Origin of the sequence: Streptomyces aquilus, assembly GCF_003955715.1 — a bacterium.
Lineage (GTDB): Bacteria > Actinomycetota > Actinomycetes > Streptomycetales > Streptomycetaceae > Streptomyces > Streptomyces aquilus.
Genome location: NZ_CP034463.1, coordinates 2734189 through 2846885, shown reverse-complemented (window position 1 = coordinate 2846885; position 112697 = coordinate 2734189). Strand labels below are relative to the sequence as shown.

107 protein-coding genes and 1 pseudogene (1 of these 108 running past the window's edge) are annotated in these 112697 nt (G+C 70.9%); 59 read left to right on the top strand and 49 right to left on the bottom strand.

The window, feature by feature from the left end; translation table 11 throughout:
• Together EJC51_RS13200 and EJC51_RS13195 are read right to left on the bottom strand one after the other, a co-directional pair.
• On the bottom strand, positions 1–284 hold the 5' portion of the coding sequence (locus tag EJC51_RS13200) for a hypothetical protein (protein WP_165951128.1). 157 nt of this gene lie to the left of the window's left edge; the window shows 284 of its 441 coding nt (coding positions 1–284); the start codon lies at positions 282–284; the stop codon falls past the left edge of the window.
• A gap of 509 nt (positions 285–793) precedes the next feature.
• Positions 794–1402, bottom strand: a pseudogene (locus EJC51_RS13195) (ATP-binding protein); the annotation flags it as partial.
• 252 nt (positions 1403–1654) lie between these two features.
• Here EJC51_RS13195 and EJC51_RS13190 point away from each other — a divergent pair.
• The gene (locus tag EJC51_RS13190) at positions 1655–2515 is read left to right on the top strand and encodes a helix-turn-helix domain-containing protein (protein WP_126271253.1); all 861 of its coding nucleotides are present in this window, start codon (positions 1655–1657) and stop codon (positions 2513–2515) included.
• Positions 2516–2770 carry a DUF397 domain-containing protein gene (locus tag EJC51_RS13185; protein WP_059197394.1) on the top strand — a complete coding sequence of 85 codons (255 nt, stop codon included), beginning with the start codon at positions 2516–2518 and terminating at the stop codon, positions 2768–2770. It abuts the gene before it with no gap.
• A 40-nt stretch (positions 2771–2810) separates the two neighbouring features.
• Here the strand turns inward: EJC51_RS13185 and EJC51_RS13180 are convergent, their stop codons facing one another.
• The 4 genes from EJC51_RS13180 to pdxR all read right to left on the bottom strand — a co-directional run bounded on the left by EJC51_RS13180 (position 2811) and on the right by pdxR (position 8515).
• Positions 2811–3515: a protein-tyrosine phosphatase family protein gene (locus EJC51_RS13180; RefSeq protein ID WP_126271252.1), complete on the bottom strand. Its 705-nt coding sequence runs from the start codon at positions 3513–3515 to the stop codon at positions 2811–2813.
• Between the two features lie 121 nt (positions 3516–3636).
• On the bottom strand, positions 3637–4563 hold the full coding sequence (locus tag EJC51_RS13175) for a hypothetical protein (RefSeq protein ID WP_126271251.1): 927 nt from the start codon (positions 4561–4563) through the stop codon (positions 3637–3639).
• Positions 4560–6734, bottom strand: a complete 2175-nt coding sequence (locus EJC51_RS13170; protein ID WP_126271250.1) for a PEP/pyruvate-binding domain-containing protein — start codon at positions 6732–6734, stop codon at positions 4560–4562. Before EJC51_RS13170 ends, EJC51_RS13175 begins: the two co-directional genes overlap by 4 nt.
• A gap of 338 nt (positions 6735–7072) precedes the next feature.
• Entirely contained in the window at positions 7073–8515 is a 1443-nt protein-coding gene (gene pdxR, locus EJC51_RS13165) for a MocR-like pyridoxine biosynthesis transcription factor PdxR (protein WP_126271249.1), read from the bottom strand.
• Between the two features lie 46 nt (positions 8516–8561).
• Here pdxR and EJC51_RS13160 point away from each other — a divergent pair, with 46 nt between their 5' ends.
• Entirely contained in the window at positions 8562–9041 is a 480-nt protein-coding gene (locus tag EJC51_RS13160; protein WP_126271248.1) for a carboxymuconolactone decarboxylase family protein, read from the top strand.
• A gap of 99 nt (positions 9042–9140) precedes the next feature.
• Here EJC51_RS13160 and EJC51_RS13155 read toward each other — a convergent pair whose 3' ends face one another.
• The 4 genes from EJC51_RS13155 to EJC51_RS13140 form a co-directional block, all read right to left on the bottom strand.
• Positions 9141–10628, bottom strand: a complete 1488-nt coding sequence (locus tag EJC51_RS13155; RefSeq protein WP_126271247.1) for a glutamate synthase subunit beta — start codon at positions 10626–10628, stop codon at positions 9141–9143.
• 148 nt (positions 10629–10776) lie between these two features.
• Positions 10777–11256: an anthrone oxygenase family protein gene (locus EJC51_RS13150; protein WP_126271246.1), complete on the bottom strand. Its 480-nt coding sequence runs from the start codon at positions 11254–11256 to the stop codon at positions 10777–10779.
• Between the two features lie 145 nt (positions 11257–11401).
• Positions 11402–12076, bottom strand: coding sequence for a DUF2293 domain-containing protein (locus tag EJC51_RS13145; RefSeq protein ID WP_126271245.1), 675 nt, complete (start codon positions 12074–12076; stop codon positions 11402–11404).
• Between the two features lie 91 nt (positions 12077–12167).
• Positions 12168–12866 (bottom strand): NAD(P)-dependent oxidoreductase, encoded by a 699-nt coding sequence (locus EJC51_RS13140; protein ID WP_126271244.1) that lies wholly within the window; start codon positions 12864–12866, stop codon positions 12168–12170.
• Between the two features lie 99 nt (positions 12867–12965).
• On the opposite strand from EJC51_RS13140, the gene EJC51_RS13135 reads away from it, so the two are divergent.
• The 4 genes from EJC51_RS13135 to EJC51_RS13120 all read left to right on the top strand — a co-directional run bounded on the left by EJC51_RS13135 (position 12966) and on the right by EJC51_RS13120 (position 15129).
• A complete protein-coding gene (locus EJC51_RS13135; RefSeq protein WP_126271243.1) occupies positions 12966–13337 on the top strand; it encodes a winged helix-turn-helix transcriptional regulator in 372 nt (123 codons plus the stop codon).
• A 105-nt stretch (positions 13338–13442) separates the two neighbouring features.
• A complete protein-coding gene (locus EJC51_RS13130; RefSeq protein WP_126271242.1) occupies positions 13443–14084 on the top strand; it encodes a nucleoside/nucleotide kinase family protein in 642 nt (213 codons plus the stop codon).
• 79 nt (positions 14085–14163) lie between these two features.
• Positions 14164–14577: a PPOX class F420-dependent oxidoreductase gene (locus tag EJC51_RS13125; protein WP_126271241.1), complete on the top strand. Its 414-nt coding sequence runs from the start codon at positions 14164–14166 to the stop codon at positions 14575–14577.
• Positions 14578–14700: 123 nt separating this feature from the next.
• On the top strand, positions 14701–15129 hold the full coding sequence (locus EJC51_RS13120) for a CBS domain-containing protein (protein WP_126271240.1): 429 nt from the start codon (positions 14701–14703) through the stop codon (positions 15127–15129).
• A gap of 19 nt (positions 15130–15148) precedes the next feature.
• Here EJC51_RS13120 and corA read toward each other — a convergent pair whose 3' ends face one another.
• Positions 15149–16276, bottom strand: coding sequence for a magnesium/cobalt transporter CorA (gene corA / locus EJC51_RS13115; protein ID WP_126271239.1), 1128 nt, complete (start codon positions 16274–16276; stop codon positions 15149–15151).
• A 266-nt stretch (positions 16277–16542) separates the two neighbouring features.
• Between corA and EJC51_RS13110 the strand changes: the two genes are divergently transcribed.
• Positions 16543–17337: a methyltransferase gene (locus tag EJC51_RS13110; RefSeq protein ID WP_126271238.1), complete on the top strand. Its 795-nt coding sequence runs from the start codon at positions 16543–16545 to the stop codon at positions 17335–17337.
• A gap of 170 nt (positions 17338–17507) precedes the next feature.
• Here the strand turns inward: EJC51_RS13110 and EJC51_RS13105 are convergent, their stop codons facing one another.
• From EJC51_RS13105 to EJC51_RS13080, 5 genes are all read right to left on the bottom strand, one after another.
• Entirely contained in the window at positions 17508–18443 is a 936-nt protein-coding gene (locus EJC51_RS13105; protein WP_126276928.1) for a carbohydrate kinase family protein, read from the bottom strand.
• Positions 18444–18472: 29 nt separating this feature from the next.
• Positions 18473–19393, bottom strand: a complete 921-nt coding sequence (locus tag EJC51_RS13100; RefSeq protein WP_208870701.1) for a pseudouridine-5'-phosphate glycosidase — start codon at positions 19391–19393, stop codon at positions 18473–18475.
• Between the two features lie 231 nt (positions 19394–19624).
• A complete protein-coding gene (fdhA, locus tag EJC51_RS13090; RefSeq protein WP_126271237.1) occupies positions 19625–20857 on the bottom strand; it encodes a formaldehyde dehydrogenase, glutathione-independent in 1233 nt (410 codons plus the stop codon).
• 256 nt (positions 20858–21113) lie between these two features.
• Positions 21114–21668: a methylated-DNA--[protein]-cysteine S-methyltransferase gene (locus tag EJC51_RS13085; RefSeq protein ID WP_079308814.1), complete on the bottom strand. Its 555-nt coding sequence runs from the start codon at positions 21666–21668 to the stop codon at positions 21114–21116.
• Positions 21669–21773: 105 nt separating this feature from the next.
• A complete protein-coding gene (locus EJC51_RS13080; protein WP_126271236.1) occupies positions 21774–22649 on the bottom strand; it encodes a glycerophosphodiester phosphodiesterase in 876 nt (291 codons plus the stop codon).
• 290 nt (positions 22650–22939) lie between these two features.
• Here EJC51_RS13080 and EJC51_RS13075 point away from each other — a divergent pair, with 290 nt between their 5' ends.
• The 7 genes from EJC51_RS13075 (at position 22940) to EJC51_RS13045 (ending at position 31752) form a co-directional block, all read left to right on the top strand.
• Positions 22940–23809, top strand: coding sequence for an MHYT domain-containing protein (locus EJC51_RS13075; protein WP_126271235.1), 870 nt, complete (start codon positions 22940–22942; stop codon positions 23807–23809).
• Positions 23810–23848: 39 nt separating this feature from the next.
• Positions 23849–25984, top strand: coding sequence for an excinuclease ABC subunit UvrB (uvrB, locus tag EJC51_RS13070; protein WP_126271234.1), 2136 nt, complete (start codon positions 23849–23851; stop codon positions 25982–25984).
• A gap of 152 nt (positions 25985–26136) precedes the next feature.
• Complete coding sequence (locus tag EJC51_RS13065) at positions 26137–26715, top strand: TerD family protein (RefSeq protein WP_126271233.1); 579 nt, start codon at positions 26137–26139, stop codon at positions 26713–26715.
• A gap of 91 nt (positions 26716–26806) precedes the next feature.
• On the top strand, positions 26807–28915 hold the full coding sequence (locus EJC51_RS13060) for a TerD family protein (RefSeq protein ID WP_126271232.1): 2109 nt from the start codon (positions 26807–26809) through the stop codon (positions 28913–28915).
• A gap of 234 nt (positions 28916–29149) precedes the next feature.
• Entirely contained in the window at positions 29150–30151 is a 1002-nt protein-coding gene (locus EJC51_RS13055; protein WP_126271231.1) for a TerC/Alx family metal homeostasis membrane protein, read from the top strand.
• Between the two features lie 128 nt (positions 30152–30279).
• On the top strand, positions 30280–30582 hold the full coding sequence (locus tag EJC51_RS13050) for a hypothetical protein (protein WP_126271230.1): 303 nt from the start codon (positions 30280–30282) through the stop codon (positions 30580–30582).
• A 69-nt stretch (positions 30583–30651) separates the two neighbouring features.
• A complete protein-coding gene (locus EJC51_RS13045; protein WP_126271229.1) occupies positions 30652–31752 on the top strand; it encodes a calcium:cation antiporter in 1101 nt (366 codons plus the stop codon).
• Between the two features lie 16 nt (positions 31753–31768).
• Here EJC51_RS13045 and EJC51_RS13040 read toward each other — a convergent pair whose 3' ends face one another.
• Together EJC51_RS13040 and EJC51_RS13035 are read right to left on the bottom strand one after the other, a co-directional pair.
• Positions 31769–33082, bottom strand: a complete 1314-nt coding sequence (locus EJC51_RS13040) for an MFS transporter (protein WP_244362601.1) — start codon at positions 33080–33082, stop codon at positions 31769–31771.
• A gap of 51 nt (positions 33083–33133) precedes the next feature.
• Positions 33134–34180: a S66 family peptidase gene (locus EJC51_RS13035; protein ID WP_126271228.1), complete on the bottom strand. Its 1047-nt coding sequence runs from the start codon at positions 34178–34180 to the stop codon at positions 33134–33136.
• Between the two features lie 103 nt (positions 34181–34283).
• On the opposite strand from EJC51_RS13035, the gene aroQ reads away from it, so the two are divergent.
• On the top strand, positions 34284–34757 hold the full coding sequence (gene aroQ, locus EJC51_RS13030; protein ID WP_126271227.1) for a type II 3-dehydroquinate dehydratase: 474 nt from the start codon (positions 34284–34286) through the stop codon (positions 34755–34757).
• 62 nt (positions 34758–34819) lie between these two features.
• Here aroQ and EJC51_RS13025 read toward each other — a convergent pair whose 3' ends face one another.
• From EJC51_RS13025 to EJC51_RS13005, 5 genes are all read right to left on the bottom strand, one after another.
• The gene (locus tag EJC51_RS13025; protein WP_208870700.1) at positions 34820–35578 is read right to left on the bottom strand and encodes an amino acid ABC transporter ATP-binding protein; all 759 of its coding nucleotides are present in this window, start codon (positions 35576–35578) and stop codon (positions 34820–34822) included.
• A complete protein-coding gene (locus tag EJC51_RS13020; protein ID WP_126271226.1) occupies positions 35575–36471 on the bottom strand; it encodes an amino acid ABC transporter permease in 897 nt (298 codons plus the stop codon). Before EJC51_RS13020 ends, EJC51_RS13025 begins: the two co-directional genes overlap by 4 nt.
• Positions 36468–37355 carry an ABC transporter substrate-binding protein gene (locus EJC51_RS13015; protein ID WP_126271225.1) on the bottom strand — a complete coding sequence of 296 codons (888 nt, stop codon included), beginning with the start codon at positions 37353–37355 and terminating at the stop codon, positions 36468–36470. Before EJC51_RS13015 ends, EJC51_RS13020 begins: the two co-directional genes overlap by 4 nt.
• Positions 37356–37722: 367 nt before the next feature.
• A complete protein-coding gene (locus tag EJC51_RS13010; protein ID WP_126271224.1) occupies positions 37723–38379 on the bottom strand; it encodes an MBL fold metallo-hydrolase in 657 nt (218 codons plus the stop codon).
• A 21-nt stretch (positions 38380–38400) separates the two neighbouring features.
• Entirely contained in the window at positions 38401–39087 is a 687-nt protein-coding gene (locus EJC51_RS13005) for a maleylpyruvate isomerase family mycothiol-dependent enzyme (protein ID WP_126271223.1), read from the bottom strand.
• Positions 39088–39311: 224 nt separating this feature from the next.
• On the opposite strand from EJC51_RS13005, the gene uvrA reads away from it, so the two are divergent.
• Positions 39312–42362, top strand: coding sequence for an excinuclease ABC subunit UvrA (gene uvrA / locus EJC51_RS13000; protein WP_126271222.1), 3051 nt, complete (start codon positions 39312–39314; stop codon positions 42360–42362).
• 98 nt (positions 42363–42460) lie between these two features.
• Here uvrA and EJC51_RS12995 read toward each other — a convergent pair whose 3' ends face one another.
• The 3 genes from EJC51_RS12995 to EJC51_RS12985 form a co-directional block, all read right to left on the bottom strand.
• A complete protein-coding gene (locus EJC51_RS12995) occupies positions 42461–43372 on the bottom strand; it encodes a carbohydrate kinase family protein (RefSeq protein WP_126271221.1) in 912 nt (303 codons plus the stop codon).
• Positions 43369–44478: a LacI family DNA-binding transcriptional regulator gene (locus EJC51_RS12990; protein ID WP_126271220.1), complete on the bottom strand. Its 1110-nt coding sequence runs from the start codon at positions 44476–44478 to the stop codon at positions 43369–43371. The genes EJC51_RS12995 and EJC51_RS12990 overlap by 4 nt, the downstream gene beginning before the upstream one ends.
• Positions 44479–44623: 145 nt before the next feature.
• Positions 44624–45583: a hypothetical protein gene (locus tag EJC51_RS12985; protein ID WP_126271219.1), complete on the bottom strand. Its 960-nt coding sequence runs from the start codon at positions 45581–45583 to the stop codon at positions 44624–44626.
• Positions 45584–46095: 512 nt separating this feature from the next.
• Between EJC51_RS12985 and EJC51_RS48660 the strand changes: the two genes are divergently transcribed.
• From EJC51_RS48660 to EJC51_RS12910, 14 genes are all read left to right on the top strand, one after another.
• Positions 46096–46314 carry a hypothetical protein gene (locus tag EJC51_RS48660; RefSeq protein WP_244362599.1) on the top strand — a complete coding sequence of 73 codons (219 nt, stop codon included), beginning with the start codon at positions 46096–46098 and terminating at the stop codon, positions 46312–46314.
• Positions 46315–46324: 10 nt separating this feature from the next.
• Positions 46325–48406 (top strand): excinuclease ABC subunit UvrC, encoded by a 2082-nt coding sequence (uvrC, locus tag EJC51_RS12970; RefSeq protein ID WP_126271218.1) that lies wholly within the window; start codon positions 46325–46327, stop codon positions 48404–48406.
• Entirely contained in the window at positions 48403–49389 is a 987-nt protein-coding gene (gene rapZ / locus EJC51_RS12965; protein WP_126271217.1) for an RNase adapter RapZ, read from the top strand. Before uvrC ends, rapZ begins: the two co-directional genes overlap by 4 nt.
• On the top strand, positions 49386–50462 hold the full coding sequence (locus EJC51_RS12960; RefSeq protein WP_126271216.1) for a gluconeogenesis factor YvcK family protein: 1077 nt from the start codon (positions 49386–49388) through the stop codon (positions 50460–50462). The genes rapZ and EJC51_RS12960 overlap by 4 nt, the downstream gene beginning before the upstream one ends.
• Entirely contained in the window at positions 50453–51442 is a 990-nt protein-coding gene (whiA, locus tag EJC51_RS12955) for a DNA-binding protein WhiA (RefSeq protein WP_059197355.1), read from the top strand. Before EJC51_RS12960 ends, whiA begins: the two co-directional genes overlap by 10 nt.
• A 146-nt stretch (positions 51443–51588) precedes the next feature.
• A complete protein-coding gene (locus EJC51_RS12950; protein ID WP_126271215.1) occupies positions 51589–54540 on the top strand; it encodes a M14 family metallopeptidase in 2952 nt (983 codons plus the stop codon).
• Positions 54541–54795: 255 nt separating this feature from the next.
• Positions 54796–55806, top strand: a complete 1011-nt coding sequence (gene gap, locus EJC51_RS12945) for a type I glyceraldehyde-3-phosphate dehydrogenase (RefSeq protein ID WP_126271214.1) — start codon at positions 54796–54798, stop codon at positions 55804–55806.
• 125 nt (positions 55807–55931) lie between these two features.
• Entirely contained in the window at positions 55932–57143 is a 1212-nt protein-coding gene (locus tag EJC51_RS12940) for a phosphoglycerate kinase (protein ID WP_126271213.1), read from the top strand.
• Positions 57144–57149: 6 nt separating this feature from the next.
• Entirely contained in the window at positions 57150–57926 is a 777-nt protein-coding gene (tpiA, locus tag EJC51_RS12935; RefSeq protein WP_097262532.1) for a triose-phosphate isomerase, read from the top strand.
• A 102-nt stretch (positions 57927–58028) separates the two neighbouring features.
• Positions 58029–58259, top strand: a complete 231-nt coding sequence (gene secG, locus EJC51_RS12930; protein WP_059197350.1) for a preprotein translocase subunit SecG — start codon at positions 58029–58031, stop codon at positions 58257–58259.
• Between the two features lie 199 nt (positions 58260–58458).
• Positions 58459–58794: an RNA polymerase-binding protein RbpA gene (locus EJC51_RS12925; protein ID WP_003976875.1), complete on the top strand. Its 336-nt coding sequence runs from the start codon at positions 58459–58461 to the stop codon at positions 58792–58794.
• A 150-nt stretch (positions 58795–58944) separates the two neighbouring features.
• The gene (locus tag EJC51_RS12920; protein ID WP_126271212.1) at positions 58945–60213 is read left to right on the top strand and encodes an MFS transporter; all 1269 of its coding nucleotides are present in this window, start codon (positions 58945–58947) and stop codon (positions 60211–60213) included.
• A 53-nt stretch (positions 60214–60266) separates the two neighbouring features.
• On the top strand, positions 60267–61919 hold the full coding sequence (gene pgi, locus EJC51_RS12915; RefSeq protein ID WP_126271211.1) for a glucose-6-phosphate isomerase: 1653 nt from the start codon (positions 60267–60269) through the stop codon (positions 61917–61919).
• Between the two features lie 113 nt (positions 61920–62032).
• Entirely contained in the window at positions 62033–63001 is a 969-nt protein-coding gene (locus EJC51_RS12910; RefSeq protein WP_126271210.1) for a hypothetical protein, read from the top strand.
• Between the two features lie 30 nt (positions 63002–63031).
• On the opposite strand, the gene pgl is transcribed toward EJC51_RS12910, so the two are convergent.
• The 5 genes from pgl to tkt are packed head-to-tail and all read right to left on the bottom strand — an operon-like array spanning position 63032 to position 69650.
• On the bottom strand, positions 63032–63814 hold the full coding sequence (gene pgl, locus EJC51_RS12905) for a 6-phosphogluconolactonase (protein WP_126271209.1): 783 nt from the start codon (positions 63812–63814) through the stop codon (positions 63032–63034).
• Complete coding sequence (gene opcA / locus EJC51_RS12900; protein WP_126271208.1) at positions 63811–64872, bottom strand: glucose-6-phosphate dehydrogenase assembly protein OpcA; 1062 nt, start codon at positions 64870–64872, stop codon at positions 63811–63813. The genes pgl and opcA overlap by 4 nt, the downstream gene beginning before the upstream one ends.
• The gene (zwf, locus tag EJC51_RS12895) at positions 64869–66407 is read right to left on the bottom strand and encodes a glucose-6-phosphate dehydrogenase (protein WP_126271207.1); all 1539 of its coding nucleotides are present in this window, start codon (positions 66405–66407) and stop codon (positions 64869–64871) included. Before zwf ends, opcA begins: the two co-directional genes overlap by 4 nt.
• Before the next feature lie 3 nt (positions 66408–66410).
• Positions 66411–67529: a transaldolase gene (tal, locus tag EJC51_RS12890; RefSeq protein WP_126271206.1), complete on the bottom strand. Its 1119-nt coding sequence runs from the start codon at positions 67527–67529 to the stop codon at positions 66411–66413.
• Between the two features lie 33 nt (positions 67530–67562).
• Positions 67563–69650 (bottom strand): transketolase, encoded by a 2088-nt coding sequence (gene tkt, locus EJC51_RS12885; RefSeq protein WP_126271205.1) that lies wholly within the window; start codon positions 69648–69650, stop codon positions 67563–67565.
• A 381-nt stretch (positions 69651–70031) separates the two neighbouring features.
• Here tkt and EJC51_RS12875 point away from each other — a divergent pair, with 381 nt between their 5' ends.
• From EJC51_RS12875 to EJC51_RS12860, 4 genes are all read left to right on the top strand, one after another.
• Entirely contained in the window at positions 70032–70985 is a 954-nt protein-coding gene (locus tag EJC51_RS12875; RefSeq protein ID WP_079308846.1) for a heme o synthase, read from the top strand.
• Between the two features lie 60 nt (positions 70986–71045).
• On the top strand, positions 71046–71378 hold the full coding sequence (locus EJC51_RS12870; protein WP_126271204.1) for a hypothetical protein: 333 nt from the start codon (positions 71046–71048) through the stop codon (positions 71376–71378).
• Positions 71379–71478: 100 nt separating this feature from the next.
• Positions 71479–72585: an amidohydrolase family protein gene (locus EJC51_RS12865; RefSeq protein WP_126271203.1), complete on the top strand. Its 1107-nt coding sequence runs from the start codon at positions 71479–71481 to the stop codon at positions 72583–72585.
• A gap of 83 nt (positions 72586–72668) precedes the next feature.
• The gene (locus EJC51_RS12860) at positions 72669–73400 is read left to right on the top strand and encodes a nucleotidyltransferase domain-containing protein (protein ID WP_126271202.1); all 732 of its coding nucleotides are present in this window, start codon (positions 72669–72671) and stop codon (positions 73398–73400) included.
• On the opposite strand, the gene EJC51_RS12855 is transcribed toward EJC51_RS12860, so the two are convergent.
• The 4 genes from EJC51_RS12855 to EJC51_RS12840 all read right to left on the bottom strand — a co-directional run bounded on the left by EJC51_RS12855 (position 73355) and on the right by EJC51_RS12840 (position 77014).
• Positions 73355–74374, bottom strand: coding sequence for a COX15/CtaA family protein (locus EJC51_RS12855; protein WP_126271201.1), 1020 nt, complete (start codon positions 74372–74374; stop codon positions 73355–73357). The genes EJC51_RS12860 and EJC51_RS12855 overlap by 46 nt on opposite strands.
• 106 nt (positions 74375–74480) lie before the next feature.
• Positions 74481–75251 (bottom strand): ABC transporter permease, encoded by a 771-nt coding sequence (locus EJC51_RS12850; RefSeq protein WP_126271200.1) that lies wholly within the window; start codon positions 75249–75251, stop codon positions 74481–74483.
• The gene (locus EJC51_RS12845; protein ID WP_126271199.1) at positions 75248–76171 is read right to left on the bottom strand and encodes an ABC transporter ATP-binding protein; all 924 of its coding nucleotides are present in this window, start codon (positions 76169–76171) and stop codon (positions 75248–75250) included. The genes EJC51_RS12850 and EJC51_RS12845 overlap by 4 nt, the downstream gene beginning before the upstream one ends.
• A gap of 45 nt (positions 76172–76216) precedes the next feature.
• Positions 76217–77014, bottom strand: a complete 798-nt coding sequence (locus tag EJC51_RS12840; protein WP_126271198.1) for an AAC(3) family N-acetyltransferase — start codon at positions 77012–77014, stop codon at positions 76217–76219.
• A 161-nt stretch (positions 77015–77175) separates the two neighbouring features.
• On the opposite strand from EJC51_RS12840, the gene EJC51_RS12835 reads away from it, so the two are divergent.
• The 8 genes from EJC51_RS12835 to EJC51_RS12800 are packed head-to-tail and all read left to right on the top strand — an operon-like array spanning position 77176 to position 83730.
• Positions 77176–77919 carry a helix-turn-helix transcriptional regulator gene (locus tag EJC51_RS12835; RefSeq protein ID WP_126271197.1) on the top strand — a complete coding sequence of 248 codons (744 nt, stop codon included), beginning with the start codon at positions 77176–77178 and terminating at the stop codon, positions 77917–77919.
• A complete protein-coding gene (gene sufB / locus EJC51_RS12830) occupies positions 77916–79340 on the top strand; it encodes a Fe-S cluster assembly protein SufB (RefSeq protein WP_126271196.1) in 1425 nt (474 codons plus the stop codon). The genes EJC51_RS12835 and sufB overlap by 4 nt, the downstream gene beginning before the upstream one ends.
• Positions 79341–79394: 54 nt before the next feature.
• Positions 79395–80576, top strand: coding sequence for a Fe-S cluster assembly protein SufD (gene sufD, locus EJC51_RS12825; RefSeq protein ID WP_126271195.1), 1182 nt, complete (start codon positions 79395–79397; stop codon positions 80574–80576).
• Positions 80576–80893: a non-heme iron oxygenase ferredoxin subunit gene (locus tag EJC51_RS12820; protein ID WP_126271194.1), complete on the top strand. Its 318-nt coding sequence runs from the start codon at positions 80576–80578 to the stop codon at positions 80891–80893. The genes sufD and EJC51_RS12820 overlap by 1 nt, the downstream gene beginning before the upstream one ends.
• Before the next feature lie 7 nt (positions 80894–80900).
• On the top strand, positions 80901–81665 hold the full coding sequence (sufC, locus tag EJC51_RS12815) for a Fe-S cluster assembly ATPase SufC (RefSeq protein ID WP_126271193.1): 765 nt from the start codon (positions 80901–80903) through the stop codon (positions 81663–81665).
• Positions 81662–82918 carry a cysteine desulfurase gene (locus EJC51_RS12810; RefSeq protein WP_126271192.1) on the top strand — a complete coding sequence of 419 codons (1257 nt, stop codon included), beginning with the start codon at positions 81662–81664 and terminating at the stop codon, positions 82916–82918. Before sufC ends, EJC51_RS12810 begins: the two co-directional genes overlap by 4 nt.
• A 15-nt stretch (positions 82919–82933) precedes the next feature.
• Positions 82934–83401, top strand: coding sequence for a Fe-S cluster assembly sulfur transfer protein SufU (gene sufU, locus EJC51_RS12805; protein ID WP_126271191.1), 468 nt, complete (start codon positions 82934–82936; stop codon positions 83399–83401).
• Positions 83398–83730 (top strand): metal-sulfur cluster assembly factor, encoded by a 333-nt coding sequence (locus EJC51_RS12800; protein ID WP_079308860.1) that lies wholly within the window; start codon positions 83398–83400, stop codon positions 83728–83730. The genes sufU and EJC51_RS12800 overlap by 4 nt, the downstream gene beginning before the upstream one ends.
• Before the next feature lie 52 nt (positions 83731–83782).
• On the opposite strand, the gene EJC51_RS12795 is transcribed toward EJC51_RS12800, so the two are convergent.
• Positions 83783–84601, bottom strand: a complete 819-nt coding sequence (locus EJC51_RS12795; protein ID WP_126271190.1) for an AbfB domain-containing protein — start codon at positions 84599–84601, stop codon at positions 83783–83785.
• Positions 84602–84844: 243 nt separating this feature from the next.
• On the opposite strand from EJC51_RS12795, the gene EJC51_RS12790 reads away from it, so the two are divergent.
• Both EJC51_RS12790 and EJC51_RS12785 read left to right on the top strand, forming a co-directional pair.
• Positions 84845–85165 (top strand): DMT family transporter, encoded by a 321-nt coding sequence (locus EJC51_RS12790; RefSeq protein ID WP_126271189.1) that lies wholly within the window; start codon positions 84845–84847, stop codon positions 85163–85165.
• Positions 85165–85716 (top strand): TetR/AcrR family transcriptional regulator, encoded by a 552-nt coding sequence (locus tag EJC51_RS12785; protein ID WP_126271188.1) that lies wholly within the window; start codon positions 85165–85167, stop codon positions 85714–85716. The genes EJC51_RS12790 and EJC51_RS12785 overlap by 1 nt, the downstream gene beginning before the upstream one ends.
• Here the strand turns inward: EJC51_RS12785 and EJC51_RS12780 are convergent.
• Complete coding sequence (locus EJC51_RS12780) at positions 85691–86578, bottom strand: winged helix-turn-helix transcriptional regulator (protein ID WP_126271187.1); 888 nt, start codon at positions 86576–86578, stop codon at positions 85691–85693. The genes EJC51_RS12785 and EJC51_RS12780 overlap by 26 nt on opposite strands.
• Positions 86579–87245: 667 nt before the next feature.
• Here EJC51_RS12780 and dapD point away from each other — a divergent pair.
• On the top strand, positions 87246–88235 hold the full coding sequence (gene dapD / locus EJC51_RS12770; protein WP_126271186.1) for a 2,3,4,5-tetrahydropyridine-2,6-dicarboxylate N-succinyltransferase: 990 nt from the start codon (positions 87246–87248) through the stop codon (positions 88233–88235).
• Positions 88236–88358: 123 nt separating this feature from the next.
• Here the strand turns inward: dapD and EJC51_RS12765 are convergent, their stop codons facing one another.
• Positions 88359–89285 (bottom strand): DUF4231 domain-containing protein, encoded by a 927-nt coding sequence (locus EJC51_RS12765; protein WP_126271185.1) that lies wholly within the window; start codon positions 89283–89285, stop codon positions 88359–88361.
• A 32-nt stretch (positions 89286–89317) separates the two neighbouring features.
• The gene (locus EJC51_RS12760) at positions 89318–89812 is read right to left on the bottom strand and encodes an HAD domain-containing protein (protein WP_126271184.1); all 495 of its coding nucleotides are present in this window, start codon (positions 89810–89812) and stop codon (positions 89318–89320) included.
• A 165-nt stretch (positions 89813–89977) separates the two neighbouring features.
• On the opposite strand from EJC51_RS12760, the gene EJC51_RS12755 reads away from it, so the two are divergent.
• Both EJC51_RS12755 and EJC51_RS12750 read left to right on the top strand, forming a co-directional pair.
• Positions 89978–90526, top strand: a complete 549-nt coding sequence (locus tag EJC51_RS12755) for a SigE family RNA polymerase sigma factor (protein ID WP_126276923.1) — start codon at positions 89978–89980, stop codon at positions 90524–90526.
• On the top strand, positions 90523–91740 hold the full coding sequence (locus EJC51_RS12750) for a WD40 repeat domain-containing protein (protein WP_126271183.1): 1218 nt from the start codon (positions 90523–90525) through the stop codon (positions 91738–91740). The genes EJC51_RS12755 and EJC51_RS12750 overlap by 4 nt, the downstream gene beginning before the upstream one ends.
• A gap of 1 nt (position 91741) precedes the next feature.
• Here the strand turns inward: EJC51_RS12750 and dapA are convergent, their stop codons facing one another.
• Positions 91742–92638 carry a 4-hydroxy-tetrahydrodipicolinate synthase gene (dapA, locus tag EJC51_RS12745; RefSeq protein WP_165951126.1) on the bottom strand — a complete coding sequence of 299 codons (897 nt, stop codon included), beginning with the start codon at positions 92636–92638 and terminating at the stop codon, positions 91742–91744.
• Between the two features lie 166 nt (positions 92639–92804).
• On the opposite strand from dapA, the gene EJC51_RS49155 reads away from it, so the two are divergent.
• The 5 genes from EJC51_RS49155 to EJC51_RS12725 all read left to right on the top strand — a co-directional run bounded on the left by EJC51_RS49155 (position 92805) and on the right by EJC51_RS12725 (position 95369).
• A complete protein-coding gene (locus EJC51_RS49155) occupies positions 92805–92933 on the top strand; it encodes a hypothetical protein (protein ID WP_279631344.1) in 129 nt (42 codons plus the stop codon).
• Positions 92930–93601 (top strand): hypothetical protein, encoded by a 672-nt coding sequence (locus EJC51_RS12740; RefSeq protein WP_126271181.1) that lies wholly within the window; start codon positions 92930–92932, stop codon positions 93599–93601. The genes EJC51_RS49155 and EJC51_RS12740 overlap by 4 nt, the downstream gene beginning before the upstream one ends.
• Positions 93602–93654: 53 nt before the next feature.
• Positions 93655–94065, top strand: coding sequence for a phage holin family protein (locus EJC51_RS12735; RefSeq protein ID WP_126271180.1), 411 nt, complete (start codon positions 93655–93657; stop codon positions 94063–94065).
• Positions 94062–94595 carry a DUF3618 domain-containing protein gene (locus EJC51_RS12730; protein ID WP_126271179.1) on the top strand — a complete coding sequence of 178 codons (534 nt, stop codon included), beginning with the start codon at positions 94062–94064 and terminating at the stop codon, positions 94593–94595. The genes EJC51_RS12735 and EJC51_RS12730 overlap by 4 nt, the downstream gene beginning before the upstream one ends.
• A 72-nt stretch (positions 94596–94667) precedes the next feature.
• Complete coding sequence (locus tag EJC51_RS12725; protein ID WP_126271178.1) at positions 94668–95369, top strand: antibiotic biosynthesis monooxygenase; 702 nt, start codon at positions 94668–94670, stop codon at positions 95367–95369.
• A gap of 57 nt (positions 95370–95426) precedes the next feature.
• Here the strand turns inward: EJC51_RS12725 and EJC51_RS12720 are convergent, their stop codons facing one another.
• The gene (locus EJC51_RS12720) at positions 95427–97256 is read right to left on the bottom strand and encodes an endonuclease/exonuclease/phosphatase family protein (RefSeq protein ID WP_126271177.1); all 1830 of its coding nucleotides are present in this window, start codon (positions 97254–97256) and stop codon (positions 95427–95429) included.
• A gap of 297 nt (positions 97257–97553) precedes the next feature.
• On the opposite strand from EJC51_RS12720, the gene EJC51_RS12715 reads away from it, so the two are divergent.
• The 5 genes from EJC51_RS12715 (at position 97554) to EJC51_RS12695 (ending at position 104492) form a co-directional block, all read left to right on the top strand.
• Positions 97554–98981 (top strand): hypothetical protein, encoded by a 1428-nt coding sequence (locus tag EJC51_RS12715; protein ID WP_126271176.1) that lies wholly within the window; start codon positions 97554–97556, stop codon positions 98979–98981.
• A gap of 198 nt (positions 98982–99179) precedes the next feature.
• Positions 99180–100622, top strand: coding sequence for an alkaline phosphatase PhoX (locus EJC51_RS12710; protein ID WP_126271175.1), 1443 nt, complete (start codon positions 99180–99182; stop codon positions 100620–100622).
• A 450-nt stretch (positions 100623–101072) separates the two neighbouring features.
• Positions 101073–102653: a TROVE domain-containing protein gene (locus EJC51_RS12705; RefSeq protein WP_126271174.1), complete on the top strand. Its 1581-nt coding sequence runs from the start codon at positions 101073–101075 to the stop codon at positions 102651–102653.
• 177 nt (positions 102654–102830) lie between these two features.
• Positions 102831–103460 carry a GntR family transcriptional regulator gene (locus tag EJC51_RS12700; protein WP_207924751.1) on the top strand — a complete coding sequence of 210 codons (630 nt, stop codon included), beginning with the start codon at positions 102831–102833 and terminating at the stop codon, positions 103458–103460.
• A 15-nt stretch (positions 103461–103475) separates the two neighbouring features.
• Positions 103476–104492, top strand: coding sequence for a 1-aminocyclopropane-1-carboxylate deaminase (locus EJC51_RS12695; protein ID WP_126271173.1), 1017 nt, complete (start codon positions 103476–103478; stop codon positions 104490–104492).
• A 14-nt stretch (positions 104493–104506) separates the two neighbouring features.
• On the opposite strand, the gene EJC51_RS12690 is transcribed toward EJC51_RS12695, so the two are convergent.
• A complete protein-coding gene (locus EJC51_RS12690) occupies positions 104507–104935 on the bottom strand; it encodes a YybH family protein (protein WP_126271172.1) in 429 nt (142 codons plus the stop codon).
• A 72-nt stretch (positions 104936–105007) separates the two neighbouring features.
• Between EJC51_RS12690 and EJC51_RS12685 the strand changes: the two genes are divergently transcribed.
• Positions 105008–105904, top strand: a complete 897-nt coding sequence (locus EJC51_RS12685; RefSeq protein ID WP_208870699.1) for a LysR family transcriptional regulator — start codon at positions 105008–105010, stop codon at positions 105902–105904.
• Positions 105905–106052: 148 nt separating this feature from the next.
• On the opposite strand, the gene EJC51_RS12680 is transcribed toward EJC51_RS12685, so the two are convergent.
• From EJC51_RS12680 to EJC51_RS12650, 7 genes are all read right to left on the bottom strand, one after another.
• Positions 106053–107261 (bottom strand): TerD family protein, encoded by a 1209-nt coding sequence (locus tag EJC51_RS12680; RefSeq protein ID WP_126276920.1) that lies wholly within the window; start codon positions 107259–107261, stop codon positions 106053–106055.
• Between the two features lie 107 nt (positions 107262–107368).
• Positions 107369–107593 carry a hypothetical protein gene (locus tag EJC51_RS12675; RefSeq protein WP_126271171.1) on the bottom strand — a complete coding sequence of 75 codons (225 nt, stop codon included), beginning with the start codon at positions 107591–107593 and terminating at the stop codon, positions 107369–107371.
• A gap of 82 nt (positions 107594–107675) precedes the next feature.
• Positions 107676–108665, bottom strand: a complete 990-nt coding sequence (locus tag EJC51_RS12670; RefSeq protein ID WP_126271170.1) for a zinc-dependent alcohol dehydrogenase family protein — start codon at positions 108663–108665, stop codon at positions 107676–107678.
• Entirely contained in the window at positions 108662–109498 is an 837-nt protein-coding gene (locus EJC51_RS12665) for a carbohydrate ABC transporter permease (protein ID WP_126271169.1), read from the bottom strand. The genes EJC51_RS12670 and EJC51_RS12665 overlap by 4 nt, the downstream gene beginning before the upstream one ends.
• Positions 109495–110433 (bottom strand): carbohydrate ABC transporter permease, encoded by a 939-nt coding sequence (locus EJC51_RS12660; RefSeq protein WP_126271168.1) that lies wholly within the window; start codon positions 110431–110433, stop codon positions 109495–109497. Before EJC51_RS12660 ends, EJC51_RS12665 begins: the two co-directional genes overlap by 4 nt.
• Positions 110430–111800: an ABC transporter substrate-binding protein gene (locus EJC51_RS12655; RefSeq protein WP_126271167.1), complete on the bottom strand. Its 1371-nt coding sequence runs from the start codon at positions 111798–111800 to the stop codon at positions 110430–110432. Before EJC51_RS12655 ends, EJC51_RS12660 begins: the two co-directional genes overlap by 4 nt.
• 76 nt (positions 111801–111876) lie before the next feature.
• Complete coding sequence (locus tag EJC51_RS12650; RefSeq protein ID WP_126271166.1) at positions 111877–112644, bottom strand: DeoR/GlpR family DNA-binding transcription regulator; 768 nt, start codon at positions 112642–112644, stop codon at positions 111877–111879.
• Positions 112645–112697: the final 53 nt, after the last annotated feature.

The window sequence follows — 112697 nt, the reverse complement described above, 5'->3', positions numbered from 1 at the left end:
TAGCGCGCGGGCGCGGGCCACTCCAGGGCGTAGTCGGAGTCCGACGGAACGATCCACCACCAGTGCGCCTCATCGGCGTAGACGCATCCGACGCGCGGCAGCCGGGGCATCACCAGCGGGCCGAAGCGGGCGGGTACCGCCACCGCGTCGCAGCCCAGCGGGGCCGTCATGCCGTCGGGTACGGGGAGCCGTCGGGGGGTGACCGGCGTGTGCAGTCCCCGCCGGAGGCGGACCAGCGTGTCCAGGGTCATGACCTGGCCACCGGTCGCAGCCCTCAGAGCCATGGGCCCCCCGTCCCGTGCTGCGGCGCCGACCCGTGGTGCCGGGAGGTGCCGTGGTGGCGGGCTTCCGCCCCGTCGTACCGGACTTCCGTGCCGTCGTGCCAGGGCGCCCCGTAGTGCAGGGTCTCGCTGCCGTCGCGCCGGGGCCTTCCGAGATGCCAGGTCTCGGCGCCGCCGGGGGGCCAGGGCTCGCCGCCGGTGTGCCGGGGGGTGCCGTCGTGCCGAGGGGCCGCGTCGTGCCGGGCGGCTCTCGCCGCGTCGGGGCGGGGTATGCCGGCGCCGTGGTTGGGTTTCGCGTCACTGTGTCCGGGGGTTCCGGCGCGGTGGTCGGGGATCGGGTCGCTGTGCCGTGATGCCCCGGTGCCGTGACCCGGTATCGCGTCGCCGCGGCCGGGTATCGCGTGCTGCTGTGCGTCGGTGCGCTGCTGTGCGTCGGTGTTGTGCCGCGCGTCGGCGTCGTAGCGGTGGCGGGCGTCGGCGTCGTGGCGGGCGTCGGTGGCGTACCGTGCGTCCGCCTTGTGCAGGGCGTCCGCCCCGTCGTCCTCGCCGCCCGGGCCGTCGGCCGGGCCGGGCTTGGGGCGGGCTCCCCAGCCGAGGTCGTTGTGGGGGCCGGTGTCGGTCCCCGCGGTGTCGCTCTCGCGGGGCAGGTCCGCCCAGACCAGGAGGCCCGGGCCGTGCTCGTGGGTGCCCCAGGAGTGACACAGGGCGTCGACGAGAAGCAATCCCCTCCCGTGCTCCTCCTCGCCCCGCGGCGCGCACGGGTGCGGTTCGCCCGGGGCGCAGCCCTCGTCACGCACGGCTATGCGCACCAGGTCGTCGCCGTCGTGCAGCTCGCAGACTATGTGTCTGCTCGCGGTGTGCACGATGGCGTTGGTGACGAGCTCGGAGACCACCAGGGCCGCCGTGTCGCAGGTGTCCTCGCAGACCGCCCAGCCGTTCAGCCGGGCGCGCGTCAGCCGTCTGGCCTGCGCGGCGGAACCCGGATGTGCGGCCAGCTCGAACCGGAACCGGCGCTCGGCAGCGGGCCCGGCAGAGCGGCCTGCTCCCGATGCGGCACCGAGGCTGTGGGGGCCTGCGGCGGCGTCTGTTCCTAAGGGCGCGGACGGAATCACGCTTGCCACTATCGCCCCGCCGTGAACACTTGGCAAGTGTCACTCTGAAAATTGCAGAGTGCTGTGTGACGGTCTGGAAGGCCGTGGCACACTGCTCGCAACAAGCATGTCGAGCGGCGCCAGTTGAGATCACCGGAGATCCGACCAGGTCTTCGAATAGGTCTTCGAATGGCGCCGTCGGGCTGCCAGGATTCTTTTGCGCAGGTTTCTGTACAGGTTTCTACGGGTCCCCGGAACCCCGGGACGTCCAGGAGGTGGAGGGTGAGCGAGCCGCGGTCCGCGCCGACGGTCGGCCAGGTCGTCCTCGGCCGGCGCCTGCTGGACCTGCGTGAGCGCGCCGGTCTCAAGCGCGAGGAGGCCGCCAAGGTCCTCCGCGTCGCCCCGGCCACCGTCCGCCGCATGGAGATGGCCGAGGTCGGCCTCAAGATCCCGTACCTCCAGCTGCTCCTGAAGTCCTACGGCGTCTCCGACGAGGAGGCCGACGCCTTCGTGCAGCTGGCCGAGGAGGCCAACAAACCCGGCTGGTGGCAGCGGTACCACGACATCCTGCCCGGCTGGTTCTCGATGTACGTCAGCCTCGAAGGCGCCGCCAGTCTCATCCGGTCCTACGACCCCCACTTCGTGCCCGGGCTGCTCCAGACCGAGGAGTACGCCCGCGGTGTGCTGAAGTCCGGAGCCATCGGCCAGACCCGGCCGGAGGACATCGAGCGGCACGTCGCTCTGCGAGTACAACGCCAGGAACTGCTCACCCGTCCGGATGCCCCCCGTTTCTGGGCGGTCATCGACGAGACCGCGCTGCGCCGCCCGGTGGGCGGCCCGGAGGTGATGCGTGCCCAGATCGACAAGCTGCTCGAGGCCACGAAGCTGCCCAACGTGACGCTGCAGGTCGCCCCGTTCGCCAACGGGCCGCACCCCGGCACGTACGGGCCCTTCGTGCTGTTCCGATTCGCCGTGCCGGAGCTTCCGGACATGGTTTACAGCGAGTACCTGACCGGCGCCGTCTACCTGGACGCGCGCGCGGAGGTGGCGACCCACCTCGAGGTCATGGACCGCACGGCGGCGCAGGCCGCTACGGCACATCGCACGAAGGAGATCCTCCGGGATCTCCGCAAGGAGCTGTGAATGGATCGCATCAAGCCGCGCATACCGGTCTACAACGGCATGCCCGCGCGGGAGTTGGGCAGCGAGGGCTGGCACAAGCCGTGGAGCGGCGGCAACGGCGGCAACTGCCTGGAGGCGATGAAGCTGGCCGACGGCCGGATCGCCGTCCGCCAGTCGACCGATCCGGACGGCCCGGCGCTGATCTACACCACGGACGAGATGACGGCGTTCATCGAGGGCGCGAAGGCGGGGGAGGCGGACTTCCTGCTGTCATGACGTCAGTTGGCATTTGTTAAGCAATGGTTGGCATCGGGACTCAGAACCAGGAGGCGATCCGCCGGGGCGCGTCAACCAGTCGGCTCACCACCACCACGGGCAGCGGCGGCTGCTCGGCCTGTGCGGGGCTCAGGCTGAGCCCGTAGTAGATCTGCTCGATCGAGGGCGGTCCGACCGCGAGATTGCGCCGGACCGCCTGGGCGGACGACTCCTCGCCGGTCTGCACCAGATACGCCGCCGCCATGGTGCCCGTACGGCCCACGCCCGCACCGCAGTGCACGAACACCGGCCCCGCCGCGCGGGCGACGGTGTCGAGGAACGCCCGCACCTGCTCCGGCCTCGGCGTCTGCCCGTCCCGGATGGGCAGGCGTACGAGCTTCAGCCCGGCCTTCGCGGGCTCGGCGAGCTGGGCCGCGCTCAGGTCCTCGGCACGCAGGTCGACGACCGTGGTGATGCCCAGGGCGGCCAGGGCCCGGTATCCAGCGGGCGAGGGGGCCGCGCCGCGCCACAGCCGCCCCCGCGTGTCGACCGGCTGGAAGTGGTGGACTCCCTGCACGGTACGGGTCCCGGCCGGTGCCGGGCTCTCCTCGCGCATCCAGTACGACAGCGCCAGGACGCCTCCGGCGCCGGCCGCCCACAGGACGGCGTAACCGAGCACGACGGCGAGGAGCAACCGCAGCGTGCGCCGCTGGAGCGGACGCTTGTGGAAGGCGGGGCGGGGCAGGGTGGCGGTGAGGACGGCCATGGGCGACCCGGGGGAGTGGGGGACGTGGGTGCTTTCGCATGGTAGCCCGTCACCCGATCGGCCGTCTTGTGCGTGTGTGCGATGTTATGCGGCCCTTATGCCCCTGCTGTGGCCGTGCCGCTCAGTCGTCGTCGGCGTCCGCGTCCCCGATGCCGACCACCGTGAGGTGCGCGCGCTCCAGCGTCGCGTCCTCCAGGCAGCCGCGCAGCCGCAGCCGGTCGTGATCCGTGAGCGCCGGCCGTACGACCCCGGCGTACAGCCCGTCGCCCAGGTCACCGAGGGTCGCGTGGCGCAGCGGCACGGAGGTGGAGTCCCGGCAGCGCTCCCAAACCTGCTCCGCGGCCAGGGCCCGGCGCTGCGCCGTCATGTCCGGGCCGCGCATGTCGACCCGGACCACGACCGAGGTCGCCGCGCTGTCGTTGGCGTTCTCCTCCCGGGTCTGGGTGAAGTGCGCGAGGCCCACGACGAGCCCGCCGAGCAGGGCCACGCCGAGCGTGCCGACGGCGGCCGTGCGCACGGTACGGCGCCGGTCGCGCCGGACGCCGTAAGGCGGCAGGTCCGCGACGTCCTCCAGGTCGCCGGGTGCGGCGGGGTCGGGTGCGGTGAGGACGGCCAGCCGCCCGGCAAGGCGCCGTTCCGCGGGCCCGGCCGTCGCCGACGCGATCCGCTGCACGACCCAGGCGAGCCCGGACAGCAGCACGCCGGTGACCATGAGAACGGGCACGAACACGTACGTGCGCTCCGCCGGGTCCTCCAGCCACCGGAACCGCCCGGGACCGTCCGCCGGTTCGGGGGCGCCGCGCAGCCGGGCCAGCGCGTCCTCCTGGCGGGCGGCGAGCTCACGCTGACGCCGGTCGCCGTCGCGCAGCCGGTCCTCGATGCGGGTCAGCCGCCCCAGCAGCACGATCCCGAGCAGCATGACCTCGACCACCAGCAGCAGCACCCCGCACAGCATCGCCCGCTGCCACTGCCACCGGTACAGATAGACGAGGTAGGTCCCCGCCCCGGCCGCGGCGAGGCCTCCGAAGAGGTAGGCGATCCTCCTCATGACGCGCCCCCCACCGCATCCCGCAGCGCGACGTCCGTCGCGTCGTCCGGGTGTACCTCACCGGTCGTGCCGTCCACGGTGAGCCGGGAGCCGGGCGGGAAACGCCGTACGGCGTCGGCGGCGCCGACCACCACCGGCAGGCCGAACTCCCGGGCCAGCGCGGCGAGATGGGACAACGGGCTGCCGGTCTGGGCGACGAGTCCGGTGAGGCCGGGCAGCAGCGGCGCGAGCGCGGGGTCCAGGGTCCGTACGACGAGCACCGCGTCCGCGGGCCGTGCCCCGGTCCCGTCCCACGCCGTCCCGACGGCCCGCCCACCGGAGACCCCGCGCCCGCCGTCCCCGTCCCGGCCGCCCTCGTGCTCGGCGACGACCTTGCCGTCCGCCAGCCGGAACGCGTCCGGCAACGGGGCCGACCCGGCGGACGGCATCCGCTCACCGAGGTCCCTGGGCAGCGCCCCACCGTCGAGCGCGTGGGCGAGCTCCCGCCACCGCAGCAGCGCCACCCGCTCGACGCCGACCCCCCATCGCCGACCGGCCGCACGCACGAGCCTGACCTGCAACTCCTGCACCCATCGGATACGGAGGCGGAGGGCTTCCCGGGGCGGGAGCGCGGGGGCGGGGGTGGAAGCGGGGGGTGCCTTGTGGGGCCGTACGGCAGCCTCCGCGTCGACCACGGGGGTTGCCTCGTGGGTTCGTACGGCAGCCCCCGCGTCGACCGGCCCCCTCGCCTCCGGCAGCCGCCCCCGGCCCCGCAGGCTCGGTGCCGTGAGGGCCAGGACCACGGGGTGGGTGGTGATGATCCGGTCGTCCGGGAGGTGCTGGGCGCGGGCCTCGGACAGGGCGGTCAGGGCCGCGCCCGCCGCGGTGCGGTTCGTCGGCGGGTCGGGCAGCAGGGCGCCCGCGAGGGCCTCCTGGGCGTGCAGCGACACCAGCACCGCGCGCGTCCAGCGGAGTTCGGCGGCCAGCGCCGGTGAGGGGAGCCCGGCGGGTGACGGGATGCGGGCCAGCCGGGCGTCGACGTCCGCGACGAGGTCCGTCGCGAGGCCGGGCAGCGCCGCGCTGAGGCGGCCCACCCGCCACGCGGCACCTAGCCGGCGCGCGCCCGGCGCCGGATTGAGCAGCGCGAGCCACCGGTGCCGTGGCGGGGCCGTGCCCAGCAGGCGCAGGTCGGCCGCGGCCCGTCCGCCGACCGTGGTGACCACCGGCACCGCCCGCAGCAGCCGCCGCGGTGCGCTGCCCGCGATGTCCAGGGCGGCGGCGAGTCCCCGGGCCATGGGCGCCACCCACAGGTCCTCCTCCAGGGGCTCCAGCTGCCCGGGCAACGTCTCGGCGACCGGCCCGGGTCCGAGCAGCCGGGCCCCGCGCGGCGGTCGTGCCGCCATCGCGGTGATCGGCCGGCTCTGGAACAGCCACAGCCGCCCGTCCTCGTCGAAGCCGAACTCGATGTCCTGCGGCCCGCCGAACACCCGCCGGGCCCGCCGCGCGAGCCGCGCCAGCCGGAACAGCTGGGGGCGGGTGAGGAGGGGATCGGTCCGCGGTCCCGCGTCCGGCGGCTCCGTCCGCAGCAGCCGCCCGCTCCGGCTCAGCCAGTAGCCGGTCCCGGCCTGCTCCCCGCCGACCAGGCTGTCCGGCCCGCCGCGCACCGCGCTGACCAGCATCCGGTCGGTCCGCCCGGCGACGGGGTCGGCCCCGAACATCACTCCGCCGACGCGCGCGGTCAGCATCGGCTGCACCAGGACCGCCATGGGGGCCGTGGACCCGTCGGGCCGGTGCGCCGAGTCGAGCACGGTCCGGACCGCCGCACGGAAGTCCCGCCAGCCGCGCACGTCCAGCACGGAGGCGAACTGGCCCGCGAGCGACGACTGTTCGGTGTCCTCCTGCGGCGACGAGGACCGTACGACGAGGGGAAGGGTGCCGTCCTCGGACAGTTCGGCCCAGGCGCGCCGCAGGGCGGTCCCGTCGGTGGCCGCGCCGGCGGGTATCACGAAGCCGGGCAGCACCGGCAGTCCGGCACGGGCCGCGCGGGCGAGGTTCGCGGCCTTGGACCCGGCGGACCGGGGGACCGCGGCGACGGGTTGCTCAAGGACGACGGTCGCGTTCGGGGCGGCCTCGCCCCGCGGAGCGTCCCCGCCGCGCGCGCCCTCTCCATGACGTTCGTCGAGCGTCGTCATCTCGAACACCCTCCAGGACCGACCGCCAACAGGGGGGACGCGCGGGGGTGGCCCTGCGCCTGACGGCGGAACGAAGGATGGGGCGAACCCTCTGCCGGACCCGGCCGGACCGGGTGCGGCGGCAGCACGCCTCCTTGTCCCGATGATCCCACCGCCGTTCCGATCCATGTAGCCCGTAAGCCACTTTTCGGACAGCTGTCAGGGGAAATCCGAACACGGTAGGAGAGGGCCTCCGGCGGCCGGTCCAGCCGCAGCAATCCCCGCCTCGTCCCCGCGCAGGAGCCGCGGAACACCGGGCTCATCCGAAGGCAGGAGAGGCGCCGCTTTCGCCACGCGCCTCAGCCCGGGGGCAGCGACGCGCACAGTGCCTCCAGCGCCGCCCCGTACGCGGCCTCGGACGGGGTCGCGTACCCGACCACCAGGCCGTCCTGGGCGGGCATGTCCGCCGCCGAGGCCTCCGGGTGCCGGAACTCCGCCAGCCCGTCGAGCGCGACGCCCTGCCAGACGGCCGCCTTGACGGCCGACCGCTCGGTGCCGGGCGGCAGCCTCAGCACCGCGTGCAGGCCGGCCGCGACACCGCTGACCTCGACGTGGGGCGCGTGCGCGGCGAGCGCCGCGACGAGCCGGTCGCGGCGGCTCCGGTACCGCTGCCGCATGCGCCGCACATGACGGTCGTACGCCCCGGAAACCAGGAAGTCGGCGAGGGCCAGCTGATCGAGGACGCTCGCCCAGGCCTCCCGCTCGCCCTTGGCCGCGAGCACGCCGTCGACGTACCGTTCCGGCAGCACCATCCATCCCAGCCGCACCGCGGGCGACAGGCTCTTGCTCACCGAGCCGAGGTAGATCACCCGCTCCGGATCGAGCCCCTGGACCGCCCCGACGGGCTTGCGGTCGTAGCGGAACTCGCCGTCGTAGTCGTCCTCCAGCACCACACCGTCACGCGCGCGTGCCCAGTCGACGGCCGCGGCCCGCCGCTCGGCGTGCAGCGGGCCACCGGTCGGGAACTGGTGCGCCGGAGTGAGCAGCACGGCCCGCTCGCGCGTCAACCGCCCGACGTCGGCGCCCTGTTCGTCCAGCGGCAGCGGTACGGTCCGCACGCCGGCGCCCGCGAGCAGCTCACGGTGGAACGGCAGGCCGTACGCCTCCACGGCCAGGGGGCCCCTGAGGACTTGGGCGTTCTGGAAGAGCAGCCGCAGGGCGTGCGCGAAGCCGGAGCAGATCACGATCCGCCCGGGCTCGGTACGCACTCCACGCGCGCGTGCCAGATACTCCGCGAGCGCCTCGCGCAACTCCACGCGCCCGGCGGGGTCACCGGGCCCGAACACCTCGTCGGGTGCCTGCTGAAGGGCCCGCCGGTAGGAGGTCAGCCAGGCCGCCCGCGGGAACGTCGACCGGTCCGGCGTGCCCTGCCGCAGGTCGTGCCGCGGTCCACGCGCGCGTGACGGCGACTTCCTGGGTACGCGCGCGTGCCCGGCAGCCCGCAACGGTTCGGTCCGCTCCGCCACCCGCGTCCCCGAGCCCTGACGCGCGGTGAGCCACCCCTCCGCGACGAGTTCGGCGTAGGCGTCGGCCACCGTGTTGCGGGCCACGCCGAGGTCGGCGGCGAGCGACCGGTACGGCGGCAGCCGGGTGCCGGGGGCGAGCCGGCCGCTCCGTACGGCCTCCCGCAGGGCATCGCCGAGCGCGGCCCGCCTGCCGCCCGGACCGGTTCGCTCCGCCGTCGTCTCCAGGTGGAGGTCGAAGCCGAGTCCCTCGGCGGAATTGACCCATGATTTCTCCACGAAAATGAACCCTACAGCCGGTCTCTCCCGACCGTAGGTTGGAGACATGACGACGAACACGATCGCTTCCGCGCCGACGACCCGCCTGAACTTCGCCAAGTCCGCCCCCAAGGCGTTCCGCGCCCTCATCGGCTTCGACGCCGCCGCCCGCGAGGGCCTCGACCCGGCCCTGGTCGAGCTGATCCAGATCCGCGCCTCGCACCTCAACCACTGCGCCTACTGCCTCCACATGCACACCAACGACGCCCGTAAGGCCGGCGAGAGCGAGGACCGGCTGCACATGGTCGCCGTCTGGCGCGAGGCCCGGCACTTCTTCACGGAGAAGGAGCAGGCGGCGCTGGCCCTGACCGAGGCCGTGACGCTGGTCGCCGACGGCGGGGTCCCGGACGAGGTGTACGCGCAGGCCGCGGAGCGGTTCGAGGAGCAGGAGCTGGCCCAGGTGCTGGCGCTGATCTTCGCGATCAACACCTGGAACAGGGTGGCTTTGGCGACGAAGAAGGTGGCGGGGACGGACGAACGGCGCTGACGCTGCTCGGTGCCTGTGGCGGGCGGTGCGTCAGACGGCCACCGGCCACCGGCCGCCGGGCCCGCGGCGCGTGGTGCGTGGTGCGTGGTGCGTGGTGCGTCACACGGTCATCGGACGGTCGTACGGCCCGATCGGCGCCGGCAGTCGTGAACTCCCCGTCAGATGACGGTCGACGGCCGCCGCCACCGCCCGCCCCTCGGCGATCGCCCACACGATCAGCGACTGCCCCCGCGCGGCGTCCCCCGCGGCGAACACGCCGGGGGCGCTCGTCGCGAACCCTGCGTCCCGCGCGATCGTGCCGCGCGGCTCCATGGCCAGCCCGAGCTGGTCCACGAGGCCGTCCGCGCGGTCGGGTCCGAAGAAGCCGAGGGCGAGCAGGACGAGGTCGGCGGGGAGCGTCCGCCCGGTGCCCGACACCGGCCGCCGCTCCGCGTCGACCTCGACCAGGTGCAGCGAGCGCACCTGCCCGTCGGCGTCACCGGTGAAGCGGAGCGTGGACGCCGCGAACAGCCGCGCGTCCGCGTCCGCCGCCGGGGCGGTCCTCAGCGCACCGGCCTCCTCGTGCGCGGCCGACAGCCGGTAGATCTTCGGGTACGTCGGCCAGGGCTCGGTGTCCTCGTCGCGCTCGGCGCCGGGCTGGGCGTAGATGTCCAACTGCGTGACGGACGCGGCGCCTTCACGCACCGCGGTGCCCAGACAGTCGGCGCCCGTGTCACCGCCGCCGACGATGACGACGTGCTTCCCGGCGGCGGACATCGGGGAGACGTCCAGATCCCCCTCGCGCACCCGGTTGGCCAGCGGCAGATACTCCATGGCCTGGTGGATGCCGGCCAACTCCCGCCCCGGCACGTCCAGTTCACGCCAGGCGGTCGCACCGGTGGCGATCACGACCGCGTCGTAGCGCGACCGCAGCTCGGCCGCCCCGATGTCCCGCCCGACCGCCGTGGACGTACGGAACTTCGTCCCCTCAGCCCGCATCTGCGCGATGCGGCGCTCCAGATGGTGCTTCTCCATCTTGAACTCGGGGATGCCGTACCGCATCAGCCCGCCGAGCCGGTCGTCCTTCTCGAACACGGCGACCGTGTGGCCCGCCCGCGTCAGCTGCTGTGCCGCGGCCAGCCCCGTCGGTCCCGAGCCGATGACCGCGACGGTCCGCCCGGACAGCCGGTCCGGCGGCCGCGGTGGCGCGAAACCGAGCTCCCAGGCCCGGTCGGCGATGGCCACCTCGACGTTCTTGATGGTGACCGCGGGCTGGTTGATGGCGAGCACACACCCCGCCTCGCACGGCGCCGGGCACAACCGGCCGGTGAACTCCGGGAAGTTGTTGGTGGCGTGCAGCCGGTCGGCGGCGGCCCGCCAGTCGTCCCGGGAGACGAGGTCGTTCCACTCGGGGATGAGGTTCCCGAGCGGACAGGCGTCGTGGCAGAACGGTATGCCGCAGTCCATGCAGCGGTCCGCCTGCTGGTTGATGATGGGCAGCAACGCCCCGGGGACGTACACCTCGTCCCAGTCCCGGACCCGCTCCTCGACCGGCCGACGCGGCCAGTCCTGACGAGGGGTGGTCATGAATCCCTTGGGATCGGCCATGGCCGTCTTCCTTGCGTTGGCATCGACGGGCCGTGCGTCATCGGGCGGCACTCTTTCGGCCACGATACGTCGCCCGGGCCGCGCCCGCAGAGTGGGGGACAGCGCTTTCTCGGCGGGCTCTCGCCGACCTCGGGGGACCGTCCCGCGGTTAGGTCAGGGCCAGTACGTACGCCACCGCCGCCGCACCCGAGGCGACCATGCGGACGTGGTTCCACATCGTCCACTCGCGTACGTACGTCGGCCAGTACGCGGCCGCTTCGGGAGTGCCGGCGTCCAGCTTGAGCAGGGCCTCGTTGCGCGGCACGTTCGCCACCATCGTCACCCCGAACGAGCCGACCAGATACAGCGCACTGCCCACCAGCAGCTCCACCGTGCCGTCGTCCGGCAGCAGCACGAACGTCACCACCGCGAGCACCGCGCACAGCACCGCCGAGCCGACGAACACGAGCATGAACGCCGGCCGCAGCGCCGCCACGTTGATCGCGTTCATCGCGGCGACGCCCTGCGCGGGCGGCAGCGCGGCGAGCCCCCTCATCACGAAGGTCGAGAACGCGCAGAACACCCCCGCCACCAGCCCGGTCCCCAGCACGCCCAGCACCGTCAGTACGAAGTACGGTCCAGCGATCATCTCAACGTCAACTCCCGCAATCGGGCCGAGATCCTGCCCGGCACCCCACCGTCACCACAAGTGAATTCCCGTACGGGACGCGTCACCATGGCCGATCGACCCGGACACATAAGCAGGCGTCCAGAGCACGTCTCCTTCCGGAGAGTCACCGCCAGCCCTCCAGCACGCCGGCCACCGTCACCGCGATCCTCCGCCGGGCCTCATGCCGGGGCACCCCGCTCATCAGCAACTGGTCGTAGGGCGTGTCCAGATGCCGTACGGACGCCACCACCGCCGAGACGACGGCCCCCTCCGACAACGCCCGCCCCGCCGCACTCCGCCCCACCCGCCCACTGCCCCGCAGCGACGCGTGCGCGGCGATCCCGCGGGCCCGGTCGGCCGGGCAGCCGGGAAACAGCCGGCGGATCTCCGCCGCGAACGCCTCCGTGAACCGCACGTCCTCGACCGCCCGCCGCCGGGCGTCCCGCACCCGGCGCCGCCGCCGTGCCTCGGCGTCCGCCAGACACCGCGCCTCCGCCCGGGCCAGCGCACCTTCCTCGACGAGGACACCCTGCCGTTCGTGCCGCCCCTTGCGCCGGTTGAACCGTACGACCACCGCCGACAGCCCACTCTCCTCCCGCGACCTGCGCGTCAGCGCGGTGTCGCCGCGCGGCAGGAACACCAGGTGGCCGAGGTCGGCACAGTCCAGACACCGGGGCGCCCCGTCCTCCAGGACCAGCATCGCCAACGGCCCGCCCCGGCACTCGGCGCACTGCTTCCGCTTGACGGGCTGGAAGACGAGAAGTTCCGTGCGGTGCGGGGGAGTTGCCAGGTGTGCCATAGGGGGTTCATTCCCGTGCACGGGCCACGAACCACCCCGCCGGCCCTACTCCCCACCCCCCTGTCGGCCCTACTCCGCCCCCTTGTCGGCCCTACTCCGCGCCTGGCCCCGTGCCTGTCACCGACACCCGCGTCCGATGCCGCGTCGGACGCTCGATCTCGTCGACCACCGCCACCGCGAGGTCCGCGTACGACAGCGCCGGCCCCGCTCCCTCGGGCACCCGCTCACCGCCGATCGCATACCGCCCGGTGCGCGGCGCACCCTGCTCCAGTCCTCCTCCCGGGGTGAGCATCACCCAGTCGACCGCGTCCTCTCCGGCCGCGTGTGCGCGCAGCCGGTCCAGCCCCGCCGTGTGCGCCCGAGCGAACGGCCGGATCTCGGGCGGGAACACCGCGGGGTCGTCCATCACCGGCCGCCCGTCCGCCCCGAGCAGATTCGCGAACAGCCCCACGGCCACCAGCCGCCGCACACCCGTCGCGGCCAGCCCGCCCAGCAGCGCGTCCGCCGCCGTCACGAAGAAGTCCGGATCGAGCGAGTCGAAACCCTGCTCCGGCCCACTGAACGGCGACACAGCGTGCACGGCGGCCACATGCCCGCCCGCCACGGCACGGACGGAGCCCGGGTCGGTCACATCACCCCGGACGACCGTCACCCCCTCCGCGCCCAGCTCCGGATACCGGGCCGGCTCCCGCACCACGGCCGTCACCTCGTACCCGCGCCGCCGCGCCTCCGCCGTGACCGCCCGCCCCGCACGCCCACCGCCCCCGAAGACGACGATCCCGTCACCCATGGCCAACCTCCTTGTCGGACACCGGCGTTCGGTGCCTGACCTGGACGTTAGAGACGCAAGTCCCGGTTACTTCAACGGTATCGGCGCTAGCCTCGACCGATGACCGCTCCGCTCGCCCCTGACATGTTCGACCCCCTCTGCCCCTCCTCCGCGATGCCCTTCCGGGTGGGGGACAAGTGGACCGGTATGGTCATCCGCTGCTTGGAGGGCGGCCCGCGCCGGTTCACCGAACTCCGTGTCCCGCTCCGGGCCGTCACCCCCAAGGTCCTCAGCGAGACCCTGCGCGCCATGGAGCGTGACGGCCTGCTCACCCGCACCGCGTACGACGAGAACCCGCCCCGTGTCGAATACGCCCTCACTCCTCTCGGCCGCACCCTGATTCCCCTCCTCGACGCCGCCCGCGCCTGGAGCGAGACCCACCTTCCGCACCTGCTCGCCGCCCGCCGGTCCCATGAGCGGGACGCATCCTGACCGTCGATCCTGCGAGGGGGCGCGTCCCGGCCGTCGGCCACGAGGGGACGCGTCCCGGCCGTCGTTCCCACGAGGGGACGCGTCCCTGTCGTCGGTTGACGCATCATGGGCCTTGTGCGACTCGAAGCGATCACCTGGGACCGGCTCGGCGACCTCCTCGCCGACCGCCTTCTCGACCTGAAGCCGGCCGACGGCGGCTCCTGGCCGCGCATCGCCTTCGACGGCGCCCCCGCGGCCCGCCCCCAGGACCTCGCCGAACGCGTCGCGGAAGCGCTCCGCGTACGAGGCCGCCCCTCTCTCGTCGTCGGCACCCAGGGCTTCCTGCGCCCCGCCTCGCTCCGCTTCGAGTACGGCCACCAGGACGTGGAGGCCTATTACGACGGCTGGTTCGACACCGGCGCCCTGTGGCGCGAGGTCTTCGGCCCCCTCGAACCCGGCGGCGACGGCCGTGTCCTGCCCGACCTGTGGGACCCCGACACCGACCGCGCCACCCGCAGCCCCTACGTCCAACTCCCGCCCGGCGGTTTCCTGTTGCTGCACGGCCCCCTCCTGCTGCGCCACTGGTTCCCCTTCGAACTGACCGTCCACGTCCTCCTCTCCCCGGGCGCCCTGCGCCGCCGCACCCCCGAGCCCGAGCAGTGGACCCTGGAAGCCTTCGAGCGCTACGAGCGCGAGACCGACCCCGCCGGCACCGCCGACGTCCTGGTGCGCGCCGACGACCCCCGGCACCCGGCATGGCGGGGCTGACCTGGCTCCCGGAGGTTCGTTCCCGGAAGATCCAGCAAACCACTTTTATATGCGCGTGCATGTAACTACGCTGGGCCCCATGACGACTTCCACGAGCGGTCAGCTCTCTTTCGACGACTCCGTCCGCGCCCTCCTCGACGGCAAGAACTTCGCCAGCGTCGCCACCCTCGGCCCCGACGGCGCCCCGCAGAACTCCGTGGTCTGGATCAAACGCGAGGGCGACGCCGTCCTCTTCTCCTCCGTCGACAACCGCCAGAAGATCCGCAACCTCCGCCGCGACCCCCGGATCAGCGTCTCGGTCTACGACCTGGCCAACCCCTACACCTCGGTCGAGATCCGCGGCACCGCCGAGATCCTCCCTGACCCCGACAAGCGCCTCCCGCGCGACCTCTCGCACAAGTACCTCGGCATCGACCCGCCCGCCGAGAAGGAGGACGAGACCCGAGTGATCATCCGTGTCGTCCCGCGGAAGATCGTGGGCTTCTCCGTCTGATCCGCCCCGCTCCAGGCCCCGCCTCCGGGTGCGGCGGCGGCCGGGCGCGGCGAGAATGAACGGCGCCGGGACCAGCGGAGCACTCCCGCTCCGCGCCGGCCGTCCGGCACCGGGAGGTACTTCATGACCACCGCCGGAGACATCATGCACCGCGGCGCCCAGTGGATCCCCGCGCACGAGACCCTGGACCGCGCCGCCCAGCTGATGCGTGAGCTCAACGTCGGAGCCCTGCCCATCAGCGACGCGAACGAACGGCTCTGCGGCATCCTCACCGACCGCGACATCGTCGTCGGCTGTGTGGCCGTGGGGCACGACCCGGCCAAGGTCACCGCCGGTGAGATGGCCCAGGGGACACCCCGCTGGATCGACGCGGACGCCGATGTCAGCGACGTGCTCCGGGAGATGCAGGACCACCAGATCCGCCGGCTCCCCGTCATCGAGAACAAGCGCCTGGTCGGCATGATCAGCGAGGCCGACCTCGCCCACCATCTGACGGAGGACCAGATCGCGGTCTGGGCGGAGAGCGTCTACGCGAAGAGCGCGACGCGCTGACCGTCGTCCACGGGCGTGCTCAGAGCCAGCCGTTGCGCCGGAAGCCGCGGTACAGCACCAGGCACGCCACGGATATGACGCCGAGGACCATGGGGTAGCCGAACGTCCAGCGCAGCTCCGGCATGTGATCGAAGTTCATGCCGTACACCCCGCAGACCATCGTCGGCACGGCGACGATCGCCGCCCACGCCGTGATCTTCCGCATGTCCTCGTTCTGCGCGACCGTCACCTGGGCGAGATGTGCCTGGAGGATCGAGTTGAGGAGTTCGTCGAAGGCGGCGATCTGCTCCTTGGCGCGCAGCAGATGGTCGGAGACGTCGCGGAAGTACGCCTGTATCTCCGAGCTCACCACCCGTATCGGACGCGTGGACAGCTCCTCGATCGGGCGGGTCAGCGGCACCACGGCCCGCTTCAGTTCGAGGAGTTCACGCTTGAGCTGGTAGATGCGGCCCGGGTCGGTCCGCGCGCCGTCCGGCGAGAAGACGTCCGTCTCGACCTGGTCGATGTCCGCCTGGACCGCGTCCGTGACGTTCAGATAGTCGTCCACCACATGGTCCGCGATCGCGTGCAGCACCGCGGCCGGTCCCTTGGCCAGTTGCTGGGGGTCCGCCTCCAGTTCCTCGCGCAACGGGCCCAGCGAGCCGTGCATGCCGTGGCGCACGGTGATGACGAAGTCCTCGCCGACGAACACCATGATCTCGCCGGTGTTCACCACCTCGCTCGTCGCCGTGAGCTCCTCGTGCTCCACGTAGCAGACGGTCTTGAACACCGCGAACAGCGTTTCGTCGTACCGCTCCAGCTTGGGACGCTGATGCGCCTCGATCGCGTCCTCCACCGCCAGCGGGTGCAGTTCGAACAGCTCCGCGATGCCCGCGAACTCCTGGTCCGTCGGCTCATGGAGGCCGAGCCACACGAAACCGTCCCCGTGCTTGCGCACCCGCTCCACTGTGTCGACCAGGTCGCCGCCGCCCGGGACCCTGGACCCGTCCCGGTACGACACGCAGTTCACGACCGAGGAGCCCAGCGGTGACCGGGCGGGATGGCTCAGGTCCACACGCGGGCGGCGCCGCGCCAGCCTCGCCACCCTGCGGAGGCCGCCGACCCTGCCGAGGCTCGTGACCTTCCGCAGATTCCCTGCCATGGACATCTGGATCTCCTTGCGTGGATCCCCGCTCGCCGCATTGCTGCGCCCTGGCGTGCCAGTGTGCCAGCCCTGCGTGAAACGCGGGTAAGCCTGTGGGAGCAGGGCATTCCGCTTTGTTCCCGCCTGTGGACGACGGGTTTCCGGCCCGGCGCGGGACACTCGGGTACCCCGCGTAGAGTTGCGTCGCCGTGCTGTCGCATGCGGCGCCGTGCTGTCGTATCGGAGCGTCGACCACCATGCACAAGCCGGACAACTGGGATGATCGCGACATGATGCGAACCGACGGCTATCTCCTCGACAACCGGCAGACCGAGGCGGGAGAGCGCTTCGACGCCTTCGCCTCCCTCTTCGACCCCACGACGTTCCGGCACCTCGAAGGATTCGGCATCGGACCCGGCTGGCGCTGCTGGGAGGTGGGGGCCGGAGGTACGTCCGTGGTGTCCTGGCTGGCCAAGAAAGTGGGGCCGACCGGCAGGGTCGTCGCGACCGACATCGACACCTCCCGGGTCGCCCCGGCCGCCCGGCCGCCGGTGGAGGTGCGGGTCCACGACGTCGGTGCGGAGGAGCCGCCGGGGGAGGGCTTCGACCTCGTGCACGCCAGGCTCGTACTCGTCCATGTGCCGGACCGGGAGCGGGCGTTGCGGTCGATGGTGGAGTCCCTGCGGCCCGGCGGACGGCTGCTGATCGAGGACGCCGACCCCGCGTTGCAGCCCCTGACGTGCCCCGACGAACACGGTCCCGCCGAGCAGTTGGCGAACCGGCTGCGCACCGGTTTCCGCCGACTCCTCGCCGACCGCGGCGCCGACCTCTCCTACGGCCGCCGACTCCCACGCCTGCTGCGGGAGGCCGGTCTGCGCCGCGTGGAGGCCGACGCGTACTTCCCGCTGACCTCACCGGCCTGCGCGGCCCTGGAGTCCGCCACGATCCGCCAGATCCGCACCGACCTCGTCACGGCGGACCTGGCCACGGACGAGGAGATCGACCGGCATCTTGCGAACGTCGAGTCCGGGGCGATGGATCTCGCTACGGCGCCGATGATTTCTGCGTGGGGGCGGAAGGCGTAGGGGGTGGGTGGAGGTTGGTCGAGGTGGCCGGGCGGAGGCGAGCCAGGGTTGCCCGGACGTTCGGGTAGCGGGTCGTCCTCGCTCCGCCGGTGCTACGCGGCTGGGCGTCCCGCCGGTGCTACGCGGGTGGGCGTCCCGCCGGTGCTACGCGGGTGGGCGTGTCGTCGGTGTTACCCGGGCGGGCGGGTCGCCGGTGGTCGGGCTCCTACCGCCTCGACCGCCCTCGCCCCCGCCCGGCATCCTTCCCGCGTCGCGTCCTCGGGCTCGGCGCCGGTGAGGAGGGTGGCGAGGAAGGCGCCGGTGAAGGCGTCGCCGGCCCCGGTCGTGTCCGTGGGAGTGGCCGGGACCGCGGGGATGCGGGCGGACACGGTGCCCGAGCGGGCCACCAGCGCACCGTCCGCGCCCAGCTTGGTGACCACCAGCGGAACATGACGGCTGAGCTTGGCCGCCGCGTCCTCCGCGTCGGGCAGCCCCGTCAGCAGGCAGGCCTCGTCGCGGCTGGGCAGGAGCACGTCGATCCCCTCCACCAGCGTGAGGAACCGGTCGACACCCAGCTCCACGAGGAAGCCCGCCGACGCCGGATCCAGACTCACCGGTACCCCACGCGCGCGTGCCGCCTCCAGAGCCACCTCCACGAACGCCCGGCTCCCCGCGGAGAACAGCAGATACCCCGACAGATGCAGCCGGGTCACCCCGTCGAGCAGTGCGTCGGACCAGTCGTCCGGAGTGAGCCGCAGGGACGCCCCGCTGTCCGTGACCAACGTCCGCTCGCCGGCGGCGCTCGTGTCGACGAGACAGATCACCGTGCCGGTCGGCGCCTCCGGGTCGACGACGAGACGGGGTCGTACGCCGCACAGGCTCAGCTCCCGCTCGTGCCAGGCTGCCGCATCCGCGCCCACCCGCCCGAGCAACCGGACCTCGCCCCCACCCCAATGGGCCGCCCAACAGGCCACGTTGGCACCGGCCCCACCAGGCAGCGTCCGAATCGCCGCGACGGTGTCCGTACGTGCCGCGAGCGGCCCCCGATGCCGCGCGACGATGTCGGTGATGACGTCCCCGACAACCAGCAGCGCCCCGGCTCCCTCGCCCCGCCCCCCGGACACCATCTCGTCCCCGGTCCTCCCCGCGCTCACCCCTACGCCTCGGCCCAAGCCCAGGCCGCCGCGATCCGCCCCGCCAACCGCACATTGCCCCGTACCGCCGCCAGATTGGCCTCCAGCGAGGCGCCGTCGGTGTGTCGTACCAGGTAGTCGAGGAGGAACGGGGTGACCCCCTGGCCCGTGATGCCCCGTTCCTCGCAGGCGTGCAGGGCGTCGGCCAGTACGCGCGCGTGCAGGTCGGGGTCCAACTGCTCCGCTTCGGGGACGGGGTTGGCGATGATCAGCGCCGACTCCGGTCCGGCCACGGCGTCCTGAGCCCGCATCACCGCCGCCACCTGCTCGGGAGACTCTAGCGTCCAGTCCACCGGGTGTCCCGAGTCCGACAGGTAGAAGCCGGGGAACCGATCCGTGCCGTAGCCGGCCACGGCGACGCCCAGCGTCTCCAGCCGTTGCAGGGTCGCCGGCACGTCCAGGATCGACTTCACGCCCGCGCACACCACCGTGATCCGCGTCCGCGCCAGCAGCCCCAGGTCGGCCGACTCGTCCTGCGTCACCGTCCACTCCCGGTGCACCCCGCCGAGCCCGCCCGTCGCGAACACCCGGACGCCCGCCAGCGACGCCAGCTGTGCGGTGGCCGACACCGTGGTCGCCCCGCTCACCCCGGCGGCCACCGCCAGCGGCAGATCGCGATGGCCCAGCTTGCGGATGCCGTCCTCGTTCGCGACCCGCTCCAACTGCTGCTTGTCCAGGCCGACATGGGGCCGCCCGTCCAGCACCGCGATCGTCGCGGGAACGGCGCCCTCGCGCCGTACGACGTCCTCCAGTTCCAGCGCCACCTGGAGATTGCGCGGCCGCGGCAGCCCGTGCGCGATGATCGTGGACTCCAGGGCCACCACGGGTCGACGCGCGTCGATCGCCTCGCGCACTTCTTCGGAAACCACCAGCACCACGCGCATGCCTCCTGTCGATCGTCCTTCCCTCATCTCTGGCGGGCGGCACACCCGGCCAAACCCTTGCGAGCCGTGGGAGACGACACCGGCCTGGGGTGCATGGCGGGCAATTCGCCATGTTTCTTTCATGTCGTCCTCTGGGGGCGGGACCCGGTGGCGTCGGCTGACTGCTACGAGAGCGCTGATCGGCGCGCGAGGGGGCCCATGCGCGTGGGCCCCCTCCTCGGGCGACAGCTGTCAGACCGGCTGTACGCCCTTGAGCGCCCCGTGCGGGTCGAGCACGTACTTGCGGCTCGCGCCCTGGTCGAACTCGGCGTAGCCGCGCGGCGCGTCCTCGATGCCGATGACCGTCGCGTTGACCGCCTTGGCGATGTGCACGCGCTCGTGCAGGATCGCCATCATCAGGCCCCGGTGGTACCGCATCACCGGGCACTGTCCGGTGGTGAACCGATGGCTCTTGGCCCAGCCGAGCCCGAGCCGCACCTTCAGCGTCCCGGACTTCGCGTCCTCGTCGACCCCGCCGGGGTCGTCGGTGACGTACAGGCCGGGGATGCCGAGGGCGCCGCCCGCGCGGGTGAGCCCCATCAACGAGTTGAGGACGGTGGCGGGCGCCTCCGGGGCCTCGGGGCCATGGGCCCGGGCCTCGAAGCCGACCGCGTCGACCGCGGCGTCCACCTCGGGCTCGCCGAGGATCTGCTCGATCTGCTCGCCCACGCTGCCGCGCGAGACGTCGACGGTCTCGCAGCCGAAGCTGCGCGCCTGCGCGAGCCGCTCGGCGTTGAGGTCGCCGACGATGACGACGGCGGCGCCCAGCAGCTGCGCGGCCGCGGCCGCCGCCAGTCCGACCGGCCCCGCCCCGGCGATGTACACCGTCGAACCGACACCGGCGCCCGAACTCACCACGCCGTGGAAGCCGGTCGGGAAGATGTCCGACAGCATGGTCAGGTCGAGCAGCTTCGCGCGAGCCTGGTCCCGGTCCGGGAACTTCAGCAGGTTGAAGTCCGCGTACGGCACCATCGCGTACTCGGCCTGGCCGCCGACCCAGCCGCCCATGTCGACATAGCCGTAGGCCGCCCCGGGCCGTGCCGGGTTGACGTTCAGACAGATGCCGGTGGCGCGCTCCTTGCAGTTGCGGCACCGGCCGCAGGCGATGTTGAACGGTACGGAGACGATGTCGCCGACGTCGATCGTCTCGACGTCCGGCCCCCGTTCGACGACCTCTCCGGTGATCTCGTGTCCGAGGACCAGTCCCTCGGGCGCGGTCGTCCGCCCGCGCACCATGTGCTGGTCGCTGCCGCAGATGTTGCTGGCGAGGACCTTGAGGATCACTCCGTGCCGGCACTTGCGGCCGACGTTCTCGGGTGCGACCCCCGGTCCGTCCTGGACTTCCAGCGTCGGGTGGTCGATGGTCCTGACCTCCACCGCTCCCGGCTTGAGATACGCGACTGCCCTGTTCCCGCTTCCACTCATGCGTGATCGCCGTCCCTTCGGCTCCGAAGTCTTCGGATGCCAGTGGCTGTGCGCATGGCGGAGTCTGCTACCGCGTCGGCCTTCCGGCCAGCCGTCGCGCGCGGACCGGAGACGGTCGTTGCCTGGAACAGCGGTCCGGAGACGGTCGTCGCCTGGAACAGCGGACCCGAGACGGTCGTCGCCTGGAACAGCGGACCCGAGACGGTCGTCTCCTGGAACAGCGGACCCGAGACGGTCGTCTCCTGGACCAGTGGTCCTAGAACAGCGGTTCGGGGAGCACGCCCTCCAGGGCGAGCAGCTTCCGCTTGGTCTCCAGGCCGCCCCCGAACCCGCCGATCCCGCCGTCGCTCTCCACGACCCGGTGGCAGGGCACGACCACCGGCAACGGGTTGGAGCCCATCGCCACCCCGACCGCCTGCGCCGCGCCCGGCTGACCGACCCGGCCGGCCAGATCGCCGTACCCCACGACACTGCCGTACGGCACCCCGGCCGCCAGCTCGCGCAGCACCTGGCGGTTGAAGCCGGAGATCAGCGACCAGTCCAGGGACAGCTCGAAATCGCGCCGCCGGCCCGCGAAGTACGCCTCGACCTGGCGTATCGGCTCGGCCAGCAGCGGGGAGCCGGGCGCCTCGACGGGCTCGCTGCCCAGACGGGAGGCGAGCCGGTCCAGTGCCTTGTCGCGCACCGGGTCGGTGGCGTGGAACACGACGTTGACGAGGCCCGCGCGGGTCGCGGCCAGCAGCAGGGGGCCGATGTCGGTGCCGACGACGGCCCATACGACCTGCTGCTCGTTCTGCCCATGGCTGTCCATGCGCCCACCGTACGACCCACCACTGACAACGCCCCGCGGAGCGGACCCGCGGGCCTCGGCCCGCCCGGAGCCGGGTGGCGCGGGGCCCGCCCGGCCCGGCGCGTCTCAGGACCCGCCGGTCGCGTCCCGCACCACGTCCGGCTTGTTGCTGATGATGCCGTCCACGTCGTACCCGGCGACCCGGCGGGCCGTCTCCGCGTCGTTGACGGTCCAGGCGAAGACCTTCAGCGGTTTGTCGTGCGCCCCGTCGAACGCGTGGACGGCGGCGACGTACCCGGGGGAGATGGTGCTGTACGACGGGTTGATCTGGTCGGTGAACGTCGCGTACGTCGACAGGTTCGCGACGGACGGCGTACCCAGGATGGCGGTCTTGACGCCGGGCTTCAGCGCGTGGACGGTGCGCACGCTGTCCGCGCTGAAGCTCTGCACGATCAGCCGGCTCGCGCGGTGCGCCTGGTCGAGCCAGCCCTCGTCGGAGAGGACCTTCAGGGTCTGCTGCTCGATGCCCGGGTAGAGGGCGGGGTTCTTGATCTCCAGGAGCAGGTTCTGGTTGTTGCGCTCCACCCGGCGCATGTACTGCTCCAGGGTCGGTACGCGCGCGCCCGCGTAGGAGGCGCCGAACCAGCTGCCCGCGTCGAGGCGCGCGATCTCGGCGGCGGTGAAGTCCTTCACCTTCCAGGGTGCCCGGCCCGGGAACACCTCCTCGACGTCGGTGGTGCGCTGGAGGCTGTCGTCGTGGATGACGACCAGCTCGCCGTCCTTGGTGCGCTGGACGTCGTTCTCTACCCAGTGGATGCCCAGCCTGGCCGCCGCGTCGACGGCGGCCAGGGTGTTCTCCGGCGCGTAGGCGGAGGCGCCCCGGTGGGCGATGACCGTGGGCGGTTCACCGTCCTCGGCGGCCCGGACGCCGGAGGAAGGCAGCAGGAGGGCGGCGGTCCCCAGAAGCGCGGTGGTCGTGGCGGCAACGGCGCGCGCGTGCATGCGTACTCCTTGCGTCGAGCGTGCACGGACAGCTCCACTGTGACAGCAGAGGGTCAACAGCAGCGGAGTACAGAATGGCCACAGATTGAATGGAGTTGCCCAACTCCGCTCACGGGTGCCGCACAACTGCGGCAACGGCGTGGCAAGGGCGTGTTTCTTTGCCGGAAAATCGTTCGACCATTCCGGTGGGGGTCATACTCTTCGCCTCGACCCTGACCGCTCCAGCGGTCCTGGGAAGGGGCGCTTTTCAGCACATTCCGGGACGCAAGAAGGCGGAAGGGTAGCCGCGCATGCAAGGCACGGTCGACGGATTCAGCTACGGACTCGTCACACCGCTGGTGGCCTACCTCATGGCTTGCCTGGGAGGCGCCCTCGGCCTGCGCTGCACCACCAGATCCATGCTGGTCTCGAACTCGTGGCGGCCGGGCTGGCTCGCCCTCGGCGCCGCCGCGATCGGCTCCGGCATATGGACCATGCATTTCGTCGCCATGATGGGGTTCACCGTCAAGGGCGCCCCGATCCACTACGACAAGCCGACGACGTTCGCGAGCCTCGGCGTCGCGATCGTCATGGTGGGCGTCGGGATCTTCATCGTCGGCTACAAGGGCGCCAGGGGAACGGCCCTGTTCACCGGGGGCACCATCACCGGGCTCGGCGTCGCCTCCATGCACTACCTGGGCATGGCCGGCATGCGGCTCAACGGGAACCTGGAGTACAACACGCTCACGGTCACCGCCTCCGTCGTCATAGCCATGGTCGCCGCCACCGCCGCACTGTGGGCGGCCGGCCAGGTCAGGGGGCTGATGTGGAGCGTGGGCGCGAGCCTCGTCATGGGGCTCGCCGTCAGCGGCATGCACTACACGGGCATGGCCGCCCTCAGCGTCCATCTGCACGGCGGCTCCGCCGCCCCGTCCTCGGGCGACTCGCCCGCGGAACTGCTCGCGCCCATGATGGTCGGCCCCCTCGCCTTCCTGCTGATCGCCGGTGTCGTCGTGATGTTCGACCCGCTGATGGTCATGGGCAAACCCGACTGGGCCCCCGTCGAGAACAAGCCAGGTATCCCGGCCCACGCCGAGGCCGCGCACACCGCCCGCCGCCCGACGATCCGCACCCGCCGCGGTGTCGGCCACCGAAGCTCCCGCACCCCGCAGAACCGCTGATCGGACCGCGTTGTCAGTGGGGGGTCGTACGGTGGTTCCATGCGGCCCGTTTCCCACATCGAACGCACGGTGGCGCCCTTCGAGGTCGTCAGCCCCTACCAGCCCAGCGGTGACCAGCCGGCGGCCATCGCCGAGCTGGCCAAGCGCATCGAGGCCGGTGAGAAGGACGTCGTCCTCCTTGGTGCGACCGGCACCGGCAAGTCCGCCACCACCGCGTGGATGATCGAGAAGCTCCAGCGGCCCACCCTGGTGATGGCCCCGAACAAGACCCTCGCCGCCCAGCTGGCGAACGAGTTCCGGGAGCTCCTGCCCAACAACGCCGTCGAGTACTTCGTCTCGTACTACGACTACTACCAGCCCGAGGCCTACGTCCCGCAGTCGGACACCTACATCGAGAAGGACTCCTCGATCAACGAGGAGGTCGAGCGCCTGCGCCACTCCGCGACCAACTCGCTGCTCACCCGCCGTGACGTCGTCGTGGTCGCCTCGGTCTCCTGCATCTACGGCCTCGGCACCCCGCAGGAGTACGTGGACCGGATGGTCCCCCTCAGGGTCGGCGACGAACTCGACCGCGACGAGCTGCTGCGCCGCTTCGTGGACATCCAGTACACGCGCAACGACCTGGCCTTCACCCGCGGCACCTTCCGGGTCCGCGGCGACACCATCGAGATCTTCCCGGTCTACGAGGAGCTCGCCGTCCGCATCGAGATGTTCGGCGACGAGATCGAGGCGCTGTCGACCCTCCACCCGCTCACCGGCGAGATCATCAGCGACGACCAGCAGCTGTACGTCTTCCCGGCCTCCCACTACGTCGCCGGTCCCGAGCGCATGGAGCGGGCCGTCAACGACATCGAGAAGGAGCTGGGCGAGCGCCTCGCCGAACTGGAGAAGCAGGGCAAGCTCCTCGAGGCCCAGCGGCTGCGCATGCGCACCACGTACGACCTGGAGATGCTCCGCCAGATCGGCTCCTGCTCCGGTGTCGAGAACTACTCGATGCACTTCGACGGCCGCCGGCCCGGCTCCCCGCCCAACACCCTGCTCGACTACTTCCCGGACGACTTCCTGCTCGTCATCGACGAGTCGCACAACACCGTCCCCCAGATCGGTGCCATGTACGAGGGCGACGCCTCCCGCAAGCGCACGCTGGTCGACCACGGCTTCCGGCTCCCGTCCGCGCTGGACAACCGGCCCCTGAAGTGGGAGGAGTTCCAGGAGCGCATCGGGCAGACCGTCTACCTGTCGGCCACCCCGGGCAAGTACGAGCTCTCCCGGGCTGACGGCGTCGTCGAGCAGATCATCCGCCCCACCGGCCTGATCGACCCCGAGGTCGTCGTCAAGCCCACCGAGGGCCAGATCGACGACCTGGTGCACGAGATCCGCACCCGCACCGAGAAGGACGAGCGCGTCCTGGTCACCACGCTCACCAAGAAGATGGCCGAGGACCTCACGGACTACTTCCTGGAGCTCGGCATCCAGGTCCGCTATCTCCACAGCGACGTCGACACCCTGCGCCGCGTCGAACTGCTGCGTGAACTGCGCTCCGGTGAGTTCGACGTCCTGGTCGGCATCAACCTCCTCCGTGAGGGTCTCGACCTGCCCGAGGTGTCCCTGGTGGCGATCCTCGACGCCGACAAGGAGGGCTTCCTGCGCTCCGGCACCTCACTGATCCAGACCATCGGCCGCGCGGCGCGCAACGTCTCCGGCCAGGTCCACATGTACGCCGACAAGATCACCCCGGCGATGGCGAAGGCCATCGACGAGACCAACCGCCGCCGGGAGAAGCAGGTCGCGTACAACACCGAGCGCGGCATCGACCCCCAGCCGCTCCGCAAGAAGATCAACGACATCGTGGCCCAGATCGCCCGCGAGGACGTCGACACCGAGCAGCTGCTCGGTTCCGGCTATCGCAAGCAGAAGGACGGCAAGGGTGCCAAGGCCCCCGTGCCCGCCCTCGGCGGCAAGGCGGCGGGCGGCAAGGCGGCCAAGGGCAAGGCCAAGGCGACCGTGCCGACCGACCGGCCCGCGGCCGAGCTCGCCGAGCAGATCGAGGAGATGACCGCGCGGATGCGCGCCGCCGCCGCCGACCTCCAGTTCGAGATCGCGGCCCGGCTGCGCGACGAGGTCTCCGAGATGAAGAAGGAACTGCGCCAGATGCGGGAGGCGGGTATCGCCTGACGGACATGCGACGCCCCTGTTGTACGCGCAGTGTTGCAAGACCGACACAAAGTGCGGCCCCGGGTAGCGGCACTGTCAGTGCTCCTGCGTAGGGTTCTGGTCAACCGCGGACTCCGCGGCAACAGGGGACAGTTCGAGAGGGGAATCAGCGCGTGACCGTCAACATGACCAAGGGTCAGGCCATCAGTCTGCAGAAGAACGACGGCGGCAGCCTGACCGCGGTGCGCATGGGTCTCGGCTGGCAGGCGGCCCCCCGTCGCGGCCTGTTCGGTTCGCGCACCCGCGAGATCGACCTGGACGCCTCCGCCGTGCTGTTCGCGGACAAGCAGCCCGTCGACGTCGTCTTCTTCCGCCACCTGGTGAGCGACGACGGCTCGGTGCGTCACACCGGTGACAACCTCGTCGGCGGTGTCGGCCAGGGCGGCGACGACGAGGCGATCCTCGTCGACCTCTCGCGCGTCCCGGTCCACATCGACCAGATCGTCTTCACCGTGAACTCCTTCACGGGCCAGACCTTCCAGGAAGTGCAGAACGCGTTCTGCCGCCTGGTCGACGAGACCAACGGCCAGGAGCTGGCCCGCTACACGCTCGCGGGCGGCGGCGCCTACACGGCCCAGATCATGGCGAAGGTGCACCGCACCGGCGCCGGCTGGACGATGACGGCGCTCGGCACCCCGGCCAACGGCCGCACCTTCCAGGACCTGATGCCGGCGATCCTGCCGCACCTGTAGGCCGCCCGGCCAGGGCCCGTGACGCCGGCCTGACCCGGCGGACGGGCCCTGGCGGCACCCGACACCGAATGCGATACAGGGGGACGAAGGCATGACGGCCGAGCTGGTGCGGGGGCAGAACCACCCGCTCTCCCAGGCCCGCCTCGAGATCCGGGTCTCGGCCGGCAAGCCGGTCGTCGCCGGCGCGACGCTCAGCGACGAGCACGGCAAGGTCCACGGCGTGGAGTGGGTGGCCCACCCGGGCGCCCCCACCCTGCCGGGCCTGGAGGTCTCCCGGCAGGCCGCCGCCGACCACCGTCTCGCGGTGGACCTCGGTGCCATGCCGGAGGCCGTGCACCGGATCAGCGTGCTGCTCGCCCTGCCCACCGGAGTGGGCGGACCCGTCCGGTTCGGTGGCCTCGCCGCCCCCTTCCTCGCGGTCACCGGCCTCGACGGCTCCGAGGTCGCCAACTACACCATCACCGGCCTGGAGGCCGAGTCCGCCGTCGTCGCCCTGGAGCTCTACCGCCGCCAGGGCGCCTGGAAGGTCCGCGCCGTCGGTCAGGGATACGCGGGCGGTCTCGCCGACCTCTTCGCCGACCAGGGCCTGCCCGAGGCCCACCAGCTGGCCGCCGGCATCAACGACGCCGTGGCCCAGGGCCTCGCCCGCTCGGTGCAGGCCCCCCGCACGACCGACGGCGACCGCACGCGACACGCGGCGACCCCGAACCTCGGCGCCGACCAGGGCGGCGCCGCGACTCAAGGCGCCGTACCGCCGCCTCCGCCCGTGTCGCCGTACGGCACCCAGGCATCGGGCACTCCCGGACAGCCGCCGGTCTCGCCGTACGGCCCCTCGGCTTCGGGCACTTCCGGCCAGTCGTCGGTCTCGCCGTACGGCCCCTCGGCTTCGGGCACTCCCGGACAGCCGCCCGCCTCGCCCTACGACCCCCCGGCCGCCCCGGACCCGTCCGCCGCCCCGCAGCCCGGCTCCACCACCGGCGGCCCCGTCGACTACAGCCACCCGCGCCGCCAGACCACCGCCCCGCCGCCACCCCCGCCGACCGCGCCCCCGGCCCAGCTCGGACAGCCCGCGCAGCCCGTCGCGGGGGACGCGACCGGCTGGTCCATGGACGAGCGGCTCTACAACCAGGTGTGGGGCATGTTCGAGGACCTGGCCCGCACCATGGCCGCGTACCGCAGCGCCGTCGACTTCGCCGACTCGCGTATGGAGAAGGAGCTCGACCAGGCCCTGTCCGACCCGCGCAGCAGGATCGGCGGTCAGAGCGACGCGGCGCGCGAGACGGCCCACGCCAAGCACACCCAGCTCGTGGACCAGGCCCGTGCGGTCCTGGACCGGGACCTCGCGCAGCTCGCCGCCGAGGCCGACGTCGTCGAGCCCGCGCTGCCCGCGGCCTACGCCCGCTGGGACAACCCCGTCTGGCACGGCTACCGGGTGCCGATGGAGATCCCCATGGCCCTGCGCCTGGGCGACCTGCATCTTCCCGAGGCGCCGCAGCTGCGCATCCCGATGCTGGTCAGGCTGCCGCTGGAGCGCGGGCTGTGGATCGACAGCGGACGGGCCGACTCGCTCGACGGCTCCTTCACCGACTCCCATGAACTCAAGCGGCTGGCGATGGAGTCGGCGGTGGCGCACGCGGCCCGGCTGCTCGCCGTCTATCCGGCGGGCGAGTTCACCGTCCACGTCATCGACCCGGCGGGCTCCGGAGGGCAGGCGCTCGTCCCGCTGGTGCAGAGCGGTGTGCTCGCCGGCCCGCCGGCCCTCGGCGCGGCCGGTGTCGTGGACGTCCTGTCCCGGCTCACCCAGCGCGTCGACCTGGTGCAGATGGCGGTGCGCGGAGGGGCGCCCGACGCGCTCCCGCCGGGCTTCGACACCTCCGAGCAGCTGCTGATCGTCAACGACTTCCCGCACGGCTTCGACGACCGCGCCGTGACCCAGCTGCGCTACCTCGCGGACGAGGGTCCGGCGGTCGGCGTCCATCTGATGATGGTCGCGGACCGCGAGGAGGCCGCCGCGTACGGCCCGTTGCTCGACCCGCTGTGGCGTTCGCTGCTGCGACTGAGCCCGGTCCCCGACGACCATCTCGCCGACCCGTGGGTGGGGCACGCCTGGACGTACGAGCCCTCGCTCGTACCCCAGGGCAGCCAGGTGCTCCAGCAGGTGCTCAACCAAGTGGCGGCCGCCCGTGCCAAGTACGCGTAAAGGCTCCTGACCAGCTACTTTGACCTTTCTTTTGCCAATCGCTTTACCTTTCCTTGGTGATTGGGGTACCGTTTTCCTCGCGGAGGGGAGTACTCCCTGTCGACTGCGGCGTACCCGTCAATACGGAACAGATCCCATGGATCTGCTCCCGGGGCGTCGGCCCATCCTGGGTGGAAGAGACCTCCGGCAGCGCGACGACGCTGTTATTTGCCGTTACGTAATGCCGGAGGATCAGTGGATGTTTCCGTGACCCTGTGGGTCCTGACCATCGTGGGCCTCGCCGCCCTCATCGCGGTCGACTTCTTCATCGGCCGCAAGCCGCACGACGTCTCCATCAAGGAAGCCGGAATCTGGACCGTCGTCTGGATCGCCCTGGCCGGCCTCTTCGGCCTCGGCCTGCTGATCTTCGGCGGCGGCCAGGCCGGTGGAGAGTTCTTCGCCGGCTTCATCACCGAGAAGTCGCTGAGCGTCGACAACCTCTTCGTCTTCGTCCTGATCATGGCGAAGTTCGCGGTGCCCTCGCAGTACCAGCAGCGGGTGCTCCTCGTCGGTGTCCTCATAGCCCTGGTCCTGCGGGCGATCTTCATCGCCGCGGGCGCAGCCATCCTCGCCAGCTTCGCGTGGGTCTTCTACCTCTTCGGCGCCTTCCTGATCTGGACCGCCTGGAAGCTCATCCAGGAGGCCCGGGCCGACGAGGAGGACGAGGAGTTCGAGGAGAACAAGCTCCTCAAGGCCGCCGAGCGCCGCTTCGGCGTCGCCGACCGCTACCACGGCACCAAGCTGTGGATCGTGCAGAACGGCAAGCGGGTCATGACCCCGATGCTGGTCGTGATGCTCGCGATCGGCACCACCGACGTGCTCTTCGCCCTCGACTCCATCCCCGCGATCTTCGGCCTGACCCAGGACCCGTACATCGTCTTCACGGCCAACGCGTTCGCCCTGATGGGTCTGCGTCAGCTGTACTTCCTCATCGGCGGCCTGCTCAAGAAGCTGGTCCACCTCAGCTACGGCCTGTCGATCATCCTCGGCTTCATCGGCGTCAAGCTGGTCCTGCACGCACTTCACGAGTCCGGGGTCCACGTCCCCGAGATCAGCATCCCGGTCTCGCTCGGCGTGATCTGCGGTGTCCTCGTCGTCACCACGATCACCAGCCTCCGTGCCTCCAAGAGGCAGGCGGCGGCCGAGGCGGCGCAGACGCGGAGCGATGGCGCTCCGAAGGACAGCATCGACGCCTGACCACGTCGGACGTAGGAACAACCAGCACCGGGAGCGGCGTATGGCCGATTGCCGCTCACCGCTCCCGGTGCTTGCTTTGTTCTGAGCGCGTTCCCCGCTCGGGGACGCCCCGGCCGACGGAGGCAACCATGAAGTTCGTGCAGATCATCGACTTCGAAACGGAGCGGCTCGACGAGATGGAGCAGCTGCTCGAAGGCGCCCGGCAGCGCATGGAGGGCCAGGAAGGCGGCCCCACCCACCGCATCCTGCTGAAGGACCGCGACACGCCCGGACGCTACCTCGCCGTGATCGAGTTCGAGTCCTTCGAGGAGGCGATGCGCAACAACGAACGCCCCGAGACGAGCCAGATGGCCGAGCAGTTGGGCGCGTTGTGCACCCGGGCGCCGCGCTTCGTCAACTGCGACCTGGTGGACTCGCGCGAGCTGAAGTAGCTCGAACCGCCGTATGAGGCCCCGCGGCACCGAAATGCGGGGCCTCCGTACCTTTGGGAGGATCCCTGCATGATCGTTCGGCTCAGGTCGCTCACCACCCAGTGGACGATCCTCGTGCCGGTGCTCGCGGTCGTCCTCCTGGCGTTCACCTGGGGACGCGACCTGCCGGGCGCGGTCGTCGCCCTGGTGACGCTGGTCCTCGCGGGGGCGGTCCTGGCTGCCGTGCATCATGCGGAGGTCGTCGCCCACCGGGTCGGTGAACCCTTCGGCTCGCTCGTCCTCGCCGTCGCCGTCACCATCATCGAGGTCGCGCTGATCGTCACCCTCATGGCCGACGGCGGCGACAAGAGCTCGACCCTCGCCCGGGACACGGTCTTCGCGGCCGTCATGATCACCTGCAACGGCATCGTCGGCCTCTGCCTCCTGGTCGCCTCCCTGCGGCACGGCCTCGCGGTCTTCAACCCCGAAGGCACCGGCGCCGCCCTCGCGACCGTCGCCACCCTGGCCACCCTCAGCCTGGTGCTGCCGACCTTCACCACGAGCAAGCCGGGCCCGGAGTTCTCCGGCGTCCAGCTGACCTTCGCCGCACTGTCCTCGCTGGTCCTGTACGGCCTGTTCGTCGCGACCCAGACCGTACGGCACCGCGACTACTTCCTCCCCATCACCCGCCAGGGCGAGGTCATCACCGCCGACGACCACGCCGACGCGCCCTCCGCCCGCACCGCCCTCATCAGCCTGAGCCTGCTGGGCCTCGCCCTGATCGGCGTCGTAGGACTGGCCAAGGGCGTGTCGCCCACCATCGAGTCCGGCGTGGAGGCCGCAGGACTGCCGCATGCCGTCGTCGGCGTGATCATCGCCCTGCTGGTGCTGCTGCCCGAGACCATCGCCGCGCTGCGCTCGGCCCGCCGCGACCGTGTTCAGACCAGCCTCAACCTCGCGCTCGGTTCGGCGATGGCCAGCATCGGCCTGACCATTCCCGCGGTCGCGCTGGCCTCCGTCTGGCTCTCCGGCCCCCTCGTCCTCGGCCTCGGCGCCACCCACATGGTGCTGCTCGCCCTCACCGTGGTCGTGAGCTCCCTGACCGTGGTGCCCGGTCGGGCCACCCCGCTCCAGGGCGGCGTGCACCTGGTGCTGTTCGCGGCGTATCTGGAGCTGGCGATCAATCCCTAGGCCACCCGTCGCCAACTCAGTCCAGAGCCGGCTCCGCCGCGCCCGCCACCACCAGGGCCACCGGCCGTGTCTCGGGCAGCAGCGCGAAACACCCCAGACTGAGCAGCGCGATCCCCGTCAGATACGCCCCCACCCCCCACGGCACCCGACCGCCCTGCTCGGCCAGCGCCGTCGCCACGATCGGCGTGAGCGCGCCCCCGAGGACCCCGCCGAGGTTGTAGCCGACCGCGGCACCCGTGCAGCGCACCCGCGGCTCGTACAGCTCCGGCAGATATGCGGCGATCACCGCGAACATGGTGATGAACGCGAGCATCGCGCCGAGGAACCCCAGGAACATCAGCGGGGGTTCACCGGTCGACAGCAGCGCGACCAGGGGGAACATCCACAGAGCCGCCGCCGCACACCCGGTCAGGCACAGCGGCCGCCGCCCGTACCGGTCGCCGAGCAGCGCCACCACCGGCGTGAGCGAGCCCTTCACCAGGACCGCCGCCATGATGCAGGCCAGCATGACGGTACGGCTGACGCCCAGCCGTTCCGTGCCGTAGGCGAGGGACCAGGTCGTCACGGCGTAGAAGATCGCGTACCCGATCGCGAGCCCGCCGGCCGTCAGCAGGACCAGCCGCCAGTGGTCGCGCGCGACCTCGACGAGCGGCACGCGCGCGTGGTCGTCGAGGGCGAGGAAGGACGGGCTCTCGGCCAGCGACGACCGTAGCCGCAGCCCCGCCAGGGCCAGCACCCCCGCCGCCCAGAACGGCACCCGCCACCCCCACGACGCGAACTGCGCCTCGGTCAGGGTCGCCGACAGCACCAGCATCACGCCGTTGGCGAGCAGGAAGCCCAGCGCGGGCCCGACCTGCGGGAAGCTCGACCACAGGCCGCGCCGCCCGGCCGGAGCGTGCTCCGCCGTCAGCAGCACCGCGCCGCCCCACTCCCCGCCGAGCCCCAGCCCCTGGAGGAACCGGAGCACGAGCAGCAGCAGGGGAGCGGCCACCCCGATCGAGCCGTACGTCGGCACACAGCCGACCGCGACCGTGGCGCCGCCGGTCAGCAGCAGCGACAGCACGAGGACCGGCCGCCGCCCGTGCCGGTCCCCGATGTGCCCGAACAGCACCGACCCCAGCGGCCGGGCGACGAACCCCACCCCGAACGTGCCGAACGCCGCCAGCGTCCCGGCCAGCGGCGAGAACGTCGGGAAGAACAGCGGCCCCAGGACCAGCGCCGCGGCGGTCCCGTAGACGAAGAAGTCGTAGAACTCGATGGCCGTCCCGGCGAGCGAGGCGGCCGCGAGCCGCAGCATGGAGGGCGCCCTTACGGTGCGTACGTCGTGCATGCCGCGTCAACTACCCACGGTGACGGTGGGTTACGGGGGCGTACGGGAGCTTCAGTAGGTGACCGTGATGCGCCGGGCGGGACCGTCGACGCGGACGAGCCCGCCGTAGGGGATGACCAGTTGGGGGTCGGTGTGGCCGAAGTCGACGTCGAAGACGATCGTGGTGTCGGGGGCGTACGTCCGCATCGCGCGCAGGACGGCCTCGCGCTGCTCGGCGGCGTAACGGGCGCCTTCCTCGGGGCTGTTGGGCCGCTCGAAGGACCAGGTCTTGGGGCGGCCCATCAGGAGCGCGGAGAAGCGCCGGAGCAGACCGCGCTCGCCCATGTTGCGCAGGGTGCGGAAGACCTCCGCACTGCTCGGCATGTCCTCGGAGGTCTCCAGGAGCAGCACACCGCCGTCGTACTCGCTCAGGTCGCGGGCGATCTCGCGGTCGGCCATCAGCAGCCAGCCCAGGATCTCCAGGCAGCCGCCCCAACTGCGGCCCTCGATCACCCGGTCGGGGTTCACCCAGGTCCAGCCGTCGCCGGGTTTGGTCTCCGGCTCCGCGTCGAAGGTCGCCGGGTCGGCCCAGTCCCGGTTGACGTCGTTCCAGCGCTCGGCGGGCCGGAGTTCGTACGCGCCGGAGGTGAACAGCGCCGCCCGCAGCGACTCGGCGGTCAGCGGGTCCATGGCGACGGGCCGTCCGAGCTGCACCATCACGGTCGCGCCGTGGTAGCCGACGATCCCGGTGTTGCTCAAAAAGGCCAGCAGATTGGTGTTGTCGCTCATCCCGAAGAACGGCTTCGGGTTCGCCCGGATCAACTCACGGTCCAGATACGGCAGTACGGTGATCTGGTCGTCGCCCCCGATCGAGGCCATGATCACCTTGATGTCCGGGTCAGCGAAGGCGGCGTTGACGTCGGCGGCCCGTTCCTGTGGGCTCGCACCCATCTTGCGGGTCGTCGGGTACTCGACCGGTTCGAGACCGAACTCCTCGCGCAGCCGCTCCAGGCCCAGTTCGAAGGGGCGCGGGAAGAGCCCGGGCAGTCCGGCGCCGGGCGAGATGACGGCTATGCGGTCACCGGGGGAGGGCTTGGGCGGGTACGAGATCGTCGTCATTCGGGGAGGGTACGGGCCGCACCGCGTCCGGCGCACCGTGATAAACCGGGTCTGAGCAGCGGTCTTCAACGGACCGCCCACCCGTCACCGGACCGGAGGAACCGTGCCCCGCACCCTGGCCAACGCCCCGATCATGATCCTCAACGGCCCCAACCTGAACCTGCTCGGGCAGCGTCAGCCGGAGATCTACGGCAAGGACACCCTGGCCGACGTCGAGGCCCTGTGCGCCAAGGCGGCGGCCGCGCACGGCGGCACGGTGGACTTCCGCCAGTCCAACCACGAGGGCGAACTGGTCGACTGGATCCACGAGGCGCGGCTCAACCACTGCGGCATCGTCATCAACCCCGGCGCCTACTCGCACACCTCGGTCGCCATCCTGGACGCGCTCAACACCTGCGACGGGCTGCCGGTGTTGGAGGTCCACATCTCCAACATCCACCAGCGCGAGACCTTCCGGCACCACTCGTACGTCTCCCTGCGTGCCGACGGTGTCATCGCGGGCTGCGGGGTGCAGGGGTACGTGTTCGGGGTGGAGCGGGTCGCGGCGCTGGTGGGGGCGGCGCAGGCCGAGGCGTAAGGACCGTCGGCCTGGAGGGCGGTCGTTACAGCCGGTCTTCACAGGCAGCTTCAGCGCCCCCTTTACAGTCGCCCCGCCTCCACGATCCGTCGCAGGAAGCGCCGCGTGCGCTCCTGCTGCGGGTCGCCGAAGATCTGCTCGGCGCTCCCGCGCTCCAGCACGACCCCTCCGTCCAGAAAACAAACCTGGTCGGCGACGTCCCGCGCGAAGCCCATCTCGTGCGTGGCCAGCACCATGGTCATGCCGTCACTCTTGAGGTCACGGACGACATTCAGCACCTCGCCCACCAGCTCCGGGTCGAGGGCGGCGGTGATCTCGTCGAGCAGCAGCAGCCGGGGCCGTACGGCGAGCGCGCGCACGATCGCCACGCGCTGCTGCTGGCCGCCGCTCAGCCGGTCCGGGTACTCGCCCGCCTTGCCACCGAGTCCGAGCCGCTCCAGCAGCTCCCTGCCGCGCTCCTCGGCCTCCGCGCGGGACACCCCGTGCACCCGGCGCGGGGCGAGGGTGATGTTCTCCAGCACGGTCATGTGCGGGAAGAGGTTGTACGCCTGGAAGACCACGCCGATACGGCGGCGTATCGCGTCCTGGTCCACGCGCGGATCGGTGATCTCCTCGCCGTCCAGCCAGATAGCGCCGTCGTCGATCTCCTCCAGGAGGTTCGCGCAGCGCAGCAGCGTCGACTTGCCCGAGCCGGAGGCGCCGATCAGCGCGGTCACCGTGTGCGGGGCGACCTCCAGATCGACGTCCCGCAGCACGACCGAGCCGCCGAAGGTCTTGCGGACGGACTCCATCCGCAGCACCGGGGCGTCCGTGGCGCTCATGCGATCCCTCCCTGGGCGCGCCGCCGGTCCATCCGCGCCGTCACCCAGTCCGTGAAGCGGGTCATCGGGATGGTCAGCGCCACGAACACCAGGCCCGCGACGATGTACGGCGTGTAGTTGAGACTGCGGCCCACGATGATGTCGGCGGCCCGTACGGCGTCCACGGCGCCGCCGATCGACACGAGCCCGGTGTCCTTCTGTAGCGACACCAGGTCGTTGAGCAGCGGCGGCACCTGGCGCCGTACCGCCTGCGGCAGCACCACGTAGCGCAGCGCCTGCCGGTTGGAGAGGCCGAGCGAGCGGGCCGCGGCGCGCTGCGAGGGGTGGATGGACTCGATGCCGGCGCGGAACACCTCGGCGACGTACGCCGAGTAGGTCAGCGTCAGCGCCGTGCCGCCCAGCCACACCGGGTCGACCGTCACGCCCTGGAGCCGCAGCGCGGGGACGCCCAGCACGACGATCATGAGGTTGATGATGAGCGGGAGCCCGCGGAAGAAGTCCGTGTAGGCGGCGGCGAGGAAGCGCAGCGGGAAGAACACCGGCCCGCGCAGTGTGCGGGCGACGGCGATGAGCATGCCGAGGACCAGCACGGCCACGCCGCAGATCAGCAGCAGCCGGACGTTGAGCCAGAGCCCTTCGAGGACCTTGGGCAGCGCCTCGCGTGCGTACTGCCCGTTGAAGAAGGTCTCCTTGGTGCGCGGCCAGCCGGGCGCGTTGACGACGACCAGATAGAGCACGATCGCCGTGGCGAGCGTCGAGACGGCGGCGATCGCCGTGGCGCGGCGGGAGCGGGCACGTTTGTGGCGCTCGCGCTCCAGCCGCCGCGCGGACGGCGTGTACGTGTCGACCGGGTCCGGCGTCTCCGCGCCGGACTCGTCCTTCGTGAGCGTCACTTGAGGACCGGGGCGTCGACGGCGTCGGACAGCCACTGCTTCTCGATCTTCGCCAGGGTGCCGTCCTTGCGCAGGGCGTCCACGGCGCCGGTCACGCAGGAGGTGAGCGCGCTGCCCTTGTCGAGGACGAGGCCGAACTGCTCCGGGGTGCCGCCCTGGTTCTCGAACTGGCCGACGATCTTGGCGTCCGTGACCTCGGCCGCGGTGATGTAGAAGGCGGTCGGCAGATCGACGACGATCGCGTCCACCTGGCCGTTCTTCAGGGCGGACTTGGCCTGGTCGTTCTTGGCGTAGGCGGCGGCCTGCCGCGTCGGCTTCACCACGTCCTCGATGTAGTTGAGGCTGGTCGTGCCGACCTGGGCGCCCAGTTTGAGGCCCTTGAGGTCCGCGATGCTCGTCGCCTTGGCGGCCTTGGAGTCCTTGAGCGCGATGACGGCCTGGCGCACGTCGTAGTAGCCGGACGAGAAGTCGACGGCCTTCTTGCGCTCGGCGCTGATCGACACCTGGTTGATGTCGAAGTCGAACGTCTTCTCCCCGGGCGCGAACGCCTTGTTGAAGGGGACGCTCTGCCAGACCACGGCGCTCTTGTCGTAGCCGAGGCGCTCGGCCACGGCGTAGGCGACCGCGGACTCGAAGCCCTTGCCGTTGGCCGGCTTGTCGTCCTTGAACCAGGGCTCGTACGCCGGCTCGTCGGTGGCGATCGTCAGCTTGCCGGACGTCTTGGTGGCGAGCTTGCCCTTGGCGCACGCGGCGCCCGTCGTCGACCCCGAGGGTTTGGCGGCGGCGTCGTCCTCGGGCTGCGGAGCACAGCCGACGGCGGTGGCGAGCAGGGCTGTCGTTGCGGCGGCTACGACGCGGCGCAGGGTGCGAGGGGCGAGGTGCATGGCGGGAGATTGACAGCACGCCACCCCGTTTGTCGAGGTCACGTCGGCTTTTGTCCGCATACTGGGAACGCGTGTTGCGTTCTCGTGAACGTTCCCTGTGACGGTGGTTCGCCGGGGCCGCCGGTCGAGGGCGGGGATCGGAAGACCGGCGGCCCGTACCGCGCAGGAGCCGTCATCCTGTGCGGGGCTGCCACCAGTTGACCCCGCAACAACGTGGGCCGGGAGCGTGCGGATGACTCCGGCGTGTGCGAAGGGTTCACACGGGGCGCGCGAGAATCGCCGCGCGCCCGTTGTTCACCACCCGCGCCCGTTTCGGCAGGCCCTGCGTTCACCACCCGCGCCCGCCCCACTTCGGCAGGCCCTGCGTTCACCACCCGCGCGCGTGCCACTCCGGCAGATGCGGTCGCTCCGCGCCCAGCGTCGTGTCGTTGCCGTGGCCCGGGTAGACCCAGGTCTCGTCGGGGAGGGCGTCGAAGATCTTCGTCTCGACGTCGTGGATGAGGCTGGCGAACGCCTCGGGGTCCTTGCGGGTGTTGCCCACGCCACCGGGGAACAGGCAGTCGCCGGTGAAGACATGCGGGTGGCCGTGTGGGTCGTCGTAGACCAGGGCGATCGAGCCTGGGGTGTGGCCGACCAGGTGGCGGGCGGTGAGCTCGACGTGGCCGACGTGGAGGGTGTCGCCGTCCTCGACGAGGACATCGGTCGGCACGGGGATGCCGGCGGCGTCGTCCCGGCCCGCGTACGTGCGCGCGCCCGTCGCCTCGACGACCCGGGCGAGCGCCTGCCAGTGGTCGCCGTGCTGGTGGGTGGTGACGACGGAGGCGATGCCGTCGTCACCGATCATCCCGAGCAGGGTGTCCGCGTCGTTGGCCGCGTCGATCAGCAGTTGCTCGTCCGTGGCCCGGCAGCGCAGTAGATAGGCGTTGTTGTCCATCGGGCCGACCGCGATCTTGGTGATCATCAGGTCCTTGAGCTCATGCACGTCCGCCGGGCCACCGACGGTCACCTGTCCGCTGTACGTCATGACGGTCAGTCTAGGACGCGCTCACAGCGGAGGAAGCTCCGGCAACTCTCCGTCCGTCACCCGCAGCGTCGATCCGTCCCGGCGTCCGGCGAGCCACCCGAGCAGGTCCGCGGGAGAGCCCGCCACGGTGGCCGCGACCGCCTCGCCCACCCGACCCGTCGTCCACACGCGCGTGCCGTCCGTCAGCCGTGTCGGGGGTACGTCGGGGTGCCCGGTGAAGCGGTCGGCGAGGAACGCGATCTCCCGGTCCGTGAACTCCTCCGGCAGATCCTCCAGCTCGTACCCGATCCCCAGGTCGACGTGGTGCAGCTCCACCTCCACCCATCGCCGGAACGGAACCCGGGACGCCGAGTCGGTCACGCCGTTGCGCAGCTCCACGGTGCGGGACCAGTCGGCCGGCACGGCCCCCGCCTCCTGGAAGCGGGCGGCGCTGTCGCGGACGTCCGCGAGCTGGACGTCGAGGGGGCGCGGGGCGTCGCGCTCGATGTCGGCGTCCCGGGCGTCGCCGGAGGCGTACATGGGCAGGCCCCGCAGCACGTTCACGAGCGCGTCCGCGTTGCGGGCGAGGTGGGCGAGGACGTGACCTCGGCTCCACCCGGGAAGCCGTGACGGCTCGGCCACCGACGCGTTGTCCCGTTTGGCGACTGCGGTGAGCAGCCGATCCGTAGCGTCACGTACAGACGCCAGGTCATGCGCGTGATCAATCATGCCGCCGACCCTAGTCCCGCCACACCTTTGGGTGAAGGTGGTGAAGCAGTGCCGTAAATCGAATGCGCGTGCTATATGGTCGGTCGTGGCGTCGGGCATGCTGGATGGTCCGGGATTGTTCTCCCATTCGGGAATCCGACCGGCGTTGTCAGTGGCTCCCCCTAGTGTGAGAAGACACGGGGGCCTCGCCCCTGTCACTTCTCTCAAGAAAGGTGCGGACCGGCGTGGCCGACCGTCTCATCGTCCGTGGCGCGCGCGAGCACAACCTGAAGAACGTCTCGCTCGACCTGCCACGCGACTCGCTCATCGTTTTCACGGGCCTGTCCGGGTCGGGCAAGTCCTCCCTGGCCTTCGACACCATCTTCGCCGAGGGCCAGCGTCGCTACGTGGAATCGCTCTCCTCGTACGCCCGCCAGTTCCTCGGCCAGATGGACAAGCCCGACGTCGACTTCATCGAGGGCCTCTCCCCGGCGGTCTCGATCGACCAGAAGTCGACCTCCCGCAACCCGCGCTCGACGGTCGGCACCATCACCGAGGTCTACGACTACCTCCGGCTGCTCTTCGCCCGCATCGGCAAGCCGCACTGCCCCGAGTGCGGCCGGCCCATCGCGCGCCAGTCGCCGCAGGCCATCGTCGACAAGGTCCTGGAGCTGCCGGAGGGGAGCCGCTTCCAGGTGCTGTCGCCGCTGGTGCGCGAGCGCAAGGGCGAGTTCGTCGACCTCTTCGCCGACCTCCAGACCAAGGGCTACTCCCGCGCGCGGGTCGACGGTGAGACCATCCAGCTCTCCGAGCCGCCCACGCTGAAGAAGCAGGAGAAGCACACCATCGAGGTGGTCGTCGACCGGCTCACGGTGAAGGACTCCGCCAAGCGCCGCCTCACCGACTCCGTGGAGACCGCCCTCGGCCTGTCCGGCGGCATGGTCGTCCTCGACTTCGTCGACCTGCCCGCCGACGACCCCGAGCGCGAGCGCATGTACTCGGAGCACCTGTACTGCGCCTACGACGACCTGTCCTTCGAGGAGCTGGAGCCCCGCTCCTTCTCCTTCAACTCGCCCTTCGGCGCCTGCCCCGAGTGCACGGGCATCGGCACGCGCATGGAGGTCGACCCGGAGCTGATCGTCCCGGACGAGGACAAGTCCCTCGACGAGGGCGCCATCCACCCCTGGTCGCACGGCCACACCAAGGACTACTTCGGCCGACTGATCGGCGCCCTGGCGGACGCGCTCGGCTTCCGCACGGACATCCCGTTCGCCGGGCTGCCGCAGCGCGCCAAGAAGGCCCTGCTCTACGGCCACAAGACGCAGATCGAGGTGCGGTACCGCAACCGGTACGGCCGCGAGCGCGTGTACACGACGCCCTTCGAAGGCGCCGTCCCCTTCGTCAAGCGCCGGCACAGCGAGTCCGAGAGCGACGCCAGCCGCGAGCGCTTCGAGGGCTACATGCGCGAGGTGCCCTGCCCCACCTGCCAGGGCACGCGCCTGAAGCCGATCGTCCTCGCGGTCACCATCATGGGGAAGTCGATCGCCGAGGTCTCCGGCATGTCCATCAGCGACTGCGCGGACTTCCTGGGCGAGCTCAAGCTCAACGCCCGCGACAAGAAGATCGCCGAGCGGGTGCTGAAGGAGGTCAACGAGCGGCTGAAGTTCCTCGTCGACGTCGGCCTGGACTACCTCTCGCTCAACCGCGCGGCCGGCACCCTCTCCGGCGGCGAGGCCCAGCGCATCCGCCTGGCCACCCAGATCGGCTCCGGACTCGTCGGCGTGCTGTACGTCCTCGACGAGCCGTCCATCGGTCTGCACCAGCGCGACAACCACCGGCTGATCGAGACCCTCGTCCGGCTGCGCGACATGGGCAACACGCTCATCGTCGTCGAGCACGACGAGGACACCATCAAGGTCGCCGACTGGGTCGTCGACATCGGCCCCGGCGCCGGTGAGCACGGCGGCAAGGTCGTGCACAGCGGCTCCATGAAGGAGCTGCTCGCCAACGCGGAGTCGATGACGGGCCAGTACCTGTCCGGCAAGAAGGCCATCCCGATCCCGGACATCCGCCGCCCGCACGACCCGTCCCGGCGACTCACCGTGCACGGCGCCCGGGAGAACAACCTCCAGGACATCGACGTCTCGTTCCCGCTCGGCGTCTTCACCGCGGTCACCGGCGTCTCCGGCTCCGGCAAGTCCACCCTGGTCAACGACATCCTGTACACGCACCTGGCCCGTGAGCTGAACGGCGCCAGGAGCGTTCCGGGACGGCACACGCGCGTGGACGGCGACGACCTCGTCGACAAGGTCGTGCACGTCGACCAGTCGCCCATCGGCCGCACCCCGCGGTCCAACCCGGCGACGTACACCGGCGTCTTCGACCACGTCCGCAAGCTGTTCGCCGAGACCACCGAGGCGAAGGTCCGCGGCTACCTGCCGGGCCGCTTCTCCTTCAACGTCAAGGGCGGCCGCTGCGAGAACTGCGCGGGCGACGGCACCATCAAGATCGAGATGAACTTCCTCCCGGACGTCTACGTCCCGTGCGAGGTCTGCCACGGCGCCCGGTACAACCGGGAGACCCTGGAGGTCCACTACAAGGGCAAGTCCATCGCCGAGGTCCTGAACATGCCCATCGAGGAGGCGATGAACTTCTTCGAGGCCGTCCCGGCGATCAACCGCCACCTGAAGACGCTCAACGACGTCGGTCTGGGTTATGTCCGCCTCGGCCAGTCCGCGACGACCCTCTCCGGTGGTGAGGCCCAGCGCGTGAAGCTCGCCAGCGAGCTCCAGAAGCGCTCCACCGGACGCACGGTCTACGTCCTCGACGAGCCGACCACCGGTCTGCACTTCGAGGACATCAGCAAGCTGCTGAAGGTCCTCGCCGGCCTCGTCGACAAGGGCAACACGGTCATCGTCATCGAGCACAACCTCGACGTGATCAAGACCGCCGACTGGATCGTCGACATGGGTCCCGAGGGTGGCGCGGGCGGCGGTCTCGTCGTCGCCGAGGGCACGCCCGAGGAGGTCGCCGGGGTCCCCGCGAGCCACACCGGCAAGTTCCTCCGCGAGATCCTCGGCGCCGACCGCATCAGCGACGGATCCTCGGTGAAGGCCCCGCGCCGGGCGGCGACGAAGACGGCGGCCAAGAAGACGGCGGCCGCGAAGACGGTCGCGGCCAGGTCGACGGCGAAGAAGACGGCGACGGCCAAGACGGGCACCGCGGCCGCGAAGAAGGCAGCCTCCGCGAAGAAGGCGGCCCCTGCGAAGAAGGCGACCCGGGCCCGCAAGGCCTGACAGGGCAGAACGGCGGACAACTGGGAGGCGGCCGGCCGACGGCCGCCTCCCGGCGCCGTTTCAGGCCCCCTGGGATCCCGCCCGTAGACCCCAGCCCGCTAGATCCCCGCCACCTCGTCGGCGTACGGCGGCTCCGCCCCGGCCCGTGAGCAGGTGACCGCCGCCGCGCGCGCCGCGAACCGCAGCAGCCGCGTCCAGTCGTCCCGGCGCAGCGCCTCGACCCCCTCCGCGGACAGGGCGTCGAGGGCGGAGAGCCCGTGCAGCAGGGCCGCGTTCACGGTGTCGCCCGCGCCGATCGTGTCGACGACGTCGACCTCCTCGCCCGGCACCGCGTGCACGCCCCCGTCCCGGGTGAACGCGGTCAGCCCCTCACCGCCCTGCGTGATGACCACGGCCGACGGGCCCGACGCCAGCCACTCGCGCGGGGTGCCGCCCAGCCACAGCGCGTCCTCCTCGGAGAGCTTCAGCAGCGACACCGACGGCAGCCAGCTCTTGAACCGGGCCCGGTAGGCGTCCGGGTCCGGGATCAGCCCGGCGCGGATGTTGGGGTCGAGCGCGGTGAACACGCCCCGCGCGGCCGCCGCCCGCATCAGCTCCTCGTAGGCGCTCGCCCCCGGCTCCAGCACCAGCGAACAGGTGCCGAAGGACACCGCGCGCGTACCGGCGGGGAGCCGGTCGGGGGCCGTGAACAGGCGGTCGGCGGTGCCGTCGACGTAGAAGGAGTAGGCGGCCGAGCCGTGCGCGTCGATCGTGGCCACGGCCAGCGTGGTCGGTTCCGGGCCGCGCTGTACGGCCGACACGTCCACCGACGCCCGCCGAAGCCCGTCCAGCAGCGCCTCGCCGAACGCGTCGGACGACGTACGGGAGCAGAAGGCGGTGGGGGAGCCGAGGCGGCCGAGGGCCACGGCGGTGTTGTACGGGCCGCCGCCGAGCGCCGGCGTGAGCCCCGCCAGGGCGCCCGTGCCCTGCGGTACCAGATCGATGAGGGCCTCACCGGCGACGACGATCACGAGTCGGGTCCTTTCTCGGACTTCGAGAACTTCTCGAACTTCTCGAACTTCTCGAACTTCTCGCACTTCTCAGCTGTCTCGAACGGGGTCGGCCGGTCCGGGGAGTCGGCGCAGCCGCACGAGCTGCGGTGGACGAACGTGCACGGCAGGCGCACGGTCCCGGCCGGCCGGTCCGGGGCGGCCAGCCGCGCCAGGAGCACCCGGACCGCCTCGGCGCCCAGCTCCTTGCTCGGCTGGGCGATCGCGGTGAGCCGGGGCGAGAAGAGGTCGGCCCAGGCGAAGTCGTCGAAGCAGCACAGCGCGAGGTCGCCGGGCACGGACAGGCCACGGTCGCGCAGGGTGCGCAGGGCGCCGATGGTCATCGCGTTGTTGGCCGTGACGAGGGCCGTGGGCGGATCGGCGAGGGACAGCAGCGCGGCGGTCGCCCGCTCGGCACCGGCCGACGCGGAGTCGCCGTACGCGACGAGCTGTTCGTCGTACGGCAGGCCGGCGGCCGTGAGGCCGGAGCGGTACCCGGCGAGCCGCTCGCCGCTGGTGCTCAGCCCCGGCAGGCCCGCGACCAGGCCGATCCGCCGGTGGCCGAGTCCGGCGAGGTGGGTGACGAGCCGGCTCGTCGGCCCGGCGTTCTCGGCGCAGACCTGGTCGAAGTGCGGCGGGCCCTCGACCACCCGGTCCAGGAGTACGGTCGGCACCCGGTGGCGGTCGAGGTAGGCGAGCAGGTCGCCGGGCTCCGCGGAGGGCGCGACGATCATGCCGTCCACCCGCCGCTCGTGCAGCAGCTGGACGACCTTGCGCTCATGGGCGGGGTCGTCGTGCGGGTCGGCGATGAGGAGGCTGTAGCCGTGGCGCAGGGTCTCGGCCTCGACGCCCTGGAGGATCTCCGTGAAGTACGGGTTGCTGATCGCCGACACCGCGAGGCCGATGGAGCGGGTGCGGGACGTCACCAGGGAACGGGCGAGGGTGTTGGGCGTGTAGCCGAGCTCGTCCATGGCGTCCAGGACGGCCTGGCGGGTGTGGGGGAGGACCGGGCGGGTGCCGTTGAGCACGTGCGAGACGGTCGCCACGGAGACGCCCGCGCTGCGCGCCACGTCGGCCATGGTCGGCATGACATCCCCCGTTCCGGGCCGGTGACGACCACCGGCAACACCTTCAGGCCGGGAACGTATCCCATCCGGAGCTGCGCGTAAACGCTTGCGCAAGCGTTTACGCGCAGTATCGTGCCCAGGTTGCCCGGCCCTCAGGGGGCGCGCCCTACTCCCAGTCCCACCCGATCCCCACGATCCCGCTGCGCACCCGTGGCTCGACGATGTGGACCGAGCGGTGCAGGCCGGTGAGGGCGAGTTCCTGGCGGCCGCTGCGCGGGGCCGCCGGCGAGTGCTGGGTGAAGCGGTGGCAGCGGGTCGGCAGCGCGTTCTCGTCGAACCGCACCTGGAGCGCGTACTGGCCGCCGGCCGGCCCGAACCCGCGGACGTACTCGCGGGACACGCCGGCCGTGCCGTCCTCGACGGCGTAGCGGAACAGGAACGTCTCGCCGGCCCGGAGCCGGGTGTCGAAGAGCAGTTCGGCTACGAGCACCCCGGTGTCGTGGTGCAGCCGGACGCGTCCCGTGCGGCAGTTCTCCAGGGCGTGCACCTGCATCCGCTCCGGCACGCATCCCGGGTCGCCGTGGTGGACGGCGACGAAGCGGTCGACGCCGTCCTTGTGGGCGCGCACGATGTGGTGCGACTCGCGCCCGAGGAGTTCGCGGCGCCCGCCTATCCGCACCCGCTCGTGGTGGCCGAGGGTGTGCAGGCCGCCGTCCACGGGCGAGTCCAGCTCGGCGAGCAGCCGGTGCAGCACGCCCGAGGCCTCGACCAGGGAGCGGTAGGAGCGGGCGGCGGGGTGCTGGCCGGTCGCGGTGTCGTCGCTCTCGGCGAGCAGCCTGATCAGCGACTCCTCGGGCAGCTGGAGGATCTCCTCCAGGGCGCGGACGGCGCGCAGCGACTCGGGGCGCTGCGGCCGCCGTGCGCCCTGCTGCCAGTAGCTCAGGCTGGTGACGCCGACTTTGACCCCGTGACGTGACAGATGGTGCTGCACCCGCTGGAGCGGCAGACCGCGGGCGGCGATCGCGGCACGCAGGGCCACGTGGAAGGGGCCGCCTCGCAGGGCCGAGTCCAGTTCCGCGGTGGCGACGACGGCGGCGACGTCCGCGTGCTGTGTGGCGTGCGGCATGCAGGGGCCTTTCTGTGGGTGTTCGCAACGGCTGGTCAGACCGTGCGTGGGGGGTGTCCTCGGGGTCACCCGCCGGCGCAGCGGCGTCTTTGAGTACGTACGCCGCGGCTTCCGTGCGCCGTCGTTCACGGCCCCGAGTTCCCCCGCATTGAAGCGTGTTGATCTAGTCCCGACAACACCTCCGGACCAACAGCGGCCCGTGCGCGGCTGATACGTGACTGGTCAGGTCAAGTCGGCGCGCCGGAACCGCTGTTGTCGAGTACTGCTCCGATCGCCCGGGTGGAGAGCGCCGACTTGCGCAGGAAGCCGCGAGCGGGGCCGGCGGCGACGAGTTCCTCGAAGTCGTCCAGCGAGTGCGTGGAGATCGGGATGATGACGGACGTGACGCGGCCGGTCAGGGCGACGGCGACACCGTCGCGCTCCGGCAGGGCGCGCGCGGCCTCCAGGAACCGGGAGGGAAGGCCTGGCGAGCCTGTGCGAGCGGTTCGGGTACGAGGTCGTGGGCCAGGCCGGTGACGCGGCGGGGCTCCTGGACCTCGCCCCCGCACACCGCCCGCTACCTCCTCAAGGGCCGGGTCACCGTGGTCGAGGAGTCCATCGAGGCCCTGGACCGCATCGGCCGGGGCGGCTCGGTGACCGACGACCACCGGCGGGTACCGGCCGTTCTCACGTTCCTGGAGTCGCGCTGGCGTCGTCCACAGCCCCGCCGGACTGTCACCGCCCGCCAGTAGGGTGTGAAGCATGGCCGACCCCTCCAGCTACCGCCCCGTGCCGGGACAGATCCCGGACTCTCCCGGGGTCTACAGGTTCCGCGACGAGCACCGCCGGGTGATCTACGTCGGAAAGGCGAAAAGCCTGCGCCAGCGCCTGGCGAACTACTTCCAGGACCTGGCGAACCTGCACCCCCGCACCCGCACGATGGTGACCACCGCCGCGTCCGTGGAGTGGACGGTGGTGTCCACGGAGGTCGAGGCCCTGCAACTGGAGTATTCCTGGATCAAGGAGTACGACCCCCGGTTCAACGTCAAGTACCGCGACGACAAGAGCTACCCGTACCTCGCGGTGACGATGAACGAGGAGTTCCCGCGCGTGCAGGTGATGCGCGGTCACAAGAAGAAGGGCGTCAGGTACTTCGGCCCGTACGGGCACGCGTGGGCGATCCGCGACACCGTCGACCTCCTGCTGCGCGTCTTCCCCGTCCGGACCTGCTCCGCCGGTGTCTTCAAGAACGCCGCCCGCACCGGCCGGCCCTGTCTGCTCGGCTACATCGGCAAGTGCTCGGCGCCCTGTGTCGGCCGGGTCTCGGCCGACGAACACCGCGAACTCGCCGAGGAGTTCAGCGACTTCATGGCCGGCCGCACCGGCACCTACCTCCGCCGTCTGGAGAAGCGGATGACGGAGGCCGCCGAGGAGATGGAGTACGAGCGGGCGGCCCGCCTGCGCGACGACATCGAGGCCCTGAAGAAGGCCATGGAGAAGAACGCGGTCGTGCTCGCCGACGCGACCGACGCCGACCTGATCGCGGTCGCCGAGGACGAGCTCGAAGCGGCCGTCCAGATCTTCCACGTGCGCGGCGGGCGCGTGCGCGGCCAGCGCGGCTGGGTCACCGACAAGGTCGAGGAGATCACCACCGGTGCCCTCGTCGAGCACGCCCTGCAACAGCTCTACGGCGAGGAGACCGGCGACTCCGTCCCCAGGGAGGTCCTCGTCCCGGCCCTGCCCGACCCCCTCGAGCCGGTCCAGGAGTGGCTCACCGGCCGCCGCGGGTCCAACGTCTCGCTGCGCATCCCGCAGCGCGGCGACAAGAAGGCCCTCATGGAGACCGTGGCGCGCAACGCCCAGCAGGCCCTCGTGCTGCACAAGACCAAGCGCGCCTCCGACCTGACGACCCGCTCGCGCGCCCTGGAGGAGATCGCCGAGGCCCTCGACCTCGACAGCGCCCCGCTCAGGATCGAGTGCTACGACATCTCCCACCTCCAGGGCGACGACGTCGTGGCCTCCATGGTCGTCTTCGAGGACGGCCTCCAGCGCAAGAGCGAGTACCGCCGCTTCCAGATCAAGGGCTTCGAGGGCCAGGACGACGTCCGCTCCATGCACGAGGTCATCACCCGCCGCTTCAAGCGGTACATCGCCGAGAAGGAGAAGACGGGGGAGTGGGTCGAGGACGGCTCCGGCAGCGGCTCCCCAGACCCCCAGGACGACTTCCGGGACGCCTCCGGGAACACCCTCACCGAGGACAACGGCCGTCCCAAGAAGTTCGCCTACCCGCCCCAGCTCGTCGTCGTCGACGGCGGCCGGCCGCAGGTGGCCGCCGCCAAGAAGGCCCTCGACGAGCTCGGCATCGACGACGTCGCCGTCTGCGGTCTGGCCAAGCGCCTGGAGGAGGTCTGGCTGCCCGACGAGGAGGACCCGGTCGTCCTGCCCCGCACCAGTGAGGGCCTCTACCTCCTCCAGCGCGTCCGTGACGAGGCCCACCGCTTCGCGATCACCTACCAGCGCACCAAGCGGGCCAAGCGGTTCCGGTCGAGCCCCCTGGACGACGTACCCGGGCTGGGGGACACCCGTAAGCAGGCGCTTCTGAAACATTTCGGCTCGTTGAAGAAACTTCGGTCTGCCACCATCGATCAGATCTGCGAGGTTCCCGGCATAGGCCGCAAAACGGCCGAGACCATTGCCGTGGCGCTCGCCCAGGCGGCACCGGCCGCCCCTGCTGTGAACACGGCCACTGGAGAGATCATGGAAGAGGAACCCGGCACCATGGGTTCCACAGGGGAGCCCGCGACGGCGGGCGCCCCGGACGAACGACGGGGGCAGGAGACATGAATGTGAACGAGCACGAAGGCCAAGAGACCCCAGGCCCAGAGAGCCAGGGCGGAGACGGAGCACAGGTGAGTACGGGCACGAGTACGGGCGCGAACGGCGACGCCGCCGGGATCCCGGAGGCGGCCATCCCCGAGCTGGTGATCATCTCCGGGATGTCCGGAGCCGGCCGGTCGACCGCCGCGAAGTGCCTGGAGGACCTCGGCTGGTTCGTCGTCGACAACCTCCCGCCCGCGCTGATCCCCACCATGGTGGAGCTCGGCGCCCGCTCCCAGGGCAATGTCGCCCGGATCGCGGTGGTCGTCGACGTCCGCGGCCGGCGCTTCTTCGACAACCTCCGCGAGTCCCTCGCCGACCTGGAGGCCAAGCACGTCACCCGGCGGATCGTCTTCCTGGAGTCCTCCGACGACGCCCTGGTGCGCCGCTTCGAGTCCGTGCGCCGCCCGCACCCCCTCCAGGGCGACGGCCGCATCGTCGACGGCATCGCCGCCGAGCGCGAACTGCTGCGCGAGCTGCGCGGCGACGCCGACCTGGTCATCGACACCTCCAGCCTCAACGTGCACGAACTGCGCGCCAAGATGGACGCCCAGTTCGCCGGCGAGGAGGAGCCCGAGCTGCGGGCCACCGTCATGTCCTTCGGCTTCAAGTACGGCCTCCCCGTCGACGCCGACCTGGTCGTGGACATGCGCTTCCTGCCCAACCCGCACTGGGTCCCGGAGCTGCGCCCCTACACCGGCCTCAACGAGGAGGTGTCGGCGTACGTCTTCAACCAGCCCGGCGCCAAGGAGTTCATCGACCGCTACAGCGAACTGCTCCAGCTCATCGCGGCCGGCTACCGCCGCGAGGGCAAGCGGTACGTGACCATCGCGGTCGGCTGCACGGGCGGCAAGCACCGCTCCGTCGCCACCTCCGAGAAGCTCGCCGCCCGCCTCGTCTCCCAGGGCGTGGAGACGGTGGTCGTACACCGGGACATGGGACGCGAATGACCGCACGTTCTCCGCGGCTGGCCCGGCTCGGCAGGCTGGGCCGGACGGTGCCCGAGTCCCGCGCGGGCCGGCCCGTCGAGGTCCGGGGCGCCAGGCCCCGCCGCCGCGGCGCCCAGCCCAAGGTCGTCGCCCTCGGCGGCGGCATGGGCCTGTCCGCCTCGCTCGCCGCGCTGCGCCGCATCACCGGTGACCTCACCGCCGTCGTCACCGTCGCCGACGACGGCGGCTCCAGCGGCCGGCTCCGCGACGAGCTGGGCGTCCTGCCGCCGGGCGACCTGCGCAAGGCGCTGGCCGCGCTGTGCGGCGACGACGACTGGGGCCAGACCTGGGCCCGCGTGATCCAGCACCGCTTCCACTCCCAGGGCGACCTGCACGACCACGCGGTCGGCAATGTGCTGATCGTCGCCCTGTGGGAGCAGCTCGGCGACCATGTCCAGGCCCTGGACCTGGTCGGCAAGCTCCTCGGCGCGCACGGGCGCGTGCTGCCCATGTCCGCCGTCCCCCTGGAGCTCCAGGCCCTGGTCAAGGGTCACGACCCGGAGCGCCCGGAGGAGGTGGACACCGTCCGCGGCCAGGCCACCGTCGCCCTCACCCCCGGTGAGGTGCAGTCGGTGCACGTGGTGCCGCACGACCCGCCCGCCGTCCCCGAGGCGGTGGCCGCGGTCATGGACGCGGACTGGGTGGTCCTCGGCCCCGGCTCCTGGTTCTCCTCGGTCATCCCGCACCTGCTGGTGCCGGAACTGCTGGACGCCCTCACCGAGACGAAGGCGCGCCGGGTACTCTCGCTGAACCTCGCCCCGCAGCCCGGAGAAACCGAAGGCTTCTCCCCGCAGCGTCATTTGGAGGTTTTGGGACGACACGCCCCTAAACTCGCCCTGGACGTGGTGCTGGCCGACGAGGCCGCCGTGCCCGACCGTGACTCGCTCACCGATGCCGCCAAGCGGTTCGGCGCCGCGGTCGAGCTGGCCCCGGTGGCCCGGCCCGACGGAACCCCGAGGCACGACCCGGAGCTGTTGGCCGCCGCGTACGACCGTATTTTTCGGATGCATGGAAGGATCGGCCCATGGCGATGACGGCAGCGGTGAAGGACGAGATCTCCCGGCTCCCCGTCACCCGTACCTGCTGCAGAAAGGCGGAGGTCTCCGCCATCCTGCGGTTCGCCGGCGGCCTTCACCTGGTGAGCGGGCGCATCGTGATCGAGGCGGAGCTGGACACCGCGATGGCGGCCCGCAGACTCAAGCGGGACATCCTGGAGATCTTCGGCCACAGCTCGGAGCTGATCGTGATGGCGCCGGGCGGACTGCGCCGCGGCTCGCGTTACGTCGTCCGGGTCGTCGCCGGCGGTGACCAGCTGGCCCGGCAGACCGGCCTGGTCGACGGCCGGGGCCGCCCGATCCGCGGCCTGCCCCCGCAGGTCGTCTCCGGGGCCACCTGTGACGCGGAGGCCGCCTGGCGCGGGGCGTTCCTGGCGCACGGCTCGCTCACCGAGCCCGGCCGCTCGTCCTCCCTGGAAGTGACCTGCCCGGGCCCCGAGGCCGCGCTCGCCCTGGTCGGCGCCGCCCGCCGGCTGTCCATCGCCGCGAAGGCCCGCGAGGTGCGCGGCGTGGACCGCGTGGTCGTCCGGGACGGCGACGCGATCGGCGCGCTGCTCACCCGGCTCGGCGCCCATGAGTCGGTGCTGGCCTGGGAGGAGCGCCGGATGCGCCGCGAGGTGCGGGCGACGGCGAACCGGCTCGCCAACTTCGACGACGCCAACCTGCGCCGCTCGGCCCGCGCGGCCGTCGCCGCCGGTGCCCGGGTGCAGCGCGCGCTGGAGATCCTCGCCGACGACGTGCCCGAGCACCTCGCCGCCGCCGGGCGCCTGCGCATGGAGCACAAGCAGGCCTCGCTGGAGGAGCTGGGCGCCCTCGCCGACCCGCCGCTGACCAAGGACGCCGTCGCCGGCCGTATCCGCCGCCTGCTGGCGATGGCCGACAAGCGGGCCCAGGACCTCGGCATTCCGGGCACGGAGTCCAGCATCACCGAGGAGATGGCCGACAACCTGGTGGGTTGATCCACCGTCAGGACGCCGGTGCCGCCGCCCGCTTGGGTGAACGGCACCGGCTTTTGCATGTCAGTGAGGCACCCTTGACTGGATCATGAAGTGTCATGAGCCTGGCATCTGTTCGCTGCTGTGGCGGACCACTGCAAGGGGGGCACATGAGTCGAAGAGCGAGACCGATCCTCGCCGTTGGCGCACTCCTCCTGGGCGGCGCGGGCCTCGTGCCCGTCGCCCAGGCTGCGGAGAGCAGCGGCTCTCCCGGTCCCGACGAGGTCAAGGTCTACCGGGCCGACGTCACCAGCGCGCAGGTACCCCTGCTGCTGGCGGCCGGTCAGGACGGCCACGAACTGAGCGAGCAGGTACCCGCGAAGGGCACCGCGACCGTCGAGGTCTACCTCACCGACAAACAGGCCGACAAGCTGGAGAAACAGGGCGTCGACCTTACCGAGCACGCCCTCTCCGCCAAGGCCGAGGCCCGCGTCGAGGCCGCGGCCGAGGGCGTGTACCGCCCCTACAGCGGCAGCGGCGGCCTCAAGCAGGAGATCCTCGCCACCGCCCAGGCCAACCCGGGCCTCACCAAGGCCGTCTCCATCGGCAAGACGGTGAACGGGCAGGACATCCTCGCGCTCAAACTGACCAAGAACGCGAAGCAGACCAAGGACGGAGGCAAGCCCGCCGTCCTCTACCTGTCCAACCAGCACGCGCGCGAGTGGATCACGCCGGAGATGACCCGCCGGCTGATGCACTACTACCTGGACCACTACAAGACCGACAAGCGGATCAAGAAGATCGTCGACTCCACCGAACTGTGGTTCGTCCTCTCGGCCAACCCCGACGGCTACGACTACACGTTCACCGGCACCGACCAGCGCCTGTGGCGCAAGAACCTCCACGACAACAACGGCGACGGCTCCATCGCCATCGGTGACGGCGTCGACCTGAACCGCAACTTCGCCTACAAGTGGGGCTACGACAACGAGGGTTCGTCCCCCAACCCCACCAGCGAGACCTACCGCGGCACGGCACCGAGCTCCGAGCCCGAGACCAAGGCCCTGGACGCGTTCGAGAAGCGGATCGGCTTCACGTACGGCGTCAACTACCACTCCGCCGCCGAACTCCTCCTCTACGGGGTCGGCTGGCAGGTGGCCACCGACACCCCGGACGACGTCATGTACAAGGCGCTCGCCGGAACCCCCGACAACTCCGCGATCCCCGGCTACCGTCCGCAGGTCTCCTCGGAGCTCTACACCACCAACGGCGAGGCGGACGGCCACGCGTCGAACGTCAACGGCCTGGCGATGTACACGCCCGAGATGTCGACCTGCCAGACCGCCTCGGACCTTGACCCGAACGACCAGTGGAACGCGGCCGACTGCCAGTCGGTGTTCAACTTCCCGGACGACGAGAAGCTGATCCAGCAGGAGTTCGAGAAGAACATCCCGTTCGCGCTCTCCGTCGCCGAGTCGGCGAAGCAGCCCGACCAGCCGAAGTCCTCGCTCGGCCTGAAGGCCGCCGACTTCACCCCGAAGACCTTCACCACGTCCTACTCGCGCGGCGCCGACCAGGAGGTCTCCGTCGTCGTGCGCAGGGCCGTGCGCGACAAGGAGCTCAAGTACCGCGTCAACGGCGGCCACACGCACGACGTGCCGCTGCGCGCGTGGAAGGGCGGCGAGACGTACGGCGGTGAGGACAACCTCTACTTCGACGAGTACCGCGCCAAGGTCCCCGAAGGCGACCCGGGCGACAAGGTCGAGGTGTGGTTCACCGGCGAGACGCGCGACAAGAAGCGCACCTCCAGCCAGCACTTCACCTACACGGTCGCCGAACGGCCGCGCGCGGACACACTCGTCGTCGCCGAGGAGGGCGCGACCGCGACCCAGGCGCAGACCTACGTCGACGCCCTGAAGGCCAACGGCCGCAAGGCGATCGTCTGGGACGTCGCCACCCAGGGTGCGCCCGACGCGCTCGGCGTGCTCGACCACTTCAAGACCGTCGTCCACTACACGGGCGCGAGCGTCCCCGGCAACGCCACGCAGCTTCAGCTGCGCGCCTTCCTCAACGAGGGCGGCAAGCTGATCGAGGCGGGCGAGCGGGCCGGCGGCAACGTCGACCTCGGCGGCGGCACCCTGTCGAACGACTTCAGCCAGTACTACCTGGGCGCCTACACCCGCACCTCGCTGCCGAACGCCACCGCCTTCCAGGGCAGCGGCAAGCTCGCCGGAGCCGGCGCGGCCCTCGGCGCGGCGCCGGGCAACCCGCTCGACACCGCCGGGTCGTTCAGCGTCACCTCCGACAACCTGCCGGCCGCCACGTTCCCGCAGTTCGCCAGCGCGGGCGGGGGCAGCTACCCCGGCACCGTCAACCCGTACGGTCCCTACGAAGGCGCCTCCATGGCCGCCGTCACGCACAGCGACTACGCCTGGAACCGCCTCACCCGCACCATCGACCTCACCAACGTGACCGCCGCGCAGGCGCCCACGTTCCAGACCCGGATGCTGTGGAACACCGAGGAGGGCTACGACCACGCCGTCCTGGAGGCCCACACGACCGGGGCCGACGACTGGACGACGCTTCCGGAGAAGAACGGCGCGACCAGCAACGCCGTACCCGTCGAGTGCGAGGCCGGGTACTTCATCGCGGCCCACCCCGCGCTCAAGCGGTATCTGACCCTGGGCTCCGGCGGCTGCACCAACACCGGCACCAGCGGCCAGTGGAACAGCTTCACGGGTGCCTCGGCCGGCTGGCAGCAGGTCGCCTTCGACCTGTCCGCCTACGCGGGCAAGAAGGTCGAGATCTCCATCAGCTACATCACCGACCCGGGCAGCGGCGGACGCGGCGTCCTCGTCGACAACGCCTCCGTCGTCATCGGCGGCCAGGCCACCGAGACCGAGGGCTTCGAGACCTCGCTGGGTGCCTGGAGCGTCCCCGGACCGCCCGCGGGCAGCCCGGCGGTCGTCAAGGACTGGGGACGTGCCGGCGAACTGTTCAAGACGTACGGCGCGGTCACCACGGACGACACCGTGCTGCTGGGCTTCGGCCTGGAGCACGTCACCGCGGCGGCCGACCGCACGGCACTGCTCGGAAAGGCGCTCGCCGCACTCAACGGATGAGCGCGGACAAACACGTACGAGCGGGGAGTGTGCTGGTCAACACTGACTGACTCTCCGTAGTCAATTCGAGCTATATGGCCTTTCGGCCCGGGCGGTCCGTACCCCTACTGGCGGGTACGGACCGCCTGCCCGTGTATGGGGCATCTCGATGTCACCGAGGAGGCGTCGGAGAGGTAGGGTCGTAGGCGGTCGGGGACATCCCAAACAGAGCTCGCCGGCACCGCATAGCCGGCGTACCAACGAGGAGATCGGTTCGTGACGATCCGCGTAGGCATCAACGGCTTCGGTCGTATCGGTCGCAACTACTTCCGCGCGCTGCTGGAGCAGGGTGCAGACATCGAGATCGTGGCTGTCAACGACCTGGGTGACACCGCGACCACCGCTCACCTGCTGAAGTACGACACCATCCTGGGCCGCCTCAAGGCCGAGGTGTCGCACACCGCCGACACGATCACGGTCGACGGCCACACCATCAAGGTGCTGTCGGAGCGCAACCCCGCCGACATCCTGTGGGGCGAGCTGGGCGTCGACATCGTCATCGAGTCGACCGGCATCTTCACCAAGAAGGCCGACGCCGAGAAGCACATCGCCGGTGGCGCGAAGAAGGTCCTCATCTCGGCTCCGGCCAAGGACGAGGACATCACCATCGTGATGGGCGTCAACCAGGACAAGTACGACCCGGCGAACCACCACGTCATCTCCAACGCCTCCTGCACCACCAACTGTGTGGCGCCGATGGCCAAGGTTCTGGACGAGAACTTCGGCATCGTCAAGGGCCTGATGACGACGGTCCACGCGTACACCAACGACCAGCGCATCCTGGACTTCCCGCACTCGGACCTGCGCCGCGCCCGCGCCGCCGCCGAGAACATCATCCCGACCACGACGGGTGCCGCGAAGGCCACCGCCCTGGTCCTCCCGCAGCTCAAGGGCAAGCTCGACGGCATCGCGATGCGCGTGCCGGTCCCGACCGGTTCGGCCACCGACCTGGTCGTCGAGCTCCAGCGCGAGGTCACCAAGGACGAAGTCAACGCCGCGTTCAAGAAGGCCGCCGACGACGGCGACCTCAAGGGCATCCTGTTCTACACCGAGGACCCGATCGTGTCCTCGGACATCGTCAGCGACCCGGCCTCCTGCACCTTCGACTCCTCCCTGACCATGGTCCAGGAGGGCAAGTCGGTGAAGATCCTCGGCTGGTACGACAACGAGTGGGGCTACTCCAACCGCCTCGTCGACCTCACGGTCTTCGTCGGCAACCAGCTCTGATCCACAGAGCAGGCACCTTGACATGAGAGCAGGGCTCGGGCGGCGCAGGGACGCGCCGCCCGGGCCCTGACTCACGTGCAGATCAGCTCTCGTACGATCAGAGCACCCTCACCAGGAGTTCCTTCATGAAGACGATCGACGAACTTCTCGCCGAAGGCGTGGACGGCAAGCGGGTCTTCGTCCGCGCCGACCTCAACGTGCCGCTCGCCGACGGCCGCATCACCGACGACGGCCGCATCCGCGCCGTGCTGCCCACCGTCAAGGCCCTCGCGGACGCGGGCGCCAAGGTGGTCGTGGCCTCGCACCTGGGCCGCCCCAAGGGCGCCCCGGACCCCGCCTTCTCCCTGCTTCCGGCCGCCGAGCGGCTCGGCGAACTCCTGGGTGGCTCCGTGGCCTTCGCCCAGGACACGGTCGGTCCCGCCGCGCACGACGCGGTGAACGGCCTGCAGCCCGGCCAGGTCGCGGTCATCGAGAACCTGCGCTTCAACGCCGGTGAGACCTCCAAGGACGACACCGAGCGCGGCGAGTTCGCCGACCAGCTCGCCGCCCTCGCGGACGTCTACGTCGGTGACGGCTTCGGTGCGGTGCACCGCAAGCACGCCTCGGTGTTCGACCTCCCGGCCCGGCTGCCGCACTACGCCGGCTACCTCATCGCCACCGAGGTCGGCGTCCTGAAGAAGCTCACCGACGAGGTCCAGCGGCCCTACGTGGTCGTCCTCGGCGGCGCCAAGGTCTCCGACAAGCTCGCCGTCATCGACGAGCTGCTCGGCAAGGCCGACCGCATCCTCATCGGCGGCGGCATGGCCTTCACCTTCCTCAAGGCCAAGGGCCACGAGGTCGGCGCCTCCCTGCTCCAGGAGGACCAGATCCCCGCGGTCCTGGAGTACATCGAACGCGCCGAGAAGACCGGCGTCGAGCTGGCCCTGCCGGTCGACGCCGTGGTCGCGCCCGCGTTCCCGGACCTGAAGACCAAGGCCCCGGCCGACGCCACCACCGTCGCCGCGGACGCCATCCCCGCCGACCGGATGGGCCTGGACATCGGCCCCGCGTCCGGCAAGCTGTACGCCTCGAAGATCACCGACGCCGCCACCGTCTTCTGGAACGGCCCGATGGGCGTCTTCGAGCACCCCGAATTCGCCGAGGGCACCAAGGCGGTCGCCCAGTCTCTCCTCGACTCCCAGGCCTTCACCGTGGTCGGCGGTGGCGACTCCGCCGCGGCCGTCCGCATCCTGGGCTTCGACGAGAACGCGTTCGGCCACATCTCGACCGGCGGCGGCGCCTCCCTCGAATACCTCGAGGGCAAGACGCTCCCCGGCCTCGCCGCACTGGAGGACTGACCCCGCATGACCACTCGCACGCCGATCATGGCGGGTAACTGGAAGATGAACCTCAACCACCTCGAGGCCATCGCACACGTCCAGAAGCTCGCTTTCGCCCTGGCCGACAAGGACTACGAGGCCGTAGAGGTCGCCGTCCTGCCGCCCTTCACCGACCTGCGCTCCGTGCAGACCCTGGTCGACGGCGACAAGCTCAAGATCAAGTACGGCGCCCAGGACCTCTCGGCGCACGACTCCGGCGCCTACACCGGCGAGATCTCCGGCGCGATGCTGGCCAAGCTGAAGTGCACGTACGTGGCCGTCGGCCACTCCGAGCGCCGCCAGTACCACGCCGAGACCGACGAGATCGTCAACGCCAAGGTCAAGGCCGCCTACAAGCACGGCCTCACCCCGATCCTGTGCGTCGGCGAGGAGCTGGACGTCCGCGAGGCGGGCAACCACGTCTCCCACACCCTCGCCCAGGTCGAGGGCGGTCTGAAGGACCTCCCGGCCGAGCAGGCCGAGTCCGTCGTGATCGCCTACGAGCCGGTGTGGGCCATCGGCACCGGCAAGGTCTGCGGCGCCGAGGACGCCCAGGAGGTCTGCGCCGCCATCCGCGGCAAGCTCGCCGAGCTGTACACGCAGGAGCTGGCCGACCAGGTCCGCATCCAGTACGGCGGCTCCGTGAAGTCCGGCAACGTCGCCGAGATCATGGCGCAGGCCGACATCGACGGTGCGCTCGTGGGCGGTGCCTCGCTCGATGCCGACGAGTTCGTCAAGATCGTGCGCTTCCGCGACCAGTAAGTATGCGGTAGCGGCGATCCGTCGTACCCTTGCGGGGGCACAGCCCGGTGGCTGTGCCCCTGTCGTCCGTCCAGATCCGAGGAAGTTGGTCCAGCCGTGGTTATGGGGTTCTCGATCGCCCTGATCGTCTTCAGCGCGCTGATGATGCTGCTGGTGCTGATGCACAAGGGCAAGGGTGGCGGCCTCTCCGACATGTTCGGCGGCGGCATGCAGTCGTCCGTCGGCGGTTCCTCCGTCGCCGAGCGCAACCTCGACCGGATCACCATCGTGGTCGGTCTGCTCTGGTTCGCCTGCATCATCGTGCTCGGTCTCCTGATGAAGACGAACAACTGACCGCCACGCACATTCCGTACGTAAGGCCCCATGTTCGGTACGCGCCCCTGAGCGCGGCCTATCATGGGGCTTGCGTCTAGATGTGGGGGCTGTAACTCCAATCACTGGACGCGCGTTGGGCCTTACGTAGACTGAGGCGCTCGCAACGAAGCGAAACGCCGACTCGCTTCGCGGCACCATCACGCAGGGAGTTACGACCGTGGCAAGTGGCAACGCGATCCGAGGAAGCCGGGTCGGGGCGGGGCCGATGGGCGAGGCCGAGCGGGGCGAGTCCGCGCCCCGACTGCGCATCTCCTTCTGGTGCTCCAACGGGCACGAGACGCAGCCCAGCTTCGCCAGCGACGCGCAGGTTCCCGAAACCTGGGACTGCCCGCGCTGCGGCTTCCCCGCAGGACAGGACCGGGACAACCCGCCGGACCCGCCGCGTACCGAGCCGTACAAGACGCACCTCGCGTACGTACGGGAGCGGCGCAGCGACGCGGACGGCGAGGCGATCCTCGCCGAGGCGCTCGCCAAACTGCGGGGCGAGATCTAGGAGTTGAGAGCCGGCCAGGCACCGAGGGGTGTCTGGCCGGAGCTGTTTTCACCGCGGGCGCCTGAGTTGTCCACAGGCCCGACCGACTGTCAGTGGTGACCTCTACGGTTTGTGCATCGCTTCGGTGCAGGTGAATCGTGAGGGGGAGCCGTGGCTACGGTCGAGGCTGCGGGCGGGCGTGCGCCCGCGTGGCGCGGGGGGTTCGGGCGGCTGTGGGGTGCCGCCGTGCTCTCCAGCTTCGGAGACGCGCTGCGTACGGCGGCGCTGCCCCTGCTGGCCACCACGCTGACCGACGAGCCCCTGGCGATAGCGGCGGTCACCGCCTGTGGCTATCTGCCCTGGCTGGTCTTCGGACTGCTCGGCGGCGCCGTCGCCGACCGCGTGGACCAGCGGCGCGCGATGTGGACGGTGGATGCCCTACGCGGTCTGCTCGTCGCCTGCTTCGCGGTCGCCGTCGGCCTCGGCCACGCCTCCATCGGCCTGCTGATCGCGCTCGCCTTCGCGCTGACCACGTTCCAGACCCTCTTCGACAACGCCTCCACGGCCCTGCTGCCGTCCCTGGTCGACGACGACGCCCTCGGCAGCGCCAACGCCCGGCTGATGACCGGGCAGAAGATCGCGGGCGGACTGCTGGGCGCCCCCGTCGTGCCGCTGCTGCTCGCGGGCGGCGCCGCGCTGCCCTTCGCGGCCGACGCGGCGACCTTCCTGCTGGCCGCCGCGCTGGTGGCCTCACTGCGGCCGGCGTCCCCCGCCCGGGGGCCCAGACCGGCGGGCAGCACCCTGCGCCGGGAGATCACCGAGGGCCTGCGCACCCTGGCCCGCGACCGTGCCCTGCGCGGCCTGTGCGCTGCCACCGCCCTGTGCAACATCGGCGTGGGCGCCCTCATCGCGACCATGGTGCTGCTGGTGACCGGCTGGCTGGACGCGGGCCACACCGGGTTCGTGGTGGCGACGACGGCCTACACCGTCGGCTCGCTGGCCGGGGGAGCGGTCAACCGGCTGCTCGTCTCCCGGGTGGGCCGGGTGCGGGCGGTACTGCTCGGGGGGAGCGTGCAGATCGGCGCGCTCGTCGTCATGGGAACCGTCCGCAGCCTGCTCGCGCTGGTCGCCGCGATGGCCCTCTTCGGACTCATGGGCATGGTGTGGAACGTGAACACCACGACCCTCATGCAGCAGCGCAGCCCCGCCGACATGCTCGGCCGGGTCAGCTCCGCCTTCCGGACCCTGGGCGTCGCCGGGGCACCCATAGGAGCCCTGCTGGGCGGGGCCGTCGCCACGGCCTGGGGACTCAACACCCCGGCGCTGCTGGCCGCCGCGTTCTTCACGCTGTCCGTCGCCTCGTTGATACCGGCGTTCAAGCGGGACGTACCTGTTGTTGCACCGCAGGACAGCGCCACGACAGCTCACGTCCCCCGCTGATCAACTAGGTTGGACCGGCTGGGACAGGCACGAAAAGAAGGCGGAAGTCGGACATGAACGCAGACGGCCGTACCAGGCTCAACCAGACGCCCGAGTGGACCGCTCTGGCCAAGCACCGCGAGGAACTCGGCGAGGTGCGGCTGCGCGAGCTGTTCGCCGCCGACCCCGGGCGCGGTACCGGCTACACGGCGCAGGTCGGCGACCTGCACATCGACTACTCCAAGCACCTGGTCACCGACGAGACCCTGCGGCTGCTGCGTGAACTGGCCGCCGCGACGGACGTGTTCGGGCTGCGGGACGCCATGTTCCGCGGCGAGAAGATCAACACCACCGAGAACCGTGCCGTCCTGCACATCGCGCTGCGGGCGGCGCGTGACGCGGTGGTCGAGGTCGACGGGGAGAACGTCGTCCCGCAGGTGCACGCCGTCCTCGACAAGATGGCCGGCTTCGCCGACCGGGTCCGCTCGGGGGAGTGGACGGGCCACACCGGCAAGCGCATCAAGAACGTCGTCAACATCGGCATCGGCGGCTCCGACCTCGGCCCCGCGATGGCGTACGAGGTGCTGCGCGCCTACACCGACCGCGACCTCACCGTCCGTTTCGTGTCGAACGTCGACGGTGCCGACCTGCACGAGGCCACCCGCGACCTGGACGCGGCGGAGACGCTGTTCGTCATCGCGTCCAAGACCTTCACGACCATCGAGACGATCACCAACGCCACCTCGGCGCGCGAGTGGCTGCTCGGTGAGCTGAAGGCCGGTCAGGAAGCGGTCGCCCAGCACTTCGTGGCCCTGTCGACCAACGCCGGGAAGGTCGCCGACTTCGGCATCGACACGGCGAACATGTTCGAGTTCTGGGACTGGGTCGGCGGACGGTACTCCTACGACTCGGCGATCGGTCTCTCCCTGATGATCGCCATCGGCCCGGACCGCTTCCGGGAGATGCTCGACGGCTTCCGCATCGTCGACGAGCACTTCCGCACCGCCCCCGCCGAGTCCAACGTGCCTTTGCTCCTTGGCCTGTTGGGCATCTGGTACGGCAACTTCCACGACGCGCAGTCACACGCGGTGCTGCCCTACAGCCACTACCTGTCCAAGTTCACCGCCTACCTCCAGCAGCTCGACATGGAGTCCAACGGCAAGTACGTCGGACGCGACGGGCTCGCCGTGGACTGGCAGACCGGGCCGGTGGTGTGGGGCACGCCCGGCACCAACGGGCAGCATGCCTACTACCAGTTGATCCACCAGGGCACCAAGCTGATCCCGGCGGACTTCATCGGCTTCGCCGAGCCGGTGGCCGAGCTCAGTGAGGGGCTGAAGGCGCAGCACGACCTGCTGATGGCCAACTTCTTCGCCCAGACGCAGGCGTTGGCCTTCGGCAAGACGCCGGACGAGGTGCGGGCCGAGGGGGTGCCCGAGGAGCTGGTGGCCCACAAGACGTTCCTGGGCAACCACCCGACGACGACGATCCTCGCCAAGGAGCTCACGCCGTCCGTGCTCGGGCAGCTCGTGGCGCTGTACGAGCACAAGGTGTTCATGCAGGGCGCCGTGTGGAACATCGACTCCTTCGACCAGTGGGGTGTCGAGCTGGGCAAGGTGCTCGCCAAGCGGGTCGAGCCCGCGCTGACCGAGGGCGCGGACGTGCCGGGGCTGGACGCCTCGACGCGGGCGTTGGTCGCCAAGTACCGCGAGCTGCGCGGCCGGTAACCGCCGCGGACGTTCTCGATTGTTCTCGATGCGGGAAAGCGGGCGGTGCAGGGGCGTCCGCTTCCCGTAGAATCCCCGACGATCATGGAGGCCATGGCTCGGGGGAGGGCAAAGTGGCTGGCTCGCAAGGCAGTTGGACAGGTGGCTCGCTGGCGGCGAGGGACCTGTGGAAACCCAAGCACGTCGCGCGGGCCGTGTTCCATCCGGCGTGGATCCCGGAGTCCATCGACCCGGCGGTCGAGCAGCTCAAGAAGATCCGCCTCATCGCCGGGACGGTCGCGGCGGTCGGCGTCTACACCTTCGTCGAGGGCGGCTTCGCCTTCGACGAGATGCTGGAGAACATGCTGACGGCGTCCGTCGTCCTGCTCTTCATCACGCCGCTGACGGTCGGCGTCATGCTGCTGGTGTGGAAGCGCGACGGCGACATCCGGGTGCTGAAGCCCCCGCTGTTCAACTCGCTGAAGCTGCTGCTGGCCTTCGTGGGATCGATCGTGATCACGGTGCTGCTGTTGCAGTCGGCGGGCGGCGCGGGGCTGTTCATCCTGCTCCTCGGCCCGCTGGTGATCTGGCTGGCCGGATTCGTGGCCCGCGGTGCCTGGCACGTCGGCGCGAACTTCTTCGGCACCGCGGGCGTGCACCGCTGTCTGCCGCCGCTGCTCGCCACGGTCACCAGCTGGCTGATGGCCCTGCCCGACCTCCTCACCGGCGACCTGCACGGCCTCAGCCTCGGGATGGGCGTCCTGTTCATCCTGGGCGCACCGGTGACGGTCACCGCGATCGCGCTGCTGGAGATGCGCCGCCTGGACCAGCAGTACGGCATCCGCCTGAAGGCTCACCCGGCCACACCGACCCCGTACATCCCACCGATGCCGCCGAACGCCCCACCCATGCCGCCGGGCACCCCGCCGTACGTCCCGCCGCAGGGCAATCCGTACGGCGGCAGTCCCTACGGCAACCCGTACGGCCCCCCGCCCGGCAACCCGTACGGGCCGCAGCCGGGGCGCCCGTACAACCAGGGGACCAACCCGTACGGCCCGCCCTCCGGAAACCCCTACAACGGCGGGAACCCGTACGGAAGTTGACCGTACGGGTTCCTCAGCGGGCCGAAGGCGTCAGGGTGACGCCGGCGGGTACAGCGAGCGTGGCAGCTGGGAGGCCGCTGCCGCGTCCAGGAGCCACAGGGTGCGGGAGCGGCCCTGGGCGCCGGCTGCCGGGGCCTGGATCTCGCCCGCGCCCGACAGGGCGATCGCCGCGGCCTGGGCCTTGTCCTCGCCCGCCGCCAGGAGCCAGACCTCGCGGGCGGCGCGGATGGCGGGCAGGGTGAGGGTGACCCGGGTCGGCGGCGGCTTGGGGGCGCCGCGGACGCCGACCACCGTGCGGTCCGTCTCGCGCACCGCGGGGAGCTCCGGGAACAGCGACGCCACGTGCGTGTCCGGGCCGACGCCCAGCATCAGGACGTCGAAGGTCGGCACCGAGCCGTGGTTCTCGGGGACGGCCGCGCGGGCCAGTTCCTCCGCGTACCCGGCCGCCGCCGCGTCCACGTCGGCGCCGTAGGGGCCGTCCGAGGCGGGCATGGCGTGCACCCGCTTCGGGTCGAGCGGCACCGCGTCCAGCAGGGCCTCGCGGGCCTGCGTGACATTGCGGTCCGGGTCGCCCTCGGGCAGGAAGCGCTCGTCTCCCCACCACAGGTCGAGCCGGCCCCAGTCGATCGCGTCCCGGGCCGGAGCCGCCGCCAGCGCGGCCAGCAGGCCGTTGCCGTTGCGGCCGCCGGTGAGGACCACGGACGCCTGGCCCCGGGAGGCCTGCGCGTCCACGATCTTCGTGATCAGGCGGGCCGCCGCGGCCTGGGCCATCAGCTCCTTGTCGCGGTGCACGACCAGCTGCGGAGTGCTCACTTCGCCGCCGCCTTCTTGGCCGGGGCGCGCTTGGCGGCGGCCTTCTTCGCCGGAGCCTTCACGGCCTCCTCCACAGGCGTCTCGACGGCAGCCGGGACACCGCCCGCAGCCGGGGCACCGTCCGTCGCCGAAGCGACGTTCAGCTTCTCCACCCCGAACCGCAGCGCGGACGCGTACGTGTCGTCCGGGTCGAGGCGCCGCAGCTCCTCCGCGATCAGCTCGGCCGTCTCGCGCCGCTTGAGCGCCACCGCACGGTCCGGCTGACCCTCGATGGACAGCGTCGCGAGGGCGCCGTCCGCGCGGTCGAGGACGATCGGACCGTGGTTGGTGTCCATGCGGACCGCGGTGAGGCCGGGCCCCGAGGACAGCGACCGCTTCACCGGCACGTCCAGCCGGTCCGCGAGCCACATCGCCAGCAGCTCACAGCTCGGGTTGAACTCCTCGCCCTCCACCTCGACGCCCTTGACGTCCACGGTGACCTGGTCGAGGGCCGCCGCCAGCATCGAGCGCCAGGGCGTGATGCGGGTCCAGGACAGGTCGGTGTCGCCGGGGGTGTAGGTGTCGGCACGGGCGCCCAGGTCCCGTACCGGCTGCTCCGACGCATAGGTGTCGGTGACCCGGCGCTGGGCCAGCGCGCCCAGCGGGTCGTTCGCCGGGTCGAGCGGCGCGTCCACCGGCCACCAGACGACCACGGGGGCGTCGGGCAGCAGCAGCGGCAGGACGACCGACTGGGCGTGGTTGACGACGTCGCCGTACAGCCGCAGCACGACCGTCTCGCCGGTGCCCGCGTCCGCGCCCACCCGTACCTCGGCGTCCAGGCGGGACTTCGTCCGGTCGCGGGGCGAGCGCGAGACGCGCTTGATGACCACCAGCGTGCGCGAGGGGTGCTCGCGCGACGCGTCGTTGGCGGCCTTGAGCGCGTCGTACGCGTTCTCCTCGTCCGTGACGATGACCAGCGTCAGCACCATGCCGACGGCCGGCGTGCCGATGGCCCGGCGGCCCTTGACCAGCGCCTTGTTGATCTTGCTGGCGGTGGTGTCCGTGAGGTCTATCTTCATGGCCGGCGCCAGCTCCGTCCCTCGCGTGCGAGCATTTCGTCCGCCTCGACCGGCCCCCACGTACCGGACGGGTACTGGGCGGGCTTGCCGTGCTTGTCCCAGTACTCCTCGATCGGGTCGAGGATCTTCCAGGACAGCTCGACCTCCTCGGTGCGCGGGAAGAGGTTCGAGTCGCCGAGCAGCACGTCGAGGATCAGACGCTCGTACGCCTCGGGCGAGGACTCCGTGAAGGACTCGCCGTACGCGAAGTCCATCGACACGTCCCGGATCTCCATCGAGGTGCCGGGCACCTTGGAGCCGAAGCGGACGGTGATGCCCTCGTCCGGCTGGACGCGGATGACGATCGCGTTCTGGCCGAGTTCCTCGGTCGCCGTCGAGTCGAAGGGGGAGTGCGGAGCCCGCTGGAAGACGACCGCGATCTCCGTGACCCGGCGGCCGAGCCGCTTGCCGGTGCGCAGGTAGAAGGGGACGCCCGCCCAGCGGCGGTTGTCGACCTCCAGCTTGATCGCGGCGTACGTGTCGGTCTTCGACTTGGGGTCGATGCCCTCCTCCTGGAGGTAGCCGACCGCCTGCTCGCCGCCCTGCCAGCCCTCGGCGTACTGACCGCGGACGGTGTCCCGGCCCAGGTCCTTCGGCAGCCGGACGGCGCCGAGCACCTTGGTCTTCTCGGCGGCCAGCGCGTCCGCGTCGAAGGACGAGGGCTCCTCCATGGCCGTGAGGGCCATGAGCTGGAGGAGGTGGTTCTGGATGACGTCACGGGCCGCGCCGATGCCGTCGTAGTACCCCGCGCGACCACCGATGCCGATGTCCTCGGCCATGGTGATCTGCACGTGGTCCACGAAGGACCGGTTCCAGATCGGCTCGAACATCTGGTTGGCGAAGCGGAGCGCCAGGATGTTCTGGACGGTCTCCTTGCCCAGGTAGTGGTCGATACGGAAGACCTGGTCCGGGGCGAAGACCTCGTGGACGACCTTGTTGAGATCCTCGGCCGACTTCAGGTCGTGGCCGAACGGCTTCTCGATGACCGCGCGCCGCCAGGAACCGGCGGACTGGTCGGCGAGGCCGTGCTTCTTCAGCTGCTGGATGACCACCGGGAAGGAGCGCGGCGGCACCGACAGGTAGAAGGCGAAGTTGCCGCCCGTGCCCTGCGCCTTGTCGAGCTCCTCGATGGTGCCGCGCAGCCGCTCGAACGCGTCGTCGTCGTCGAAGGTGCCCTGGACGAAGCGCATCCCCTGGATGAGCTGCTGCCAGACCTCCTCACGGAACGGCGTACGGGCGTGCGCCTTGACGGCGTCGTGGACCTCGGCGGCGAAGTCCTCGTGCTCCCACTCCCGGCGTGCGAAGCCGACCAGGGAGAAGCCCGGCGGCAGCAGACCCCGGTTGGCGAGGTCGTACACGGCGGGCATGAGCTTCTTACGGGACAGGTCGCCCGTGACGCCGAAGATGACCAGGCCCGACGGCCCCGCGATACGCGGGAGCCGTCGGTCCGCGGGGTCACGAAGCGGGTTCGCTCCGGAACCGGAAAAGGCTGGCAAGGTTTAGCCCTCCGAGGGTGCGAGGCGCTCCAGCTCCGCCTCGGTCGACTTGAGCAGGTCGTTCCAGGACGCCTCGAACTTCTCGACGCCCTCGTCCTCCAGCAGCTGCACGACCTCGTCGTACGAGATGCCGAGCTTCTCGACGGCGTCGAGCTCCGCGCGGGACTGCTCGTAGGTGCCGGCGACGGCGTTGCCGCGGATCTCGCCGCTCTCCTCGGTGGCCTGGAGGGTGGCCTCCGGCATGGTGTTCACCGTGTTGGGGGCGACCAGCTCGTCGACGTACAGGGTCGCCTTGTAGGCGGGGTCCTTCACGCCGGTCGAGGCCCACAGCGGGCGCTGCTTGTTGGCCTGCGCCTTGTCGAGGGCGGCCCAGCGGTCGGACGAGAAGACCTCCTCGTACGCCTCGTAGGCGAGCCGGGCGTTGGCGACACCGGCCTTGCCGCGGGCGGCCTTGGCCTCGTCGGTGCCGAGCGCGTCGAGCCGCTTGTCGATCTCGGTGTCCACGCGGGACACGAAGAAGGAGGCGACCGAGTGGATCAGGGACAGGTCGAGGCCCTTGGCCTTGGCCTTCTCCAGACCGGCGAGGTAGGCGTCCATGACCTCGCGGTAGCGCTCCAGCGAGAAGATCAGCGTGACGTTGACGCTGATGCCGTTGCCGATCACCTCGGTGATGGCCGGCAGGCCCGCCTTGGTGGCCGGGATCTTGATGAGGGTGTTGGGGCGGTCGACCAGCCACGCGAGCTGCTTGGCCTCGGCGACCGTCGCCTTGGTGTTGTGGGCCAGGCGCGGGTCGACCTCGATCGACACGCGGCCGTCCTGGCCGCCGGTGGCGTCGAAGACCGGGCGCAGGATGTCGGCGGCGTCACGGACGTCCGCCGTCGTGATCATGCGGATGGCCTCTTCGACGGTGACCTTGCGGGCGGCGAGGTCGGACAGCTGCTGGTCGTAGCCGTCGCCCTGGGAGATCGCCTTCTGGAAGATCGACGGGTTGGTGGTGACGCCCACGACGTGCTGCTGGTCGATCAGTTCGGCGAGGTTGCCGGACGTGATCCGCTTGCGCGACAGGTCGTCCAGCCAGATCGCGACGCCTTCTTCGGAGAGGCGCTTGAGTGCGTCTGTCATGGAATTACATCTCCTACGTGTCGTATGTCAGCGTCAGCGCTGGGCGTCGGCCAGGGATTCCCGGGCCTTCGCGGCCACGTTCTCGGCAGTGAAGCCGAACTCCTGGAAAAGGACCTTGCCGTCGGCGGAAGCACCGAAGTGCTCCAGGGAAACGATGCGACCGGCGTCACCGACGTACTTGTGCCAGGTCAGACCGATCCCGGCCTCGACCGCGACACGGGCCTTGACGGCGGGCGGCAGGACGCTGTCCCGGTACCCCTGCTCCTGCTCCTCGAACCACTCCACGGACGGCATGGACACCACGCGCGTGGGAACGCCGTCGGCCTCCAGCTGCTCGCGCGCCTCGACGGCGACGTGCACCTCGGAACCGGTGGCGATGAGGATGACCTCCGGGGTGCCGTTCGACGCCTCGAAGAGCACGTAACCACCCTTGGCGGCGTCCTCGTTGGGCTCGTACGTCGGCACGCCCTGGCGGGTCAGCGCGAGGCCGTGCGGGGCGCCCTTGCCGAAGACCTTGGTCCAGCGCTTGAGGATCTCGCGCCAGGCGATGGCCGTCTCGTTGGCGTCGGCCGGGCGGACCACGTTCAGGCCCGGGATGGCGCGCAGCGAGGCGAGGTGCTCGACCGGCTGGTGCGTCGGGCCGTCCTCGCCCAGACCGATGGAGTCGTGCGTCCACACGTACGTCACCGGCAGGTGCATCAGGGCCGACAGGCGGACGGCGTTGCGCATGTAGTCGGAGAACACGAGGAACGTGCCGCCGTAGATGCGGGTGTTGCCGTGCAGCGCGATGCCGTTCATCTCCGCGGCCATGGAGTGCTCGCGGATGCCGAAGTGGATCGTGCGGCCGTACGGGTTCGCCTCCGGCAGCGGGTTGTCCGCGGGGAGGAACGAGGAGGCCTTGTCGATCGTGGTGTTGTTCGAGCCCGCGAGGTCGGCGGAGCCGCCCCACAGCTCGGGGATCACCGCGCCGAGCGCCTGGAGCACCTTGCCGGACGCGGCACGCGTGGCGACGCCCTTGCCGGGCTCGAAGACCGGGAGCTTCTCCTCCCAGCCCTTGGGCAGCTCGCCCGCGGCGATGCGGTCGAACTCGGCGGCGCGCTCCGCGTTGTTGTTGCGCCACTCCTGGAGCTGCTTCTCCCACTCGGCCTTGGCCTCACGGCCGCGGTCGAGGGCCTGGCGGGTGTGGGCGATGACCTCGTCGGCGACCTCGAAGGTCTGCTCCGGGTCGAAGCCGAGGACGCGCTTGGTGGCGGCCACCTCGTCGTCGCCGAGCGCCGAGCCGTGGGCGGCCTCGGTGTTCTGCGCGTTCGGGGCGGGCCAGGCGATGATCGAGCGCATCGCGATGAAGGACGGCTTGTCCGTCACCTTCTTCGCGGCCTCGATGGCGTCGTAGAGGGCGTGCGGGTCGAGGTCGCCGTCCGGCTTCGGGGCGACACGCTGGACGTGCCAGCCGTACGCCTCGTACCGCTTGACGGTGTCCTCGGAGACGGCCGTCTCGGTGTCGCCCTCGATCGAGATGTGGTTGTCGTCCCACAGCAGGATCAGGTTGCCGAGCTTCTGGTGGCCCGCGAGGGAGGACGCCTCGGCGGAGATGCCCTCCTGGAGGCAGCCGTCACCGGCGATCGCGTAGATGAAGTGGTCGAAGGGGGACTCGCCCTGCGGAGCCTCCGGGTCGAACAGACCGCGCTCGTAGCGGGCGGCCATGGCCATGCCCACCGCGTTGGCGACACCCTGGCCCAGCGGACCGGTGGTGGTCTCCACGCCCTTGGTGTGGCCGTACTCCGGGTGACCGGGGGTCTTCGAGCCCCACGTCCGGAACGACTTCAGGTCGTCCAGCTCCAGGCCGAAGCCGGCCAGGTAGAGCTGCGTGTACAGGGTCAGGGACGAGTGGCCCGCGGACAGCACGAACCGGTCGCGCCCGACCCACTCAGGGTCCGCCGGGTCGTGCCGCATCACCTTCTGGAAGAGGGTGTACGCGGCGGGGGCAAGGCTCATCGCCGTACCCGGATGGCCGTTGCCGACCTTCTGTACGGCGTCGGCGGCCAGGACGCGGGCGGTGTCGACGGCCCGCTGGTCCAGCTCGGTCCACTCGAGGTCTGTGGTGGTCGGCTTGGTGCTCACCCTGGGTCAGGGCTCCTCTCCACATGTCAGGCATGTCGAAAATGCCGGTGCACGGGGCGCCCCGGCCGTTGTCGAGCCTACCCCCGTATGTACGTGCGTTTTTGCGCGTCATTCCAGACTGCCGGGAGTCGAGACGATCCGCCTCCTGACTGGGCCGAACCGTCATTCGGCAACTGAATACGGACGCGCTCGTTCGAGTGCTCAACCGAGTGCGGATCGGCTCTTCCGGCACCCTCCTGAGCCGTTCATCCGGGGGTGCCTCCCAACACGACCCCACCCCCGCGAATGTCGGGGTATGGGCAACGTCTACAGTGGCGTGGTACGCGCGGGCCTTTACCGGGACTTCACACGGCTGGGGCTTGCTGGGATGTCTCTGTAGGGGTGTGCGTGACGGCCGTCGAATCCCGTCCAGCCGGGGTGCTGGGGGAGAGCAAGCGCTCGAGTCACCGGCCGTTCGGGGCCCGTGTCAAGGCATTCGTGGCGCTGACCAAGCCGCGGATCATCGAGCTCCTGCTCATCACCACCGTTCCGGTGATGTTCCTCGCCGAGCAGGGTGTGCCCGACCTGACGCTGGTGCTGCTCACCTGCGTCGGCGGCTACCTGTCGGCGGGCGGCGCGAACGCGCTGAACATGTACATCGACCGGGACATCGACGCCCTGATGGACCGCACCTCGCAGCGTCCGCTGGTCACCGGCATGGTGTCGCCGCGCGAGTGCCTGGTCTTCGGCATCAGCCTCGCGGTCGTCTCGACGCTGCTGTTCGGGCTGACCGTCAACTGGCTGTCGGCCTGGCTGTCCCTCGGCGCGCTGCTCTTCTACGTCGTCGTCTACACGATGATCCTCAAGCGCCGCACCTCACAGAACATCGTGTGGGGCGGCATCGCCGGCTGCATGCCGGTCCTGATCGGCTGGTCGGCCGTGACGAACTCCCTCACCTGGGCGCCGGTCATCCTCTTCCTGGTCATCTTCTTCTGGACGCCGCCGCACTACTGGCCGCTGTCCATGAAGGTGAAGGAGGACTACGCGCGCGTGGGCGTGCCCATGCTGCCGGTCATCGCCTCCAACAAGACGGTCGCCAAGCAGATCGTCATCTACAGCTGGGTGATGGTCGCCGTCTCCCTGCTCCTGACCCCCCTCGGCTACACCGGCTGGTTCTACACGCTGGTCGCCCTGGTCGCGGGCGGCTGGTGGCTGTGGGAGGCGCACGCGCTCCAGAACCGCGCGAAGGCGGAGGTGACGGGCGCGAAGCTGAAGGAGATGCGCCTGTTCCACTGGTCGATCACCTATGTGTCGCTGCTCTTCGTGGCGATCGCCGTGGACCCGTTCCTGCGCTGAGGCAAGGGTCACGCACCCCGCCCGTCGCCGATTGATCTACTCGTCGGTAGCATCCTGGCCATGGCAGACACGCAGCAGGTTGACGCGAAGGCGGACCGCAAGGCGGCCAAGCTCGCCAAGCAGATCACCGCCTTCTCCAAGGCACACGGCGGCGCCGAGGGCCAGGTGGCCTACCTCGGCCAGCGCGGCGCCCGGATCGCCCTCGTCGGCGAGGACGGCAACTGGGGCAACCTGGTCGCCCCCACCTACGAGATCGCCCAGAAGGCCGTCGAGAAGTCCGGCCTCACCGTCCACGAGGACTTCGACGGCGAGTTCGCGGCCAAGGTGAAGACCGGCCGCTACGAGTGGAGCCGCATGGCGGGCATCCAGGTGGGCGGCCCCGCCAACGACTGACGCGCGCCGGTTTTCACACCGGGTGTGCGAGAGCATCACCTGACGCCCCGTTCACCCGTTAGGCCCCGTAGTAGGACAGGGGCCGACCGCGGGAGTCCGGATGATCGAAACGCCGTCCCTCGTGGACCAGTACTGCCACGGCGTACTGAGAACCGAGCTGGGCCTCGGCACCTTCGAGGCCCAGTTGGCCCGTACCGAGGGGCCGCCCGCCCCCGGTACGACCCTCTTCGACACCCAGACGGGCTTCGCCGTACGGCGATGGTGTCCACCCCTGCTCGGCCTGGAACCGCACTGCCCGCCCGCCCGTTATCTCGCCCAGCGCCGTGAACTCGGCGTACTGGAAGCGGGCCGCAGGCTGCTGCGGGGCAGTGGCATCACGACGTTCCTCGTCGACGCGGGCCTGCCCGGCGATCTGACCGGCCCCGACGAGATGGCGGTGGCGTCGGACGCCGAGGCCCGCGAGATCGTGCGGCTCGAACTCCTCGCCGAACAGGTCGCCGACACCTCCGGCACCGTCGAGTCCTTCCTCGCCAACCTCGCGGAATCCGTGCACGGGGCGGCCACGAGCGCGGTCGCCTTCACCTCGGTGGCGGGCGTACGGCACGGCCTCGCCCTCGCCCCCGAACCGCCGGGGGCGGGTGAGGTGCGGGGCGCGGCCGGGCGGTGGCTGGCGGGCCGCCGGGTGGGCGGCGAACTGACCGATCCGGTGCTGCTACGGCATCTGCTGTGGATCGCCGTCGCCTCGGGACTGCCGCTCCAACTGCACGCCGGGCTCGGTGAGCCGGGCCAGCGGATCGACCGCACGGACCCCGTGCTGCTCACCGACTTCGTCCGCGCCACGGCCGGCCTCGGCACCGACCTGGTCCTGCTGCACGGCTACCCGTACCACCGGCACGCCGCCCATCTCGCGGGCGTCTTCCCGCACGTCTACGCCGACTCGGGCGCGGCGCTCGTGCGGACGGGGGCCCGGGCGGCGACCGTCCTGGCGGAGATCCTGGAACTCGCCCCCTTCGGCAAGATCCTCTTCTCCAGCGGCGCCCAGGGACTGCCGGAACTGCATGTGGTGGGCGCGCGGTTGTTCCGCGAGGCCCTCGGGCGGGTCCTCGGCACGTGGGTCGCCGAGGGGGCGTGGTCGCTCGCGGACGCGCAGCGGGTGGCCGGGCTGATCGCGGCGGGGAACGCGCGCCGGGTGTACGGGCTGGAGTGACGCCTACGGGGGTATGAACCTGTCCGCCCTGGAGTCACGCGTACGGGGTGTACGAACCCGTACGCGCTGTACAGGATGAGGGCATGCAGACCGACGCGTTACTCGACCGCTTCCTGTCCGGCCTCGCCCCGCTGGACCCGCTCGCCGTGTGGGCGCACGGGTCGCTCGCCGGCGGGGACTACCAGGAGGGCCGCAGCGACCTCGACCTGATCGCCGTCCTGGACGGCCCCCTCACCCGGCACACCACCTGGCGGCTCGCGACGCTGCACGCGCGGCTGCGGAACGAGCCGCTCGCCGGGCTGCTGCACTGCACGTATCTGACGCCGGATGCGGTGGAGGACTCCCGGCGGTCCCATCTGACCTGGGCGCACCAGCGGTTGTTCAAGCGCCCGGTCACCCCGGTGACCCGGCGTGAACTGCACACCTTCGGGCGGGTGCTGCACGGGAAGGCGCCCACGGGGCTGTTGCCGCCGGTGCTGGATCTCGAACTGGACGAGTTCGTCGTACGCGATCAGCGGGACTTCTGGCGGCCCAAGCTCGCGAAGGCGGCGCGGTGGCGGCAGGCCCCCTGGGTCGACGTGGGCCTGACGACCTTCGCCCGCGCGACCGCCACCCTGCGCGACGGACGGCTCCTGTCCAAGCGGGAGGCGCTGGAGCTGCTGCCGGAACTCGGCGCGCCCGTCGAGGACATCCGGGCGCGGCGGTACGAGCGGACGCCCGCGCCGACCACCGAGGCGTGGGCGGCGCGCAGGGGCGAGCTGACCCGGGGCTACCTGGGCCCGGCGATCGACGAGCTCGTGGCGGCGTACGGCTGATCCGGCAGCGTGACCTCGACCTCGGGCCGCTCGCGCAGCGCGAGCAGCACCCGCAGGACCGCGATCCACACCAGGCACGAGCCGAACATGTGCAGGCCGACGAGGATCTCGGGCAGATCGGTGAAGTACTGGACGTAGCCGATGACACCCTGCGCGAGCAGGACCAGGAAGAGGTCGCGGGTGCGGTCCAGCGGGCCCTTGGGGGAGTCGACGGCCTTGAGGACGAACCACAGGGCGAACGTCAGGGTCACCACGATCCACGCCAGCACGGCGTGCAGCTTGCTGACCGTCTCCCAGTCCAGCGGCATCCGCTCGACCTCGCTGGAGTCACCCGCGTGCGGGCCCGAGCCGGTCACGACCGTGCCCACCGCGATCAGCAGGACGGCCGCGGCGACCAGGAACCACACCAGCTGCTGCACCGACTTGCCGACCAGCGGACGCGGCGCGTCGTCGCCCTCCCGGGTGCGCTGCCACATCACCGTGGCGACCGCGATCAGGGCGGTGGAGAGCAGGAAGTGCGCGGCGACCGTGTACGGGTTGAGGCCGACGAGGACGACGATGCCGCCGAGGACGGCGTTGCTCATCACGACCCAGAACTGGGCCCACCCGAGCCGGGTGAGGCTGCGCCGGTACGGCTTCTCCGAGCGCGCGGCGATGATGGCCCAGCCGACCGCGGCGCACAGGACGTACGTCAGCATGCGGTTGCCGAACTCGATCACGCCGTGCACGCCCATGGCGCTCGTGGTGGTGAGCGAGTCGTCGGTGCACTTGGGCCAGGTCGGGCAGCCGAGGCCCGAGCCGGTCAGCCGCACCGCGCCGCCGGTGACCACGATGACCACCGACATGACGAGCGCGGCGAGAGCCGCCCGCTGCACCGTCCGGGGTTCCGGGGTCCAGCGTGCGGCGATGAAGGCGAGGGGGTTGCGCACGGCGTCCGTGGCGTCGGCGCGGGTCAGCTTTGGCACGGGGTCCATCGTAGGGGGCTGCTTGTGCACGCTTTCACGAGGGGTCCGTGGTCCCACCTCCTCCCAGCGGACCATTTCCAGCGGAAGAGCGGACCACTCCCAGCGGAAGAGCGGACTACTCCCAGCGGAAGAACCGTCCCGCCGCCGCCAGCCCGACGACCGCCCACACCGCGAGAATCCCCAGGTCGCCCCATGGCATCCCGGCGCCGTGCTGGAGCACGTCCCGCAGGCCGTCCGACAGCGCGGAGATGGGCAGCAGGCCGAGCACGTCCTGCGCGCCGGGCGGGAACTTGTCCAGCGGGACGATGACGCCGCCGCCGACGAGCAGCAGCAGGAAGACGAGGTTGGCGGCGGCGAGCGTCGCCTCCGCCTTGAGCGTGCCCGCCATCAGCAGGCCGAGGCCGGAGAAGGCGGCCGTGCCGAGGATCAGCAGGAGCAGGACGGCGATCGGGTTGCCCTGCGGGTCCCAGCCCAGCGCGAAGGCGATCACCGTCAGCAGGACGATCTGGAGGATCTCCGTGACCAGGACCGACGCCGTCTTCGCCGTCATCAGGCCCCAGCGGGGCAGCGGGGAGGCGGCCAGCCGCTTCAGGACGCCGTAGCGCCGCTCGAAGCCCGTCGCGATGGCCTGGCCCGTGAAGGCCGTGGACATGACCGCGAGCGCGAGGATGCCGGGGGTGAGGAAGTCGACCGCCTCGCCGGTGCCCGTGTCGACGATGTCGACGGAGCTGAAGAGGACCAGGAGGAGGGTCGGGATCACGACGGTCAGCAGGAGCTGTTCGCCGTTGCGCAGGAGCATCTTCGTCTCCAGCGCCGCCTGCGTCGCGATCATGCGTCCCAAGGGGGCCGCGCCCGGCTTAGGGCTGTACGTACCGGTCGCGGTCATGAGCGCAGCTCCTTGCCGGTCAGCTCCAGAAAGACGTCTTCCAGCGTGTGCCGCTCGACCGAGATCTTCTCCGGCATCACGCCGTGCTGGGCGCACCAGGACGTGACGGTGGCGAGCAGCTGCGGGTCCACCTTGCCGCCCACCCGGTAGGAGCCCGGCGTCAGCTCGGCCGCCGTGCAGTCCGCAGGGAGGGCCTTCAGCAGGGAGCCGACGTCGAGGCCGGGGCGGCCGCTGAAGCGGAGCGTGTTCTCGGCGCCGCCCTTGCACAGCTCCTCGGGCGAGCCCTGGGCGATGACCCGGCCCGCGTCGATGATCGCGACGTCGTCGGAGAGCTGCTCGGCCTCGTCCATGTGGTGCGTGGTGAGGATGACGGAGACGCCGTCGGCGCGCAGGTCGCGGACCAGGTCCCAGGTGGCGTGGCGGGCCTGCGGGTCGAGGCCGGCGGTCGGTTCGTCGAGGAAGACGAGTTCCGGGCGGCCCACGACGGCCATGGCCAGCGCCAGCCGCTGCTGCTGGCCGCCCGACAGACGGCGGTACGTCGTCCGGCCGCAGCTGCCGAGACCCAGGCGCTCGATGAGGGCGTCCACGTCGAGGGGGTGGGCGTGCAGCTTCGCGACATGGCGGAGCATCTCGTCCGCGCGGGCGCCGGAGTAGACGCCACCGGACTGGAGCATCACGCCGATCCGGGTGTGCAGCTCACGGGACTGCCGGACCGGGTCGAGGCCCAGGACGCGGACCGTGCCGGAGTCCGGCCGGCGATATCCCTCGCAGGTCTCGATCGTGGTCGTCTTGCCCGCTCCGTTGGGACCGAGCACGGCGGTGACACCCGCCCTGGCCACCAGGTCGAGGCCGTCCACCGCGGTCTTCGTGCCGTACCGCTTCACCAGGGCCTGGACCTGGACCACGGGCTCACTTCGCATGGCTCAAGAGTCTAGGTACGGCGACGGCGGCTCCGGTCGCCGGGTTCAGATCTCCTCCTCACGGGGGCGATGCACCGCCAGCCACCGCTCCGCGTACGCCACCGCGTCGGCCACCGGGAACAGCCGGGCGTCGGCGGCGCCCGCCTTCCCCCGTACGACGGGACGGTCCCGCTCGAAGTCGTGCCCGAGTTCGTCGAAGCGGTCGGAGGTGATCGAGACCTCGGTCACCGTCTCCCAGCCGACGGGGCCGGGGCGGCCGACCTTCACGAGCGGGGACGGTATGCGGTACTCGGCGAGGTGGAAGCTGGTGCAGGTGTCGTAGCCCGCGCCGAGCAGCAGCACGCGCGCGTGGAGCTCCTCCAGGCGGGCCAGTGGGCTCCGCTCGCCGAGGCGGCAGTCGGTCGCATGCCCGTCGATCACCTCACGCGCGTGGGCGCCGAGCGCCGCGAACGACGTCTGGGGGTGCGCGCTGCGCAGGGCGCCGGGCCAGGTGCGGACGGTCTCGGGGAGCACCCCGACCCCGCGGCTGGGGGTGATCAGCGGGTCGTAGGCCGGCATGGACGTGCGGATCGTGCCCCACCACTCCTCGGGCACCGGAGGGTTCTCCCACACGGCCGGGTCGGAGAGGTCGCCGGTCTGGGTGGGGACCACCAGGGTGCCGTTCGGACCGAGGGTGTCGAGGAGTGCCTGGACGACGGCTACAGGTCCGCCGCAGACCCAGCCGAGGGACTTCAGCGAGGAGTGGACGAGCAGGATCTCGCCGTCGCGCACACCCAGTTCGCGCAGCTGCGCGGCGAGGGTGCCGCGGGTGACAAGAGGGCCGGTCGGAGGGGGTGAGGGCATGGTTGTGGAGTGTCCCCGACCGGGGCTCGCGATGCCACCGAATTGATCGATCAAAGATCGTTTCCGCAGGTCAGGTCAGCCTTACCTAAGTGATGCACCCCACCGCTGATCGATCCGGACGCGGCTTGCCCGACTCTGAGGAATTACGCAACAATGGCGTTGTGAAAAACGTCGGCGAGGCTCGGGAGACCCCCACGGGGGCCCCTCAGGAGGAACTCGCGACCGGGGAGCGGTCCACCCGCAACCGGGTCGCGCGGTCGATCCTGGACCACGGGCCGTCGACCGTCGCCGAGCTGGCCGGCCGGCTGGGCCTGACCCAGGCCGCCGTACGCAGGCATCTCGACGCACTGGTCGCCGACGACGTCGTGGAGGCGCGCGAGCAGAAGGTCTACGGCGCGCGTACGCGCGGACGTCCCGCCAAGGTCTTCGCGCTCACCGACTGCGGCCGGGACGCCTTCGACCAGTCCTACGACAAGCTCGCCGCGGACGCCCTCAACTTCATCAGGGAGCGCTTCGGCGGGGACGAGGCCGTCGTCGCCTTCGCGCGCGCCAGGATCGCCGAGCAGGCGACCGCCTACCGGCGGGCGATCGAGTCCGCCGCCCCCGAGGAGCGCACCGAAGCCCTGGCCAAGGCCTTGAGCGCGGACGGGTACGCTGCTACGGCGCGCAGCGCACCGGTCGGCGAGCAGCTGTGCCAGCACCACTGCCCCGTCGCCCACGTCGCGGAAAAGTTCCCGCAGCTCTGCGAGGCGGAGACCGAGATCTTCTCCCAGCTGCTCGGGACGCACGTCCAGCGACTGGCGACCATCGCGCACGGTGACGGCGTCTGCACGACGTTCATCCCCAAGATTTCCCACACCACACACAACGCATCTGCAAGCACGGCCGGGAGGAACCCCGCATGACTCTCCCCATCGAGGAGACTGCCCACCCCGAGCTCGAGGGCCTGGGTAAGTACGAATACGGCTGGGCGGACTCCGACGAGGCCGGTGCCTCTGCCAAGCGTGGTCTGAGCGAGGACGTCGTCCGCGACATCTCCGCGAAGAAGTCCGAGCCGGAGTGGATGACCAAGCTCCGTCTCAAGGGCCTGCGCCTGTTCGACAAGAAGCCCATGCCGAACTGGGGCTCGGACCTGTCGGGCATCGACTTCGACAACATCAAGTACTTCGTGCGCTCCACGGAGAAGCAGGCGGAGTCCTGGGAGGACCTGCCCGAGGACATCAAGAACACGTACGACAAGCTCGGCATCCCCGAGGCGGAGAAGCAGCGCCTCGTCGCCGGTGTCGCGGCCCAGTACGAGTCCGAGGTCGTCTACCACCAGATCCGTGAGGACCTGGAGGAGCAGGGCGTCATCTTCCTCGACACCGACACCGCCCTGAAGGAGCACCCGGAGCTCTTCAAGGAGTACTTCGGCACCGTCATCCCGGTCGGCGACAACAAGTTCGCGTCGCTGAACACCGCGGTGTGGTCCGGCGGCTCCTTCATCTACGTCCCGCCGGGCGTCCACGTGGAGATCCCGCTCCAGGCCTACTTCCGTATCAACACGGAGAACATGGGCCAGTTCGAGCGGACCCTGATCATCGTCGACGAGGGTGCCTACGTGCACTACGTCGAGGGTTGTACGGCCCCGATCTACAAGTCGGACTCGCTGCACTCCGCGGTCGTCGAGATCATCGTCAAGAAGAACGCCCGCTGCCGCTACACGACCATCCAGAACTGGTCGAACAACGTCTACAACCTGGTCACCAAGCGCGCCGTGGCGTACGAGGGCGCAACCATGGAGTGGATCGACGGCAACATCGGCTCCAAGGTCACCATGAAGTACCCGGCCGTCTACCTGATGGGCGAGCACGCCAAGGGCGAGACCCTGTCCATCGCCTTCGCGGGCGAGGGCCAGCACCAGGACGCCGGCTCCAAGATGGTCCACATGGCGCCGAACACCTCCTCCAACATCGTCTCCAAGTCGGTGGCGCGCGGTGGCGGTCGTACGTCCTACCGCGGTCTCGTCGAGATCGGTGAGGGCGCCCACGGCTCCAAGTCCAACGTGCTGTGCGACGCGCTGCTCGTCGACACCATCTCCCGCTCCGACACGTACCCCTACGTGGACGTCCGCGAGGACGACGTGTCCATGGGCCACGAGGCGACCGTCTCCAAGGTCTCCGAGGACCAGCTCTTCTACCTGATGAGCCGCGGTCTCTCCGAGTTCGAGGCGATGGCCATGATCGTGCGCGGCTTCGTCGAGCCCATCGCGAAGGAGCTGCCGATGGAGTACGCGCTGGAACTCAACCGGCTGATCGAGCTCCAGATGGAAGGCGCGGTCGGCTAGTAGCGACCCGTCTCCGTCAAGTCACTTACGTAGGAAGAGAGCAGACCGACAGCCATGGCTGAGGCTCAGAACATCCCGGTGGGGTCCACCACCGCCGGTTCGATCGCGGTGGCCGCCGAGTCGACCGTCGCCACGCGCATGAGCGCGCCCCCGTCCTTCGACGTGGCGGACTTCCCGGTCCCGCACGGCCGCGAGGAGGAGTGGCGGTTCACCCCGCTGGAGCGCCTGCGCGGGCTGCACGACGGCACCGCGGTCGCGACCGGCGACGGTCTGAAGGTCGAGGTGGAGGCCCCCGAGGGTGTCACCGTCGAGACCGTCGGCCGTGACGACGCGCGCCTCGGCAAGGCGGGCACCCCGGTGGACCGCATCGCCGCCCAGGCGTACTCGGCGTTCGAGAAGGCCGGTGTCATCACCGTCCCCAAGGAGACGGTCCTCACCGAGCCCGTCCGGATCGCCGTGCACGGCGAGGGCGGCACCGCCTTCGCCCACCAGGTGATCGAGCTGGGCGCCTTCGCCGAGGCCGTCGTCGTCATCGACCACACCGGTGACGCCGTCCTCGCCGCCAACGTCGACTACGTGCTCGGCGACGGCGCCAAGCTGACCGTCGTCTCCGTCCAGGACTGGGACGACAAGGCCGTGCACGTGGCGCAGCACAACGCGCTCGTCGGCCGGGACGCCTCCTTCAAGTCCGTGGTCGTCACCTTCGGCGGCGACCTCGTACGACTGCACCCGCGCGTGACCTACGCCGGCACCGGTGGCGAGGCCGAGCTGTTCGGTCTGTACTTCACGGACGCCGGTCAGCACCAGGAGCACCGTCTCCTGGTCGACCACAACACCCCGCACTGCAAGTCCAACGTCGTCTACAAGGGCGCGCTCCAGGGCGACGACGCGCACGCCGTGTGGATCGGTGACGTGCTGATCGAGGCCAAGGCCGAGGGCACCGACACCTACGAGATGAACCGGAACCTCGTCCTCACGGACGGCGCCCGGGTCGACTCCGTGCCGAACCTGGAGATCGAGACCGGCGAGATCGTCGGCGCCGGGCACGCCTCCGCGACCGGCCGCTTCGACGACGAGCAGCTCTTCTACCTGATGGCCCGCGGCATCCCCGCCGACGAGGCCCGTCGCCTGGTGGTCCGCGGCTTCTTCGCCGAGCTGGTCCAGCAGATCGGCGTCGAGGACATCGAGGCTCGCCTGCTGGAGAAGATCGAGGCCGAGCTGGAGGCCACGGTCTGATGGCTTTCGTACGCGCCTGTGGGCTGAGCGAGCTGGAGGAGGACACCCCGAAGCGGGTGGAACTCGACGGCACGCCGGTCTCGGTCGTCAAGACCGAGGGCGAGGTGTTCGCGATCCACGACATCTGCTCCCACGCGAACGTCTCCCTCTCCGAGGGCGAGGTGGAGGACTGCCAGATCGAGTGCTGGCTGCACGGCTCCAGCTTCGACCTCCGCACCGGCAAGCCGTCCGGCCTTCCCGCGACGCGCCCCGTCCCCGTATACCCCGTAAAGATCGAAGGGGACGACGTGCTCGTCTCCCTCACCCAGGAGTCCTGAGGCACCCATGGCAACGCTTGAAATCCGAGACCTGCACGTCACCGTCGAGGCCGACAACGCCACGAAGGAGATCCTCAAGGGCGTCGACCTGACCGTGAAGCAGGGCGAGACGCACGCCATCATGGGCCCCAACGGCTCCGGCAAGTCGACCCTCGCCTACTCCCTCGCGGGTCACCCGAAGTACACGATCACCGGCGGCACCGTGACGCTGGACGGCGAGGACGTCCTGGAGATGTCCGTCGACGAGCGCGCCCGCGCGGGCCTGTTCCTGGCGATGCAGTACCCGGTCGAGGTCCCCGGTGTCTCCGTCTCCAACTTCCTGCGCACCTCCGCCACCGCCGTCCGCGGCGAGGCCCCCAAGCTGCGCACCTGGGTGAAGGAGGTCAAGGAGGCCATGGAGCGCCTCAACATGGACCCGTCCTTCGCCGAGCGCAATGTCAACGAGGGCTTCTCCGGCGGTGAGAAGAAGCGCCACGAGATCCTCCAGCTCGAACTGCTCAAGCCGAAGGTCGCGATCCTCGACGAGACGGACTCCGGTCTGGACGTCGACGCCCTCCGCATCGTCTCCGAGGGCGTCAACCGCGTCCGCGAGACCGGCGAGGTCGGCACTCTGCTGATCACGCACTACACGCGCATCCTGCGCTACATCAAGCCCGACTACGTCCACGTCTTCTCCGGCGGCCGCATCGTCGAGTCCGGCGGCGCCGAGCTCGCGGACAAGCTGGAGAACGAGGGCTACGAGGCTTACACGAAGGGTGGCGCATCCGCGTGACACAGCTGCCGGGCCTCCTCGACACCGAGGCGATCCGCAAGGACTTCCCCATCCTGGACCGCCAGGTCCACGACGGTCAGAAGCTCGTGTACCTGGACAACGCGGCGACCTCGCAGAAGCCGCGCCAGGTACTGGACGCCCTGAGCGAGTACTACGAGCGCTACAACGCCAACGTCCACCGCGGTGTGCATGTGCTCGCCGAGGAGGCCACGGCGCTGTACGAGGGCGCGCGCGACAAGGTCGCCGCGTTCATCAACGCGCCCTCGCGCGACGAGGTGATCTTCACCAAGAACGCCTCCGAGTCGCTCAACCTCGTGGCGAACATGCTGGGCTGGGCCGACGAGCCCTACCGGGTGGACTCCGAGACCGAGATCGTCATCACGGAGATGGAGCACCACTCCAACATCGTGCCGTGGCAGCTGCTCGCGCAGCGCACGGGCGCGAAGCTGAAGTGGTTCGGCCTGACCGACGACGGCCGCCTCGACCTGTCCAACATCGACGAGATCATCACGGAGAAGACGAAGATCGTCTCCTTCGTGCTGGTGTCGAACATCCTCGGTACGGTCAACCCGGTCGAGACGATAATCCGCCGCGCTCAGGAGGTCGGTGCGCTCGTCTGCATCGACGCCTCCCAGGCCGCGCCGCACATGCCGCTGGACGTGCAGGCCCTCCAGGCCGACTTCGTGGCCTTCACCGGCCACAAGATGTGCGGTCCGACGGGCATCGGCGTGCTCTGGGGCCGCCAGGAGCTCCTGGAGGACCTGCCTCCGTTCCTGGGCGGCGGCGAGATGATCGAGACGGTGTCGATGCACTCGTCGACGTACGCTCCCGCCCCCCACAAGTTCGAGGCGGGCACGCCCCCGATCGCCCAGGCGGTCGGTCTCGGCGCGGCGATCGACTACCTGAACTCGATCGGCATGGACAAGATCCTCGCCCATGAGCACGCGCTGACCGAGTACGCGGTACGGAAGCTCAACGAGGTCCCGGACCTGCGGATCATCGGCCCGACGACGGCCGAGGACCGGGGCGCGGCGATCTCGTTCACCCTCGGTGACATCCACCCCCACGACGTGGGCCAGGTACTGGACGAGCAGGGCATCGCGGTCCGCGTGGGTCACCACTGCGCCCGCCCGGTCTGCCTCCGGTACGGAATTCCTGCGACCACGCGAGCGTCGTTCTATCTGTACTCCACGCCGGCCGAGATCGACGCTCTGGTCGACGGTCTGGAGCACGTACGGAACTTCTTCGGCTGAGGAGCTGGCTGAGTCGTGAAGCTTGATTCGATGTACCAGGAAGTCATCCTGGACCACTACAAGCACCCGCACGGGCGCGGTCTCCGGGATGGCGACGCCGAGGTGCACCACGTCAACCCGACGTGCGGCGACGAGATCACGCTGCGCGTGAAGTACGACGGCGAGCAGATCGCGGACATCTCGTACGAGGGCCAGGGCTGCTCGATCAGCCAGGCCTCGGCCTCGGTCCTGAACGACCTCCTGGTCGGCAAGGACGTGTCCGACGCGCAGCGGATCCAGGAGACCTTCCTGGAGCTGATGCAGTCCAAGGGCAAGATCGAGCCCGACGACGCGATGGAGGAGGTGCTGGAGGACGCGGTCGCGTTCGCCGGTGTCTCCAAGTACCCGGCCCGGGTGAAGTGCGCCCTCCTCAGCTGGATGGCGTGGAAGGACGCGACGGCCCAGGCCCTGGGCGGAGCCGACGCCGAAAGGAAGACGGCATGAGCGAGACGCTTGAGATGAAGCCGGCCTCGGAGGAGGAGATCCGCGAGGCGCTGTACGACGTCGTCGACCCCGAACTGGGCATCGACGTCGTCAACCTGGGCCTGATCTACGGCATCCACATCGACGACGCCAACATCGCGACGATCGACATGACCCTGACCTCGGCGGCCTGCCCGCTGACGGACGTCATCGAGGACCAGGCCAAGTCCGCCACGGACGGCCTCGTCAACGAGCTGCGCATCAACTGGGTCTGGATGCCGCCGTGGGGCCCGGACAAGATCACGGACGACGGACGCGAGCAGCTTCGGGCGCTTGGGTTCAACGTCTGACAGAGCATGTGTGAAGGGGCCGTGGCCGTGTGCCGCGGCCCCTTTCGCATGCTCAGGCCAGCCCCGTCACCAGGCGGAAGGCCGAGTCCTGGCGGTACATGTCGTTGTACTGGTACGGGTCCAGCTTGAGTTGGAAGTTCTGGTGGCGGAGGAAGCGGCCGGGGTAGTTCACCGACTCCAGCATGATCGCGCCGGGGAACGACGACGGGCGGGGGCAGAAGGTCGCGTCCTGGCGGAACAGGGGCGAGCCGTCGTTGCGGTTCGCCACCAGGACGAAGCTGCGGTGGCGCAGGTACTGGCCGTCGGCGGTGGCGAAGGAGTAACAGGAGCTGTCCGCCAGGCCCTTGACCAGTTTGAAGGTGGAGTCCTCGCGGGACTCCGAGCCGCCGACGGGGTCGAGTTTCACGTAGCCGCCGCTCACGTGCCAGTAGCGGTCGGGGTAGTTGACCGAGCGGACCGAGCGCCAGGTTGCCGCCGGCTTCGGGTCGGCCGATGAACTCGGGTGCCTGGAGGGGGACTTGGTGGTGGGGTGCGCCGCCGGGGACGGGGACGCGGAGCCCTGTTGGTGCGGGGCCGGGCTCGTGGCCTCGTCGGTGGTGAGGCCGCTCTTTCCCTTCGGCGGCGTCACCACCGGCGGGGGCGGGGTGCCGAACGAGAGCAGGCCGGGCTGTGTCGCGGTGCCCGAGGCCGGCGGCTGTGACGGGGCCTCAGGTCCCCTGTCCGTCCAGGCTATCGCCGTCACGCAGGCGATGATCGTGGCCACCGCCAGCGCGCCCGCGAGATAGAGACGTCGGGTCCCGGGGGCTCGGGAGGTGTCGGGGACCCACCCGTTCTCCCAGGGCTGGGGAGGACGGGACTGGTTTTCTGGCATGCGCGGTTCCTCCGGCGGAGCCCATGGCAAGGCCGCGGCTGTAATGGGGGGTGTGTGAACGGTGAAGCAAACGGCACAGTAGTGGAACGGCTTCCTTCGCAGCAGCCCTTTCAGTGAGCGGTTTCCATATCGTTCTCCACGGACCGTTCACATGGCTTTCGCGACCTCTTCCACATCCTTTGGTCTGGACATTGCCCGGCATCGTTGTGTACGGCTGTACGCACCATGTGTACACTCGTACACATGGGATATGTGCTGCTGGGTGCGGCCATCGCGGCCGAGGTGGGCGCGACGACCGCGATGAAGTACAGTGAGGGGTTCAGCCGGCTGCTGCCCTCGCTGCTGACCGTGCTCGGGTACGTGGTCTCGTTCGCGCTGCTCGCGCAGACCCTGCGGACGGTCGCGGTCGGCACCGCGTACGCGATCTGGGCCGGTGTCGGCACCGCCTCCATCGCCGCCATCGGAATGGCGTTCCTGGGGGAGGGGATGACGGCCGCCAAGGCCGCCGGGATCGTGCTGATCATCGTCGGGGTGGTCGTGCTGAACCTGGGCGGTGCGCACTGATGGGCCGGCGCTACGATCCCGAGCGCCGGCAGCGGATCATCGACGCGGCGATCCGGGTCGTCGGCGAGAAGGGGCTGGCCGGGCTGAGCCACCGCACGGCCGCCGCCGAGGCCGATGTGCCGCTCGGTTCGACGACGTACCACTTCAAGACCCTCGACGAGCTGATGGTCGCGGCGCTGCGGCAGGCGAACGAGGGCTTCGCCAAGGTGATCGCGGCGCGCGGCGGACTGGAGGACCCGCACGCCGACCTGGCCACGGAGCTCGCGGGCTGGATGGGGGAGTGGCTCGCCGGTGACCGTACCGGTGTGGAGCTGGAGTACGAGCTCTACCTCGCCGCCCTGCGCCGACCCGCCCTGCGGCCGGTCGCCGCCGAGTGGACCGAGCGGCTCGTCGAGCTGGTGGCCCGCCACACCGATCCGGTCACGGCGCGGGCGCTGGCCGCGTTGATGGACGGGATCTGTCTTCAGGTGCTGCTGACGGACGGGGTGTACGACGAGGCGTACGCCCGCGAGGTGCTGGCGCGGATCATTCCGCCCCGCTCAGACGCCTGACCGTCGCCAGTGCCGCTGTCACACTCCCCGCGATGTCCGTCACCGGGTACTGCACGTCCCGCACCACCCGCTCCCGGTCGATCACGAGGGTGAGCCGCTTGAGCCGGCTCGCGCCCGCCGCGCGGAACGTCGGCAGGCGCAGAGCGGCGATGAGGGACAGGTCGGCGTCGGAGAGGAGCGGGAAGCCCAGGTTCTCCTTCTCCGCGAACGCCCTTTGTTCGTCCGGGCGTTGGGTGGAGACGCCGTGGACCGTGGCGCCCGCCGCGGCGAAGTCGGGCTGGTGGTCGCGGTAGGTGCGGGACTCCAGGGTGCAGCCCGGGGTGCCGGGGATGTCCGACCAGCCCGGTGGATAGGAGTCGGCGCGGGCGTAGGCGCCGGGGAAGCCGTACAGGACGGTGAACGGGGTGCCCTTCGCGACCGGGTCGCGCAACTCGGCGTGATCGTCCAGGAGTTGGAGCTCGGGGAGGCGGGTGCCGACGAGTTCGTGGACCCGTCGGGCCTCCGTCGAGGCCTCGGTCGCGGTGGCCGTCGTACCGCCGTCGCCGAGGACCCAGGCGTCGCCCCAGTCCTGGAGGGCGACGAGGACGGGGAGCAGGGCGTGGCCGCGTGGGGTGAGCCGGTACTCGTAGCGCACGGGGCGTTCCTGATACGGCACTCGGGTGAGGACGTCGGCGTCCACGAGGAGGTGCAGGCGTTCGGTCAACACCTTTCTGGACATGCCGAGTTCGCGTTGGAGTTCGTCGAAGCGGTGTACTCCGCGGGCGGTGTCGCGGACGATCAGCAGGGTCCACCAGTCGCCGACGACGTCCAGGGCCTGCGCGATGGCGCAGGTGGAGTCCTCCAGGCGCGTCCTGCGGGCCATGGCGTGCCGTCCCTTCGTTCGTCGAGGCTGTCATGTTGGCATAGCCGGTTCCCAGAAGGAACTTAGGGCAGGGTGTGCCGGTGGTGGGTGGTGGATTTCGCCCCCGCCGCCCCTACCCGTTCCCATCCCCAGGGGCTGCCGCCCCTTCGACCCCGCTGCTCCTGGGGGCTCCGCCCCCAGACCCCCGTCGGCGGAGGGGCTGGGTGGGCGGGTGCGGGTGCGTCGTGGCTGGTCGCGCAGTTCCCCGCGCCCCTGGGGGCGTGGCCCGCACCGGCGTGTGAAGCGAGGAAGGCCCCCGTGCTCGTGAGGGCGTTGCCCGCCCCGGCGTGGGGCAGAGGGCGGGCACCCCTGGGGCGCGGCACCCGGCGACGGCGGGAAGGGGACGTGTCGGGGGGTGTCCGCCCGCAGCGGTTGGCGCGTCCGCACGGGTGCCCCTTATGAAGGACCGATTCCGCGCCGTTCCGAGGACGGACACCCCCCGGCGCGGCCCCGACCCACGGCGAACCTCCCGCGCGGCCCCGACCCGCCACGCCCCCCGCCGCGGCCCCGACCCGCCACGCCCCCCGCCGCGGCCCCGACCCGTCACGCACCCCTCGCCTGGCCCGCCACCTGAGACGCGACCCCCGCTGGTTAGCCTCCGCAGCCCCCGGCCGGTTAGGTTGCCCTCATGACCGACACGACTGTTCCTCGTACGACCGGTGCCGTGGCCGCCGGGCTCGCCACCGTCGCCGCTGACGGCACCGTTCTCGACACCTGGTTCCCCGCGCCCGAGCTGACGGAAGAGGCCGGCCCCTCCGGCACCGCGCGGCTGTCCGCCGAGCAGGCCGTCGAGGCGCTCGGCGAGGGCGCCGCCAAGGCGATCGGGACGGATGCGCGGCGTGGCGTCGAGGTCGTCGCGGTTCGTACGGTCATCTCGTCGCTCGACGCCAAGCCCATCGACGCCCACGACGTCTACCTGCGCCTCCACCTCCTCAGCCACCGGCTCGTCAAGCCGCACGGCCAGAGCCTGGAGGGCATGTTCGGCTTCCTCGCCAACGTCGCCTGGACCTCCCTCGGCCCCGTCGCCGTCGACGACGTCGAGAAGGTGCGGCTCAATGCGCGGGCCGAGGGGCTGCACCTTCAGGTGACCTCCATCGACAAGTTCCCGCGGATGACCGACTACGTGGCGCCGAAGGGTGTCCGGATCGCCGACGCCGACCGGGTCCGGCTCGGCGCGCACCTCGCCGAGGGCACCACCGTCATGCACGAGGGCTTCGTCAACTTCAACGCCGGCACCCTCGGCACGTCCATGGTCGAGGGCCGTATCTCCGCCGGTGTCGTCGTCGGCGACGGCTCGGACATCGGTGGCGGCGCCTCCACCATGGGCACCCTCTCCGGTGGGGGCAGCGTCATCATCTCCATCGGCGAGCGCTGCCTCGTCGGCGCCGAGGCCGGCGTCGGTATCGCGCTCGGCGACGAGTGCGTGGTCGAGGCCGGGCTGTACGTCACCGCCGGCACCCGTGTCACCATGCCCGACGGTCAGATCGTCAAGGCCCGCGAGCTCTCCGGCGCCTCCAACATCCTCTTCCGCCGCAACTCGGTCACCGGCACGGTCGAGGCCCGCCCGAACAACGCGGTGTGGGGCGGTCTGAACGAGATCCTGCACAGCCACAACTGATCAGCCCAACTGATCAGCCCAACTGATCAGCCACAACATCAGCCACAAACTGATCAGATCAGAGGGCCTTGAGCGAGGCCGCCTTCCCGGTCGACCGCCCTCAGAGGCGGTCTCGCTCCCCTCTCACTCCGGATTCATCCGTACCGCCCGCATCCCCAGCCGCCGCGCCAGCCACATCGTGTGCTCCCTGCTGATCGCCTGCTCCGCCGAGACGACGTACCGCGACCAGTCCGCCTCGGCCGTGACGTTCTCGCCGGTCATGCGGACGAAGCCGAGTTCCGTGGCCGTGAGGGAGTAGGCAGAGGCGAGGTTGTCGTACTGCTTGACCTCCAGCCACGCCCCCGCCGCGGCGACGGCGGCGGCCACCACGCCGCCCGCGTCGACGTCGGCGATGTCCAGCAGGCTGACGGTGCTGACAGCCACGCCGAGGACCTCGAAGACGATCAGGATGGTCCGCCATTTGCCGGAGTTCTGCTTGTTGAACCTGGCTTTGTTCTCGTACCAGGTCTCCTGGTCCGCCACCCGCAGCGTGAGATACGCGGACTTCCGGCCCGTGAAGTCCAGCTTCCTGATCTCCCGCATCCGGTCCGTGACCTGGACCTGGACCTGGCCGAACGTGAGGCCGGGGAGGTTCGCCTCCGTCGTCAGGTCGTGGATGCGGGTCAGCATCACGGCGCGGGCGTCGTCGTCCCCGAGGGACGGCGGGAACGGCGCCGCGCCCGCCATGTAGCGCCACGCCAGCGTCTTCACGGACTCGGCGAGCGCCCGGCCGGTGTACCAGCGCTCCTCGGGCTTGTCCCGCAGCAGATGGACCTCGGTGAGCAGGGCGGCGATGAAGGCGGTCAGGGCCAGGGCCGCCGCCGTCTTCTCCACCGCGCCGTGCCGGTCGACGGCGGCCGCGATGCCGCCGAACAGGGCTGCGGCCAGGGCGAGTTGAAGGCGTCCGCGAGTCCACTTGAGGTAATCCCGCTGTCCCTCCACGGATATCGCGTCCGCCGACCCGAACACGCCGGGAAGGTCGGGGTCTTCGGGAGGACTCTGAGGCAGCATCAAGTGGTTCCCGCTCTGTGCCGGAGGCGCGTTCAGGTCAGCGTAGCGTTCCGCAACATCGCGAAGTCCCGCTCGCGCAGGCCGATTCGGGGGTCGACGTGGTGCAGCAGGGCGGGGCCGGGATGGTGCTCGGCGACGAACGCCTCGTCCGCGGGGCTCTGTTCGTCGTCCACCCACGCGAAGGGCCGGCCCTCGGCGTACGCCACGATCGCCTCCGTCTTCCAGTGCACCCCGTCCGGGCGGTGGGTGAGGAGACGGTCGCCGAAGTCGACGTAGGGGAGCTCGGGGAGTCCGACGACCGGGGCGATCCAGCGGTTGGCCGCGTCCATCCAGGTCGTCGCCCAGCACAGGTCGTAGGGCAGGGAGAGGAGGGCCGGGCCGTGGGACGGGTTGAGCCACACGCGCAGCGGGCGGCCCGGGTGCAGGGCCACCCGGATCGTCGTGTAACCCTCGGGGCGGCGCTCCGGCTTCGCCGCGTACGGGTTCAGGGGGCCGTCGACGTCGAGGAAGAGCAGAGGGCGGCTCACCGGATCACCGTACGACAGGGAGGGATGCGGTTCGCTGGAATTTTCTGTGCGCGGCAGGCATAGCGGGGCGTGGCCGCGCGCGTCACAAGGGGCGGAGGGGACGGACACCGGGTCCGTTCCGGGGACGGGCCCCGGGGACAGCACCCCGGGGAAGAGAAGGTGACGATGGATGCCGAGGCGCAGGACAGTTTCCGGGAGTTCGTGGAGCACCGGTCGTCCGCGCTGCTGAAGACGGCCGTGCTGCTCAGCGGCGGCGACCGGCACACCGCCGAGGACCTGCTGCAGAACGCGCTGATCAAGGCGGCCGGCCGCTGGCACCGCATCGACGAGCCCGAGGCGTACGTACGGCAGATCCTCTACCGTCAGCAGATCAGCCGCTGGCGGCTGAAGTGGCCCAGACGCGAGCTCAGCGTCGCCGAGCCACCGGAGGGCCGTACCGGCGGCGATGATTCCGCGGCCGCCGAGGTGCGCCTGGTGATGCGGGGCGCGCTCGCGCGGCTCACCGCCCGGCAGCGCACCGTGCTGGTGCTGCGCTACTTCGAGGACCTGCCGGAGGCCGACGTGGCCCGCATCCTGGGCTGCTCGGTCGGCACCGTACGGTCCACCACCCACCGCTCGCTCGCCCGACTGCGCACTCTCGCCCCCGAACTGGCCGCCCTCAACGCCCCGAGCCGGCCGTCCCGTGACTACGCACCCGTGGAGGTACGGCCGTGAACGTCGAGGAACTCGTACGGGACTCCCTGCGGGACCTGGCCGGTGCACAGGAGCCGGTGGCGCCGGGGTTCGCCGACCGCGTACTCGCCGTGCGCCGGCGCCGGCGGACCCGTACCTTCGCGTCCGTCGCGGCGGCCACCGCGGCCGTGGTCGCCGTCTCGGTGGCGGTGCCGCAGCTGGTCTCCGGCGGCCGGGACGACGTACGGCCGAGCCGGGTGACCGGGGGGCACTCGCTGCCGGTGACGGCGATCTCGGCCGGGCGGACCGTCGCCGCCGCCTACTACACGACGACCACCCGGAAGACCGGCAAGGGCGAGGGGGTCACCGAACGGACCTACCGGCTCCTCGACCCCGGCACCGGCCGGTACAAGAAGGACACCCGATGGTCCTACGTCGCCGTCGCGCCCGGCGCCAAGACCGCCGCCGTCCTCGAACGGACCGTGCCCGCCTCCCGGTTCGGGCTGCTCGACCTCACGACAGGGAAGGTCAAGCAGTGGATCGACATCAGGATGGGGCTCGGCGGGCTGTCGTTCTCCCACGACGGGACCAAGCTGGTCCTCACGACGTACGACAAGAACCCGGACCACGTGACCGAGGTCAAGAGCGCCGACGGCGGCGCGAACGCCTGGATGGCGGACCGGACCACGTCCCGGACCGGATACATGATCTTCGACATGGTGAGTCACAACGGAGCCTGGTGGCAGATCAAGTCCAGCCGTGATGTCCCGAGCCGCGCCGACTTCGCCTTCACCGACGACGACAAGGCGCTGTACGCGCGGATCATCGGCGGCAGCGACGGCATGGAGGAGTTCTACAACCTCTCCGGCAAGAAGATCACCGCGCCCGCGAAGGAGAAGTACCTGCGCTGGGACGTCCCGGCCCGGATCTCCCCGAACGGCGAGCTGGCCGCCCTCGGTCTGACCAAAGAGGTCAACATGGGCAAGAAGCTCCCCGGCAAGTCCTACTCCTCGATCCGGAACCCGCTCACCGGCAAGGAGATCACCAAGGTCCGCGGTGGCCACCTGCTCGCCTGGGTCGACGACAAGCGCCTCATCGCCTGGGAACGCACCACGCCGCTCAAGAACGCCGGTTACAAGGACCACCTCGTCCTCGTCACGATCGGCAGCGACAAGGTCGTGGTCCTGAGCGGCGAGCGCGACCCGGACGACGGCCCGCCGAACCTGGCGTGGGAGCCGGTCTTCGCGGAGCGCTGACTCAGCGCAGCGCCCGGTACGCCGCCAGCAGCCCGTCGACCGCCTCCCGGCCGGCGGGCAGCAGCGGCGCGCGGACCGGGCCCGCGGGCAGGCCCACTTCGTTGAGCAGGGCCTTCGCCGTGACCGTGCCGGGCAGGCCCGCCGACATCATCAACTCGATGAGCGGGGTGGCCTGTTGCTGGAGGCGGGCCGCCTCGGCCGTGTCGCCCGCGTCGAACGCGTCCAGGACGGCACGGAGTCGGGCCGGGACGACGTTCGCCACCGTGCTGATGTACCCCGCCCCGCCCACCGCGTACAGGGCGAGGTTGTGCTCGTCGCAGCCCGCGTAGTACGCCAACTCCGTGCGGGCGATGACCTTCTGGGCGGCGAGGAAGTCGTAGGAGCAGTCCTTGACCGCGACGATCCTCGGGTGCTCGGCGAGCCGGAGCAGCGTGTCGGGCTCGATGCGGGTGCCGGTGCGGCCCGGGATGTCGTAGAGGGCGATCGGCAGGCCGGAGGCGTCCGCGATCTGGCGGAAGTGCGCCTCCAGGGCGTCCTGCGGAGGCTTGCTGTAGTACGGGCTGACCAGCAACACCCCGTCCGCGCCCGCCTTTTCGGCCTCCAGGGCGAGTTCGACGGTGTGCCGGGTGTCGAAGGTGCCGATGCCGGTGAGGATCGATGCCCGGCTGCCGACCGCCTCCCGTACCACCCGGACGAGGTCCGCCTTCTCGGCGTCCGACGTGGTCGGCGACTCGCCCGTGGTGCCGGACAGGACCAGGCCGTCGCAGCCCTCCGCCACCAGCCGCTCGGCGAGCCGCTGCGCCCCTGCCAGATCGAGGGCGCCGCCCTCGGTGAAGGGCGTGATCATCGCGCAGAGGGCGCGGCCGAAGAGCGGGGCGGGGGAGCCGGAGTACGTCATGGGAGTAGTCTCGGCACTGCCATCGTGAAGCTCCACTTAATTCTTCTACGATGTATTGGTAAGTGATGCTGAGAGGTGGGGTCCGGTGGAGGCCCTATGTCCAAATCGGCCCCTCATGGGTCACCATGGCCAGGACGGTCATCGGCCCCAGGTCATGGGAGGCGTCATGAAGCTCGGCAAGGCACTCGCCACCGGAGTCGCGGAAGAGCGGGACCGCGCGGAGGAACCCGCGCTGGAACTCCCCGAGGAGATCGAGGAACTGAAGGCGCCCGAAGAGGTACCGGCCGCCCGATGAGGTTCCGGCTTCCGGAGGAACGCCCGACGGAGCCGCCGACCGGATACAAGATCGCCCACCCGGTGCTGTCCCATGACGGCACCCGGGCCGGGTTCACCGGGGTGTCGCTGGGCGGCGCGCTGCCGTACGGAGTCCTGGCCGACGCGTCCTGCGTCTACGGCCTGCGGCACCCGGCACCGCACCGCCGCTGCGACTGCGGCTTCCACTGCGTCCACGACCGTACGACGGCCGAGGCGCTGCTCTGCACCGCCGAGCACCGCGCCGCCGTCCTGCTGGAGGTCTCCGTCCTCGGCCGCTACCTCCGCTTCGAACTCGGCTACCGCTACGCCCGCCAGCGCGTCCGCACCGCCACCGTCGGCCCCTGCGCCTGCGGCACGACCGCCTCCGCCCTCGCCGACGCCGGCTGGGGCCGACCGGGCTGGCGCGGCCTCGCCCCGTCCTGCGCGGCCTGCCTACGGGGTCGTACGTCCGTCTCGCTCGCCTCCTTCGCACGGCTGGCGGGGGAGGGGCTGCGGGTGGTGGCGGGCAGCGGGAGCACCGCACCGGCGGACCTCGGCGTCTCCGAACTCGCCGCGGAGGCGGCCCTGTTGCAGGCCCGCCTCGACTGGTTCCAGACCCAGCTGGCGCGGCTGGGGGAACGGGGGCCGGAGGCGGGTTCGCAGGGGTAGCGGGGACGGGTCCGGGTACTCGGTCGGTCCGAAACCGAGAGGAGGCGGACACCGTGACCCAGACCCAGGAGCCCGGGCAGGCCCAGCGCTCCGTCGGCGAACTCGTCGGCCAGGCCACCGAACAGCTCTCCCAGCTGGTACGGCAGGAAGTGGCCCTCGCCAAGGAGGAGCTCGCCGAGAAGGGGCGGCGCGCCGGACGCGGCGGCGGCATGATCGGCGCCGCCGGCGCGGTCGCCTACGCCGGCTTGCTCGCCCTCGCCGCCACGGCCGCCGCCGCCCTCTCGCTGACGTTGCCCGTCTGGGCCGCGGCGCTCATCGTGACGGCCGTGCTGTTCGCGACCGCCGCCCTGCTCGCCGCGCGCGGCCGTGCCCAGCTCCGCCGCGCCGCACCCCCCACGCCCGAGGAGGCCCTCGGCAGCGTCAGGGCCGATGTCGAGGAGATCAGGGAAAGGGCGCATCGATGACGGACCGGACGACGCCGGGTGTGGACAGCGGGGCCAAGGGCCCCGAGGAGCTGCGCGAGCAGATCGAGCGGACCCGCAGCCAACTCGGCGACACAGTGGAGGAGTTGGCAGGAAAGATGGATGTCAAGGGCCGAGCGCGGGCGCGGGCGGCCGACCTCAGGGACAAGGCGGGCGCGATGACCGTGCAGCTGCGCAGCACCGCGGCGCAGGCCGGCCACACGGCCCACGACCGGGCCACGCACGCTGGCCACACCCTGCACGACCGGGCCGCACAGGCCCGCCACACGGTGCAGGACAAGGCCACGCAGGTCGGCCACAAGGTCCAGGACCGGGCCACGAGGACCGGCCATCAGACACAGGACCGGGCGACGAAGACCGGTCACGAGTTGCAGCACCGGGTCGAGCACGGCGTTCCGCAGCCCGCCCGGCCCGTCGTCCGGGCGGCGATCCGGCATCCGCGCCCGGCGCTCGTCATCGGCGCGGCCCTCGCCGCGGTGGTCGTGGTGTCATGGCGCTACCCCAAGAGGTGACTTGACCTGAATCGCGGTTGAGGTTGGAGGGTCGTCGGTACACGCATCCGGCACCGAGCAGCGGAGACCGACATGACCCGTCGTACCGGCGACCACCCCGACCTGACCGACCCGCGCGTCGGCGCGCCCTTCTTCAGCACCTGGCGCGTCGGCACTCCCGAACGGCAGCGCCTGACGGTGGAGGCGATCGCGCGGACCTGGGAGCGCCGGGACTGGCCGGCCGCCGGTCTGCTCGGCTACCACGTCTACGCCGGGCACGACGGCTCCACCCTGCTGCACCACTCGCAGTGGACGAGCGAGTCGGCGTACGAGGCGTTCGTGAAGACCCAACGGCAGGAGCGCGTCGACGAGGTCGACACCGCGGTGCCGGGCATCGAACGGGTCCGGCTCGACCGCTACCGGCGTTACCGCAGCGGCACCCAAGACGGTGACACGCGCGTGCCGGGGTGTGTCGTGATCGTCGAGGTGGAGTTCGAGGGCCCTGATCCGGAGCGGCAGCGGGCCTGGGTCGACGCCGTCTTCGAGGCCCTGGAGAGCGAGCCGAACCCGCACCCCGGCGGCATCGGCGCCCACTTCCACCTCGGCACCGACGGCACTCGCGTCCTGAACTACGCCGAGTGGGAGACCGCCCAGGACCACATCGACGCGATGGCCGCCCCCGGCGACGGCGTCGGCTCGGCGACCGAGCTGTGGAAGCGGGTCCAGAACTGGCCGGGGCTGAAGGGCAGTACGGTCAGCCGCTACGAGCACGTGCTCGGACTGCTGCCCGCCTGACACGGCCGGGCCCGGCTGGACTCGTCGTCCAGCCGGGCCTGTTGAGCCGCCGTGCGGTTACGGCTTGAAGCGCAGGACCTGCGGGTCGTGGTCGCTGATCTGGTCGTTGAACTCCGAGTTGACGTGCACGCTGTCGTACTCGAAGTCACAGCCGCGCCGGATCGACGGGGAGACCAGGATCTGGTCCAGGACCTGGGTGTTGCCCTGGTAGACGTACGAGTAACGCTCGCTCTTCGGCAGCGACTTGATCGCCGACCACAGGGCGCCGTCCGTCTCCAGGATCTTGGCGGTGTCGGAGAACTCGAAGTCGTTGATGTCGCCGAGGGCGACGACGTCCGCGTTCTTCTGGGTGTCGAGGATGTCCTTGACGAAGGCGTTGACCAGGGTGGCCTGCTGGTGGCGCTGCACCTCCGAGCTGCGCGGCACCGGCTGGGTCGCCGAGGTCAGACCGTAGTCGCCGCCCTTGGAGTTGAAGTGGTTGGCGATCACGAAGACCGTGCGGCCGCGGAAGACGAACTCGCCGACCAGCGGCTTGCGGCTGGACGTCCAGGCCTCGTTCGCGGGGTCGATGCGGCCGGGGGAGATCGTCAGGGCCGCCTTGCCGTGCTCCCTGGTCACCCCGACGGCCGTGGTGGCGTCGCCGCCGGCGCGGTCGGTGAAGGAGACCCGCTCCGGGTTGAACAGGAACACCTGGCGGATGTTGCCGCCCGGCTCGCCGCCGTCCGTGCCGTTCGTCGGGTCGATGGAGCGCCAGTCGTACGTCGGGCCGCCCGCGGCCGCGATCGCGTCGATCAGCTTCTGCACCGTCTGGTCGGCGGCGACCGTACCGTCGTTGGTCGCTCCGTTGTTGTCCTGGATCTCCTCCAGGGACACGATGTCGGGCGACTGGAGGTTGTTCACGATCGCGGCGGCGTGCGCGGCGAAGGTGTCGTCGGACGGGTCGAGGTTCTCGACGTTGTACGTGGCGACCGCGAGCTCGCCGCGCTTCTGCTTCTGGGTCGTCTCGCGCTCGATGCCGCCGCTCTTCAGCGTGCCGATCGAGTTCGCGACGAGGGTGTAGCCGCCGAACTGGTTGTAGTCCAGCGGGCCGGTCGTGGCGCCCTCCAGGACGTCGCCGACGTTCGCCTTCGGGAAGGCGGCGGTCGAGCCGAGCGACTGGATCTGGATCCGGCCGGTGTTCTGGGAGTCGTAGGAGCCGTAGACCGTGCCGCCGCGGCGGTTGGCGTTCTCGCGCGGCTTCACCGTCACCCACAGCTCGGTGTACGGGTCGCTGGCGCCGACCACGCGGGTGTCGGCGACCTGGACGTTCTCGCCCTCCAGGGACTCGTAGTAGTCCAGGGCGTACTTCGACGGCTCCAGGGTCAGGCCGTTGATCGAGTTGCCCGCGGCGGCGTCGCCGGCCGGTGCGTAGGCGGCCGGGACCGACTTGGCGTCCACGACCACGGCGGCCGGGACGGCGTTGCCGCTGGAGACGACCGTGGTGGTCGGCTTGGTGATCTCGGTGATCGACTGGTTGCCGGAGGAGGTGCCGCCGGGGACGTACTCCGAGACCGTGCCGGACACCGTGACGAGGTCGCCGACGGCGACGCCCTTCGGGGTGGAGCTGGTGAAGACGAAGACGCCCTCACTGGTGGCGGGGTTGTCGTCCGCGTTCGGGTCCTGGATCCAGAAGCCCTTGGACGATCCGTACGTACGGATGCCGGTGACGATGCCGGACACGTCCGCGACCTTCTGGCCGGCGTACGGGGATATCCGGGTCGTGCCCTGGATGTCATGGATGCGCACGGAGTCCGCGTGCGCGGGGGAGATCAGGACGACCGTGGACGCGGCGGAGCACACGGCGGCGACGGTGAGCGCGGCGAGGCGCGCGGAAGACTTGCTCGGCAACGGGATCCCTCCGGGGACGTTCAGATGCGCCGGGACGAGGGTGGAGCGTGGAACGGTGGGAGCCGCGACCGGTGGGGCGGAAGCGACGCGCGTAGAAAGTAGCGTGCGCAGGTGTCAGGGCGGTGAACAGGTGTGCAGTGAATTTCTACGCGCGTAATCTCCTGCGTGATCACGTCAGTTGTCAAGGTTTCGGCCATGTACGGGACCTGGCGGGGAGATGAACCGGGCGGCATGGGTCCAAATCCGTCTAGGCTGAGCGGCTGAGTGGTAAGACGCGATGTCTAGGAGAAGCAGCCGATGTCAGACAGCTCCCCCCTGCCGCCGGTGCGGCTGCACCCCGAAGCGGAGCTGGCGCGGGACGCGCTGTCCACGCCGCTGCTCTCCCGGGCCGCCCGGCTGGCCCGCTGGGCCTCTCCCGAGACCCGCGTCGACGCCGGCGGCGGACTGGTCGAGGACCAGCTCCCCGCCGCCGCCGAGTTCCTCGGCCTCACCGGGGACGACGCCGCGGCCTGGGCGAGCGAGGCCTGGCGGGTCGCGATCGACACCGGGCTCGTCGAGATCGCCGACGAGGAGGAGGGCACCGTCGCGGCCGGCGAGGACCTCGCCCTGCTCACCGGCGGCTCCCCGCAGGACGTGCTCGGGGTGTGGCTCGGCGCGCTGGACACGGTCGTCGCCGACGCGAGCGTGCCCGACCTCGACGACCTGATGGACGCCATGGACGAGCGCGGCGAGATCGACCTCTCCTCCCTCGACTGGGACCCGGAGGCCGAGGCCGACTTCCTCGACGGCGTGCTCGGCAACCTCTATCTGCTCACCGTCAACGAGGACGGCCCCGGTGACCGGCCGGTGCCGCTCCCCGCGCTCGCCGCATCCATGATCGTGCCCAACGACATGGGGGAGCCCACCAACGATGTCCTCGAACAGGTCTCCGACGCGATGATGCGCCTCGACGACCAGTTCCGGGTCCTGGAGCCGATCGGGCTCGTCGAGTACCAGCCCGTCGACGAGGCGCTCATGGCCGACGCCGACGAGGAGCCCGCCGCGCCGGTCGACGACACCGACGTCTCCCGCTACGGCATGGTGCGGCTCACCCCGCTCGGGCTGTACGGGCTGCGGGCCCGGCTCCTCGAGGCCGGCTTCGCGGCGCCGGCCGTCGGGGACCTCGTCGACAAGGGCGCGGACGCCCTCCTCGACGGCACCGCCGGCTTCCCGCCCGGGGCCGCGCAGGCGGAGACCGAGCAGTGGCTGGACCGGCGTGAACCCCTCGCCGCCGCCCGGGAGTTGCTGGCCGCCAGCCGGGGCGGGGACGCGGGCGCACCGCTGCGCCGGCTGCGCTGCCAGCAGGCGCTGTCCCTCGTGGGGCCGGAGGCCGAACCGGCGCTGCGGGCGGTGCTCAACGACCCGGAGCTCGGCGGGCTGGCCCGCGTCTGGCTCACCGAGCGCGGCGCCACGGACGTACCGCCGCCCTCGGAGTCGATGATCTTCTGGCTCACCGTCGACACCGTCGCCGCACAGCTCGCCGCCGAGGGCAACTCCGAGGAGCTGCGGGGGCTCGTGGAGGGCCTCGCCCAGCAGCACAGCGGGTTCTTCGCCGCCGCGTGGCGGGTGGACCACCCGGCCACCGCGGACGTGCTGGAGGCGATGGGGCGGCTGCACCCGGACAAGAAGATCGCGAAGGAAGCGCGCAAGGCGGCCTTCAAGGCCCGCTCGCAGCACGGCGGTTGACCCTCCGAGCGGTACCGAGGGCCGCGGCGGTGCCGCCGCGGCCGTGCCGGGGCACGGGTCGGCGGTGGACGGATTCATGGAAGCGAACATGCGGACGTCGTCCCGTGTTCAACCCCCGTTCAGGCGTGGGCGGGACGGTGACGCCGACCCGAGGTCCGCCACCTCCCACGGCACACCCACCGCCACACAGGAGACACCATGTCGCTCACCCGCAGGGACTTCGCCAGAAACTCCGCGATCACCGGTGCCGGTGTCGCGCTGGCCGGCAGCGTCGGCGCCCTCGCCACCGCGCCGCAAGCCCTCGCGTCCACCGACATCGACGCCGAGAGCGGGGCGGACGCTCGCGGCGGAGTCGGCTACGGGCCCCTGATCCCCGACCCCGACGGCATCCTCGCGCTGCCCGCCGGGTTCAAGTACCGCGTCATCACCTACAGCGGCAAGACCAAGCTGGAGTCGGGCGAGATCACCCCGTCCAACCACGACGGCACGGCCACCTTCGACGGCCCCCGCGGCACCACCCTGCTCGTCAACAACCACGAGCTGAAGGGCCCGCGCGCCAACTGGAAGTACCCCGTGCCGCTCACCGAGGGCCTGGTCTACGACCCCGCCGCGTCCGGCGGCTGCACGGTCGTCGAGGTCCGCCCCGGCGGGCACGTCGCCGAGTGGGTCGGCATCGCCGGCACCTCCACCAACTGCGCGGGCGGCCGCACCCCTTGGGACACCTGGCTCACCTGCGAGGAGACCGAGGACAAGGCCGGCACCAACGGCATGACCAAGGACCACGGCTACGTCTTCGAGGTCGACCCGATCGACCACCGCGCCAACCGCGCCCCCAAGCCCCTGAAGTTCTTCGGCCGTTACGCCCACGAGGCCGTCGTCATCGACCCCAGGCGCGGCCACGCCTACCTCACCGAGGACGCCGCCGGCCCCAACGGCCTGCTCTTCCGCTGGACCCCGCCCCAGGGCTTCGAGCACGGCCGCGGCAAGCTGCGCACCCTCGCCGACGACGCCGGCGCCCTCCAGGCCTTCAAGTGCTTCGACTCCGGCGGCCAGTTCGTCGACGACCTCTCCCGCGCCACCAAGATCGGCACCGTCTACGGCGTCGACTGGGTGGACGTCCCCGACCGCGACGCCAAGACCGTCGCCGTCCGCAAGCAGTTCTCCGACGGACAGGTCACCCGCGCCCGCAAGCTGGAGGGCATGTGGTGGGGTGACGGCGGCGCCTACATCGTCTCCTCCTACGCCCGCACGGAGAGCCCCGTCCAGCACGACGGCCAGGTCTGGTTCTACGACCCCAAGCGCCGCACCCTCACCCTGAAGGTGCTCCTCGGCGTCAACCCCGACCCCTCCGTCGACGGCGCCTTCGACGGCCCCGACAACATCACCGTCTCCCCGTACGGCGGCCTCGTCATCGCCGAGGACGGCGAGGGCGTCCAGCACCTCTTCGGCGCCACGGACAGCGGCAAGACGTACCCGATCGCCCGCAACGAACTCAACATCGGCACCGAAGAGGAGCCCGAGTACAGCGAGTTCACCGGCGTCACCTTCTCCTGCGACGGCCGGACCCTCTTCGCCAACATCCAGACGCCGGGCATCATGCTCGCCATCACCGGCCCCTGGAAGCGCCAGAAGCGCGGCTGACATTAATTGAGTCGCTCGCCCGCGGCACGCCTCCTAGAGTGAAGAACGTCCAGGTGCGAAGGCAGGACCTACTTCCACTCATAATGGGGCGGCCGCGGGTTCGAGTCCCGCCACCGGTACAACGCGCCGGTGTAGCTCAGGGGTTAGAGCACCTAATGTCGGTTCCGCCGACCTGAACTCTGGACACCACAATTTCATGCACCTCCCGGTGCGAACTTTTTGAACTCGGGGAGGCGCAGCTCAAGGTGGGTGCCCGGTGCGCAGGCAGCGGATACTTCCGGAACTGGTGGGGGTAAACCCTCGTGCGGGTTCGAATCCCGTCATCGACTCAGGGTCGATGTGGCGGAACGGCAGACGCGCCAGTCTTTTCCGCAGCCGACTTCGAACTCGGGCACCCTCCTTTTGCTGCGCCTCCCTCCGAAACCCACAGTGAATTCGGGGGAATTCAGCATGTCGCGATTCAACAGGAAGACAGCACGGGCGCAGCCCACTTCGCGCGTCACCTCCACGGGCCGCGTGCTGCGCACCTTCCAGGGCGGCCGAGGCCGTGAGCGGGACGCGCGCTCCGAGCTCTTTCTGCTCGCCGTCGCCAACTTCGTCTCCCAGCAGACCTTCTACGAGACCGGCGCCGACCGCGACGACCGCTTCGCGACGCTCGTGCGGGAGCTCGCCGTCACCGACCCGGAGTGGACCGCAGGCCTGCTCGGCTGGCTGCGCGGCGAGGGCAACCTCCGTACCGCCTCCGTCGTCGGCGCCGCCGAGTACGTGAAGGCGCGCCTCGACGCGGGCGCCACCGGCGGCCCCTCCAACCGGCAGGTCGTCGACTCCGTGCTCCGGCGTCCGGACGAGCCCGGCGAGCTGCTCGCATACTGGACGGCGACCTACGGCCGCAATGTGCCCAAGCCCGTCAAGCGCGGCGTCGCCGACGCCGTACGACGTCTCTACAGCGGAAAGTCGCTGCTGAAGTACGACACCGCGGCCAAGGGCTACCGCTTCGGCGACATCCTCAACCTGGTGCACGCGGTGCCCGACCCGGACAAGCCGTGGCAGGGCGAGCTGTTCCGGTACGCCCTCGACCGCCGGCACAACCCGGACACGGCCGTGCCGCCCGCGTCGAACCGGACGCTGGTCGCCCACCGTGAGCTGATGGCGCTGCCGGTCGCGGAGCGGCGCGCGGTCGTCACGTCCGCGGGCGGCGCCGAGCGGCTCGCCGCGGCCGGGATGACCTGGGAGGCGCTGGCCGGGTGGTTGCAGGGGCCGATGGACAAGGCGGCCTGGGAGGCGGTCATTCCGTCCATGGGCGCGATGGCGCTCGTGCGGAATCTCCGCAACTTCGACCAGGCCGGGGTCTCCGACGAGGTCGCGGCCCAGGTCGCGGCCCGGATCAGTGACCCGGCGGAGGTCGCGCGGTCGCGGCAGTTCCCCTTCCGGTACCTCGCCGCGTACCAGCACGCGCCGTCGCTGCGCTGGGCGTACCCGCTGGAGCAGGCGCTCGGCCACTCGCTGGCCAACGTGCCCGCGCTGCCCGGCCGGACGCTCGTCCTCGTCGACCGCTCGGGCTCGATGTGGGGCCGGCTGTCCGACCGCTCGCAGCTCAACCGGGCGGACGCGGCGGCGATCTTCGGCACGGCGCTCGCGCTGCGCGCGGAGCGGGCGGACCTGGTGCAGTTCGGCACCACCAGCGCCGAGGTGCGGTTCCGCAAGGGCGAGTCGGTGCTCAAGATCCTGGAGCGCTTCGGCAACCTGGGCGGCACCGACACCACGGGCGCGGTGCGCCGGCACTACCGCAGGCACGACCGGGTGCTGATCGTCACCGACGAGCAGTACGCGTACAGCCACTACGGCGACCCGACCGAGCAGGTCCCCGCCGACGTGCCGGTCTACACCTGGAACCTGGCCGGCTACCGGGCGGGCCACGGCCCGTCGGGCACGGCGAACCGGCACACCTTCGGGGGCCTGTCGGACGCGGCGTTCCGGATGGTGCCGCTGCTGGAGAGCGCCCGCGACGCCGACTGGCCGTGGGCGGCCTGAGGCTGGCGAGCAGGCAGGGTGTGGCCCGCACTTCACGGGGGGTGCGGGCCACACCCTTGTGTGCGCCCAGGGCCCGCACCCTTGTGTGTGGCCAGGGCCCACACTCATGTCTGCGCCCAGGGCCCGCACCCTTGTCTGCGCCCAGAGCTGACATCTAACATTTCAGTTGTGGAGGCCATACCGCGTACGTTGCTCAGGGACCGCGCCTACGCGGCGATCAGGGACGCCATCGTGGCCGGGGAGCTGGAGCCCGGCGCGGTCGTGCGGGACGCCGATCTCGCCGAGCGGCTCGGACTGTCGCGGGCGCCGGTACGGGAGGCGTTCTCGCGGCTCGTCGACGAAGGGCTGCTGGAGAGCAAGCCGCAGAGCTACACCCGGGTGACGCCGGTCGTGGCCGCCGACGTACGGGACGCCGCCGCGGTCGTCGGCGCCATGCACGAGCTGGTCACCCGGATCGCCGTGCCCCGGCTGTTCGCCGCGGACATCGAGGCCATGCGCACGGCCAACGAACGGTTCGCCGCGGCCGTCGGCGCGGGTGACGTGGACGGCGCGCTCCAGGCCGACGACGACCTCCACGACGTCCTCGTCCGCGTCAGCGGCAACCGCGCCGCCGCCGCGACCGCCGCCCGCTACACCCCCCTCATCCGCAGACTGGAACGCCGCCGCTTCGGCGAGGGCGGCAGCTGCCGCTCGGCCGGGCTGCACGAGCGGCTCATCGCGGCCTGCGCGGCCGGTGACGTGGACGCGGCGGTGCGGGTCACCGCGGAGATCTGGCGCGGGCTGGCCGAGCTCGCGGACAGCGACTGACCAGGGAGGCTCCCCATGTCCCTTTCCTCGTACGAGCGTTACCCGCTCCTCTTCGGACCCTCGCCCGTCCATCCCCTGGAACGCCTCACCGCGCACCTCGGTGGCGCGTCCCTGTGGGCCAAGCGGGAGGACTGCAACTCCGGGATCGCGTACGGCGGGAACAAGACGCGCAAGCTGGAGTACCTCGTCGCCGACGCCCTGGCCCAGGGCTGCGACACCCTCGTCTCCATCGGCGGCGTCCAGTCCAACCACACCCGGCAGGTCGCGGCCGTCGCCGCCCGCGCCGGGCTCAAGTGCGTGCTGGTGCAGGAGAGTTGGGTGGACTGGCCGGACGCGGTCTACGACAAGGTCGGCAACATCCTGATCAGCCGGCTCGCGGGGGCCGACGTACGGCTGGTGCGGGCCGGGTTCGGGATCGGGTTCAAGGAGTCCTGGGAGCAGGCGCTCCGGGAGGTCGAGGAGTCGGGCGGCACGCCGTACGCCATCCCGGCCGGCGCCTCCGACCATCCGCTCGGCGGCCTCGGCTTCGCCGGCTGGGCGTACGAAGTCGCCGAGCAGGAACGGGAGTTGGGGGTCTTCTTCGACACCGTCGTGGTCTGCTCGGTGACCGGCTCCACCCAGGCGGGCATGGTCGCCGGGTTCGCCGCGCTGGAGGAGGCGGGCGGCCGGCCGCGGCGGGTACTCGGGATCGACGCCTCGGCGAAGCCCGCCGCCACCCGGGAGCAGATCGCCAGGATCGCCCACGCCACCGGCGGACTCATCGGTGTGAAGAGGGAGTTGACGGTGGCCGACGTCGAGCTGGACGAGCGCTACCACGCCGGCGTGTACGGCATCCCCGACGACACCACCCTCGCCGCGATGCGTCTCGCCGCCCGCACCGAGGGGATGGTCACCGACCCCGTCTACGAGGGCAAGTCGATGGCCGGGATGATCGACCTCGTCGAACGCGGCGAGATCGGGGCGGACGCGACCGTGCTGTACGCGCACCTGGGCGGGCAGCCGGCGCTGAACGCGTACAGCGCGCTGTTCTAGCCGGTGGGGCGGGGTCAGGGTTCGAGGTCGACCACTCCCTTGCCGGTCGCGATGTCGAACGGCACGGAGACCTGGTCGTGCGTGATCAGCCATCCGTCGCCGGTCTTCCGGAGGCAGTAGGTGACCCTGACCCACATGCCGCCGATCGCCGTCCCGTCCTTCAGGGTGCCGCCGAGACGGCCGAAGGCGTGCCCGAACGCGAGGTCGTCGCCCACGGTGAGGGTCAGGTCGCGGATCTCGTACCTGACCGTCTCGAATCCCGTGAACACGGGCTCCCAGTTCTTGAGTTTGGCCTCGACGCCCACGTGCTGGAGCGGTGGCTGGACGTCGAAGGACACGATGTCCGGCGCGTAGAGAGGCCTCAGGGCGTCGGGGTCCTTGGCCTGGAGGCCCTCGACGAGCTTCTCGATGTGCCGGCGGATCTCTGCTTCCTCGCTTCTCATGAACTCGACGGTATGACCGCGTGGTTATCTTGTCCAAGACCGATATCGCTATGGGGTTATGCATCCGGAGGCATGATGGAGCTGAACGCGCTCAGGCAGTTCCTGGTGGTGGCGCGACTGGAGCACCTCAGCCGGGCCGCCGAGGAGTTGCGTCTCGCCCAGCCGTCGCTGAGTCGGACCATCGCCCGGCTGGAGAGCGAACTGGGCACCCCGCTGTTCGACCGGGGCGGCCGGCTCCGGCTGAACGACAGCGGCAGGATCTTCCGCGGCCACGTCGAACGTGCCCTGGGCGAACTCGACGCGGGACGGCGTGCCGTCGCCGAGGCCGGCGGCGAGGGGCCGGGCGTCGTGCGGCTGGCGTCGGAGACCTTCCTGACCCTCTCCGGACCGCTGGCCGCCTACAAGCGCGCGCATCCCGCCGTCGAGATCGCGCTGCACTGGTCGCCGCCCGAGGACATGGCCCGTCGGCTGCGCGCCCAGGAGGTCGACCTGTGCGTCGCCTCGCAGCCGATCCCCGCCGAGGGGCTGGAGTCCGTGGCGCTGTTCGAGGAGCAGGTGGGCGTGGGCACACCGCTCGGCCATCCGCTGGCCGGGCGCACGTCCGTCACCGTCGACGAACTCGCCGACCAGCCCTTCGTCACCGCGCGCGAAGGGCACTGGCTGCGCCGGCTGCTCGACCGGCAATTCGCGGCGCGGGGTCTCACCCCGCGGATCGTCTGCGAGACCGACGAGCACAGCGCCATCGCCGACCTGATCAGCGCGGGCCTCGGCATCGGCCTCGCCCCCGCGATCGCCCGCCGCAGCGCCACCCAGGCGCCGGTCGCCTGGATCCCGGTGGACAGCCCGGACTGCCGCCGCACGGTCACGCTGCACTGGGGCGCCCAGAACCATCTGCCGGCCGCCGCCCGTCTGATGCGTACGGTGATCACCGAGTGGGAGTGGGAGGTGGGGGCCGGACCCGGCGGGTGAAGTTCCCCTCTTGTGCGTGCCGGGCGTCGCGCGGCAGACGCCACCGTCGCCACAGGCCCTGGCTGGGCGGCGTCGCCGAAACGGCGCGGCCGCCCTTGCGCCTGTCAGGCGGGGGCGGCCGTTCCGGGGTGGTCGGCGGGGCGGTGGCTTACAGGGCCTGGGCGGCCGGCTTCACCATTCCCCGGACCGTGCGCGACTTCACGAAGTCGCCCATCGCCGTCATCTCCCACTCACCGGAGAACTGCTTGATCAGCTTCGCCATCATCACGCCGGTCTGGGCCTCGGCGTTGGTGAGGTCGAAGCGGACCAGTTCCTCGCCGGTGGCGGCGTCCAGGAGGCGGCAGTAGGCCTTGGCGACCTCGGTGAACTTCTGGCCGGAGAAGGAGTTCACGGTGAAGACCAGGCCCGTGACCTCCTGCGGGAGGCGGCCGAGGTCGACGACGATCACCTCGTCGTCGCCACCGCCCTCACCCGTGAGGTTGTCGCCGGAGTGCTTGATCGCGCCGCCGACGATCGACAGCTTGCCGAAGTAGCAGCTGTCGATGTGGTTGCGCTGCGGGCCGTAGGCGATGACCGAGGCGTCCAGGTCGATGTCCTTGCCGCGGTACGCAGGCTCCCAGCCGAGGCCCATCTTGACCTGGGAGAGCAGCGGGCGGCCGCCCTTGACCAGGGACACGGTCTGGTTCTTCTGGAGGCTGACGCGGCCCTTGTCGAGGTTGATCTTCCCGGCGCCGGGCGCCTGCGCCGGCGGCGGGGGCGTGCTCATCGGCGGGGCCGGCGGGGTGACCGGGGTCTGGATCGTGGGCTGCGGCGGGGCGACCGGCGGGGCGACCGGCTGGGGCGGTGCCACCGGGGCCGGGGCCGGCTCCTCGACCGTCACGCCGAAGTCGGTGGCGATGCCGGCCAGGCCGTTGGCGTAGCCCTGGCCGACCGCGCGGGCCTTCCAGGCGCCGTTGCGCAGGTAGATCTCCACGACCACCAGCGCCGTCTCGGTGCCGAGCTGCGGGGGCGTGAAGGTGGCGAGGACGGAGTGGTCGTCGGCGTTGCGGATGGTGGCCGTCGGTTCGATGCCCTGGAAGGTCTGGCCGGCGGCGTCCGGGCTGGCCGTGACGACGATCTTCTCGATGCCCGGGGGGACGGCGGCGGTGTCCACGAGGATCGCGTCCGGTGCCGCGCCGCCGCCCGAGCGGTAGGTCACGCCCGGGCCGTTGGGCTGGTTGTAGAAGATGAAGTCGTCGTCGGAGCGCACCTTGCCGTCGGCGGTGAGCAGCAGGCCCGATACGTCGAGCCGCACCGGGGCGGCGACGTCCACCGTCACGCGCGCGGCGGAGAGAGGGATGTTCGAGCCGGGGGTCATAGCTGTCATGACCGGTGAACGATCCAACCCGCTTTACCGTTCCCTTACCCGCGACCGTTCGGATCGGAGGCGGGGACCGGGGGATCAGCGGCGGGGACGGGGCGGGATCAGCGGCGGTTTCGGGGGTGGTTCCGAGCCGTGCGTTCGTTGCCGCGCTTGTAGTTCCCGGTCCAGCGGGCCATGACGAGCTGGGGGTCGGCGGCGGACTCGACCTCGGCGAGGAACTGGGCGGCCCGGGGGCCGTGGAGGGTGGTGGCGAGGCGCTGGTGGTGGGTGATGCGGACGGTTCCGTCGGCGTGGGCTTCGTAGCGGAAGCCGTGTGGGCTGGGCATGGGCGGATGGTAGGGGGCGGGGTGGGGGTGGGCGCCAAGGGTTTTCGCCCGCCCGCGCCCACCCGCCCCGGCCGGGAAACCGCTACGGCACCACCACGATCTTCCTGCCCACCCCCGCGGCGAACTGCTCCAACGCCTCCGGGTAGCGGTCCAGCGGGATGCGGTCGCTGATGAAGATCTCCGGGTTGAGCACCCCGTTCGCGAAGAGTTCCGCCGCGCGCTCGAAGCTGTGCAGGACCGCCATGGAGCCGGTGATGGTGATCTCCTGGTTGTAGATGCGGTACGGGTCGATGGTCACCTTCGTCGCGTAGTCCGCCACGCCGAACTGGAGGAACGTGCCGGCCTTGGCCACCCGGTCCAGGCCGTCCTGGATCGCCGCCGCGTTGCCCGTGGCGTCGATCACCAGGTCCCAGCCCTGGGGGCGGTCCAGCTCGTCCGCATGCGCCGCGGACGCCGAGACGCCGAGCCGGCGGGCCGTCTCCAGGCGGGCCGGGTTCACGTCGATCACGTCCACGCTCGCCGCACCCGTCCGCTTGGCCAGCTCCAGCATCATCAGGCCCATCGTGCCGGAGCCGTAGATCAGGACGTGGGCGCCCAGGCGCGACTGGAGGACGTCGTAGCCGCGTACCGCGCACGACAGCGGTTCCACCAGCGCCGCGTCCTGGGTGCGGACGTGGTCGGGGAGGCGTACGCAGTTCGCGACCGGGGCGAGCGCGTAGGTCGCCGCGCCGCCCGCCGTCGTCACGCCGATCGCCGCCCAGCGCTCGCAGAGGTTGTTGTGGCCGGTACGGCAGTAGCGGCACTCGTGGCAGTACAGGGAGGGGTCCACCGCCACCCGGTCGCCCACGGACAGCTCCGTGACCTGGGTGCCCACCCCGACCACCTCGCCCGCGAACTCGTGGCCCGGCACGATCGGCAGCTTCGGGGCGAACTCGCCCTGGAGGATGTGGAGGTCGGTGCCGCACAGCCCGCAGGCCGCGACCTCAACGACCACCTCCCGCGGGCCCGGCGTCGGGTCCGGGACCTCGGCGACGACGGCCCTGCCCACGGACTCGATGACGGCGGCCTTCATTTCACGGCTCCCAACGACAGGCCCTGGACCAGCTTGTCCTGGGCGGCGAACCCCGCGGCGAGCACCGGCAGGGAGATGACGAGCGACGCGGCGCACACCTTCGCCAGGAACAGGCCCTGGCTGGTGATGAAGCCGGTCAGGAAGACGGGGGCGGTCTCGGCGACCACGCCGGTCAGGACCCGGGCGAACAGCAGCTCGTTCCAGCTGAAGATGAAGCAGATCAGCGACGTCGCCGCGATGCCGGGGAGGGCGATCGGAGCGACGACGCGGGCGAGGATCGTGGGCAGCCTCGCGCCGTCCACCCGCGCCGCCTCGATGATCGCGACCGGGACCTCGGCCAGGAACGACTGCATCATCCACACCGCGATCGGCAGGTTCATCGACGTGTAGAGGATGACCAGCAGCCAGATGTTGTCCAGCATGTCCGTGTTCTTGGCGAACAGATAGATCGGCAGCAGGCCCGCCACCACCGGGAGCATCTTCGTCGACAGGAAGAAGAACAGGACGTCCGTCCACTTCCGGACCCGGTTGATGGAGAGGGCGTAGGCCGCGGGGAGTGCCAGGAGGAGGACGAGGAGCGTCGAACTCACCGAGGCCACCGTCGAGTTGACCAGCGCCGGCCAGGGGCTCGCGCCGCCGCCCGTGCCGAAGAACTCGCGGTATCCGTCCAGGGTCAACGCCGCCCCGAAGGACGGGGGGTTGGTCGCGGCGTCCGACTCCGAGTGGAAGGACGTCAGGGCCATCCAGGCGATGGGGAGGAAGAAGAGGATCCCCAGCAGCCAGGCTGTCACGCCGAGGCCAAGTCCCTTGCGTTTCACGATGGTCGCGCTCATGCCCGGCCCACCTCCTCGCGGAACAGAGACGACACGACCCGCAGGGCGAAGGTCGCGATGATGATCGAGCCGATGACGACCAGGACGCCCGCGGCCGAGGCGAGGCCGTTCTCGTGGGCCTGGTAGAAGCTCTGGTAGACGGTGTACGGGAGGTTCGCCGTGCCCAGGCCGCCCGAGGTGATCGTGAAGACCGCGTCGAAGTTCTGGACGATGTAGATCGAGCCCAGCAGGGCGCCCAGTTCCAGATAGCGGCGCAGGTGCGGGAGGGTGAGGTGGCGGAATATCTGCCAGTCGCTCGCGCCGTCCACCCGCGCCGCTTCGAGCTGCTGGGGGTCACGGCTCTGTAGGCCCGCCAGCAGGATCAGCATCATGAACGGGGTCCACTGCCAGACCAGGGACGCCTCCACCGCGAGTAGCGGGGTGTTGGAGATCCAGTCCGGCTGCGGGCCGCCGACGTAGTGCAGCAGGCCGTTCAGCAGGCCGTACTCGGGGTTGTAGAGGACGTGCTTCCACAGCAGCGCCGCCGCCACCGGGACCACCAGGAACGGGGCGATGAGCAGCGTGCGGACCACGCCCCGGCCCCGGAACCTCCGGTCGAGGAGCAGCGCGAGGACCAGGCCCAGGACCAGGCTGGCCAGGACCACGGCCACCGTCAGCAGGACGGTCGTCCACACCGAGTGGCGCAGGTCCGCGTCGGTGAGTACCTCGCGGTAGTTGTCGACACCCGTGAAGTGGCGGGCCTTCGGATAGAGGGCGTTCCAGTCGAAGAACGAGATCACCAGCGTGGCCACGAACGGGAGTTGGGTGACCGCGATCATGAAGATGAGGGCGGGGAGCAGCGGGGCCCGGGTGGCCCAGGCGCGCAGCCGGGCCGACGGTTGGCGGGTGGTGCGGACGGGTGTGGTGGCCAGGGGGGCCGTCGTCGTCGCGGTCATCGTCCCTCGTACTCCTCGGAGATCTTCTCGGCGAGCCGCTGGGACTTGCTCAGCGCCGACTCGACGGACTGGCGTCCGGCGATCGCCGCGCTGATCTCCTGCGAGACCTTGGTGCCGAGATCGGTGAACTCGGGGATGCCGACGAACTGGATGCCGGGCGCGGGGCGCGGCTGCACCCCCGGGTCGGTGGGCCGGGCGCCCTCGATGGCCTCCTTGGTCATCTCCTGGAAGGCGGCGGCCTCTTGGCGGTACGCGGCGTTCGTGTACGTCGAAGCGCGCTTGCCGGCCGGGACGTTGGACCAGCCGATCTCGTCGCCGACGAGCTCCTCGTACTGCTTGCCGGAGGCCCAGGAGACGAACTTCCAGGCCTTGTCGGGGTTGCGGGAGGCGTCCTGGATGCCCCAGGCCCAGGTGTAGAGCCAGCCGGAGGACTCGGTCTTCTCCACCGGAGCGGCGGCGTAGCCGACCTTGCCCCTGACCGGGGAGTCCTTCGCCTCCAGGGAACCGGCGGCGCTCGTGGCGTCGTACCACATGGCGACCTTGCCCTGGGTCATGTTGTTCAGGCACTCGGCGAAGCCGGACTGGGCGGCGCCGGACTCGCCGTGCGCACGGACCAGGTCGACGTAGAACTTCGCCGCCTTCTCCCACTCGGGGGAGTCGAGCCGGGCCTTCCAGTCCTTGTCGAACCAGGTGCCGCCGAAGGTGTTCACGACGGTCGTGAGCGGCGCCATCACCTCGCCCCAACCGGGCAGCCCGCGCAGGCAGATGCCCTTCATGCCGGGCTCGGCCCCGTCCACCTTCGCGGCCAGGTCGGCGACCTGGGTCCAGGTGGGGTGCGCGGGCATCGTCAGGCCCTTCGCGGCGAACACGTCCTTGCGGTACATCAGGAACGACGACTCGCCGTAGAAGGGCTGGCCGTAGAGCTTGCCGTCGTCGCCGGTCAGGGACTCGCGCATGGGCTTGAGGACGTCCTGCTCGTCGTACGCCGGGTCCTTGGCGACGTAGGAGTCCATCTCGTGCAGCCAGCCGTTGCGGGCGTAGATCGGTATCTCGTAGTTGGAGAGGGTCGCCACGTCGTACTGGCCGGCCTGGTTGGCGAAGTCCTGGCTGATCTTGTCGCGGACGTCGTTCTCCGGCAGCACGGTGAAGTTGACCTTGATACCGGTCTCATCGGTGAAGCGGGGCGCGAGCTTCTGAAGCTCGGTCATCTGGGGGTTGTTGACCATGAGGACGTTGATCGAGTCGCCGCCCGATCCCGCCCCGCCGGCTCCGGCCCAGCAGCCGGAGAGCAGCGGGGCTAGCAGCGTCCCTGCGGCGGCCAGGGCGAGCGGGGCTCGCGGTGGCCGTCGTCGGCTCGGGGTTCGCATGGATCGCTCCTGCACATATGGGGAGATAAAGGGCGCGACAGGGTGTGGCGCGCCGCCTCAGGGGTGGGTGGGGTTCTCAGACGCGGATGACTTGTGGACCGAGCAGGGAGTAGCGGTGGGCCTCCGCCGACGGCAGCAGCGTGCTCGTGACGATCGCCTCCAGCGTGCCGATCTCCGCGAACCGGCAGAAGCTGACCGCCCCGAACTTGGTGTGGACGCCCGCGAACACCGTGCGGCGGGCGGCCCGGATGGCCTGCGCCTTGACCTCGCTGACGGCCGGGTCGGGGGTGGTGAGGCCGTGTTCGCGGGAGATGCCGTTGGCGCCGATGTAGGCGAGGTCGACGACGAAGCCGGCGAGCATCTTCGTCGTCCAGTGGTCCACGGTCGCGAGGGTGCCGGGGCGGACCCGGCCGCCGAGGAGCAGGACCGAGGTGTTCTCCGCCTCGGCGAGCACGCCGGCCACCGGGAGGGACGCGGTGACCACGGTCAGCGGGCGGTCCCTGGGCAGCGCCTCGGCGATGAGCTGGGGGGTGAAGCCCTCGTCGACGAAGACGGTCTCGGCGTCGCCGAGGAGGTCGGCCGCGGCGGTGGCGATCCTGCGCTTCTCGGGGACGTGGCTGGTGGCGCGGAACGCGAGCGTCGTCTCGAAGCCGGCGCTCTCCACGGGGTAGGCGCCGCCGTGGGTGCGGCGGATGAGGCCGTGGTCCTCCAGGGCGCGGAGGTCTCGGCGGACGGTTTCCTTGGCCACGCCGAGTTGGATGGCGAGGGTGTTGACCTCCACGGCGCCGGTGGTGCGGGCGGCGTGGACGATTTCCCGCTGGCGTTCTTCCGCGGTCCTGGTCATCCGGTCACCCGCTTTCCTGTCGTGCTGCCCGTTCGGGCCGTATGCAGGAAGTT

Bases quoted from the DNA above. Each gene is read 5' to 3' on its own strand.
- EJC51_RS13185 (WP_059197394.1), top strand. From the start codon at position 2,516: ATGGATCGCATCAAGCCGCGCATACCGGTCTACAACGGCATGCCCGCG.
- EJC51_RS13180 (WP_126271252.1), bottom strand. From the start codon at position 3,515: ATGGCCGTCCTCACCGCCACCCTGCCCCGCCCCGCCTTCCACAAGCGT.
- EJC51_RS13175 (WP_126271251.1), bottom strand. From the start codon at position 4,563: ATGAGGAGGATCGCCTACCTCTTCGGAGGCCTCGCCGCGGCCGGGGCG.
- EJC51_RS13170 (WP_126271250.1), bottom strand. From the start codon at position 6,734: ATGACGACGCTCGACGAACGTCATGGAGAGGGCGCGCGCGGCGGGGAC.
- EJC51_RS13160 (WP_126271248.1), top strand. From the start codon at position 8,562: ATGACGACGAACACGATCGCTTCCGCGCCGACGACCCGCCTGAACTTC.
- EJC51_RS13155 (WP_126271247.1), bottom strand. From the start codon at position 10,628: ATGGCCGATCCCAAGGGATTCATGACCACCCCTCGTCAGGACTGGCCG.
- EJC51_RS13150 (WP_126271246.1), bottom strand. From the start codon at position 11,256: ATGATCGCTGGACCGTACTTCGTACTGACGGTGCTGGGCGTGCTGGGG.
- EJC51_RS13145 (WP_126271245.1), bottom strand. From the start codon at position 12,076: ATGGCACACCTGGCAACTCCCCCGCACCGCACGGAACTTCTCGTCTTC.
- EJC51_RS13140 (WP_126271244.1), bottom strand. From the start codon at position 12,866: ATGGGTGACGGGATCGTCGTCTTCGGGGGCGGTGGGCGTGCGGGGCGG.
- EJC51_RS13135 (WP_126271243.1), top strand. From the start codon at position 12,966: ATGACCGCTCCGCTCGCCCCTGACATGTTCGACCCCCTCTGCCCCTCC.
- EJC51_RS13130 (WP_126271242.1), top strand. From the start codon at position 13,443: ATGGGCCTTGTGCGACTCGAAGCGATCACCTGGGACCGGCTCGGCGAC.
- EJC51_RS13125 (WP_126271241.1), top strand. From the start codon at position 14,164: ATGACGACTTCCACGAGCGGTCAGCTCTCTTTCGACGACTCCGTCCGC.
- EJC51_RS13120 (WP_126271240.1), top strand. From the start codon at position 14,701: ATGACCACCGCCGGAGACATCATGCACCGCGGCGCCCAGTGGATCCCC.
- corA (WP_126271239.1), bottom strand. From the start codon at position 16,276: ATGTCCATGGCAGGGAATCTGCGGAAGGTCACGAGCCTCGGCAGGGTC.
- EJC51_RS13110 (WP_126271238.1), top strand. From the start codon at position 16,543: ATGATGCGAACCGACGGCTATCTCCTCGACAACCGGCAGACCGAGGCG.
- EJC51_RS13105 (WP_126276928.1), bottom strand. From the start codon at position 18,443: ATGGTGTCCGGGGGGCGGGGCGAGGGAGCCGGGGCGCTGCTGGTTGTC.
- EJC51_RS13100 (WP_208870701.1), bottom strand. From the start codon at position 19,393: ATGCGCGTGGTGCTGGTGGTTTCCGAAGAAGTGCGCGAGGCGATCGAC.
- fdhA (WP_126271237.1), bottom strand. From the start codon at position 20,857: ATGAGTGGAAGCGGGAACAGGGCAGTCGCGTATCTCAAGCCGGGAGCG.
- EJC51_RS13085 (WP_079308814.1), bottom strand. From the start codon at position 21,668: ATGGACAGCCATGGGCAGAACGAGCAGCAGGTCGTATGGGCCGTCGTC.
- EJC51_RS13080 (WP_126271236.1), bottom strand. From the start codon at position 22,649: ATGCACGCGCGCGCCGTTGCCGCCACGACCACCGCGCTTCTGGGGACC.
- EJC51_RS13075 (WP_126271235.1), top strand. From the start codon at position 22,940: ATGCAAGGCACGGTCGACGGATTCAGCTACGGACTCGTCACACCGCTG.
- uvrB (WP_126271234.1), top strand. From the start codon at position 23,849: ATGCGGCCCGTTTCCCACATCGAACGCACGGTGGCGCCCTTCGAGGTC.
- EJC51_RS13060 (WP_126271232.1), top strand. From the start codon at position 26,807: ATGACGGCCGAGCTGGTGCGGGGGCAGAACCACCCGCTCTCCCAGGCC.
- EJC51_RS13050 (WP_126271230.1), top strand. From the start codon at position 30,280: ATGAAGTTCGTGCAGATCATCGACTTCGAAACGGAGCGGCTCGACGAG.
- EJC51_RS13045 (WP_126271229.1), top strand. From the start codon at position 30,652: ATGATCGTTCGGCTCAGGTCGCTCACCACCCAGTGGACGATCCTCGTG.
- EJC51_RS13040 (WP_244362601.1), bottom strand. From the start codon at position 33,082: ATGCACGACGTACGCACCGTAAGGGCGCCCTCCATGCTGCGGCTCGCG.
- EJC51_RS13035 (WP_126271228.1), bottom strand. From the start codon at position 34,180: ATGACGACGATCTCGTACCCGCCCAAGCCCTCCCCCGGTGACCGCATA.
- EJC51_RS13025 (WP_208870700.1), bottom strand. From the start codon at position 35,578: ATGAGCGCCACGGACGCCCCGGTGCTGCGGATGGAGTCCGTCCGCAAG.
- EJC51_RS13015 (WP_126271225.1), bottom strand. From the start codon at position 37,355: ATGCACCTCGCCCCTCGCACCCTGCGCCGCGTCGTAGCCGCCGCAACG.
- EJC51_RS13010 (WP_126271224.1), bottom strand. From the start codon at position 38,379: ATGACGTACAGCGGACAGGTGACCGTCGGTGGCCCGGCGGACGTGCAT.
- EJC51_RS13005 (WP_126271223.1), bottom strand. From the start codon at position 39,087: ATGATTGATCACGCGCATGACCTGGCGTCTGTACGTGACGCTACGGAT.
- EJC51_RS12990 (WP_126271220.1), bottom strand. From the start codon at position 44,478: ATGCCGACCATGGCCGACGTGGCGCGCAGCGCGGGCGTCTCCGTGGCG.
- EJC51_RS12985 (WP_126271219.1), bottom strand. From the start codon at position 45,583: ATGCCGCACGCCACACAGCACGCGGACGTCGCCGCCGTCGTCGCCACC.
- uvrC (WP_126271218.1), top strand. From the start codon at position 46,325: ATGGCCGACCCCTCCAGCTACCGCCCCGTGCCGGGACAGATCCCGGAC.
- rapZ (WP_126271217.1), top strand. From the start codon at position 48,403: ATGAATGTGAACGAGCACGAAGGCCAAGAGACCCCAGGCCCAGAGAGC.
- EJC51_RS12960 (WP_126271216.1), top strand. From the start codon at position 49,386: ATGACCGCACGTTCTCCGCGGCTGGCCCGGCTCGGCAGGCTGGGCCGG.
- whiA (WP_059197355.1), top strand. From the start codon at position 50,453: ATGGCGATGACGGCAGCGGTGAAGGACGAGATCTCCCGGCTCCCCGTC.
- EJC51_RS12950 (WP_126271215.1), top strand. From the start codon at position 51,589: ATGAGTCGAAGAGCGAGACCGATCCTCGCCGTTGGCGCACTCCTCCTG.
- EJC51_RS12940 (WP_126271213.1), top strand. From the start codon at position 55,932: ATGAAGACGATCGACGAACTTCTCGCCGAAGGCGTGGACGGCAAGCGG.
- tpiA (WP_097262532.1), top strand. From the start codon at position 57,150: ATGACCACTCGCACGCCGATCATGGCGGGTAACTGGAAGATGAACCTC.
- secG (WP_059197350.1), top strand. From the start codon at position 58,029: ATGGGGTTCTCGATCGCCCTGATCGTCTTCAGCGCGCTGATGATGCTG.
- pgi (WP_126271211.1), top strand. From the start codon at position 60,267: ATGAACGCAGACGGCCGTACCAGGCTCAACCAGACGCCCGAGTGGACC.
- opcA (WP_126271208.1), bottom strand. From the start codon at position 64,872: ATGAAGATAGACCTCACGGACACCACCGCCAGCAAGATCAACAAGGCG.
- tal (WP_126271206.1), bottom strand. From the start codon at position 67,529: ATGACAGACGCACTCAAGCGCCTCTCCGAAGAAGGCGTCGCGATCTGG.
- EJC51_RS12870 (WP_126271204.1), top strand. From the start codon at position 71,046: ATGGCAGACACGCAGCAGGTTGACGCGAAGGCGGACCGCAAGGCGGCC.
- EJC51_RS12865 (WP_126271203.1), top strand. From the start codon at position 71,479: ATGATCGAAACGCCGTCCCTCGTGGACCAGTACTGCCACGGCGTACTG.
- EJC51_RS12860 (WP_126271202.1), top strand. From the start codon at position 72,669: ATGCAGACCGACGCGTTACTCGACCGCTTCCTGTCCGGCCTCGCCCCG.
- EJC51_RS12855 (WP_126271201.1), bottom strand. From the start codon at position 74,374: ATGGACCCCGTGCCAAAGCTGACCCGCGCCGACGCCACGGACGCCGTG.
- EJC51_RS12850 (WP_126271200.1), bottom strand. From the start codon at position 75,251: ATGACCGCGACCGGTACGTACAGCCCTAAGCCGGGCGCGGCCCCCTTG.
- EJC51_RS12845 (WP_126271199.1), bottom strand. From the start codon at position 76,171: ATGCGAAGTGAGCCCGTGGTCCAGGTCCAGGCCCTGGTGAAGCGGTAC.
- EJC51_RS12840 (WP_126271198.1), bottom strand. From the start codon at position 77,014: ATGCCCTCACCCCCTCCGACCGGCCCTCTTGTCACCCGCGGCACCCTC.
- sufB (WP_126271196.1), top strand. From the start codon at position 77,916: ATGACTCTCCCCATCGAGGAGACTGCCCACCCCGAGCTCGAGGGCCTG.
- sufD (WP_126271195.1), top strand. From the start codon at position 79,395: ATGGCTGAGGCTCAGAACATCCCGGTGGGGTCCACCACCGCCGGTTCG.
- EJC51_RS12820 (WP_126271194.1), top strand. From the start codon at position 80,576: ATGGCTTTCGTACGCGCCTGTGGGCTGAGCGAGCTGGAGGAGGACACC.
- sufC (WP_126271193.1), top strand. From the start codon at position 80,901: ATGGCAACGCTTGAAATCCGAGACCTGCACGTCACCGTCGAGGCCGAC.
- EJC51_RS12800 (WP_079308860.1), top strand. From the start codon at position 83,398: ATGAGCGAGACGCTTGAGATGAAGCCGGCCTCGGAGGAGGAGATCCGC.
- EJC51_RS12795 (WP_126271190.1), bottom strand. From the start codon at position 84,601: ATGCCAGAAAACCAGTCCCGTCCTCCCCAGCCCTGGGAGAACGGGTGG.
- EJC51_RS12790 (WP_126271189.1), top strand. From the start codon at position 84,845: ATGGGATATGTGCTGCTGGGTGCGGCCATCGCGGCCGAGGTGGGCGCG.
- EJC51_RS12785 (WP_126271188.1), top strand. From the start codon at position 85,165: ATGGGCCGGCGCTACGATCCCGAGCGCCGGCAGCGGATCATCGACGCG.
- EJC51_RS12780 (WP_126271187.1), bottom strand. From the start codon at position 86,578: ATGGCCCGCAGGACGCGCCTGGAGGACTCCACCTGCGCCATCGCGCAG.
- dapD (WP_126271186.1), top strand. From the start codon at position 87,246: ATGACCGACACGACTGTTCCTCGTACGACCGGTGCCGTGGCCGCCGGG.
- EJC51_RS12765 (WP_126271185.1), bottom strand. From the start codon at position 89,285: ATGCTGCCTCAGAGTCCTCCCGAAGACCCCGACCTTCCCGGCGTGTTC.
- EJC51_RS12755 (WP_126276923.1), top strand. From the start codon at position 89,978: ATGGATGCCGAGGCGCAGGACAGTTTCCGGGAGTTCGTGGAGCACCGG.
- dapA (WP_165951126.1), bottom strand. From the start codon at position 92,638: ATGACGTACTCCGGCTCCCCCGCCCCGCTCTTCGGCCGCGCCCTCTGC.
- EJC51_RS49155 (WP_279631344.1), top strand. From the start codon at position 92,805: ATGAAGCTCGGCAAGGCACTCGCCACCGGAGTCGCGGAAGAGCGGGAC.
- EJC51_RS12740 (WP_126271181.1), top strand. From the start codon at position 92,930: ATGAGGTTCCGGCTTCCGGAGGAACGCCCGACGGAGCCGCCGACCGGA.
- EJC51_RS12730 (WP_126271179.1), top strand. From the start codon at position 94,062: ATGACGGACCGGACGACGCCGGGTGTGGACAGCGGGGCCAAGGGCCCC.
- EJC51_RS12725 (WP_126271178.1), top strand. From the start codon at position 94,668: ATGACCCGTCGTACCGGCGACCACCCCGACCTGACCGACCCGCGCGTC.
- EJC51_RS12715 (WP_126271176.1), top strand. From the start codon at position 97,554: ATGTCAGACAGCTCCCCCCTGCCGCCGGTGCGGCTGCACCCCGAAGCG.
- EJC51_RS12710 (WP_126271175.1), top strand. From the start codon at position 99,180: ATGTCGCTCACCCGCAGGGACTTCGCCAGAAACTCCGCGATCACCGGT.
- EJC51_RS12705 (WP_126271174.1), top strand. From the start codon at position 101,073: ATGTCGCGATTCAACAGGAAGACAGCACGGGCGCAGCCCACTTCGCGC.
- EJC51_RS12695 (WP_126271173.1), top strand. From the start codon at position 103,476: ATGTCCCTTTCCTCGTACGAGCGTTACCCGCTCCTCTTCGGACCCTCG.
- EJC51_RS12690 (WP_126271172.1), bottom strand. From the start codon at position 104,935: ATGAGAAGCGAGGAAGCAGAGATCCGCCGGCACATCGAGAAGCTCGTC.
- EJC51_RS12685 (WP_208870699.1), top strand. From the start codon at position 105,008: ATGATGGAGCTGAACGCGCTCAGGCAGTTCCTGGTGGTGGCGCGACTG.
- EJC51_RS12680 (WP_126276920.1), bottom strand. From the start codon at position 107,261: ATGACCCCCGGCTCGAACATCCCTCTCTCCGCCGCGCGCGTGACGGTG.
- EJC51_RS12675 (WP_126271171.1), bottom strand. From the start codon at position 107,593: ATGCCCAGCCCACACGGCTTCCGCTACGAAGCCCACGCCGACGGAACC.
- EJC51_RS12670 (WP_126271170.1), bottom strand. From the start codon at position 108,665: ATGAAGGCCGCCGTCATCGAGTCCGTGGGCAGGGCCGTCGTCGCCGAG.
- EJC51_RS12665 (WP_126271169.1), bottom strand. From the start codon at position 109,498: ATGAGCGCGACCATCGTGAAACGCAAGGGACTTGGCCTCGGCGTGACA.
- EJC51_RS12660 (WP_126271168.1), bottom strand. From the start codon at position 110,433: ATGACCGCGACGACGACGGCCCCCCTGGCCACCACACCCGTCCGCACC.
- EJC51_RS12655 (WP_126271167.1), bottom strand. From the start codon at position 111,800: ATGCGAACCCCGAGCCGACGACGGCCACCGCGAGCCCCGCTCGCCCTG.
- EJC51_RS12650 (WP_126271166.1), bottom strand. From the start codon at position 112,644: ATGACCAGGACCGCGGAAGAACGCCAGCGGGAAATCGTCCACGCCGCC.